The following is a 113,706-nucleotide window of genomic DNA, read 5'->3' as shown; positions in this document are numbered from 1 at the left end:
AGAAGATCATCGGCAACGCCCGGGACGCCAGCGAGCTGACCAAGAAAGTGACGCCTCACTGGTTAAGGCATACGAATGCGACGCTGGCACTATTGAGCGGGGCCAGCTTGCAGCAAGTACAGGAGATGCTGGGGCATTCCCATATGAATACGACGCAAAGATACCTGCACACGGTGAATCAGCTCAAAAAGACCGCATCGGATTACGTAGGCGAACATTTGAAGGACATCCTATAGGTATTTCTTCCTAATCGGCATGTTCACTCACACTAGAATATGTTAAAATGGCAATATCTTCTTATGTAAAATGATGTCATAAGTTGTCGAAAAGACGCACAACATGCATTGTACGAATAGTATACCCGAAATCATTTTTAATGGGACTGTAAGCGGATTCCAAGTGCCGATCATGGATCGGAATATGCTCTCGAAATGCCCTCAAATCAAGCATTGTACCCTCGACATACAAAACTTCCTCTATGGGTAGGCCAGTTCATCAACCAAGATTCAGCGGCTTTATCGTGAATTGCCGAAAGTGCTTTTGCCATCCCAAAACACAGGAATTTCAGAAACCAGCTGCCGATCGTGGCAGCAGCACGCATTCTATGCAGCAAGACGTTCGCTTAATGAGGATGCCCATCATGAATCGGCAATGCGCATCTACCGGTTCGGCACATGTAGACCAGCGGCAAGTGATGTTATCTTCTTGCAGTTGAATTTTCAAGTCCTATGAGAATCAAGAATCAGAGTACTCATGCTATGAGGCGGGGGCCCCCGGATTCGAAAAGAAAGGAGATGAGGGCTCAAGCACTTTAGGCTTCTAGCTTCATGAGCATGAATTGTCGCTAGGTACGTCCTTCTCCGAGTCGTTCAGTATAGCTATTGCCGCTTGCAGATCAGCTAACTCCTCTTGCAGTAAAACAAAGGAGCTCTACGGTTTTTTCCTAGAGCCATAGAATGGGAATTGGTTTATACTACCAAATAAGAGCGGATAAGGTACCGGTAAGCTTGTTTAAAATCAGAAGGGATAGATGAGCATACACCGCATATTTTTACTTACTGGCCGTCCTAGAACAGGCAAGACCACAGTGATAAAGAACCTTTTTGACGAACTGGGCTCAGAGCTTTGTGGCGGGTTCTATACAGAGGAAATAACGAGTTCAAATGACCGGATCGGTTTTAGATGCATGTCCATCGATGGAGAGAGTGTATAGATTGCGAATGTAGCAAGTCCCAGCCATGTTCGAGTCGGAAGGTACGGAATGGATGTGGATGGATTTGAGCATTTTGCCATGAAAATATTGCAGGATGTTGTGTGCTCCAAAAAAAAATTGTACTGGATGAAATTGGATTCATGCAAATGCTGTCCAGCAATTTCCAAAAAAAGTACGGGAAATTGTCTCCGGCAATAAGATCGTTCTTGGGACAATTCCCTTGGAAAGCCATATAAGGAGGCCTCTATCATTGAGCGCAACATTCTTTCTTGTCAGACATGCGATTAAGGAGAGAGCAATCGGAGATGTCTCCATCACCCCGAAAGGCAAGGAACAAGCTCAAATGACAGCCCATTATTTTCATAACGTTTCAATCGGCATGATCGTCACAAGCCCGCTGCGGAGAGCGAAAGAAACGGCTTCATTTATAGCCGCCTTGAAATCGGAGATCCCTTTAAAAGAAGATGGTCGCTTGCGGGAGCGTGCTAATTGGGGTGATTTGGCCGGACAGACGTTCGAGGAGTTTGTAGCGTTATGGGACCGTTGTACGCAGAATCCGGAGTATATCCCGCCAGTAGGTGATTCAGCCAAGCAGGCAGGAGCACGCCTGGCCTCATTATTGTCTGAATTAGGAGATCATCATTCTTCCGAGAGCAGCATAGTCGTTGTGACTCACGGAGGATTGATTACCGACTTCATGGTTCACACATTCCCGGAGAGTGAACTGAATAACTGGCATCCTGATTTTGTAGCGGCACAGAGTGAGCTCATCTCGGAGTGTTCCATTACAAAGCTCATCTATGATAGAGGGCAGTACAGAATAGAAGGCTTTGCTTCCACCGAACATTTAAATGCAAGATCCTAGAAGGAAGGGTTAACGTCGTGGACTCTTATCTAATTTCGGAAATGGAAGGCTATTCGCCTCAAATCGGCAGACTCATTTCCATGATGAACTACGCTCGATATACGACGTATGAAAGCGTCAAGGATTTATCGACCCTTCAACTAGATCATCTCGACGATGACGACAGCAATTCAATTGGGGCGTTATTGTTTCATATCGCCTCCATTGAATTTTTTTACCGAACATGGACCTTTGAAGATAGGGATCTCAATCTGGAAGAGAAGCAATTCTGGGATCCAGGTATAAAGCTCGGCGAGCTGGGCAGAGAGTATGTTAAAGGAAAGGACCTGGCCTATTATTTAGATCTGCTGACCGTAGAACGTTCCAAAACCTTGGAGTGTTTTCGAGGGCGGGAGGATAGCTGGCTGGATATAGAAAAGCCTTTAAATCATAAGCCGTCGAACCATTACTTTCACTGGTTTCATGTTTTTGAAGATGAGCTCAATCATAGAGGGCAAATCCGATTGTTGAGAAAGAAACGGAGACGGGCCGGAATACTTGAAGAGGGTAGTAGAGAAAGTTGATACCGAGGTGACTTATGTCTTTCAGTTTGCCATCCATAGAACAAATCAAGGACATTGAAAATGCCGAGATTGATTACATGACGGATCGGATGTCAGCCATTCAGGCTCGACCCGGAAATCCGGAAGGAATCGAGATTCAGCGATTCGGGAATGCAGTCTGTTATTACAGCAAGACCATGACTTGGGCGGCTTTTAATACGATTAAAGGATTGAGGTCGGAAGACATTGATGTTATTGAGCCCATAACCGAGTTCTATAGAGCAAGAGCTCGAACACCTCGTTTCGAAGTGATTCCTTCGTTGGTGGATCAGAGCTTCCTTCGACGATTATCTGATCGGGGCTTCTATCAATCCGGCTTTCACACTTCAATGGTTAGTGAACCCCAAACCTATGCGGATGTATATTCCAATGGCGTCACCTTGTTAGAATGCAGAGAAGATCAGTTGGAGCTGTATGCAGCGATTCATTGCCGAGGAACAGGATTATCCGATGAGGGCATCCCATATGTCTTGCAGAATAATAAGGTTTTGTATCATCGACCGGGATGGAAATTTTTTATCGCGTGCCTGGAAGAAGTTCCGGCAGCGGCCGGTGTGATGTACAGCAAGGATAAAAAGGCATCCTTGACCTTCGCAGCTACGTTGCCCCAGTACCGAAATCGGGGCTTGCATCAAAGCTTATTGAGGAGACGAATAGAAGAAGCCGTGAACAACGATTGCAAGCTAGTCATCAGCCAGTGCTCATTTCAATCCCATAGCCATAAAAATATGGAGCGCCTGGGAATGAAAATAGGTTATGTACGAGCATCTTGGACGGAGAGAGCAGCGGAGTAAGCATAAAGGATCCGGCTCACTCACATTCCGGTCTTAGGTTCGAATGAGGTTTGGCTTCATTCACTTGCCGTTGATTGTGCCTGCCGGTCTCGGGCGAGTCTATTTGGAAAGGTTGTGGAAGGAGTGAAAAGGATTCTTGCAGGCGGATTTATTCTGTTAAGCGGAGTTCTGCTTTATTTAGGGGTACATCTTGCGGCGGTAATGTATCTTCCCCACATTACGGGATGGTCGACACCTCCGGGGAAATATGGAACAGCGTTGAGAGAAACGGGAGGATACGCGGCAAACCTTATTTCCATCCTGTTGATGATTGGGGGCAGCCTTATTTTGTTGATTGAACTTTATTTCCCACATGCAGCGGCAACATATAAAAAAGCGCTCGCGGAGAGAAATAGGGAATATGAAAAGGAACACAATTTAAGGAACTAAACCGGCCTCAGAAATCACGTCGATAAAGACATGCCCATAGGATCAGGCAGAAGAGCGGATGCTTGGGGAAAAACGATTTTCGTGCTGCTGGCATTCGCCTTTGTCTTTCTGCTGCTTTTACATGATCAGGCCATCAGCAAGAAGTGGCTCTGGATGGCGATTCTTTTCTGCGGCCAGGGCTTTCAGACCTTTATCGATTGGAAGTATCGAAAGCCGTCCAAAGAATATTTGGTTTCCCTTTTCGTTCTGATGCTCGGAGAAGCTTTGATCTTCTTCATTCTTTAAAAAGAGGCTATGTTAGACTTCATTGTTGGTACGTTTCTTACCTAATGTTTCTTAAAGCACGAGCCTCGGCGCCCGTTGAAAAATACAAAAAATGTTAAGGGGGAAAGAAATGCATGATACTAAGAGAAATGCTGCTTTGCTAATTATCATTTGGCATCCATCTAGCTCAATCCATCATTTGGGATAACAGACAGGATATAATGTTTTGAAAATTGTCTCGTCTCTACCACTTTTGTCTGACCGTTTTTTTCAAAGATAAGACCAGATCCCAGCTGTTCTTTGAAGTCCCAATCATTTTTCCACATAATATCCTTGACTGCATCATATCTAGATTCGCCTGTGTTCTCCGATACGAATCTTGTACTTTTGTCTGTTTTGGAATACGGTTCATAACTACTCTTCGAAAATTCAAGTTTAGATATTGAATAAAGTATAGGTAGAGGATTTCCCTCTTGTGACAAGGCGCTTCCAAATCTTAAGGTAAGAAATCCAGCGAACAAGACAACCAGCATAGTTGCAGCCAATAAAATTCTTTTCATAATTCTCTCCCTCAAATTGTCCAAATTATCTTAACGCTTTCTTAAAAAGGCATTTTAGTCCCGTTCGAGCTTCAATCCGGCCAGCGACTGCCGGGAGCGATAGAGGTAGGGCGAGATGCCGAAGCGGGCGCGGAACACCCGGTGAAAATAAGAGTAGCTGGCGAAGCCGCAAGCCTCGGCGATCTGCTCCAGTTTAAGCTCGCCGTACTTGATCTGCTCCACTGCGGCATTGAGGCGGATTTCAATCGCGTATTGGATCATGGTCTTGCCGTAATGCTCTTTGAACAGCCGGACGGCCCGCGACAAGCTGAGGCCTCCGTAAGCGGCGGCTTCCTCAAGCTTGAAGGTGGCCATGGCATGCTCTTCGATGAATCTCTTGATTTTCAGTGTCGCCATGCCCTTGCGGTCCGTCTGGACATTCTCGGCGATGGCCCGATCGATAGACAGGCAGAGGCTGCGCAGAAGAACATCCTTCAGCTCGTCATTTCCTTCCATTGAGCCCCGGCGCTTCTCCAGCATAAGGCTGCGCCACAAGCCGATCAGATTGTCGTCGGATCCGACCCGGCTGACCGCCGGGCGGACCTTGCGATCCCACCAGAGATCAATCCAGGAGCCATGGCAAAACAGATAATAATCGGCGCTGGACAAGCGGCCCTTTCTTAATGGCTCCTCCACGACGAGATGGTAATCGTCGCCGGGCCGGAGCAGCAGCAGGTCGCCTCCGTTCAGGATATACTCTTGGCCGCCGGTGAACACCCGGCAGGAGCCTTCGGTCTGAAGGCGGAATAGGTAATGCTGCAGTCCGCTCTTCAAGTCCTGAGTAAAGGGTTTATAATGATTGGAATAGTCGCAGATAAGCAAAGATGTGTCCAAAAAGAAACCCTCCCCTTGGAATTCCGAGCAAATCGTTCATGTTCTAACGATATTGTATATGTTCATTTTAGGCTGTAATCCCCTAGAATGAAACCAGAGAATAAAACATGTCTGCAAAGGAGCTTGCCCATATGGAAAAACTTAACATCGGACTTCAATTGTTCACGCTGCGGGATGAAACCGCCAGAGATTTTGAGGGCACGCTTCGCAAAGTCGCGGAGCTTGGCTACAAAGGCGTCGAGTTCGCCGGTTACGGCGATTTGAGCGCCGATAAAATGAAAGCGCTGCTTGACGAGCTGGGCCTGCAGGGCTTCAGCAGCCACGTATCCCTGCAAGCTCTGCGCGAGGATCTGCAAAAAGAAATCGATTATTTGAAGGCGATCGGCGCCAAATACATGATCTGCCCTTATCTGATGCCGGAGGACCGTCCCCAAAGCGGCGAGGAATGGAGCCGGCTTTTCGCCGAGCTGCAGCAATTCGGCCTTGAAGCCGGCAAGCAGGGATTGATTTTCGGCTACCACAACCATGATTTCGAGTTCCATGGCCAAGTCGGCGGCGACAACGCTTTTGACGCCATGTTCAAGGAGACGACGCCGGAAGCGGTTCAGGTCGAGATGGACGTATGCTGGGTTCAATTCGCAGGCCGGAATCCCGTTGAGTACATCGGCAACTACGCCGGCCGCCTGCCGCTGCTGCATTTGAAGGATTTCAGCGCGGATGAGCAGGGTCAGATGAAAACGCTGGAGCTGGGACAAGGCACCGTCGATCTGCCTGCCGTCATCGAGGCTGCAGCGGAAGCGGGCGTGCAGTGGCTGATCGTGGAGCAGGACGTCTGCCAGAATCCCCCGCTGGAAAGCATCTCGAACAGCTACGAATGGCTTAAAAGCAACTATTTGAACGTCTAATTAAGGAGGAAGAGAAGCTATGAGCAAAATCAAAGTCGCTGTCATCGGTTGCGGCGCCATCGCCCAGCGCAGACATATTCCGGAGTACGCCGATAACGGGAACGTAGAGCTGGTCGCCTTTGCTGACCCTATTCTGGAGAGGGCCGAGAGCATGGCCGAGACTTATGGCGGCCAAGCCTTTGCTTCCTTTGAGGAGCTGCTCGCCCAAGCGGATGTTGACGCGGTGAGCATTTGCACGCCCAATCATCTCCATGCCTCCATGGCGATTGCAGCAGCCAACGCAGGCAAGCATGTTCTGGTCGAGAAGCCGATGGCTACGACGCTGGAAGAAGGGGAGCGGATGATCGAGGCCGCCCGGAATAACGGTGTTTTCCTGATGGTCGGACATAATCAGCGCCTCATGCCTCCGCATGTGAAAGCCAAGGAGATTCTGGATTCCGGAGAGCTCGGCAAGGTGCTCACCTTCCGTACCTCCTTCGGCCATCCCGGGCCGGAGGCTTGGAGCGTGGACGGCGCGGAGAGCTGGTTCTTCCGCAAGGACGAAGCCATCATGGGCGCCATGGGCGATCTCGGCGTGCATAAATCCGATTTCATCCGGTATTTGCTGAACGACGAGGTAGCGGAGGTCGCCGGCTTTATCGGTACCTTGGACAAGGAAGGCACGGATGTGGACGACAACGCCGCCTGCCTTCTGCGCATGAAGGGCGGAGCGATCGGAACGCTGGTCGCCAGCTGGACGCAGTACAAGGGCGGGGACAACAGCACGGTGCTGTGGTGCGAGCGAGGCGTCATGAAGATCGGCACGGTGGACGGCGACGAGGTCATCGTCGAGCCTGTCGACGGCTTGGTGGAAACGTACAAAGTCGGCGCCATGGCGACGAACGAGAAGCAAGTGCCGAGCGGAGTCATCGATGCCTTCGTGGACTCCATCGCGACGAATACGCCTCCGGCCATTTCGGGGGAAGAGGGCTTGAAGTCGCTGCAGGTCATTCTGGCAGCCTTTGAATCCCAGAGAACCGGACAGTTCGTCAAGCTCTAGAAAAAAAAGAAAGACCCGAAGCACGGACCCAGGGGGGCCGGCCTTCGGGTTTTTTCGTCTTCCGAAAAGTTACTGCCAGTTCACAACAACCGTCGCCGTCCCGGTAGCGGGAGTCGTGAAGGTATGATTGGAGCCGCCTTCCCAAGTGACCGCCGTTCCGTTCTTCTTGAAGAACTTGAACTGGAGAGCGGTGCCTGCCGGCACGCTGACATCGTAATACCAAGTCGGGTAAGCGTACAGGATCTTGTTGAAGATCGGTCCGATGGCGGCAGCTGGAGCCCAGTTGCCGAGCTCGGATACGCCGCCGGAGAGATAGACGTTCTCGCCCAGGGCCGTCGTTGCATTCTGAACCACGAAGCGCACCGAAACCTGGTTGCCGGTCAGAATGTTGAAGCCGTTGTACACATTGCTGTCGACCGCGCCGGAGGTGCGGATCTTGATGCCGTAGCTGCCGGCGGCGACGGAAGGAACCGTGACCTTGATCTGGGTATCTTCCCAGGAGACGATGCCCGTGCCTGTTACGGCTGTGCTGCCGAAGTATACGGTGCCCTTGGAGGAGCCGAAGCCGCGGCCGTCGATCGTGACCGTGTTGCCGGGCTTGCCCATGACCGGACCTGCATGGCCGACGACCGGAGCTGTCGCCGCAGCCGTGTATTGCCATACGGCCGTGCCGCCTGCAGCCAGGGTGAACGTGCCGACAGCTCCGCCGGATGCCGCCGTAATGCTGTTGCCTCCAAGCAGTCCGCCGAGAACGTCATTGTAGGTTCCCGCCGGGAGGGAGGTGACCAAGCCGCTGATGGATGCAGCCGTGGACAGGTTGCGGTTGACGGCTACGACCGCGACATTGTTGCCGAATTTGCGCTCATAGATATAGACGTCGTTGTTGATCCAGCGCTGCTGGGTCGTGCCGTAGGCGATGGCCGGATTGGATTTGCGCAGAGGTCCCAGCAGGCCGCTGACCTTGTAAGCGGTCGTCGTCGTGGAGAACGACGGCATCATCGCGCGGTTGTCGGGATCCGTGCCGCCAGTCATGTATTGCTCGGTGCCGTAGTAGATCGCCGGGACGCCGCGCGAGGTCAGCGTGAACGCAAGCGCCTGCTCGAGACGGCGGTTGCTCAAGGAACCGGTTTTGAAGCGTTCCATGTCATGGTTGTCGATGAACGTAACCTGATCGGATACTTGCGCATAGTCGGAGCCTGTCGCTGCGACCATGGCGTCCAGGCCGTACATCGTGTCCGTGCCGTCGCGGAAGACGCTGCGGACTTCTTGGTTGAAGCGGAAGTCGAGCAGGCTCATTCCGGATTCGTTGGCGAACTTGGTGTTGTCCGCCTCTGCGGCCGCAGATCCCATGAACCATTCTCCGAAGACGAAGACCGGCTTGTAGCCGTAGATGGAGGCGACCCAGTTCTTTTGCCAGCCCATGGACATATGCTTGGCCGCGTCGACGCGGATGCCGTCGATGCCGAGATCGAGCCAGACTTTGATCGCGTCTTTGAAATAGGTATCGATCGTGCTGTTGTTCTGCTCGAGATCCGCCAGGTCGTAGAGATTTTTGTAGATGCCGTTCTCGAGCGTGGAGAAGTCCGAGCCGCCGTTATGGTGGAAGAGGCCGTTCGTATCATTGGTATATCCGCCGAGCAGCGTGCCGTTGTTGTAGAGCTTGCCGTTCTCGGCAAAGGAAGTATCCGTCTCCATGGCTGGAGAGGTGTGGTTCGGCGCGAAGTCGATGATGACTTTGATGCCTTTCGCATGAGCCGCATTGATCAGGTTCTGGAAGTCCGTGAAGCTGCCGAAGGCAGGATTCGTTTTCTTGAAGTCGCGGGCCCAGTAGCCGTGATAGGCCGTATTGGTCACGCCGGAATAGTTGATGACGGAGTAGATGTTCTCTACAGGCTGGGAAATCCAGAGGGCCGTAACGCCCATGCCGGTAAAGTAGTTGTCGTTGATTTTGTTGACGATGCCTTGCCAGTCCCCTCCGCAATAAACGCGCTTGTTGGTGCAGCCGGAGCTGAAGGCCGCTCCCGTCGGATTGTTGGCGGCATTGCCGTCGGAGAATCGGTCGGTGAAGAGCTGGTAGATGACGTCCGTGCTGTAATTCTGCTTGTTGCCGACCGCGGTGTCCGGAGCGGCGGAAGCGAGGCCCATCGGCGCCGCAGGAGTGAGCTGGGCTCCGGCAAGCATCGTGGCAATGGCCGCTCCGGCAAGAATTCGTTTCAACGTCAGGTTCATCAAAATAACCGCCTTTCAAGCGAGTGATATGAAGCGCTTACACATACGGTTTTAAGTGCCTTTGCGATTTCGGAACGGAAGCCTCCTCTCGACAGAAATAAACCCCGGTTTTCTCCGCTGACGGAGTAACCGGGGTTGTCTTAAACCATCTGGTTTAAAAAGCATAGCCCTCAAATTAAGGTTGGCCCAGTCATCATAAGAAATGTTTGGCATCGCTGTCAATAGGAAAATCGGTCGTCTTGCGAACGTAAGGAAAGGGAATATGGACATGCATGCAAAGTCCCGGAATCCATGCAAAAGGGCAGAAAAATGGAGAGATGTGGAGAAGAAGCCTTATGAAGTCATTACCGTTATTTTACGGGAATGGTATAGTTGGGATGGAAACGAAGAGGAGGGATCGGTCCATCCGCTCGATAGGAGCGACAGCCGAAATGGATCTTCTCAGCCTGCCAGCCGGAGACGCGACTGCCTAGTCCGCGAGCCAGAGATGTGATCGGGAAGGAAAGTGAAAAGCTTGGATAGGAAATCACGGATGAACCTTTCCGATTGGCCTTCCGATCAGGAAGTCCGGCTTCAACGAAGACGAACCATCAAGCGAGCTGCAGGGATCGGTTTCTTTAGTTTCGCAGTCCTAGTTGGCATTGCCGTTTACTGGCTTTACTATCTAGGGGGAAGTCTGATGTCCGGTATGTGCTCGAATGAAATTGTCCATCGAGCTTTCCAGCCGAATGGCAGCTTGGAGCTGGTCGTATTCCAACGGGATTGCGGAGCGACAACGGGGTACAGCTATCAGCTGTCGATCCTTAAGCAAGGATTAGAATCAAATCGTTCGGGGAATGTGTTTATTTCAACGAAAGCGTTCCAAGCGGAATGGACAGGCCACAGTTCCGTTGCCGTAACCGGCGATGCGAGCGATGCTTTGAAAAGAAAAGATCGATATAGAGGAATCCGTATCCTGTACAACAAATCCTGAGAGGGAGGAAACATCATGAAGTTCATTCTCATATTCGGCCCGCAGGCCGTCGGGAAAATGACCATCGGGCATGAGCTGGCGAAGATAACCGAATTGAAGCTGTTTCACAATCATATGTCCATCGAGATTCTGCATCCTTTCTTCGGTTTCGGTTTCGAAACCTGGAGGATTTCAGATTTGCTGCGGCGCGAAATCTTTGAATCGTTCTCCGGCAGCGATCAGTATGGGCTCATTTTCACGTATGTGTGGGGGTTCGATCTGCAGGAGGATTGGAAGTTCGTGAACGAAATCTGCGGGATTTTCGAGTCGAAGGGTGCGGAGGTTTACTTTGTGGAGCTCGAAGCCGACCTGGAGGAGAGGCTGGCACGCAATTCGACCCCGTTTCGTCTTAAACAGAAGCCGACAAAACGGAATCTTGAGCAATCAAAACAAAATCTTCTCCGTTCGGCAGAAGAGCATCGATTCGATACAAGGACGATTAACAGCTGCTTATTGAAAGGAGGAATATAGAGATGAAAATCGGAGAGCTGCTTGGAAGAGGAAACACGGCCGATGTTTATCGCTGGGGGCGCACGGAAGTCGTCAAAATCCTTCATCAACGCGAGCATTCCGAGCATGAGGCTAAAAAAGAAGCGCGGAATGCGGAAGCCGTTCAATCCCTAGGTCTGAAAACGCCGGCTTTCGGTGGATTAGTCGAGATTGAAGGCAAGACCTGTTTGATTTATGAACGGATAGACGGTCCTACGATGCTGAGTCGGATTGAGAGGACGGAATCAAGCGTTGTCCACTATGCCAGAATGATGGCGCAGCTTCAGTTCGACATTCACCAAGCCGAGGTTCCATTTGACCCCAGCCTTAAAAGGGAGCTGTCTCATCAAATTCAATCGGCAGCGGTTCTGAATGAAGCGGAAAAACAAGCCGTGCTCTCAAAGGTGAAAAGCCTGCCCGAGGGCAAGAAATTATGCCATTACGATTTTCATCCTGGCAACATTATTCTTTCTCCGAATGGGCCGGTTGTTATTGATTGGATAAATGCAATGGTGGGGAATGAAGCGGCGGATGTCGCCAGAACCTCCATGATGCTGCGTTCGCATGCCGTCCCGCGAGATACTCCGGACTGGCTGCTGGAAAGAGTGCTGCGGAAGCTGTTTCATGATGAGTATAGGAAAGAATACATGCTGTTGTCCGGCATGGGATGGAAGGCTGTCGATGAGTGGATGGCTCCCGCGCTGGCGGCTCGAATCGGCGAAGTCCAGAACCTAGAGCGGAACGAGATTGTTCATTGTTTAAGAGAGATTTTAAAAAATGAGTGAGCGGCCTGGAGAGCAATCATCCTCGCAGCTGCTTCTCTCAAATCCATCTTCTTCTGAATTCATGGCTGAACGAGGATTCTGCCGGCGGGCAAGGAATGAGGGTCATCCTTCATGCGCCAATTCCGACAAGCGGCCAATCCGCTTGCAGACGCAAGGCTTTGTACGTTCGATTTTGTTATTCGACAGCTTTTTCTTGCCATCGGCTGGAGAGAAACACGGGTTTGCAAAGTTGGAATAAAGTCCAAACCTTACTCGTATCTTGGGATGTGCAGCTGATAGGAGGTGTAAGCGGGGTTGTTGCAAGCTCTTGTTTGTCCCTTTATGTCGATAAAAAAGAGTTGTATGTAATGGCATAGCTTGGCATATCTTCTATAGAGATCAATTCAGGAAGAAGTGATGGCGTTGTCGATGGATCAAAAACAGGTTCTTGCCAACGCGAAGCGCTTAAGGGCAAAATTCCACGGTTCTTTAATGCCGAATTTGCTCAAAGCGGTTGAAGCGGAGAGTCGGGAGATCCAGAGCCAAATAAGCACTTTCAAGCCTTCCTCCTCTTTGAAGATGTCTAAACGAAATCCACTCCAGGAACCGGCTGTTTCCCCGCCTGAAAACGTTGAACAGCATTCTGCTCAGCTGACGCTTCTTGTTCAGCCGGAAATAGGAAGGCTGCTGGATGAGCTTGTTTACATGAATGCAGCTGCAGATCGGCAATCAGCGGCGGAAGTCATCTTTCAAATGGGAATCAAGATGAGCAGAGAAACCATCCGCGCTCATTTCGATTTAAGGACGCAGCTGCAAGAGATAAGCGATCGATTTAAAGTCTCGTTGTGCGATGACAAGCGGATGGATACTAGCCCAAATAGGAGTGATCCTCATGAGCATGCCCAATGTCCCGAATATCAGGCCTGATATTCAGCTCAAGCGACATGATGTACTGAATCTTCTTTTGTCTTCGATCGCATTGGAAGAGATGGGCTTGTCCAACATCATCAACGCCGAAGGTGAAAAACTGCAAAAGGTCATTCATGCGGAAGAGAGCAGCTCGAAGGATTTGATGGAAGTCAATGAAAGCGTGGAGCGCATGATGCGCATCATTATCAAAAACCAGATGCTCCTGCAGTTCAAGCTGGAGGATGTGATCAAGCTCGAGAAATCCTCGTTCCAAGACGAATATCAGGACGAGTATCACGACGAGATTCACGAAGAGTAAGGTGAGGTAGGTGTATGACTCTTCATTCATCCACAAGTTCGGAATGGTCTGCCATAGTCACCTGGATAGCCAGGGAAGAACTGTCGTTGTCCAAGCTGGTGTTGTTTCGAATTCGAGCATCCAGCAAAACGATGGATCAGGATGATTTAATGACGCTGAAATCGATGGCGAAGACGCTGACATACGGAAAAATGTCGCAAAGGCTCGTATGGGATCGTCTAACCATGATTTCGGATACCTTCTCCTTCAAGAGCGGCGAAATTGACGCCATTCTTTTGGAGTCCATGGATATCTTTCACCAAGCCATCACGGAATTCCTGAACCTGTTGAATAAGCACTTAAAATCAAATAAAATCTATACGGTCGAAAATAATCATAAAGAACTGTGCCCGAACGTCTTGTTGACGCAGCTTTTAAGCACAGCATGGGATCTGCTGGAAAGCTATGACAGCATTCGATTCCGCTATGCTTCCTTGTGCGCGGGTCCAGAGACATCCAAGCGGATAAGCAGCGTTCAACCGGGATGGCTTGTGCCGCTATCCTCGGTTATTACTCTCTGCCATCAAATACTGCTCAGACATTCAGCTTCCTCATCGGAAGCTTTTTCCTACATTCATAAGATGAGAAGCTTTGTTCTGAGCACGACGCTTCTGTTCCGCCAGCATTCATCCCTGTCTGACCGGGAAGACAGGACGGGCAGCGGGAACAAGGAAATGAACAACTCGCGCACCAAGCCGTCCATTTTTTATAAATGACGGACGCTTTTCATGCATGAACCCATTTACATGTCCATTATGGCCGTTAAATTCAATGATACAGGCAAGGAGACAATCTCGCATGGACAGGAAAGACCAAGCAAGCGGAGCAGGGCATTCCCTCTCCTGTTGGCTCGATAGTCGAGCTTTGGCCAACAGGATTGAACAAACGTAAAGCCCCTTCCCGGCTATCCGGAAAGGGGCTTTTGTCATGAAGAGCTCTTAGAAAGCAGCGGCTTCGGCTTTGACTTTATCCAGACCTTCGCTGACGATGTCGGCAGCGCGGTCACGGAATTGGTTGTGGCCTTCGATGACGATTTCCTGGGCTTGTACGCCGAACAGGCCGAATGCGCCTTTGAGAGGACGGAGAGCCGATTCGAAGTCTGCCATAGGGGCCGTGGAGTATACGCCGCCGCGAGCGCTCAGCAGAGCGACTTTTTTGCCGGTTGCGAGGCCTACAGGACCTTCAGCCGTGTAGCGGAACGTCTTGCCTGCTTGCGCCAGGTAAGCGACATAGTTGATCAGCGGAGCCGGAGCGGTGAAGTTCCAGAGCGGAACGGTGATCACGACTTTGTCGGCTTCGAGGAATTGGTTGACGTATTTCGTGACGAGCTCGACAGCTGCCTGCTCCTCAGGAGTCGTGTCGATGCCTTGTCCAGCCTTGAACATGCCGGTCATGGCCGTGTTGCCGTAGAAAGGAAGCACTTCCTCGTACAGGTCCAGCTCGGTTACCGTGTCGTTCGGGTGAGCGGCTTTATAGGATTCGAGGAACGTATTGTACATTTGGACGCTGATCGCTTGATCAGCCGGACGGTCGTTCGCTTTAACAAAAAGAATGGATGCCATGATGGAAAGGTCTCTCCTTGTGTCTTTAAAATGTATTTGCAATAGTGACAGTATACATCGATAACGAAAATAATGCAACTAAACAAACGGAAGTGAAATCCTGCCTTTTTAGGTTTCCTCATCCGCTCTAGATACATGCCAGGACTTTGTTGGAAACCTTACTCTATGGGTAAATAAAGGAAACAGATACTACCTTCGCATCCACATTTCATTAAAAAGGTGGTTCTATATGGCGTCTAAAGGGCTTGAAATTCTCATTGCCATGATGTTGGGCTTCTTCACCGGCATCCTGCTCAGCGGAAATGGCATGCATGTTCAGGAGAGCGGAATCCAGATCCTGCTCGGATGCATCTTTTGGCTGCTTGCATTCTCCTACTTGAAGCGCCGCCCGTGACGTACAATTCCATCAGAGACGGCATCCTTGCGATGCCGCAGCAACAGCCGGCCCCAATAGGAGCCGGCTGTTTCCATGGTTTCTATACCGTTTCATCAAAACAAATTAACGTTCAAATAAACTTCCGGCTCGTCTTCTTCCCGTCGCAGCTGAAGACGATTTTCTTGTCCTCGACGACTGTCTCCAGATGCACGGATTTGCCCCAGAGGGCGACGACATGGGGGAGCGTGCGTTCCACATACTTCAGGTCCAGCTCCACGCCTTCATAATGGTGGACCAGGTACAGCTCGCCTGCCCGGTTGAAATCGCCGTTATGCACCTCGATGACGGGAAATCCGCCGTTGACGCGGGAGTAGACGAGCTGCTCGCGGATGTTTTTCCACGCCTTGTCGGTGATTTTCCATTCGGGGCCCTTCTTCTCGAAAATGTACAGGTCGAGATCGTCGACCAGTTTTTTGGTCAAGTAATTGCGGAGGAAGGAGGTGTCGGAGTCCAGCTCCCGGACCTCGAATATTTTTTCCCTGCCCCTTCCGGGCTTGTAGCCGAAGCGGCGCTGGTCTTCCTCCGTCGGGTCCTCCCAGCGCTTCTCGATATCCTCGAATATTTTCAGCCCCAGGTAATATGGGTTCAGGCTGCCGCGGCCCGGCACGACGACGGAGGCGTTCAGCTTGGCGAACTCGATCGTCTCCTCGCTGTCGAGGTCCATCTCGCGGATAATCCGCTGATGCCAGTAGGAAGCCCAGCCCTCGTTCATGATCTTGGTTTCCATCTGCGGCCAGAAATAGAGCATTTCCTCGCGCAGCATGCTCATGATGTCCCGCTGCCAGTCGGCGAGATGGGCCGAATGCTCCTCAATGAACCAGACGAGGTCCTTCTCGGGACGAAGGGGGAACTTCGGCGGCTCCGGCGGTCCCGCCTCTTCTTCCAACGAGACCTCCTCCAGCCGCCACAGGTCGTCGTACTCTCCAGGCGGCCGCTCCTCCGCGTTCTCGGCTTCCCTGCGCAGGTATTCGTCTCGCTTCGACTTGTCGAGCTGGCGGGGCTTCACAAGAGTCGGATCGATATGCTCTTGAATCGCGAGCACGGAGTCGATAAAACGCTCGACGGTCTCCGTTCCGTAGAGCATCTCGTACTGGCCGACCCGCTCGGCCGTCGCGGACATGCTCTCGACCATGTCCCGGTTGGTGCCGGAGAAGCGGGCGTTGTTCTTGAAAAAGTCGCAGTGGGCGAGCACATGGGCGACGATGAGCTTGTTCTGGATGAGCGAGTTGCCATCGAGCAGGAAGGCGTAGCAGGGGTTCGAATTGATGACGAGCTCGTAGATTTTGCTGAGGCCGAGATCGTACTGCAGCTTCATTTTGTTGAACGTCTTGCCGAAGCTCCAATGGCTGAAGCGCGTCGGCATGCCGTAAGCGCCGAACGTATAGATGATGTCTGCCGGGCAGATTTCATACCGCATCGGATAGAAGTCCAGGCCGAAGCCTGCGGCGATTTCCGTAATCTCGTCGATCGCCCGCTCCAGCTGGCGGATGTCGTCCTGAGTCATAAGCTCAATCCCTCCGTGCCGAGATAAGTAAGGTTCATACCCACTGTATGCTCCGGTGGACGGGACTATGAGCGGCGATATGGAGAGCATGGACGGCTCTCCGGATTTCTTCCATGAAGCCATGCAGGAAATAGGAGCCGGAGAGGCCGGCGTAGGTAACTTCCTTTATCCCGAGAGGGAGCGGGCCATGCCCAAAAAAAATGACCCTCCGGCATAAAGCCAGGGGTCCAAGGTGCTGCTATATTCAAAGGGGGGTCATGTCCTTATTATAAAACCGCTTTCTTAAAAAAAGCTGAAGAGGACATTTCAGTTGCATGACAATTCATTGCAGCACGGTTTAGGCTCGAACAACTTATCTGGTCCTTGCGATGTGCCGGGAAATCGAAGACGTTTATCGGAACGGCCCGGCGGTCCGAGTCCGCGTCCACCTTTGCTAGAAACACAAGCAAAAAAACATATTGAACGCAAAAAAGCGCTATGATAAAATCTATAGCGGAATTAAATTTAATGAAATTGTGGGTGCAAATATTCTTTTCCTAATCTAATTCTACATCTGGAACTCTGATTTTGTCAAGGCTCTTTTTTTGCCCCAGAAAAAGGAAGACGAGGAGTGTGTTGAGGGAGAGATGGAAGCGGAGGATTGGAAGCAGGAACAGGAGCGGTTGGAGCAGGTCCGGAACAAGCTGCAGGCGAGAATAAACGAACTGGAGCCGGAGGTTGCCGGATTGCACGGCCAAGCTGCGGACATCCGCAAGCGGTTTTGGGAAGATGTGACGATCAACACGAGCACGGACGAAGATTTTGAAGAGACGTTCCATACGATCAACCAGCAGTCCGCGGTATTGGCCGAACGGGAGCGCGGCCACAAGCTGCTGGCGCAGCAGTGGAAAAGCATGAAACGTCTGCTTCCTTCGCCCTATTTCGGACGCATCGATTTCAAGGAGGAAGGGCTGGGACTCTCCGAGCAGATCTATATCGGCGTTTCTTCCTTTGTCGACGAGGACGGCTTGAGCTTTCTGATCTATGACTGGCGGACGCCGATCGCGAGCCTATATTACGACCATTCCCCCGGCCCGGCTTCTTATGTTACGCCCGCTGGACCCATCGAAGGGATGATGGAGCTCAAAAGGCAGTTTCAAATTCATGACGGGCACATCCGCAACATGTTCGACGCGAGTGAAACGATTGGAGACGAGCTGCTCCAGCGGGTGCTGGGCAAAGGCGCGGACTCGCAAATGAAGAGCATCGTAGCCACGATCCAGAAGGAGCAAAATGCGATTATCCGCAATGACAAAAGCCGGATGCTGATCGTCCAGGGGGCGGCTGGAAGCGGCAAAACTTCCGCGGCCCTGCAGCGGGTGGCGTACTTGCTCTACAAGCACCGCCAGACGATCAAGGCCGACCAGATCGTTCTCTTCTCCCCCAATCCGATGTTTGCCAGCTATATCTCCACGGTTCTTCCGGAGCTCGGTGAAGAGAACATGCAGCAGACGACTTTTCAGGAGTATCTCGACTATTGGCTAGGTCCATCGCTCCGTCCGGAGGATCCCTTTGACCAAATCGAATATGTGCTGACCGCTCATGGAGCGCCGGGGCATGAGGCTCGTCTTCAGGGGATCGAATACAAAGCTTCCGAGCCTTTCCTGCAGGCGCTGCGGAGCTATGGAGCCTGGTTGGGACAGGAAGGCATGCGATTCAACGGAATTCGGCTTCGGGACCGCGATCTGATTGCCGCGGAGCGGATGGAAGCGGAATTTTACGGCTATGACCGTTCCCTGCCTTTGTTCAATCGGGTCGTATTGCTGCAGGAATGGCTTCTGCACGAGCTGGCTTTGCTGGAACGCAAGGAACGGAAAGCGGCTTGGGTTCAGGAGGAGCTGGATTATCTCGATACCGATCAGTACGCGGAAGTTTTCGGGATGCTTCATAAAGAAAGGGAGCTGTTCGACCTTGCGGAGCATTACGCCGCAGTCCGCGAGAAAATCATCCAGAAGCGCAGGGAAGATGAAAGCGACTTTGACTTCGCCCAGAGGGAGGAGGAGCTGCTCCGCCGCAGCATCGTAAAGGAACTCTTCAAGCCGCTGAGGAAAAGCGTGAGAAGATTCATGTTTATTGATGCCGAAGGCATTTACGGTCAATTGTTTGCCGACGAAGCCGCTTATCGGGAGCGGACAAACGGGGCGGCAGTCCCCCCGCTGTGGCCCGAGATATGCAGGCAAACGAAGGAAGCGCTGCTCCGGAACGAGCTGCTCCACGAGGATGCGACGCCGTACTTGTATCTGAGAGAACTGATCGAAGGGGTGCGGACGAATACGGAGATCCGGCATGTCTTCGTTGATGAGGGCCAGGACTATTCGATGTTTCAATACGAGTATCTGAAAAAGCTGTTTCCGCGCGCCAGAATGACCGTGCTCGGCGACTTCGGGCAAGCGATCTTCGTTCAGGCGACAAGCTTGGACGCATCCGATTCGCCTCTGCTCCGTCTTTTTGGAGAAGCCGACACGAGCCTTGTCCGTCTTGTGCGCAGCTATCGTTCAACGAGGCAGATTGTGGAATGGACAAAATCGATGCTTCCCGGCGGGGAAGAAATCGAATCGTTTGAAAGGGGAGGCCGCAAGCCCCTTCTGACGAGGCTGGACAGCGTCGAGATGCGTGACGCCCGGCTGCTGGCAGACATCGCGGAGCTCAAGGGCGAGGGCTTCGAATCCATCGCTGTCATAGCGAAGACGGCAGCCGAAAGCCGGGAGGCTATTGCCTCGCTGCGGGCTCATGGCGGCGAAGCTCTCCGGCTCATTACGAAGGAGACGCCGGACTTCGAAAAAGGCGTAATGGTCCTTCCCGTGTATCTCGCCAAGGGTGTCGAATTCGATGCCGTGCTGGTCTATGAGGCCTCGTCCGAGGCTTACGGCCGGGACAGCGAACGCAAGCTTCTGTATACGGCATGCACGCGGGCCATGCACCGGCTTCATCTTTACTCGACGGGCGATTGGTCGCCGTTCGTGCAGGGAATGCCGGCGGATTTGTACGAGACAGCGCCCTATTGACGGATCGGAACCAAAAGAGGCCGGAAGAAGTCGGAAATTTTGAAGCCGATCATACGGACCCGAAGCTGATGAAGCATGGACCGCGCGGATCGGCACCGATTCGCTCGCAGCAGATAGCCTTGGCCTTTAGCGGCCAAGGCTTTTTTGTGCTGTTTTTTTGCCCGTTTGCACAGAAGCCAGTCAGAGCCTTCCGATCTTGCTTCACCATTGAACAACTTGCTCGACAGAAGCGCAAGGGACTATTGTCCAGCCTGGAAGGATATAATTTCATCATCATCTCCATCCGTTTCTTTGCGCTCCTCCATTAAATGAGCATGCGTCTTTGTCTGCGTTTGCAGCTCCTGGAAAGCGCCGGCCAGAAATACATCAGAGCTTTTTGGAGAAGTTCAATTTCCATGAGTATTTTATTTCGCGATGTTTTTGGTCTAAATGGTTCGGCATTAAAGCAGCCAGGGTAAATTTGCTTTGGAAGCCGAGGGCGGAGGCAAGATTTTTCGTCCTTCAAGCAGCATACGCTCCGGGAAGAATCCCGTTTACAGAAGTTGGCTTCGGGTGTACGATACATCATGTTTCTCCAGCTGGGGCAAAGTAATTATTCACGCTGCGCACGATGCGCAAAGGAGCAAAAAGAATCATGGTCAACCGCATGAAACGCCTTCTGATCGGGCGCCCTATGAAGAGCAGAGAGCTTGAGGGCGAGAAGCTAACCAAATTGAAGGCGCTGGCCGTCCTTTCCTCGGACGCCTTGTCTTCTGTCGCCTACGGGACGGAACAGATTCTCATCGCCCTTATGGCGGCCGGCTTCGCCGCCGTATGGTACTCCATTCCCATTTCCCTTGCTGTGCTCGGACTTCTTCTCATCCTCATCCTGTCTTACCGCCAAACGATCTATTCCTACCCTATGGGGGGCGGGGCTTATGTCGTCGCCAAGGACAATATCGGCACGACGACCGGCCTGCTGGCCGGCGGCTCGCTTCTCATCGACTATATCCTGACAGTAGCGGTCAGCGCTTCCGCGGGAACCGACGCCATCACGTCGGCCTTTCCTTCCCTGCATGACAGCCGGATCCTAATCTCCATCATCGTCATCGTCCTGCTGACGATCATGAACCTGAGGGGCGTGACGGAATCCGCTTCGGTGCTTGCCGTGCCGATCTACCTGTTCGTCGTCTCCATCTTCGTGCTCATCCTTTCAGGCGTTGTCAAATACGCTTTCGGCGGCGCCCACCCGGATATTCCGGAAATCGGCGCGACGGTCAGCAACATCAGCCTGTTCCTGCTGCTGAAGGCGTTCAGCTCGGGCTGCTCCGCGCTGACGGGCGTGGAAGCCGTATCCAACGCGATTCCGAATTTCAAGCAGCCGGCCGAAAAAAATGCCGCGTCCACCCTGGTCATGATGGGCGTCATTCTCGGCTCGATGTTTCTCGGCATCAGCCTGCTGGCCTATTGGTACGGAATCACGCCGAAAGCGAGCGAGACGGTCGTATCGCAGATTGCCGCCGGCACGTTCGGGCGGGGCATCCTGTATTACTTCATCCAGGGCGTTACGGCGCTGATCCTGTTCCTGGCCGCCAACACAGCCTACTCGGCCTTCCCGCTGCTCGCGTTCATGCTGGCCAAGGACAAATACATGCCGCATGCCTTCATGGTGCGCGGCGACCGGCTCGGCTTCTCCAACGGCATCATCTTCCTGGCCGTATTCTCCATCATCCTCGTCGTGGTGTTCGGGGGCGACACCGAGAATCTGATTCCGCTCTATGCGGTCGGCGTGTTCATCCCGTTCACGCTGTCGCAGCTCGGGATGATGATCCGCTGGATCAAGCTGAAGCCGAAAGGCTGGATCGGCAAATTGACCATCAATACGATCGGCATGCTGACGACGCTCGGCATTACGCTGATCTTCATCTTCACGAAGTTCGCGCATGTCTGGATGGTATTCGTGTTCCTCCCGATCGTCATGTTCCTCTTCCATCGCATCCATAGGCACTACACCAAGGTGGCCGCCGAGCTGCGGATCAACCCGGAAGTCGACAAGCCGGTCATCAAGGGCAGCACGGTCGTCGTGCCGGTGGCGGGCATTACGCGAGTCGTCGCCAACTCGCTCGGTTACGCCAAGTCGCTCACCGACAACGTCGTCGCCGTTTATGTCGGCTTCAACGAAGAAGACATCGCGCGCATGGAGAAGAAATGGGAGGACTGGAACCCCGGCGTCCGTCTCATCACGCTGCGCTCGAGCTACCGGAGCATCACGAGGCCGATCCTGAAGTTCATCGACACGGTGGAATGGAAAACGGGCGAGCAGGATCATATTACGATTCTCATTCCGCAGTTCATCACGAAGCACTGGTGGCAGCATATCCTGCACAACCAGACGGGGCTTCTGCTGCGGGCCTACCTGTTCAGCAACAAGGATATCGTCATCGCCACGGTGCCATACCATCTGCGGCATTAGGATGGATGAACAGGCTGCATGAATAGCAAGACGAAAGCGGGCGGATCCTACATGGACCGCCCGCTTGAATTTTTTTGTTCCCGGCATTATACTTACTTTTAATAAGTTACTTATTCAAGGGGGAATAGAGGATGACTCAACCGCATCTGTCCATCCATCCCGGCGTGTCGATCGGTCTTGTGAAGCTGAAAGTCAAAGAAATCGATCGTTCCGTCCGGTTTTATACCGATATCATCGGCTTTCAAGTTTTGCGCAGGGACGAGGAGGGCGTCTGGCTGACAGCCGGCGGCCCGGAGCCTTTGCTGCTGCTCGAGGAACGCCCGGATGCCGTCCCGGCGGCGGGACGCACCGCCGGCCTGTACCATTTCGCTATTCTCGTTCCGGACCGCTTGTCGCTCGGCCTTGTCCTGCGCCGTTTGGCGGAAGCCAGGCTGCCTGTCGGACAAGGCGACCACTGGGTGAGCGAAGCGTTGTACCTTGACGATCCCGACGGCAACGGCATCGAGATCTACCGCGACCGGCCGCGCAGCGAGTGGAAGCATGACGCCGAAGGCCATGTCCTTATGGGCACCGATCCTGTCGACGTCGAGGGCCTGCTGCAGCTGGCGGAAGGACAGGAGTGGCAAGGACTGCCGGCCGGCACGGTCATCGGCCACGTCCACTTCCATGTATCCGACCTGCAAGCAGCCTACGACTTCTATTGCGGCCTGCTCGGCTTCGACCTGATCGCGGACGGCTGGCAGTCGATGGGGGCGCTTTTCGTCTCGGCGGGCGGTTATCATCATCATATCGGGCTGAACATCTGGGCGGGCAAAGGAGCGCCGCCTGCGCCCGAGCGGGGAGTCGGGCTTGCCTACGCCACGATTCTCTATCCGGATGCCGAATCGCTTGCGGCCGCCATGGACAGGCTCCGCGACGGCGGAGCCGAGGTCAGGGACGTGCCGGAAGGCGGCGAAGTGACCGATCCTTCGGGAATCCGGCTGCGCCTGGCGAGCGCCGCGAAGCAGGCATGAGGCCAGGCTGCACGGCAAGCAAGGCGTGCTTGTCTAGGGGAGGCGCGCGCTTCCAGTTCCCATCCTTCCTCTATGAGACTTCCAGGCGGAGCCGTCGCCGGCTTTGTGCTATAATTCAGCCATGACGCAAGTGAAAGGGGAGCATCCGGAAATGGCGAAGAAGAAGCATGCGCCTGCCCGCCGTCCAGAGCCGGGAGCGGAAGCGGCCAAGCCGGCGACGCTCAAGGATCTGCTGCCGGCGGATATGGTCCAGCGGCTGAAGTCCCAGGCCGACGGCATGAAGGCCGAGCAGGAGCGCGCCCGCGAGGAGGAGCGCCGCCGGGCGGAGGAAGCCCGCAAGGCCGAGCAGAAGCGCAACGAGAGCAGCATGGAGTATCTGCTCGACAACAGCAGCATGGATTGGAAGAAATTCAAGTAAGAAGGTCTCGTCCGGTTTGAGGATGCGCTTGGGTGGTAATAAAGGAAGCGGACGGCGGTTCTGCAAGGCAGAGCCCGCCGCAGCCCGCGAATACCGCAACCCCAAGCAGGAGGATTTGACCGACATGATGACCGAACCAAGCCTATGCCATGAACGCGAAGCCTTCCAGCCCGCCCTCGCCGATCCTGCGGTTCTTCAGGAGGAGCTGATGGAGCTTGACCATACATTATATGAAATGCGATTCTATCTGAAGCGCAACCCCGAGGACGAGATGGCCGTCCTGCATCTGAAGCAGTTCGAGCGCAAGCGCCGCCGTCTGGCTGCGGAGCTTGCCGAGGCTGTCGCAGCCTCCGCGTTCTCCCTCAAGGGAGAAGAGAATCTCCAGCCGGCTTGACACCGGCCTTGAAATGGAGCGGCAATCGGCGGCAAGCGGATTGTTTGGAGCAAGAAAGCATCGGTACCCATAATCGCCAAGCGGCAGTCAGGATTTCCTGGCTGCCGCTTTTTTGCATTCCTCGGGTTTCGTTCGAGAACGATGCCGCCCCTCCTAGCCAAAGGACCACAACTCCAAAAGAAATGTCATGGGAGCGCACCCGCAATCCCCATAAAATGGAGGCGCTGCGGCAGAAGCCGCAGACAGACAAAGGAGGAATACATCATGTTCAAAAGATGGTCCCTGCTTCTGCTCGCCTTCAGCTTGACCCTGGCTTTGGCGCTCCCTATGGGCAGCGGCAAGGCGGAGGCCGCTCCGGTCTCGAACTTCTTCAACGTCATCAAGCAGGACGGAGCCGATCCGTGGATGTACAAGCATACGGACGGCTATTACTACTACACCCAGACGACCGGCAACAACATCACGCTGTGGCGCTCCAAGACGATCACCGGCATCGACGCCGGCGACAGCGCGGTCGTCTGGACGCCGCCGGCGGGCACGATGTACAGCTCCAACATCTGGGCGCCGGAGCTGCACTACCTCGACGGCAAATGGTACGTCTATTTCGCCGCCGACAACGGCAGCAACGAGAACCATCGCATGTACGTGCTGGAGAACGCGAACGCAAATCCGCTTGCGGGGGGCTGGACGTTCAAGGGCAAGATCGCCGATGCGTCCGACCGCTGGGCGATCGACGGAACGGTGCTGACGGTCGGGGCGAGCCGCTATTTCATCTGGTCGGGCTGGGAAGGCACGGTCAACGACAAGCAGCATCTGTACATCGCCCAGATGAGCAATCCGTGGACGATCTCTTCCGCACGGACGCGAATCGCGACTCCAACCTACAGCTGGGAAACGAATACGACGCCGCAGGTCAATGAAGGTCCGCAGGTCATCGTCAGGGGAAGCACGATCAGCCTCGTCTACTCGGCCAGCGGCAGCTGGACGGACGGCTACTGCCTCGGCCTGGTGACGGCGGGCACATCCGCGAACCTGCTCAACGCCGCTTCCTGGACGAAAAAGAGCGCGCCTCTGTTCGCCAGCGCGAACGGCGTCTACGGCCCCGGCCATCACAGCTTCACCAAGTCGCCTGACGGCACGCAGGACTGGCTCGTCTACCATGCCGCCAGATGGCAGGGCTCCGGCTGGACCCGCAATGTCCGCACCCAGCCGTTCGGCTGGAACGCCGACAATACGCCGAATCTCGGCGCGCCGGTCAATCCGAACGCTCCGATCGCCAAGCCTGCCGGCGAACCGGGCCGGGACCGCTACGAAGCCGAGAGCGCTCTGCTGGCAGGCGGAGCGGCCGTGGCGAACGAAGCCAGCGCTTCGGGCGGCAAGAAGGTCGGCTATCTCGATACGACGAGCAGCTACGCCCAGTTCACCGTCTCCGCCCCTTCGGCGGGCTGGTACGTGCTTGCCGTCCGCAACGGCAACGGCACGAGCGGACAGCCTTGGGCGATCCACTCGCTGTCCGTCAACGGCGGCGCGGCGTCCAGCTTCTACGTGGCCTACTCCGGCTGGAACAACTGGGGAGCATCGACGGCCAAGGTGTACCTGAACGCCGGCACGAACACAATCCGCTTCACCGGCTCCAGCAATTACGCCGAGATCGACTGCATGGACATCTTTCCCGCCGGGTGACCTGTAAATATGTCCATTGTTCCTGTAGAAGCGGCATTTTTTCGCCGATCCCCTTCCCTTACGATAGAGCTATCAAAGCGCTCGCGCCTTGAACTACCAGGCAAAAGGGGATTAGAAACAGATGAAGACTCCGAAGTTCAAGAAAGCTTCGATCCTTGCCATGACGATGATGGTTCCGCTTCTTGCAACCGCTTGCTCCAGCAATGGCGGCGGCAACGCGCCGGCCGGCGAAGGCCAGAAGAGCGGCAGCGGCAAAAAGACGGAAATTTTGTTCTGGTCGCCGTTCTCCGGCTCCGACGGCCCGTTCATGAAAAAGATCGTGGACAAATACAACAGCTCCCAGGACAGCTACAAGGTCAACTTCGTCATCCAGCCGAACGGCGAGTACTACAAGCAGCTGGATGTGGCGCTCAGCACCGGCAAGGAGCGTCCGGACTTGATGATCATGCACGTGGACAGCGTGCCGACCTACCAGAGCAAGGACCAGCTGCAGCCGGTCGATGAGCTCGCCGCTTCCGCCGGCATCAATCCGGCGGACTTCGCGGAAGCCCCGGTCAAGTACGCCACGATCGACAGCAAGCTGTACACGATTCCGCTGGACATCCACCCGCTCGTCATGTACTACAACAAGGATCTGTTCGAGAAGGCCGGCATTACTGCGCCTCCGACGAACCGCGCGGAATTCGACTCGGCGGTGGAGAAGCTGACCGACAAGTCCAAGGGCGTCTACGGCTACGTGGTGCCGAGCCTGTGGCCGCAGCAGTTCATCTTCCCGTCGCTCGTCTGGCAGAACGGCGGCGAGCTGTGGAACGGCAGCGACGTCGCCTACAACTCTCCGGAAGCGGTCGAGATGGTGCAGTGGCTGCGCGGCATGGTCGAGAAGGGCATTTCCCCTGGCAACGTGCAGCAGGACGGCGAGAACACGCTGTTCCTCCAGGGCAAAAACGCCATCCAGTTCAACGGTCCGTGGATGAAGTCCCAATTCGACGAGGCCGGCCTGAACTACGGCGTCGCCGTCATTCCGCAGATCGGCAAAGCGAAGCAGGCGATCTATGCCGGCTCCCACGGCTTCGTCGTGCCGAAGGCCGTAACCGACGCGGACAAAATCGCGGGCATCGGCGATTTCCTGAAGTACGTCGCCGGCAACTCGCTCGACTGGGCCGAATCCGGCCAGGCGGTCGCCTCGCACAAGGTGCTCGAGAGCGCCGAGTTCAAGGCGATGGCGTTCCAGAGCACGGTCGCCGAAAGCTTCCCTTCCGTTCAATTCGCGCCGAACGTGCTGAACTGGGGCACGATCGTCGAGCCGATGTGGGGCGAGCTTAGCAACGCGATTCTGGGCAAGAAATCTCCGCAGCAAGCGATGGACGACGCCGTCGCGAAGTCCCGCCAGGCGATCAAAAAATAACGGCTTTCCAAACGTAATGAGGCGGAAGGGACGGGGAGCGCGGGCAGCCGCCTTCCCGTCCCTCCTTCCGTCCACGACTATCGGAAAGATGAAATGGAGGCATCGTCTATGAAAAGCGCCTGGACTTCCCGGCTGACCTCGTTCCTGTTCATTCTCCCCTATCTGGCCGCCTTCGGGCTGTTCCTGCTCTTCCCGATCCTGTACGGCGTCGTCATCAGCCTCCAGGATTTCGAGCTGCTGTCGGCGGAGCATGCCTTCGTCGGCTTAAGCAACTACATCACCATCTTCACTCCCGGCACCTACGAGAACAGCCTGTTCTTCAAAGGCTTGTGGACGACGGCTCAGTTCGTCCTGTACTCGGTGCCGCTGCTCATCGTCATCGGCCTCGGCCTCGCGATGCTGCTGAACGCGCTTCCCGCCCGGGTGCGCGGCTTGTTCCGCACGTTCTATTTCCTGCCGTACGCGCTGTCCGCTTCCGTCATGGCGGTCATCTGGCTCATGATGTTCGACACCAACGCCGGGTTCCTCAACAGCCTGCTCGCCAAGCTGGGCATGGCCGGAATCCCGTGGCTCACCGATACTCCCTGGGCCTGGATATCGCTGGTCTCCACGACGATCTGGTGGACGATCGGATTCAATATGATCATATTCATCAACGCGCTCAACGAGGTTCCGGAGGAGTATTACGAGGCGGCCTCGATCGACGGCGCCGGGCCCTGGTCCCGCTTCGTCTCCATCACGCTGCCGACGATCCGGCCCGTCCTGCTGTTCGTCATGATCACCTCGACGATCGCCTCCTTCAACATTTACGCGCAGCCGTTCCTGCTCACGCGCGGCGGTCCCGGCGATACGACCCGGGTGCTGCTCATCAATGTGCTCGACCAGGCGTTCGCGCGCAAGGATGTCGGCTCCGCCTCGGCGATGGCGATCCTCATGGCCGTGCTGATCATGGCCGTATCCGTCGTCCAGTTCAAGCTCACCAACCGGAAGGAGAAGGCATAGATGGCGAACCCGAAAACCAAACAAGCGATTCTTCTCCTGCTCGCTGCCGTCATCGCGCTGGTCATGGTCCTGCCGCTCGTATGGATGCTGTCGACCGCGTTCAAGAACGACTTCGAAGCGCTCTCGGGAAGAATGGATTTCCTCCCGCGCAAGCCGACCCTCGACAACTTCAAGCAGGGGCTGGGCGGCGAGCTGATGAATACGCCCGTGCTGCGCTGGATCGCGAACTCGCTGTCCGTCGGCGTCATCGGCACCGGACTCGTGCTGCTGATCGATTCCATGGCGGCCTTCGCGCTGGCCAGGCTGAACGATCTGCCGCTGCGCCGGGTGCTGCTGCCGATGTTCATCGCCTCGCTGATGATCCCGGGCGTGCTGACGTTCCTGCCGATGTATATGGAATTCAACTCCCTCGGCCTGATCAACACGTATCCGGCGCTCATCCTGCCTGCGACGGCCGGAGCCTTCGGCGTGTTCCTGCTGTACCAGTTCTTCGTGTCCTTCCCGAAGGAAATCGAGGAGGCGGGACGAATCGATGGAGTGAACAAATGGCAGCTGTACGCCCGCATTCTGCTGCCGTCGGCCGTGCCGATCATGGTGACGCTCGGCATCTTCACGTTCATGGGCATCTACAACGACTTCGTCTGGCCGCTGTACGCCACGACCTCGCCGGAGATGCGGACGATTACGGCCGGCATCGCAATGATGGCGACCGGCAGCTACACGCAGAGCTACGGCAAGCTGATGGCGATGACGACGATCGCGGCGCTTCCGGTCGTGCTGATTTTCATCCTGGGCCAGAAATCCTTCCTGCGGGCGATTACGAGCGCCGGCGTGAAGTAGCGCGGGGCAGCCGGCTCCGGGCCGGACAACATGAGAGCAAGGAGACGACCGATGTCAATACGAGGCAAAAGAGCTTTCCTGCTCGCGGCGGGAGCGCTTTTAGTCCTGATCGCAGGAGGAATCTATTGGATGCAGCAGCAGGGAGACGAAGAGAAAACGCTTTCGTATAATGGACATGGAGGCATGTTCAAGAACACGCTGGCCGAGATCGACACGCCGGATCCGAGCGTCGTCTACCGGGACGGGTTCTATTACATGACATTCACGCACAATGGAGCCGACATCATGGTCATGAAATCCAGAACGCTGGATTTCCGCGCCGCAGAGCGCAAGGTCGTCTGGTATCCGCCGGCGGAAACGGCTTATTCGGCCAATCTATGGGCGCCTGAGATCCAGTATCTCCAAGGGAAATGGTACATCTATTTCGCCGCCGACGACGGGGACAACGCCAATCACCGGATGTATGTGCTGGAAGGCGAAAGCGGCGATCCCATGGGCAGCTATGCCTTCAAGGGACAGATCAAGGACGACAGCGATAAATGGGCGATCGACGGGCTCGCGATGGAGCATGAAGGCAAGCTGTACTTCGTCTGGTCGGGCTGGGAAGGCGACGTGAACGAAGCCCAGAACACGTATATCGCGCCGATGAGCGATCCTTGGACGATCAGCGGGCCGCGGGTGCTGCTGAGCCGCCCGGAGCTGGACTGGGAAAAGGCCGGAGGCCCGCCTTACATCAACGAAGGCCAGTCGCTGCTGTACAAGGACGGCCGCGCCTTCATCGTGTATTCGGGAGCGGGAAGCTGGACTCCGCTCTACAGTCTCGGGCTGCTGGCGCTGAAGCCGGGCGGCAATCCGCTGGAGCCTTCCGACTGGACCAAGGCGCAGGAGCCGCTGCTCGCCATGGACGAGGAGGCCGGCGTCTACGGACCGGGGCATAATTCCTTTGTCCCTTCGCCGGACGGCAGCGAGGCATGGCTCGTCTATCATGCGACCTCCGGCGCGGCCGACGGCTGGAACAACCGCAAGGCGCGGGCTGCGCGGGTGGAATGGGACGAGAACGGGCTGCCGGTCTTCGGCAAGCCGCAATCGCTGGCGACGCCGCTCCGGATGCCGTCCGGAACGGGCGTCTTCCAGGCGAAGGACGCCGTCCGGGACGGAGATCGGCTCCTCTTCGGCGCGATCCCGTCGACGGTGGAGGCCGGCGCTCCGGTGCGGGTTCATTATCGGAACGCCGGGGGAAGCGAGGCCGCTGCGAGCATCGGCAGCGAAGCGGGAGGAGCGGCGGAGCTGAAGCTGGCCCCGACGGATGCGGACAGCATCGGCTACGCCTATGCGCAGGTTGGGTTGCGCGAAGGGATGAACGAGCTGGCGGTGGAGGCGGCAGGCAGCGGCGTGGAGGTGCTTGCCGTGGAAATTCCGCGTTATGAAGCCGAATGGGCGGCGTTCGGTGGCGATGCGGCGGAGGAGGAGAATCCGTATGCCTCCAGGGGCGCGGCTGCCGGATTGTACGGCGAGGGAGATACGCTGCGGTTCGCGAATGTGAGCGTGCCTCGCGGCGGCAAGTATACCGTATCCGTGGCCGTCCTGAACCCTTCCGAAGGAGCGGAGCTGTCGCTCGCCGCGAACGGCGGGCGCAAGAAGGCCGTGAAGCTGAAGGCGCAGGAGCGCAATGCGCGAGGCGTGTACGAGGCGGAGCTGGAGCTGGCGGCCGGGGAGAACGAGCTTGTTCTCTTTGACAGCCGAGGAAGCTTCATTATAGATTATGTGGATATATGGAGAAGGCCCGGCTGACGGGTCTTCCCGGGACAGCGGACCGAATAGGACCGGAAGAGCGGGCCGTACCCGGAATGCGGGGAAGGATGCCGTCAATCTCAATCATTCCGCTTGAAGACAGCGCGAGACGGGGGAGCATGCAGCATGACAGGCAGCCGAGGCAGCAGGAACAGGAACAGTCGGATCGGATATGGGAATCGAACGATAAGGCGGATCGCGCTGCTGATGGGCGCTTCGATCGCCGTCGCGGCCGCAGCGGGCTGCTCCGGAGAGAAGCCGGCCGAGAAGCTGCCGGATCCCGTCCAGCCGGTCGTGCTGGAGTATTGGACCCCCTTCAGCGGCGGGGACAATATTTTCATGACGGAGCTCGTCGAGAAGTTCAACGCAGAGCATGAGGACATCCGGGTCGAGCAGATCAATTCCCGGCTGGACGACTATTACTCGCGCCTTCGGACCGCCATCCTGGCCGGCAACGCGCCGGACCTGGCTATCGTCCATGCGACGAACCTGCCGCAATTTGTCCAGAACGGCTACATCGAGAAGCTGGACGGGCCGGCTGCGGAGACGGGGCTCGACTGGAGCATGTTCAATGCAAATATCGCGGAATCGACTCTGTACGGCGGCGGCCATTACGCGGTTCCGCTCGACACGCATGCGCTGGTGCTCTATTACAACAAGAAATTTCTGCGGCAGGCCGGGCTTCTCGATGCGGAGGGCAGGCCGATTCTGGAGCCTGGAGAGCAGGGCTTTGCGGGCTTCCTGGAGCGGATCAAGGAGCGCGTTCCGTCCGGCATCGCTCCGCTTGCCCTGCCGAGCACGAGAATCGATTCCGTCTGGCTGTGGTGGAGCCTGTACAACCAGATCGACGGCGGCGGCCGGTTTTTCAGTCCGGACGGGACGAAGGCTGTCTTCGACAATTCCGATTCGCTGCGGGCGCTGGAGTTCGTGGACGGACTCTACAAGCGGGAGCTTATTCCTCCCGGCATCAACGATGCGTTCAAGATGTTCCATGACGGAGAAGCGGCGGCGCTCATTACCGGCATGTGGGGAACAGGAGCATTCGAGAAGGCCGAAGGCCTGGAGCTCGGCGTCATTCCTTTTCCCGTTATTTACGATCATCCTGCGGTATGGGGAGACACGCACACGCTGGCTCTGCCTGCCAAGGCGGGCCTGACGCCGGAGAAGCGGAAAGCCGCGCTGACGTTCGCCAAGTGGGCGGTCGACAACGGCGTCATGTGGGCGGAGGCCGGGCATGTCCCGAGCTCCAAGAAGGTCGTGGCGAGCGAAGCGTTCTCGGCGCTCAAGTTCCGCAGCGACTATGCGGCTACAGCCAACTACGTCGTTTATTGGCCTCGCCATGTCAAGCAGTGGACGATGATCGAGAAGCTGATCTCCGAGTGGGAGAAGATGATCTACCGTCAGCAGACTCCGGCGCAGGCGCTGGAGCGGGCGGCGGCGAGCGTGGATAATCAGCTGGGCAAGTAGGCATCGCGGCGGAAGGGGAGAAAGGAATTTGAAGGCATTCGGCAACTGGTTCCGCAATCTGGAGCTGGCGCGCAAGCTGATTCTCATCAATGTCGTTTTCATCGTGCTGCCGCTTGGCCTGATGGGGTATCTCGCCTTCTCCCGCTTCTCCGCAACGACGGAAGCCAAGGTGGGCGATTACCAGCTCCAGACGCTGAAGCAGATGACGCTGAATATCGACACCTATATGAACGAGCTCAACCGCCTGACGGTGATGCCTTATCAGTATCCCAAGGTGACCGCTTATCTGGAGTCGAAGCGGGCGCCGGGCCAGGCGCTGTCGCTGGAGGAGATCAACGAGCTGAACAGCTTCGTCACCCAGGTGTTCCTGAACGGGCGCGTCGACATTCTCGGCGTCTCTCTCTACGGCCAGGGCGGAGCGTCTTACGTCGTCCTTCCGGAGAGCCAGTACGTGACGACCTACAAGCTGGACGAAAGCGCCGAGTGGCTGGACCGGTTCAAGGGCCAATACGGCGAGCCGGTCTTCATCGCGACCCATGACGTCCGGTCGACCGGTGGCAACGTGTACCAGGCGTTCTCGATCGCCCGCGAGCTGCGCAGCTTCGACAGCGGCCAGTCGCTCGGCTATATCGTGATCGACGTGGATCCGAAGTTCATCCGCGAGATTCTGTCCAAGGTGAAGCTGGACCCGGAGGAGTCGCTCTACATCGCCGACCGGTCCGGCAACCTCGTCATCCGCAAGGATGACGGGGGAAGAGAGATGGCTCCCGGGCTGTACCTCGGGCGCACCGGGGAAGGCGTCAGCCATGTCCGCAATGACGGGCGCGGGCTGCTGGTCTCCCATTTCACCTCGGAGGTGACCGGCTGGACGACGGTCGGCATCGTGCCGGTGGCGAGCCTGATGAAGGATACGGATACGCTGCGGACGTTCATCATCGGCATCGGCGCGACGAGCGTCGGGCTTGCGCTGCTGCTGTACGTGTTCATCGCCTACCGGATTACCCGGCCGCTGCGCAAGCTGAGCCGCCTCATGCGGAACGTCGAGCGGGGAGAGCTCGGCCAGAGCTTCCCTGCAGAGGGACGGGACGAGATCGGAGCGCTCGGCCGCTCCTTCAACGAGATGGTCGCCAAGCTGAGCGAGCTCGGCTACCTGCTCTACGAGACCGAGATCCGCGAGAAGGATGCCCAGATCGCGGCTTTGCAGAGCAAGATCAACCCGCATTTTCTCTACAATACGCTCGGGTCGATCAGCATGTACGCGGAGATGGAGGGCAGCCGCGAAATCATCACGATGTCGAACAATTTGAGCCGGCTTCTGCGCTACAGCCTGAGCGGACGCAAGGAGCGGGTGACGCTGAAGGACGAGCTCGACCATGTCTCCGGGTACATGAAGATTCAGCAGATGCGCTACGAGGAGCGGATCAAGTTCACGATGGATGCCGATCCCTCGCTGCTGGATTGCGAGGTCATCCCGCTCATCATTCAGCCGCTCGTGGAGAACGCGATCAACCACGCTCTGGACAAGGGTGCGGGCCAGGGGCGGATCGCGCTGACGGCGGAGGCGGCGGGGCAGGTGCTGGAGATTGCGGTAGCCGATGACGGGATCGGAATGAACGCGGAGGCGCTGGAAGGGCTCCGCGCCCACCTGCAGAGCACCAAGGAGCTCGGCGGCCAGTCGGGCAACGGCCTGCTCAACGTCCACCGGCGGATCGTGCTTCACTATGGCGAGGAATACGGCCTGACCTTGGAGAGCATGCCCTATCAGGGCTTCCGGGTCGCGCTCCGGTTTCCGCTGCTTCATCATGCAGGCGCCAGATTGGAGGAGATCGGGTAAATGCCGAAAATATTGATTGTCGATGACGAGTCGATCTTCCGCAGGGGGCTCCGCAAGATGATCGCCGGCCTCGACGAGAGCTGGGAGATCGTCGGCGAAGCCTGCGACGGGTACGAAGCGCTGGATAAAATCGAGGAGCTCGCTCCCGACGTCCTGCTGACGGATATCCGCATGCCTCGCATGGACGGCATTCAGCTGCAGCAGATGGCGGGCAGCCGGCGCCAGGAGCTGCTGACCGTCGTTGTCAGCGGCTACGACGATTTTGCCTACGTCCAGCAGTCGATGCGCCAGGGGGCGATGGACTATCTGATGAAGCCGGTCGAGCGCGAGGAGCTGTCCCAGGTGCTGGAGAGGCTCAAGGCAGAGGTGGAGCGGCGCCGGAAGTCCGCCCGTTCGGAGACGGGCTGGGACGCGCAGCCGGCCGTGCGGCGCCATATGACGGAGCATCTGGCCGAATCCCTGCTGTCGGGCAGGGTGGATGAGAGCGAGCTGCGGCTGCTGGAGCAGATGGGCATAGCGCTCCCGCATCCGTACTTCGTCTGCATGGTCATCAAGCTCGACAAGCAGTCGGTCGGGGAGGAGCGCTACCGGAGCGGCGACGCTTCGCTGTTCCAGCTGTACATCCGGCAGTTCGTGCAGGAAATGCTGGACCGGCACGCCAAGGGGCTCAGCTTCGTGCTGTCGGATTCGAAGGTGGTCGCGCTCATCAATCTCGAGCGGCCGGAACCGCTGCCGAGCCGTTCGGATTCGCTGGCGGACATGATCCGCAGGCAGATCTCTTCCCTGTCGCGGCTTACGGTGACGATCGGAGTCGGCCGGCCGGCCGAGGGGCTGGCCGGCATTCCGAAGGCGTACGGCGAAGCCGAAATCGCGCTGCTGCACCGGCTCATCGTCGGCGGCGACAGCGTGCTGGACTATGCCGAGGTCGCCGGGAGCGGCCGTGCGGACGACGAGGCCGCGAAGCGTTCCGCCGACAGCCTGGAGAAGGCGGTCATGGAAGGCCGGAGCGAGATCATCGCGGCCATGGCGCGCCAGTGGATCGACGAGCTGTGCGGCACGGCCCGCACGCCGGAGAGCATCCACCAGCAGCTGTGCAAGCTGCTGATCCGCTACTACGAGCTGGCGGAGGAGCTCGGGGCGGCGGGCGCCTGGCTGGACCGTTCGGATATCGGCAGGATGCTCGTCGAGATTTGCGCCATCACCTCCCGGCAGGAGCTCGCGGAGCGGCTCGAGGAGCTGCTGTGCCGGCTTGCGGAGGCGATCCAGCAGTCGAGGGAGCAACAGGACCGGGACCCGATCGCGGCGGCGAGCCGCTACATCGAGGCGAACTTCCGGGAGGCGCTGACGCTGAAGGACGTCGCGGACGAAGTGTTTTTGAACCCGGCTTACTTCAGCAATCTGTTCAAGCAGCGGACGGGGGTCACCTTCATCGAGCAGCTGACCCGCGTCCGCACGAGAGAGGCCCAGCGCAAGCTCGCCTTCACCAACGAGAAGATCAATGCGATCGCAGAGGAAACCGGATTCGCCCATGTGCGGCATTTCAACCGGGTGTTCAAAAGCCGGCTCGGCGTCTCGCCCAAAGAATACAGGGACAGCATGCGCGCGGGCGGCGATCGTCCGCTGGCATGAGTTCAATGCTTACGCAAATGAGGCCAATTCGGCGTGCAAATGTGGACGATGCCGGCGCGCAAATGAGGCCAATGCCGACGTTTAATTGAGGCTATGTTGCGAACGGATGAGGCCTATGCCGAAGGGCATCAGTCCCGAATCGGCAAGTTGGATAAGATCCATGCTTAAAAGTGCTTGAGGACCACAACGGTGAGTGCATGAGGTCTATAACAATGAGTGGAGGAAATTTCGAATGGTAGATCAGCATCGCGCGGAGTATCCGAGGCCGCAATTCGCCAGGGAGAGCTGGATCAATCTGAACGGGGAATGGGAATTCGGCTTCGACGACGCCGGAGAAGGAGAGAGGAAAGGCTGGCATAAGGGTGAGACGCCTTTGGAGCGCGTCATCCAGGTGCCCTTCGCCTTCCAAAGCAAGCTCAGCGGCATCGGAGATCCGGAGTTCCACGACATCGTCTGGTACCGCCGGGAGCTGGAGCTTCCCGAGCCGTTTGCAGGCAAGCGGATTCGGCTTCATTTCGGAGCGGTCGACTACGACGCCTCGGTATGGGTGAACGGGATCCTCGTCGCCCGCCACGAGGGAGGGCATACGCCGTTCAGCGCGGATATCACCGCTGCCCTGCATGATGGCGGGGAGAAGAACCAGCTCGTCGTGAAGGCGGCCGATTACAGCAAGGACGTCACGCTTCCGCGGGGCAAGCAGTACTGGAAAAGCGACTCGGCAAGCATCTTTTACACCCGCACGACCGGCATCTGGCAGACGGTATGGATGGAGGCGGTCTCCGAGACCTCGCTGGGCAAAGTGAGATTCACGCCGGATATCGACCGCCAAACGGTGGAAATCCGTTCCTGGGTGCAGGGGCCGCTGAGAGACGGATTGACGCTGCAGGTGGACATTTCGTTCCAGGGCGAGCCGGTTGCCAGCGATACGTTCTCGGTTCGCGGCGCGCATGAAGCCCGCAGCATCCGGCTGGCGGACTTCAACGACCACGGTCTCGGCCGGTGGTGGTCGCCGGAGCGGCCGAACCTGTACGACGTCCGGTTCAGCCTGCTGGACGGGGAAGAGGTTCTCGACGAGGTGGCGAGCTACTTCGGGATGCGCAAAATCTCGATCGAGAGCGGCAGGCTGTGCCTGAACAACCGGCCTTATTTCATGAAGCTGGTTCTGGACCAGGGGTATTTCCCGGACGGCAACCTTACGCCGCCGAGCGACGAGGCGATCCGGCGCGATGTCGAGCTGACCAAGGAAATGGGCTTCAACGGAGCCCGCAAGCACCAGAAGCTGGAGGATCCGCGCTATCTGTACTGGTGCGACAAGCCGGGCCTGCTTGTATGGGGCGAGGCGGCGAATGCGTACGAATATTCGGAGGAATACGTGCGGCGCTTCACCCAGGAATGGCAGGAGAGCATCGAGCGGGATTACAATCATCCGTCCGTCGTCGTCTGGGTGCCGCTCAACGAGAGCTGGGGCGTGCCGAACATCGCCGTCGACAAGCGGCAGCAGGAGCATGCCCAGGCGATGTACCATCTGACAAGGTCGCTTGACGCGACGCGTCCGGTCATCTCCAACGACGGCTGGGAGATGGTGAGCACCGACCTGTTCAACATCCACGACTACGAATGGCGCCGCGAGGTGCTGGAGAAGCGCTATTCCACGGCGGAAAACGCCGTCTCGGCATCGCCGGCCGGACGCGTGCTGGCGGTGGACGGCTTCCCTTACCGCGGACAGCCGATCCTCGTGACGGAGTTCGGCGGCATCGCTTACAAGAAAAGCGACTGGGAAGGCTGGGGCTATTCCGGAGCGGAGAACGACGAGGACTTTGCGGCCCGGCTGAACGCGGTCATATCGCCGCTGCTTCTGTCCGGATGCGTGCAGGGATATTGCTATACGCAGCTGACGGACGTGGAGCAGGAGATCAACGGCCTGCTGACGTACGACCGTCAGCCCAAGCTGCCGCTGGAGACGATCCGGACGATCAATGAGGGACGCTGGCAGGAATAGAATCAGGCGGAGGACTGTTCCGCTAGCCGCTTTCTTGACCTTTCAACCGAATGTAAAACCGGAATAAGGCGAGAAAACCGTCTTATTCGCTTATCCGGCCTCAGCCCTCGGTGCAGGGCTTTCCACTTGCACTGGAGATGAAGGCGAGGTCGGATTTTCTGCGGCAGAAGGAGCCGGAACTGCGGCTTGAATAAACAGCAAAACCCGGCTCCGAGAGAGCCGGGTTTTGCTGTTTAAAGGATTCGCTGAGATGAGATGGCCGCCGCATGTGTTTCATATTCCCCAACCCAGGCTCGGGGAGAACGCGACGACTGAAAATCACCCAGCTAAAGCGGTCCCCTGGGGATCAGCTCTTTGGCTCGGCGCCGTTCAGCTTCGAGGCTGCGCTTGCCGCATAAGCGGACAACACCCGCAGCGGCCATATGTACCGGCTGCTGTGATAGTTCAGGTACACATGGCCGGGCAAGCCGCCGCCGGTCGGATAGCGGCTGCGCCAGTCGTCCGCCTCCAACAGCTCGATCAGGCATTCGATGCCCCGATCGATGGCGACGGGGGGCGAGGAGGGATGAGCCATCAATCCTTCGAGCGCCCAGGCGGTTTGCGATGGCGTGCTTGCTCCGAGCGCACGGTATTCTGAAGCGACGTCGCTGAAGCAGGATTCGCCCCAGCCGCCGTCCGCATTCTGCACGGAGAGGAGCCAGTTCATGCCGCGGTAGAGGGCGGAGGCGCTGCGCTTGGCGCGCATGGCCATTAGACCGGTGATCGCTGCGCCGGTGCCGTGCACATAGGCGATTCCCCAGCGTCCCGGCCAGCAGCCGGAGCGCTGCTGCTGCTTCAGGATCCAGGCGGCTGCACGGACAGCGGCATCGCCATGCGGATCCTGTCCGCCTTCTCCGGGGTCCACCGCCGCGCTTACCCAAGAAGGAGCCGGGTCATTCCGGCGGCTTGACCACGCAAGCGTGCGGGCGGTCAGGTCGACCGTAGAAGGATCGGTGACGATCTGCGAGGCCTGCTCGAACTGGATAAGCCCGATCAGCGGGCTTCCGGATTCACGCTCAAAGGCCGGCCAGCCGCCGTCTTTGTTCTGCATCGACCACACCCAGCGGTCCCCTCGTTCGCGGGCTTCATCCGGGAAAGCATCCGCTGCGGGAATCCTTTGGAGCATCGAGAGAGAGGCTGTCGTATCGTCGATATCCGGATAGCGGGTGTTCACATCCGAGAATCCCCAGCCTCCGGGCGGCGTGCGAGGATTGCGGCGAGCCCAGTCGCCCTTGGCCGTCTGCTGGCGGGAGGCTATATATCCTGCCGCCCGCTGCAGCGCGTCATGATCTGCGGAAAGTCCACTTTCATGCAGCACGCAGCCCAGCATCGCCGTATCCCATACGGTCGAGGAGGCGATCTGCAAATGGGAGATCTCGTGACGCGGATCATCCCATACGAGCGACCGGATTCCGTCGAGGCCGCGCCTTATGACCTCGTGGCTTGGCGGGTAGCCGATGGAGACGAGAGCTGCGATCATGAGGATGGTGGCGGTGGAATAGGTGAGCAGAGTGCCGTTCGGCTCTATCCGGTCGAGCATGAATTTCTCGCCCTTGTCCAGCGATGCCGGGTAGAGAGGGGAATGGCCGGCAGCGAGCGCCTCGGCCATGCCGGCAAGCGGCCCCGGAAGCGAAGGAGGCTTCAGAAAGCTCCTGCTCTCTCCGGCCGCGAGCTCCGAGAGATTGGGCAGGCGCCCATCGCCGAGCTTGAAGCTGCCGGAGGCCAGCATGAGCACCGGCACGAGATGAACGCGGGCATGGCCGGACAGATCGAACAGGCTGAGCGGCAGCCAGGACGGGGCGAGCAGCGTCTCGACCGGAATGCGCAGAACCCGCGGCCAATCCAGCTGGCCGGTCATGCAGAGCAGCACCTGGGTCATCATCGTCCGTACTTCTCCAAGCCCGCCTCGTGCGAGAATGAAGCGGCGGGCGTTGACCATCCGCGGATCGCCGTATTCGTAATAGCCGGTGGCGAGCAGCGCGTAATAGGCTTCCACGGTCGACTCCAGATGGCCTTCCTTCTGATCCTCATGCAGCTTCCAGCCTCCGCCGTCTTCCTGAAGCACGGCAATGCGCTGCGCGATCCGCCGAGCCAGCTCGCGATGATCCTCCATCCAATCCATCGCCTTCAGCAGGATCAGCAAAAAAGCATCGCTCATGACGCCGCTCTCGCAGCACAGCCGCCATGCGCCGTCGGGACTTTGCCGCTCCAGAAGCTCTTCCCGGAGCCGTTCTGCCGTTTCCTTCGCCTGTACGCTCCATTTCATTTCGACTCACCTCGGTTTCAGCAAGGATAATCATCGCGTTCAACAAGGATATTCATCGCGTCGGAGGCACTTGTCCAATCATGAGCGCCATGTTCCGCACGGGTTGAACCATACGTTCGTGTGAGGAGATGAAAGACGTGCCGGTTGCCGGAGGAGGCGGATGGACCCGCACAAGCCTCATTCTTGTCCTGTTCATTGGGCTTGTCATCGTCGACCGGGTCGGGTTCGTACACGCGAGCAGCGATAAGAAGGGCGGGCTGCCGGGAGGCGTCCTGACGCAGGCAAAGGCTGTGCCGGCCGCTGGACCGCACGAGGTCCGGCGGGGCGCAGCCCTTTTGGCGCGTCGTGAGGCGGCGTCATGCCAACCGCCAAGAAACGGCCAATGGCATAACGCCGCGAGTTGGCCAATGGCATGACGCCGCGAAGCAGCCAATGGCATGACGCCGCGAGGCAGCCAATGGCATGAATGCCTCGAGCCGGCGCTCGCCTCGTCAGGACGAGCCAGGAGGCTGCCTGCCGGGCCTCAGCCTGCCGGCTTCGCGAAGAACCGCTTGAGGGCATCATAGACCTCGCTTTTGTCGCGGATGACGGAGAACAGGAATTTCTTGTCCTGGATATGCTTGTAGGCGGACATCAGGGTGCTGCTCCGGTTGTACTGGTTGACCTCGCCATAGCCGAACAGGTTGGAACGCTTCATCAGCTCGTCGATCAGCTTGATGCATTTCTCGTTGTCCGAGGTCAGGTTGTCGCCGTCGGAAAAATGGAAGGGGTAAATATTCCAATTGGCTGAAGGGTAGCGGCTGTCGATGATGTCGAGAGCCTTCTGATAGGCGGACGAGCAGATCGTGCCGCCGCTCTCGCCGCGGGTGAAGAACTCCTCCTCGGTCACTTCCTTCGCTTCCGTATGGTGGGCGACGAATACGATCTCGACATGCTCGTATTTGCGGCGCAGGAACTTGGTCATCCAGAAGAAGAAGCTGCGGGCGCAGTATTTCTCGAACGAGCCCATGCTGCCGGATGTATCCATGAGGGCGAGCACGACGGCGTTGGAGTGGGGCTTCATGACCTCCTGCCACGTTTTGTAGCGCAGATCCTCCGGAGTGATCCCCCCGATGCCTTGACGTCCCGCGTTGGCGTTGCGCCGAAGGTTTTCAAGCAGCGTGCGCTTTTTGTCGATGTTGCTCATGATGCCTTTTTTGCGGATATCCTGAAACACGATGTCGGCGGCTTGAACGTTCTCCTTCTGCTTCTGCTCCAGCCTTGGCAGCTCCAGCTCCTCGAACAGCAGATCCTCCAGCTCATCCATGGTGACCTCGGTCTCGAAATAATCCTCGCCGGCCTGATCCCCCGCCCCTTGCCCTTTGCCTTTGCCCTTGGCTGCGGAAGGGTCCACGCCAAGAACGTCGCCTACCTGGGAGTCCCCGTCTCCTTGTCCGACATGCTGCTGCTTGTTGTGATTGTAGACGAAGCGGTACTCGTCGATGCTTTTTACCGGCACCTTGACGGTTTCGCGCCCATTCGAGAGGATGATGCTTTCGTCGGTGACGATATCTTTCAGATTTTGCTTGATGGCCTCGCGCACCTTCTGCTGATGGCGGGTCTGGTCCTGATAGCCTTTGCGATGCAGGGACCAATCCTCGCGGGAGACGATGGACAGCGGTTCCGTCATAGCCGCTCACCCCACTATGTGTATTTCAGAGCCTGTAGGACCTGTTCTCCAAGTATATTCATGGGGAGGGGATTCATTACCGAATGCAGGCGCAGGGCGAGGCGTCTGCTTGGCGCTGGACGAGCCTTCAAGGGGATATGGTATAATGGGAACATTCGCGAGCCGGATTACGTGCTTGCAAGAAGAGGTGAAGCCGCATCATGTTTCCCCGTTATATCGCCTACGGCTCGGTCCATGCCCTGATCTCCGTCGCGCTCGGAGCGTTCGGAGCCCATGGGCTCAAGGACCGCCTTACGAGCGACATGCTGGACGTATTCGAGACCGGCGTCCGTTATCAGATGTATCATGCCATCGCCCTTATCCTCATCGCCTTCGCCGCCAGCCGTCTGGGAGAGATCCGGGCCTTGCGCAACGGCGGCCGGCTCATCAATGCGGGCATCTTCCTCTTCTCGGGAAGCCTGTACGTGCTGAGCATGAGCGGAGACACTTGGCTCGGAGCCATCACGCCGCTCGGAGGACTCTGCTTCATCGCCGGCTGGGCGCTGACCGCCTGGGCCGCCTGGAGCGCCCGGGGCCGTTCCTGAAGAGCGGGCAGCCGCCCGCGGATGAGGCCTTGAAAGCAAAAAAAATGCGGCGGCACCTTTGCGGTGCCGCCGCATTTGCAACAACAGGGAATGGAAGAGGACCGCAGCCGCCAACGGGCGCGCTGCATGCTTGCTAGCTGAAGTCGTCGATTTCCTGGAGCAGGAACGTGTAGACCTGCTTCTCGTCGACATGATAGACGGTGATGAGCTCGTTCTCGATGTTGAGGATTCTTCCCGGAATGCTCATGCGGACGCCCTTGCCCTTGTTGATGCTGAGCCGGACGAGAGTTTTTTGTTCCATATGATGCAGCAGGGTGGACGTGACGCCGGAGGATCCGGAGCCGCTGGAAGGCTGTGCGGCCTCGGTCGATCCGGAGCCTGCCTTTCTCATCCCGGACGGAATGTCTTCCTCGGGGAACGAAGCGCCGACGAGGGAGCTCCTGCCGATCTTGTAGGTGCTTATGCCTGCCGATTGCAGCAGCTGCTTGAGCCTGGCCTCGGCAAGGTCCCGGGTAACCGCGTCAATGATGAGATCCGCCTGGAAGGAATAGGTATTTGGTCCTTTATCGTTCATGATGTATGTAGTTCCTCCGAACTTGATAGAGATATTGGTATAACTATATCATCAGATTACCTAATGACATAGACCTATTTTTGGAGGCGGGATTTGCAGTGAAATTGGTTTTGGAATTTGGGCAATAAGGTAGATGACCATGACGATCGAACCGTGGCGCGGAATGGAAATCAGGGATATTCTGGAAGATAAAAGGAAGTCGATTAATAGAGGAGGTTTTCCGAATGTCCGCAGGCATATTGGAAAGATTGCGCGAGGAAACGGCGCCCAGCCATGAGCAGCTGGAAAGCAATGCATATGCCAGAGCCATCATGGATCAGACGATGACTCTCCAGCAATACAAGCAGTATTTGGAGCTGTTCTACGGCTTCATCAAGCCGATGGAGGCGATCGTGCTGGCAGCCCCGGCAGCGGAAGCATGGGGCATCGATTTCTCCAGGCTCGCCAAGCTGCCTTTGCTGGAGCGGGATTTCACGGAGCTCGGCTATTCGAGGACGGACATCGAATCCATTCCCGTCTGCGGTTCCCTTCCGGATGTCTCCGTCCCGGCGCGCATGCTCGGTTACCTGTATGTCATGGAAGGCTCCACGCTCGGCGGACAGGTCATCAGCAGGAAGCTGGCTTCCGGCTTGCAGCTCGCCCCCGAATCGGGATTGTCGTATTTCTACGCCTACGGTCCCGACACGAGGGCGAGATGGGGCGAGATGAGGGAGCTGCTCGTTCGGGAAGGCTCCGAGCCGCGGCAGGGCGGCGAAATGGTCGAGGCGGCAAAAGAAACGTTCGCTCTTCTGGATGCCTGGATTCATGCACGCCTTCAAGAGCAGGCCGTATAGCAAAGAGTGCGGGAGGCCTGAGCGGCTATGAAAGAGGACGGAAACGCGAATGAGCATGAGCTGCTGGACAGAACCCTTCTGACGGAAGGCGATTTCGTCCCGCAGGACGACAACATCGATTTGACGAACTGCGACAAGGAGCCGATCCATATTCCCGGACGCATCCAGCCGCATGGCGTATTGGTGGCCGTGACGAGGGAGGACGGCTGCCGGATCGGCACGTGCAGCGCCAACACCGAAGAGATGCTCGGCATCGCTGCCGGCAAGCTGCTCGGAACGCCTTTGGCCGATCTGATCGGGGAGGAGCGGGTCAGGGAGCTGCTTTCTCTGGACTTGCGGGCATCCTCGACCTCGGAGCTGCAGCATGTAAAAATTGAAATCGAAGTAAGAGGCGTTCTGACGCCATTTTACGGCATCGCCCATGAAAGCGAAGGGCTGCTCATCCTGGAGATGGAGCCCTCCGGGGAGGACAGCGGTCCGGCTGCTCGGGATTACCGCTGGATCAGCCTGTTTTTCGGGCGCATCAAGCAGACGCAGAGCCGGGTGGAGGCGAGCCATGCGGCGGCCGAGCTCGTGCGCGAGATGCTGGGCTACGACAGGGTCATGATCTATGAGTTCGATAAGGAGTGGAACGGCAAGGTCATCGCCGAATCCAGGGAGCCGGACATGGAGCCTTTTCTCGGCCATCATTATCCCGCCTCCGATATTCCCAGGCAGGCAAGAGAGCTGTACCTGCGCAATTGGCTCCGCACCATCGTGGACGCAGGGTACAAGCCGGTCGATATCATCCCGGCGGGGCATCCGCTTACGGGCAAGCCGCTGAATCTCAGCCTCTCCGTGCTCAGAAGCGTTTCGCCTCTGCATATCGAATATTTGCAGAATATGGGCGTAGGGGCTACGACCACGATATCGCTGATTCACGGCAGCGAGCTGTGGGGGCTGATCACCTGCCATCATCGTTCTCCCAAGTACGTCCCGCACCGGATCCGCAGCCTGTGCAACTTTCTCGGGGCTTTCTTCTCCAATGAGCTGTATCAGCGCCAGCAGCTGGACGACTACTCGGAGGCGCTCCGGCTGAAGACCTCCGCGTCGCTGCTGTCCTCGATCCTGATCGGCGTCCAGGATCCGCTGAGGCTTCATCAGCGGCTGGAAAAGGAAAAGGACAGCCTGCTCGGACTGATGTCCGCGACAGGCGCGGCCGTCAGCTTCCGCGGGCAGCTGATGCTGTTCGGCGATGCGCCGCTGCCGTCCCATGTGCGGGAGCTGGCGGAATGGCTGGAGAAGCAGAGCGTGGACTATACCTACCATACCTCTCGGCTGAGCAAGGAATTCGGTCCGGCTGCCGCATACAGGGAGAAGGCTTCCGGAGCGCTGTTCCTATCCCTCTCGCCGGACATGCGGGAGTATATCATCTGGTTCCGGCCGGAGCTCATCCAGGTGGTCGATTGGGCGGGGGATCCCGCCAAGTCGGTCATCCGGACCGATGACGGCATCCGTCTGTCGCCCCGCAAATCCTTCGAGAAGTGGCGGCAGGTCGTTCAAGGAACTTCCGCGCCCTGGAAGCTGTCCCAGCTGAGCGCCCTGCCCGAGCTCAAGGCCGTCGCCCTTCGGCATGCCGAGGAGCAGCTGGCGCGCGCGGAGGAGCAGGCCGAGCAGAACGCCCGGGTCATGCGGGAAAATGAAGAGCGCTATCTTCAGCTGATGGAATATTCCCCGGTTCCCTTCCTCACCGTGACCGGAGGCAGGATCGTGTACGGCAACCATCAGGCGATGCGGCTGCTCGGCTTCGACAGCGCCTCGGAAATCAGAGGCGGATCGTTGATTGAGGCGCTGGGTCCGGAGAACCCGGCCGAGCTGCTGGCGGCACTGGAGAGGCTGGAGCAAAATCCGCTGCAGCTGGAAACCTGCCGGGGACGATTCCGGGCGGGCGGCGGAGCCTTGCGCCTTCTGGATCTGACCTTTGCGACGGTCGTCCATTCCAGGCAGCCGTCCATGATGGTCATTGCCCGCGAAAGCTCCTCCCTTCCCGAGACGGATCTGTTCACGGACGCGCAGGACCAGCTGCAGATGTACATGACGACCGATCCGCTCACGGATATGCAGAACCTCCCTTCCTTCGAGCAGTCTCTCAAGCTGGATTGGGAGCAATCGTTGCTGTCGGGCAGGCCCGTCGCGCTGCTTCTGATCGACATCGACGATTTCCGCACGTACAACAAGCTGCAGGGTCTGCGAAGCGGAGATGTATGCCTGCAGTGGGTCGGGGATGCCCTTAGCGTGCTGGCGGACCGCAGCGAAGCGAATATCGCCAGGTTGACCGGCGGGACGTTCGTCATGAAGCTGGAGGCGGAAGAAGCCGAGGCTCTGCTTCTCGCCGAGCAAATCCGGACCAATGTCATCTCGCTGCAAATTCCTCGGGATCCATCGCAAGCCGGAGGCTTCATTACGGTCAGCATCGGCATATCGGTGAAATTAGCGGATTCCTCCCTGGAGGGCGGGGTGCTCATGAAAGAGGCCAGAGAGGCTTTGGTCCAGGCCAAAAACGAAGGCAAAAACCGTATCCGGGTGGCGGGACGCTAAGTCTGGACCGACGCCCCATCCGAGATCGCCACTAAACCATAGATTCCCTGCTTTCCCTATGATCGAGGCCGCTGCCGCTCTGTTGACGGCGGCCTCGGCTGTCGACGCCGCCATAGTCGAAGATCCGGCATTCACCTTCTCCGACACGCCGCGCATACAATACGGAAGTGCTGAGAAGGGAGGTGGCCCATTGTCATGATGCAGATGGTACCGGTTGCTCTCGGAGACGGAAAAACCGCGATCGGCATCGAGGTGAAGCTGCCTAAGACGACGCTGCTCGCTGTAACGACGGATAAAGGATACATCATGTGCGGAGCGCTCGACGTCGCTTTGTTCGACAGCAACCCCAAGCTGAAGGAACGGGGAGTCGTCGCTGCGCGCGCCGTCGGCGTCCGGACGCTGGAAGAGCTGCTGGACGCTCCGCTGGAATCGGTGACGGAGGCGGCTCGGGAAGCCGGCCTCTATGTAGGCATGAAGGGAATCGAAGCCGTCCGGCAGCTGGCTTGACGGAAAGGCGGGCGCATTCCCAAAACAGGGGATGAAGCAGGATGGCAAGGAAGGGCGGAGGGGATGCCGCCCTTTTTTGTTGTTTTTTTGGAAAATCGGCCGTCCCGCTAGAGGGATTGATCCGTTCGTTGATGAAATAGACACAATCAATTTCCTGGAGGGAGAATGAATGCGTCCATTTGCCAATGAAGAGTGGTTTTCTGCAATCCTTCCGAATTCCAACGTGCCGTTGAGCGGGATGATGAGCATTTCGGGACACGGCCATATCTTATACATTTATGAAAATTTGGACCGATACATCCAAAACGCCGTTGCGTTTGTCCGCATGGGAATCCAGCAGGGGCATCAGACCTTAATCATCGAATCCGTGACGCGATATCAAACCATCCGCAAGCTGCTCTCCCGCCAGATGGATGAGAGCCAGCTTGCCCTTGTCCATCATATCGATCGGGAAGAGCTGTACCGGATGGACGGAGGGTTTCGGAGCGGCATCTTCATGGAGAGATTTTCCCGCGCCGTGGAAGCCTATCAGAAACACGGCCTGTTGCTGCGTACATGGGGCAATATTCCGCTCAAGGATGTGCAGGAGATCAGCTGCGAGCTCGACGCCATGGAACATTTGGCGGATGAATGCGTAGACGGAAACGGGCTGATCTCCGTATGCGCCTATGACGGCAGGCAAATATCGGCCGCCTTCCAGCTTGCGCTGCTGCGGAGCCATGAATATCATATGACCGACGAGGAATTCGTCGCGTCCAGCCTGTACTTGCGGCGCTCCGACATATACCCGTCCCTGGCCGTGCAGAACGAGCATCAGCTCGACATGGACCGCAGCAAGCAGGAAGCGAGCCTGATGCGGAGCCAGCTGCTGGCGACGAAGCATCAGCTGGAGTCCTTCATTACCCGGAACCTGGACCCGGTGCTTATTCTGGACGACCATGATCTGGCCGTCAGCGTCAACCAGGCTTTCGAGACGACATTCGGCTGGACCAAGGATGAGCTGGTCGGGATTCCCAGCCATGCGATGCCTCTGCTCCCGGACGAGAGAACCTTCGAGGTGCGGCGCAATAAATCGATCATTGCCGCCGGGGGAAGCATCGAGGGATACGAATCGGAGCGTGTCACCAAAGCCGGCGTCCGCCTCCATGTCATGGTGTCCAGCTTTCCGCTGCACGACTCCGAGGACAGGATCAGGGGCCGGGCTGTCATCATCCGCGACATTACCGAGAGAATGCAAGCCCAGGAGCTGCTGATCCGCTCGGAGAAGCTGTCGATCGCAGGGGAGCTGGCGGCCGGCATCGCCCATGAGATCCGCAATCCGGTCACGGCGCTCAAGGGCTTCCTTCAGCTCCTTCAGTCCGGAAGCACGGAGAAACGGGATTATTTCTATGAAATCATGGCTTCGGAAATCCGCCGAATCGAGCAGATTCTCAGCGAGCTGCTCATGCTGGCCAAGCCTCAGGCGGTCCACTTTGAAGCGAAGGATATAAGGCTTCTGCTGGAGGATGTCGTCACGCTGCTGAACGGGCAGGCGATCCTGAACGACGTGCAGATCGTCACTTCCTTCAGCGACGAGGAAATGATGATCATGTGCGAGGAAAACCAGCTGAAGCAGGTGTGCATCAACATGATCAAAAATGCGATCGAGGCGATGCCGAGAGGCGGCAGCCTGATAATCGACGCCCGGATGAATCCATCCGGACGAGGCGTGATGGTCAGTTTCATCGATGAGGGCTGCGGCATTCCGGCCCATTTGCTGGAGAGGCTCGGCCAGCCGTTCTATACGACCAAGGAAAAAGGGACCGGCCTCGGGTTCATGGTCAGCAAAAAGATTGTCGAAAACCATGGCGGCACGGTCGCCGTGCACAGCGAGGAGAACAAAGGAACGACGATCGTCGTCAGGCTGCCGCTGGACGGGGAGCGGACGGGCAATGACGAGTGAGGGAGTCCGCCGACCGGAAGCGGAGCCTGAGGCTGGGGAAGCGATGCATGGGATTTGAGCGGCTTTCATCCCGCAGCCGTTCCATGCCGCTCAGGGCCGGGCACAAAAAGCCGCCATGGAAATCTCCATGGCGGCTTGCTGCTGGATGGGGCCTTATCCCTGGCGGAGCTCCTCGAACAGCTTTTTGAGGTTTTCGCCGTAGGGCGGCCGGATGACGCCTTTTTCGGTAATGATGGCGGTGACGTATTCGGCAGGCGTCACATCGAAGGCCGGGTTGTACACCTTGACGCCATGAGGGGCGGTGCGCTTGCCGAAGCCCTCGGTCACTTCCTCCGCGTGGCGCTCTTCGATCGGAATCTCCGCTCCGGTAGGCGTGCCGAGATCGATGGTGGAGAGAGGGCAGGCGACATAGAAAGGAATTCCATGCGCCTTGGCGAGCACAGCGACGCTGTACGTGCCGATCTTGTTGGCGACATCGCCGTTGGCGGCGACGCGGTCGGTGCCGACGATGACGGCGTCGATCCAGCCCTTGCTCATGACCATGCCGGCCATGTTGTCGCAGATCAGCGTCACGTCGACGCCCGCCTGCTGCAGCTCGAACGCGGTCAGCCGCGCTCCCTGGAGGACGGGACGAGTCTCGTCCGCAAATACTTTGAGCGAGATTCCGCGCTCCTGAGCGAGGTAGAACGGAGCCAGCGCCGTGCCGTACTTCGCGGTGGCGAGCCCGCCCGCGTTGCAGTGGGTCAGGACGCCCATGCCGTCGCGCATGAGCTCCAGCGCATGCTCGCCGATCATCCGGTTCGTCGCCTCGTCCTCGCTTTGGATGGCGATCGCCTCATCGAGCAGGCTTTGCTTGGCCTCATCGAGGGTGACGGCGCTTTGGGCCAGCTCCGCCGCGCGTGCTTTCATGCGGTCCAGCGCCCAGAACAGGTTGACGGCCGTGGGGCGGCTCGTCGCTAGATAACCGGCTTTCTCGTTTACGCGGCCAAGCCAGGCGGCGAGGCTGTCCTCCGCCTGGAAGGGCTGGCCGGGCAGTCCGCTGCCGAGCACAAGCCCGTAGGCGGCGGCGATGCCGATGGCGGGGGCTCCCCTTACTTTCATATGTCGGATCGCTTCCCAGACGCCTTCGGCATCCGTCAAGGGAAGATAGACGGTCTCCTCCGGAAGCAGGCGCTGGTCAAGCAGCTGAAGCTGGCTTCCCGCCCAAATGAGGGATTGCAGGCCGGGGTAGGCGGCTGCGCTGTCGGTCATGATGGTTCCTCCGTTCATTATGCCTGTCCGGCGATCGTGCCGGCGGAGCCGGCTTCCGGGCAAGGTGTCGATAGGCGGTCCGCGCCTAGCGCGCGGATGCCGTAAGTGCGATGTCGATGACTTCCTCGATCGAGGCGATGGTGCGGTGGCGCTTGATGAGCTCCTTGCCGATCGCCAGCGCCATCCGCTTCGCGCGCTCGCGGACGGCGTCGTCCGGAATCGCGTCGAGATCGGCGACATGGGCGAACCCGACGACGCGGCGGACCATCTTGGCGCCGGCGAATCCGGCCGTATCCTGCAGCAGGCGGTTCATATAGAGATCCTGGAAGCCCTCCGCTACGGAGAAGACGGGATCCTTGCCATGCTCGTCCCACAGCGTGCGGAACTTGGCGGCGAACTGAGTCCATACGCCGCGAACGGTCTCCGTCAGGAATTCCCGGTACTGCTTGCGGGAATCCGCCTCCGGGCTCCAGTGCTCCTGTCCGGCAAAGTTCAGCAGCAGGTTCGCGATGACTGCGCCGATATCGAAGCCCATCGGGCCGTAGAAGGCGAACTCGGGGTCGATGACCTTGGTGGAGTCGGGCAGGGCGAAGATGCTGCCGGTATGAAGATCTCCGTGAAGCAGCGCCTCTCCGCGCGTGAGGAACTTCTCCCTCAATACGGCGATTTCCAGATGGAGCGCGGCGTCCGTGCGGAGCGCCAGCGCCTCGTCGGCGATCGAATCCTCATAGTTGTTGCGCTCATGCTCGCGGTAAGGCTCGTCGAAGATGAGGTCTTCCGTGATCTGGCACAGCTCCACGTTGACGAACGACTGCTGGCGCAGCTTCTTCTCCTGCTGGCTCATGCCCAGATCCGAGGTGAAGAACAGCGTCTGGGCGAGGAAGGTGGAGATGTCGCTCGCGAATCGCGGATACAGCGTGCCTTCCATCAGCCCTTTGCGCATGATGACATGGCTGCTGAGGTCTTCCATGACGGTGATGGCCTGCTCCTGGTCGGTGAAGTAGACTTGCGGCACCAGCTCAGGCGCCAGGCTGTGCTGGATCTTGAGGGCTTCGCCTTCGATCCGCGCGCGGTCGACCGACAGCGGCCAGGACTCGCCGAACACTTTGACATAAGGCAGCGCCTGCTTCACGATAAGCCCCTTGCCGGTCGCAGGCTCGGTAATATGGAAGACGAGGTTCAGGTTGCCGTCGCCGATCTCGGTGCATTCCAGCTCCGCTCCGGGAGCGAAGACTCCTTCCACCGTGCGGGCGAGCTCGACCGCTTCCGCCTCGCTGTAGGGATGATATGCTGGCATTAGTGATTTCCACCTTTCATGGGTAGCATAATAAAAGAAGGAACAATTCATGAGAATCGCTTGCGGCCGCGTGCGTACGCCAGGCTCTTGTTCTACATAAGCTCTAATTATAGCCCATCTTTTTTAGACTTGAAATAGGCTCGTTTGATATAATGGGGCGAATATGCTTGACGGGTGAAAGGATGTGTGGCCGAAGTGAACGTACCTGACGGAGCCGGCGCAGGAGCCGCCGCGCTGAAGGAATGGGCCGTCGCGGTCCGGGCGCTCGAGGAAGGGCGCCAGATCGTCGTCCTGCGCAAGGGCGGCATCGCCGAGGAGACCCGCCATTTCCGGCTGGAGCGGCCGGATTTTTATCTGCTCCCGGCTTATGAGCATCAGCGGCCGGAGCTTCTCAAGGAGGAAGCCCGCCCGATTCTGGACGAAGTGCTCGGAGAATGGGACGGTCCGGATGCGGGCGCGGTGTCGATATCGAGCTGGGCTCATGCGGTCGAGGATATTCCGGTTACGGACCCGGGCGTTCTGGAGCGGATCAGGGAGAGGCATATCTGGACGGATTCCTTTGCCGAGGAACGCTTGAAATGGAAGAAGCGGGATCCGCTGCATGTGCTGCTGCTTCGGGTGTACAAGCTGAGGCAGCCGCTGCGGCTGCCGATGGAGCCGGCTTTCACCGGCTGCAAGTCGTGGATTTCCTTGCCTGGGGGGCTTGGAGCCGATCATTCGGAGCCTGTGCTTGGAGACGAGGAGTTCAACCGAATGAGAATGGAAATCCGCAGCTTGCTCGGAGCGGCCGAGATTAATTGATTTATAACGAGTTTTATACTAAAATTATTATTGAGAACGACTGAGAATGACCTTCGGGCGCAATTGCTCCCGGAGACTCGCAAAGCAGACAGCTTCCACGGCGGAATCCGCCAGGCGGTACACCGTCGCCGGAAGTACTCATATTTGAAGGGAGCATTTCAAAGATGGCAACGCAATTCGTCATTGACGGACTCAAGGCAACGATCGAAGGCAAGGAAATTCTCAAAGGCATCAACCTCAGCATGAAGGGTGGAGAAATCCACGCGATCATGGGACCGAACGGAACGGGCAAAAGTACGCTGGCTTCCGCTCTCATGGGGCATCCGAAGTATGAAGTGACCGAAGGCACCGCGACGCTGAACGACGAGGATCTCATGGAAATGGCCGTGGACGAGCGCGCCCGCGCAGGCCTGTTCCTGGCGATGCAGTACCCGAGCGAGATTTCCGGCGTGACGAACTCCGACTTCCTGCGCAGCGCGATCAACGCCCGCCGCGAGGAAGGCAGCGAGATTTCCCTCATCAAGTTCATCCGCCAGATGGAAGGCAAGATGAAAGAGCTGGACATGAACCCCGAGTTCGCCCACCGCTACCTCAACGAAGGCTTCTCCGGCGGCGAGAAGAAGCGCAACGAGATTCTGCAGATGATGCTGTTGGATCCGAAGGTCGTCATCCTGGACGAAATCGACTCCGGCCTCGACATCGATGCCCTGAAGATCGTCGCGCAAGGCGTCAACGCGATGCGTTCCGAGGACCGCGCTTTCCTGGTCATCACTCACTACCAGCGCCTGCTGAACTATGTCAAGCCTGACTTCGTGCATGTCATGATGCAAGGCCGCATCGTCAAATCCGGCGGTCCTGAGCTGGCTGAGCGTCTCGAGGCGGAAGGTTATGACTGGGTTAAGGCTGAGCTTGGCATCGAAGACGAAACAGTCGGCCAAGCCTAAGACGGGAGGGAACCAGATGAGCACAGAAGTATCGAACCCCGTTGAACGGGCATATGCGGAAGAAGTATCCCGCGGCAAGGGCGAGCCGGCATGGCTGACCGCCCTGCGCGGCGAAGCGGCCGAGCTGTCGGCAAGCCTGGAATGGCCGAAGCCGGAGAAGACACGCATCGACCGCTGGAATCTCGGCGCGCTTGGCCAGCATGGCCAAACCACGCCGCTTGCTTCCGAGAACGAGCTGCCTGAGCAAGCGGCATCGCTCGTAGCCGGCGCGCAGGCGCTGCTGGTGCAGCGCGGATCGGGCAATGTCCTGCGCCGCCTGCCGGAGGAGCTGGCTGCCAAAGGCGTCATCTTCACGGATCTCGAGACGGCTGCTTCCGAGCATTCCGAGCTGCTGCAAAAATACCTGTTCAAGGCGATCGCCAAGGACGAGAACAAGCTGACGGCGCTGCACGCGGCGCTGTGGAACGGCGGCGTATTCCTGTACGTGCCGAAAAATGTCGAGGTCGAGGTTCCGCTGCAGGCCCTCTTCTACAACGAGGATGCATCGGTATCGTTCGCTCCGCATATCGTCATCGTGGCCGAGCGCCACAGCCGCGTGACTTATGTCGACAACGCTCTTACCGTAGGCGGAGGAGCCGACGCGGTCCACCATTCCATGGTGGAGATCTTCGTTGAAGCCGGCGCCCACGTCGACTTCGCTTCGATCCACCAGCTGGGCTCCAACGTAATCGACATGTCCGTACGCCGTGCGGTGCTTGAGAACGACGCGCGCATCCAATGGGTGATCGGCGATCTCAACGACGGCAATGTCATGTCCGACACGCTGTCCGTCCTCAAGGGCAACGGCTCCTCCTCGGATGCGGCCGTCGTCAGCATCGGCGCGGGCAAGCAGCGCATGAGCCTGACGACTCAGGCGAAGCATTTCGGCCTGAACTCCGACAGCAACATGGTCACCCGCGCCGTCATGAGAGACGAAGCGACGGCGATCATCAACGGCATCACCAAGATCGAGAAGGGCGCGACCAAAGCCAACGGCGTTCAGACGGAGAAAGTTCTCATGCTGAATCCGAAAGCACGCGGAGACGCGAACCCGATCCTTCTCATTGACGAGGATGACGTAACGGCAGGCCACGCGGCCAGCGTAGGGCAAGTCAACCCCGAGCAGGTCTACTACTTGATGAGCCGGGGCATTTCCAAGCAGGATGCAGAACGGCTCATCATCTACGGATTCCTGGCGCCGGTTGTAACTGAAATTCCGATCGACGCGGTCCGCGAGCAGCTGCAGCAACTGCTCGAAAGGAAGCTGAACGCCTAATGAATATCGAGGAGATCAGGAAGCAGTTCCCGATTCTTCATCAAGAGGTGAACGGGCATCCGCTCGTTTACCTCGACAGCGCGGCGACTTCCCAGAAGCCGCGTTCCGTCATTGAGGCCGTCAAGCGGTATTACGAGTATGACAACTCCAACGTACATCGCGGCGTCCATACGCTGGGCTCCCGTGCTACGGACGCCTACGAAGGCGCCCGGGCGCGCGTCGCGGAGTTCATCGGCTCTCCTTCGCCGGAGCAGATCATCTTCACACGCGGCACGACTTCCGCGCTGAATCTGGTCGCGTCGGGATATGCCCCGTCCGTATTGGAGGAAGGCGACGAGATCGTCATTACGCCGATGGAGCATCACAGCAATCTGATTCCATGGCAGCAGGCGGCCAAGCGCTCCGGCGCGGTGCTGAAGTATATTCCGCTGCAGCCGGACGGCTCGATCTCGCTCGAGGACGTGGAGAAGACGATTACGGACCGTACCAAGATCGTATCCGTCATGTACGTCTCCAACGTGCTCGGCGTCATCAATCCGATCAAGGAAATCACCGAGATCGCGCATCGCAGCGGCGCCGTGATGGTCGTCGACGGCGCGCAGAGCACGCCGCACATGAAGATCGACGTGCAGGCGCTCGATTGTGACTTCTATGCCCTTTCCGGGCACAAAATGTGCGGGCCTACCGGCATCGGAGCGCTCTACGGGCGCAAGTCGCTGCTGGAGAACATGGAGCCGATTGAATTCGGCGGCGAAATGATCGACTTCGTCGACCTGCAGGATTCCACCTGGAAAGACATTCCTTGGCGCTTCGAGGCCGGCACTCCGATCATCGCAGGCGCGATCGGCCTTGCGGCAGCGATCGACTTCCTGGAGGAGATCGGCCTCGACAACATCGACCGTCACGAGAAGGAGCTTGCGGCCTATGCCTACGGCAAGCTGTCGGAGATCGACGGCATTACGATCTACGGTCCGCGCGAGGGCCGCGTCGGCCTGATTACGTTCAATCTCGACGACGTGCATCCGCATGACGTGGCGACGGCGCTCGACTCCGAAGGCATCGCCGTGCGGGCCGGCCACCATTGCTGCCAGCCGCTGATGCGCTGGCTGGATGTATCGGCCACTGCGAGGGCAAGCTTCTATCTGTACAATACCGAGCAGGATGTCGACGCTCTGGCGGCTTCCCTGCTGCGGACAAAGGAGTTCTTCGGACATGCAATTGGATGATTTGTACCGCAGGGTCATCATGGATCACTATAAAAACCCGCGCAACCGTGGTACGATGGACGAAGACGCCGTTACGATCAACCTCAACAATCCGACCTGCGGCGACCGCATTTCTCTCCAGCTCCAGCTGGAAGGAGACGTGGTCAAGCAGGCGAAGTTCACCGGAGAAGGCTGTTCCATCAGCATGAGCTCGGCTTCCATGATGACGGAGGCGGTCAAGGGCCGCACGCTTGAAGAGGCTTACGCCATGGCCGACAGGTTCTCCTCTCTCATGAAGGGCGAGCCGGTGGAATTCGAGGAGCTTGAAGATATAGAGTCCCTGTCGGGCGTGAACAAATTCCCGGCGCGCATCAAGTGCGCCACCCTGGCCTGGAACGCCCTGCGCAAGGGCGTCGAGGCTCAGGGCAAGTAGGCTTGATTGCAGTCCGTCGCTTCTGCGACGGTTTTGGTTGGTGACTTTCCGTTAAGCAGGATAACGCAGAAAGCGATGAATTCTGGAGAAGCGCAGGTCCGACAACTCCATTGATTCTTTGCAGCAATAGCGCAAAGGGAGTGTCGGCAAGCGGTCGCCTTTGTTCCCGGATTCCAACTGTCAGTTGATGTTGAAAGGAATCTGGGAGCAACAGCGATTGGAAGAATCATTGGTTTCGGAGTGAATACTGTGCAATGGGGAGTTCCAATCCCATAACAAGGAGCGTGAAAACCATGGCAAAATCGATGCCGGAAATGGAAGAATATAAATACGGATTCCGCGACGAGCACAAATCCATTTTCCAGTCGGGCAAAGGCCTGACCCCGGAAATCGTCCGTACGATCTCCGAAATGAAAGGCGAGCCGGAATGGATGCTTAAATTCCGCCTCAAGTCCCTGGAGCAGTTCAACAAAATGCCGATGCCGACATGGGGCGGCAACATGGACGATCTTGATTTCAACGACATCCAGTACTATGTCAAGCCTTCCGAGAAGCAGGGCAAGACATGGGAAGAAGTGCCGCAGGAAATCAAGGAGACGTTCGACAAGCTGGGCATTCCGGAAGCCGAGCAGAAGTTCCTCGCCGGCGTATCCGCCCAGTACGAATCCGAGGTCGTCTACCACAGCATGCAGGAAGACCTCGAGAAGCAGGGCGTCATCTTCATGGATACGGACTCCGCTATCCGCGAGCATCCCGAGATTTTCCGCGAGCACTTCGGCACGGTCATTCCTCCGGCGGACAACAAGTTCGCTGCGCTGAACAGCGCGGTATGGTCCGGCGGCAGCTTCATCTATGTTCCTAAAGGCGTCAAATGCGAGGTGCCTCTGCAGGCTTACTTCCGCATCAACTCCGAGAACATGGGCCAATTCGAGCGCACGCTGATCATCGCCGACGAAGACAGCTTCGTGCACTACGTCGAGGGCTGCACGGCTCCGGTCTACAGCACGAACTCGCTGCACAGCGCGGTCGTCGAGATCATCGTGAAGAAGAACGCCCGCGTCCGCTACACGACGATCCAGAACTGGGCTCCGAACATCTACAACCTCGTCACCAAGCGCGCCGTTGCTGAAGAGAACGCCACGATGGAGTGGGTCGACGGCAACATCGGCTCCAAGCTGACGATGAAATACCCGGCTGTCGTCCTGAAGGGACGCGGAGCGAAAGGCATGGTTCTGTCCATCGCCGTCGCAGGCAAAGGCCAGCATCAGGATGCCGGCGCGAAGATGATCCACCTTGCTCCGGACACGACGTCGACGATCGTCTCCAAGTCGATCTCCAAGCACGGCGGCAAAGTATCCTACCGCGGCCTGACCTCCTTCGGACGCAATGCCGAAGGCGCCAAAGCCAACATCAAATGCGATACGCTCATTCTCGACAATCAGTCCACGTCCGACACGATCCCGTACAACGAGATCATGAACGACAACGTGACGCTCGAGCATGAAGCGACCGTCTCCAAAGTATCCGAGGACCAGCTCTTCTACCTGATGAGCCGCGGTCTGACGGAAGCCGAGGCGACGCAGATGATCGTCATGGGCTTCATCGAGCCGTTCACGAAGGAGCTGCCGATGGAGTATGCGGTCGAGATGAACCGTCTCATCAAGTTCGAGATGGAAGGCTCGATCGGTTAATCCGCTCAAGCCATTCTCCCCGTGCTTAGCACAAATAGAGCAGGCGCCCCATTTGAGGCGCCTGCTCTATTTGCGCATTCAGTTGCTCATATCCGTAAATCCCGGAGCATGCTCGTTCGGCATGTCCGGGTTGAACGGAACCGGATAACCTAGCGGTGGAGGCGTGACCTGCAGCTCGCCGCCGCTGCGGCTCGGGGTCTGGCCGCTGAAGATTCCCCGATGCGGGTATCGTCTAGGCGTACTTGTCGAGATCGTAATTCGGCACCGGGAACAGCTTGCCCCAGCTGACGCCGAGCGTCTCGAGCGCCTTGGCGAATGCGTTCTGATGCGCGTTGTCGCGCACGATCAGGAAGCCGAGCGTCTCCCGGAACGTTTTGTTGGAGCTCATCTCATAAATGCGGGACTTCTGAAGGACGCCGGTCGATTCCAGGACGACGTTGTCTGCTTGCTTCTCGGAAGAGAGTTCATTTCCCGAACATTTCCGCTATGCCCAGCGGGTCGAAATAGAGGCAGCAGCTGCCCAGCATGACCATCTGTCCGTATTTTTCCTGGTAATGGATGATCGATCTCCCGAGGAACTCCTCCGTTACCTCCAAATAATCCGCAATCTCGAATGCATTGCGGCAGCCCGCCCGGTAGGCGTCGACGAAGTCGGGTAAAGGAATCAGCTTCTCGTAAGCCCAGTTGCGGGCTCTCTTTTCCTGCTTGCGGTTGACCAGCTTGGACTGATCGGTGATGTCGCCTGCCGTGGTATGATAATGCCCCAGCTCCTCGGCGAGAATGCAGCCCTTCTCGGCTGCGGTGGGGATGTTCCGGTTCAGCAGGATGGCCTGGCTGGATCTGCTCTCGATATAGAGTCCCTTGATTTCTTCCGGCAAATCGGCCTTTTCACTCAGAAAGACGGGCGTTTCCCGCAGCAGGCTTTCATATTTCGTCATGAACCCTCTCTCCTAAACCGAATGCTATTTTTTGGACAAGGCGATGCGCACCGCCAGCTTGATCTGCTCCAGCTCCTGGCTGGACAGCGGACCTTCATGGCCGACCCGGTGGGCGGCAAGCGTCAGAATCTCTTCATCGCTAAATTCGCTGGTCCGCAGACTGCCATCCGAAGCTGCCCTGTCTCCGGAATCTCCTGCAGGACCGGCGTCGAAGCGGCCCATTGACCGTCCGAGCAAATAATCGGAAGAAACGCCGAGAATATCGGAGAGCTGGTTAAGCTTGTCGCTCGGCGGAGCGCTCTTGTCCCGTTCATAACTGGAAATATTGGCTTCCGTCATTTGAAGCCTGACGGCAAGCTGCATTTGCGTCAATCCTCGTTTGATCCGGTATTCCCGGATTCGTTTGCCTAATGACATGTCTGCGACCTCCGTTCGATCCTTTTTCAGCTATTGCCCAAATATAATTTGAGTGCTATAGTAGGGATACATTTCGTGGATAACCAGCATTTGGACGGTCTGGATGTATGCAGGGGCATATGGTTTATAATGACGATGAAAACGGGAAAACAAGGAAAGCTCATCGATTTCGCTCAAATTATATTTTACTTCTAGGCTCGATTATATAAGCAAAACGTCCAAAGCACAAGCCGGATGTGAGGAGAGAGGCTTCACCCGAAAATAACTCAAATATAATTTTAGCTATATCCAAGGAGGATGACAGATGGAGATTGGAAGACAGCGTGAAATGATGCCGGCATCCGCGGCCCCCCGCAAAACGATCGAGGAGCTGGTCGAGGAGCTGGACAACAAGCAGGTCGAAAGCCTCGTCCGCGATGCGGCCAAGCGATACCGCGCGATCGGCGTTCAAGCGAAGGCTCTCGGCAATTACTCGATTGGAGGCGGCATGACGGTCAGCCGGCTCAATCAGGAGGATCAGCTTCAAGATTTGCACAAGCGTCTCCGTCCTATGCCTTCCTATATGTATTTGAACGCACATGAGCAGAAGCTGGAGACCGTTGCCCACGCTTACCTGGACAAGTACCCGGCGGGTACGAAAGCTCAGCTGGCCGCCATTCCGAAAAAGGGCGCCGATCTGGAGGACGACAGGCTGCTGCGTGAGCTGAGAGGCAAGGTCGAGAAGGTGGTCGAAGCGAGAGCCGGGAGGCAAGGGGATTACGATGCCGTGATCGAAAGAATGACGAAGCTGCAGGCGCTGCTGGAGGAAAAGGAGCAGACGGATGAAGCGGTCCGTCTTGTGGAGGAGGAGCGGGACGGCTTCGGCCAGCTCATCCGGCTGTATTACCTGGAGCAAAGAACGGCGGATTCCGCGGCCATCGCTTTATGTGTATCGAGGCCGACCTTCTTTCGCTGGAAGCCGCAGGCGGCAAGGATGTTCCTTCGGGTGCTGGAGTGGCAGCGGGGGTGAGGGGAATCTGGAGGAGAGGAAAAGGAACAACCAAGGCAAGCTTCCGAATCGCGGAGCTTGCCTTTTTCATTGCACTCGACAGGCGGAACTTGCGGACTTGAATCGGGATGAGACGGTGTTGAGACGGGAATGAGACGGATATGAGCCTTTGAGGCGGGTTTGTCCGTGCTAATATGCTAGTATCAGGAACGATGAAAGAGAGAAGCCGTCCGGCATACAGGACGGCTTCCTTTCGTTTTCATGCAAGCCTGATGATGCGAGAGCTGGACGAAAGGAGGAATGGCCGTGTCCGTAATGGGCGCGATAACCGTAGACGATCCGGAGAATCTCCGGAAGCGGTTGAAGGATTTGGAGAAGGAGTGGCCCGCGCTGATGGGACGAGTGCTGGCCGAGGAGGCCGGCAAGCTGGCCGCCATGGCTGCGGAGCATACTCCTCCCTTATGGGCGGGCAGCCGCCGCGGCTGGAAAACCGGCCCCGTCAAGACGGGCGGAGCGCTGATGAGCGTGGATGTCTACCACCCCGATCCTGCGGCGGCGAAGCTCGAATACGGGAGTCGCGACGGAGGAGGCCGGCAGCAAGGGCGGTTCATGCTGGCGCTGGCGATGTCCCGGCTGGAAAGGGAATGGCCGGCAACGCTTGGACAAGCGCTGGATGCCATGCTCAGCGGCAAGGGGGGAGCGGGACGATGACAGCGATGAAACAAGTGGCGATGGCCGTCTCCCGCTCGCTGCAAGCCGAGTTTCCCGGCGTTCCCGTCATCAACGGGGAGGAGCCGGGCGGCGGGCCTCCAGCCGCGGGGGCGTATTTCGAGGTGAGGCTCCTGGCAGGAAGCCGTCAGCATCAGCTCGGAGGCCGGTACCGGCAATCGGACACTCTTCTCGTCGCCCACCGGCCGGCCGAAGGCGCGTTGGCGGCGACGCCGGCGGATTCGCTTTACCGGCTGCTGGACCTGGTGACGCTGCCGGATGGGACGGCTGCCAGAGGGAGCGGCATCAGCCACGAGCTGGTCGACGGGATGCTTTATGCAAAGGCGGCCTACGTTTCCTACGGCGGGGTGCAGCAAGAGCCGGGCATCATGATGCACAAATTAATGGAGGAGGTTGAGCCGATTGGCCCGACAAACGAAGGAAGAAAGCGGCATGCCTGAGGAACAGGCTGTCTATGGCAAGGAACAGCTTTTGGCCAGCGAGCTCTACTTCCCGCTGCGCGATCTGCTGACCGTGCTGCTGGAGGACGGAGCGTCTTATACAAAAGAGCAGGTAGCGGAGAAAGTGGACGAATTCATGAAAAGGGAGGCCGTATAACATGGCAGGAGGCACATTTACAGCAATGAACAAGGTAAGGCCGGGCGTCTATATCAACTTCGCAACGAGCGGGGCTCCGGTTGTTCTCGGAGAACGGGGAACGGTGGCGCTGGCGCTGCCGCTGTCTTGGGGAGCTCCGAGCGCGCTGACGGTTCTCGGTGCGGGAGAGGATACGACGGCGAAGCTCGGCTACAGCTTGGCGGCTCCGGAAATGCTGCTGGTCCGCGAGGCGTTCAAGCGCGCCAGCCGGCTGCTGCTGTACCGACTGAATGGAGGAACAGCTGCCAAGGCGACGAGCGGCACGCTGACCGCTACAGCCAAATATGCCGGCGTCCGAGGCAACGCTCTGTCGATTGTCATTGCGGCGAGCGTGGACAAGGCCGGCCAATTCGATGTGACGACGATGCTCGAAGGAGTCGCGGTGAACAAGCAGACGGTGGCGAACATCGCCGGTCTGGCGGCGACCGACTGGATCGTCTGGAGCGGAACGGGCGAGCTGGCGGCGACAGCGGGAGCGCCTCTGACCGGCGGCGCCGATGGAACGGTGACGAACCAGAATTATACGGATTTCCTTGCCGCTATCGAGCTGCAGGATTTCAATACGGTCGTTTACACGGGTACCGATGCCGTCATTAAAGGGCTCTTTGCCGCCTTCGTCAGCCGTATGCGCGAGGATGAGGGACGCAAGATCCAGACCGTGCTGGAAAATTACACGACGGCCAATGACGAAGGCGTCATCAGCGTCAAGAACGGCGTCAAGCTGGACAACGGCACCGTGCTCACCGCCGGCCAGACCGCGGTATGGGTAGCAGCCGCTACGGCTGCCGCAGCGGCGAATGAATCGCTGACTTATTCCCGTTATGAGGGTGCGGTCGATGCGGCTCCTCGCATTACGAACTCGGCGACGATCGCCGCCCTGCAGGGAGGCGAGTTCCTGTTCACGGCACGGGGAGGCGGCGTCGTGGTGGAGCAGGATATCAACTCCTACCGCTCGCCGACGGCCCTGAAGGGCAAGGTGTTCGGCAAAAATGCGGCGCTGCGCGTGCTGGATGGCTTGGCCAACGATTTCAAGAACGCGTTCGAGAATTTCTATATCGGGAAAATGGCCAACAACGACAACGGCCGCTCCCTATTCCGCAAGGACTGCGTGAAGCTGATGGATCAATATCAGGCTATCGGCGCCATCCAGAATTTCGATCCCGGCCAGGACATCAGCGTGTCGCAGGGAGCGGAGCCGGATACGGTCGTTGTGAATGCCGCGATTCAGCCGGTCGACTCGATTGAAAAAATCTATATGAAAGTTCAGGTGAAGTAAAATGACGACTCCTTTTCTGAGGGCCGGGGACACTCTTTCCGGATATTCGGGCACGGCATTTGCCACGATCGACGGGCAGAATGTCGAAATGTTCTTTGTCAAAAACCTGCGTGCCACGGCGAAGAAAAACAAGGCCGACATCAAGACGCTCGGCAACCGCAACACGCAGAAAAAAGCGACCGGCTGGGAAGGCACCGGCACGATGACGATCTATTATGTCACTTCCCGTTTCCGCGAGATGATGCAGAAATATATTCAAACGGGCGTCGATACCTACTTCGACATCACCGTCGCCAATGAGGATCCGGCTTCTGCCATCGGCAAGCAGGTTGTCTCTCTGATCGGCGTCAATCTCGACGAAATCGTCATGGCCGCTCTCGACGTGGAGTCCGACGCGCTGGATGAGGAAGTGCCGTTCACGTTCCACAACGTTCTCATCACCGACAAATTCACCGACCCGATTCCGGGCTAACCCAAGGAGGAATGAACCATGAGCATGAAAATGTTTTTCGCGGACAACGCCGTACAGGCGGAGCCGCAGGATGTTGTCGTCTCGGACCGTTTTCTGGACGCCTCCGGGCGTCCGGCCGCCTGGAAGCTGCGCGCGATCTCCGAAGAGCTCAATGAAGAGATTCGCGGCGCCTCGACCAAGCGGACTAAAGGAAAGGGGAGCTCGGGCGTGCCCGAGCTCGACTACAACGCCTACCTGGGCCGAATGGTCGCCGCATGCGTCGTCTATCCCGACCTGAACGACGCCGAGCTGCAGCAATCCTACGGCGTACGCGGCGCATCCGCCGTCGTGCGTAAAATGCTGCTCGCGGGAGAGTTCGCCAATCTGGCGGCCAAGGTGCAGGAAATCAACGGCTTCGACCGCGATGTCAGCGAGATTTCCGATGAAGTAAAAAACTGATCGACGAGGGCGATGCGGAATGGAACTACGCCTACTTCGCCCTCAATGAATACAATCTGATGCCCTGGGAATTCGCCGCGCTGTCCGCGCGGCAAAAAGGGGCTCTGATCGGGATGGTGCGGGTACGTCTGGAAGCCGAGAAGAGATCGCGGCTCCAGTCGTCCGCCGGTTCCCGCAGGCGTTAGAGGCAAGGAAAGGAGGAATGAAATGGCGACTTTGCAGGCGACATTGGTGCTTTACGACCGGTTCTCCGCCGGCCTAAGGCAGGTGAACAAAGCGCTGGAGCAGACGATCAAGCTGACGGACAAGCTTCAGGCCAAGCTGGGAAAACCGCTGGATGTTCGGATTCGGACCGATTCGGCCTCGCGGCAGCTCAATTCGGTGCAGAAGCGGATCATCGCGATGAATAAAAGCAACCTCGTTCTGAACGGGGTCCGGATCCGTATCGACGGGGCTGCGCTGCGTTCGCAAATTCAAGCTGCGCTGGATTCCGGGCCGTTCAAGATCAAGCTGGCGACTGATGTCTCGAGCTCGGGCAGCGGGGCATCATCTCCGGGGAAAGGTTTGGGCTCTGCGCTTAAGGGAGCGTATGACGCAATCGCTCCGATCTTCAAGGAATCGGTCGGCGGGGCTATGGAACGCAAACGGCAAATCGATGCTTATTCGGCTCGTGCCGGAAGCGATACCGGCGGTCAGTTCATTTTCGATGCCGTCAACAAGCAGGCCTTGAAGGCCAATTACGATCCGGCCGAGGCCCATAAGTCCGCGATGTCCATGATCGGAACGACAACGGACCCGGCGATGCTGACGGCACTGAATGGCATCGCCATGAGAATGCAGAAGCTGAGCCCGTCCAAAAATCTGGAGTCGGCAACGGGCTCGCTCAAAGGCTTGATGACGGGCGATCCCAAGGCTTTTCTGGAAAGCTCCGGCATCAGCCAGAAAAATCTGGACGACAGCGGCGCCATGAAAAAGGCGGCGGAAGGGGACCTGACCGGCTTTCTCGCTTCAATGGACAGCTTGCTGAGCAAGCAAGGGATGAGCCAGGAAAGCTTCGAGAAGGCGACGAACAGTCCCGCAGCCCAGGTGGAGGGCTTCAAGCAGCACATTAATGACGGCAAAGCCCAAGCCGGCATGCCGGCTCTCGAAGCTCTCATGCCGACGCTCGACAAGCTGAGCGAGGCTTTCAATGCCGGCAGGTTCGATCCGTTCTTCGAGGCGCTTTCCGCCGGTCTGTGGGTGGTGGCGGAGCTGCTCAGCCTTGCGGCGGATGCGGCGTTTTTCCTGTTGGACGTGTTCACGAACAACGGCGATGCCGTCATTGCCATTATCGCCGGTCTCGGGGCTGTCGCAATTCCGATGATGATCGGCCAATTATGGGCGATGCTGCCGGCGTTGTGGGCAATGGTCGCTCCGGTGCTGTCGACGGCGGCAGCCTGGCTGGCGATGAACTGGCCGATTCTGCTGATTATCGCCGTGATAGGCGGGCTGGTGTACATCATGCTGAGCATGGGGGCGACGGTGGGAGAAATCATCGGAGGCGTCATTGGGGCTTTCTATATGCTTGGAGGAGCGATTTACAACATCATTGCGGCTTGTTGGAATCTATTTGCCAGCTTCGCCGATTTCATCATCAATCTGTTCGTGGACCCGGTATTTACGGTCCAAAAGCTGTTCTATGATTTGGCTACCTTCTTCGGCAATGCCATGTACCAGATGCTTTACGGCGCAGAAACGTTCGCCGGAGGCTTCATGAAGGTGATCTTGGAAGGAATCAACGTTGTACTAGACGGATTCAATGGGCTTCTCGGCCTGTACAACAAGCTTACCGGCTCCGACATCAAGCCGGTCGATCCGTTTAAAACGGATAATATCCATGCCATCAGCGACAAATACAAGGATTTGATGGGCAAGTACCTGAAGGAGCCGGAAGGGAAAAGCAAAAAATACCTCCCGAGAATGGATATGGCGAATCTGCAGGACCTCAACAAAAAAGGAATGGATACGGGGATAAACCTGACGGGCAAAGTCGCTAAATTTGCCGGCAGCTTCGACTTCTCGGCCGGTCCCAAGGATGCGGACAAATACAAAGGCGTTACCAACTTCCCTCCGCAGGACAAAAACGGCGCCCAAGCCAAAACGGAAGCGCTGACTGGCTTCGGGGCTGCCGGCAAGGGCGGCATCGGCACCATCGACAAGGTCGGCGAAGTCGGCAGCATCAAGGATGAGGTGAACATCGGCAGCGAGGATCTCAAGGTCATGCGCGATATGGCCGAGATCAAGGCGCTGCAGAACTTCGTCACCTTGACGCCGACCGTTCAGGTCACGACAGGCCCTGTCATGAAAGAGATGGATGTCGATCAGATCATCGGCAAAATCGACGCTTATATGGTTCAGGAGCTGAGCGCCTCGGCTCAGGGAAGCTTTGGGGTTTAAGCCGCTTGGTCTTGAAAAATAAACGGCAGGGTGCACGAAGGGCGTAAAGGAGGTTCGAAAGCGTGAGCAGTACAACGGCAAAACAAGGGGACGATTCCGGAACAAGCGAAAAAATCATACCGGTTCTGCTTCCGTTCACGATCTGGCTCAGCTGGGACAACAGCACGGAAGGATTCCCGCTTCCGGTCATGCCGGAAAAGATCAGCATCAGCCGAGGCGGCAGATCGAGCGACTATCAAGTGCTCGGGACGGGAAGCGTATCGGTGCCCGAGAGTCCCGAGCTGGCCGAAATCAGCTTCGAGAGCTTTTTTCCGCAGCAGAAAACTTATCCGTTCATTCATCCTTACTATTCAATCAAGGAAAAGGAAGTGGTGAAGGAAGGGGTCGTCATCAAGCAATTCTTCAAGCTTAAGCCGCCAAGCTTCTACGTCCAATCCATAAATAAATGGATGGCCAGCGGGTATCCGATCCGGGTCATCTACATCGGCGCCGATGCGGCCAAAGGCAATATCATCAATTTGCCGATGACGATCGAATCGTTCGAGCGTTACGAGGAGGCGGGCTCGGCGGGAGATGTGTTCTACTCTCTGAAGCTCAAGGAATACGCCTTCTTCTCTCCGCGCAAAGTCAAGGCCGTGCAGAAAAACGGGCAGACCGCGCTTCGCAAGGAGGCTTCCACACGCCCGGATGAAAGAATCCCGCCGCAGAAGTACGTTCTGCGTTCCGGCGATACGCTGATCGGAGTGTCGAAGTCGCAGCTGGGCGATTCCGGCCGCTGGCGTGAAATCCAAAAGCTGAACGGCATCAAGGATTCCGAGCTGAATCGGCTGCAGGCCGGACGCACTCTGCAGCTGCCGCCGAAAAAGAGGTGAGCGCGCTGTACGAAGTGTTGATCGACAATCTGGACGGCACGTTATGGAACGTGACGGAGTCCATCTCCCAAATGACCTGGAAGACGAGCCGAATCGGCAAGCCTTCCTCTCTTGAAGCGACTCTCGTGTATGCCAAAGGAATGGATAGAGGCGGCTTCAAGGCCGAAAACGGAAATCCTATTCAAGTCAAGCTGGACGGGAAAGGCTTTTTTCTGGGGCGGATCTTTTCGGTGGATGACAGCGAGGAAGCCTCGATCCAACTGCTCGCCTATGACCAGCTGCGCTATCTGAGCGAGAGCGATACGTATATCCGCAAAAACATTCGGGCGGACGAGGTCATCCTCGACCAATGCAAGGCGATCGGACTGACGGTCGGCAAGCTGGCGAACACGGTCCATCGAATTCCCAAGGTTTCCGAGGACGGGCAGAAGCGCATCGACATCGTCAGCCGGGCTCTGGATTCGACGCTGATGGCCAATGGAGACCTGTATGTGCTCTACGATGATTTCGGCAAGGTGACGCTGACTCATGTGCGCGATATGGCGGCGGATATCGTGCTTGGAGATGAAAGCCTCGTATACGGCTACAAGCGCAAAAAAAGCATCGAAGACGACACGTACAACTTCATCAAGCTGGCCCGTGACAATAAAGACGGCGTCCGGCAGGAGTTCGTGGAGCCGGATAAAGGCTCCATGAACCGATGGGGCAAGCTGCAATATTATCAGAAGGTCGACGAGAAATTGAACGAGCAGCAGATCAGGGAGATGGCGAAGCGGTTCCTGGCCGTGAAAAACCGGGAGCAGCAGAAATTCTCGCTCGAGGCGCTCGGCTATCCGGGGCTTCGGGCAGGCATGAAGGTCCAGGTTACGGTGGACAAGCTGGGGCTGAACCGGTTTTTCCTGATCGAGGAATGCACCCATAAGCTCGATGGGAACAAGCATACGATGTCATTGGAAATGAAGGTGGTTGCCGATGGGCCTGAATGATTCCGTCAAAGCGATTGCCGAAGGCTGCGTCAACGCCATGAAGCTGGCCGACGTCATGCCCGGCGTCGTCGTGTCGGCTGGGCCGCTGGTCGTTCGCGCCGATCAGCGGCTGAATCTGGATGACGATTTCTTGATCGTGCCGGAGCATCTGACCGAGCAGAAGCTCGAGATCGGGGGCTCGGAGATTCTGCTTCGCAAAGGTCTGGAAGCCGGGGATCGGGTCGTGCTGATCCGGCAGCAGGGAGCCTTGAACTTCTATGTGGCGGGGAGGCTGGCGCCATGATGAAGGTGGAAGGCGCTTCTCTGGGAGCCGCCGTCGAAGAAGAGCTTCAGACCAGCCGCACTTATCGGCTGGACCTGGACAACGGACGCATCGCCGGGATGATCGATTCCCTGGATGCGGTGGAGCAAGCCGTGTATAAGATTCTCGACACGGACCGGTTTGCTCATTTCATTTATTCGGATAATTACGGGATGGAGAAACAGCTGGGACAAAGGATCGTGCATGATCTGGAACGGCTCGTGACCGAAGCGCTGCTGGCGGACGACCGCATAACGGGCGTCGAGCAATTCCGCATGGAAGCGTCCGGGGACGAGGCGCGTGTTTCATTTCGGGTACGGTCCGTGTTCGGGAGCCTATCCGTCTCCTATGGGAGGAAGCCGGAATGAAGCTGTACGAAGACCGCACGTTTGAGACGATTCTGGAGGAAATGCTGGATTCCGCAAGCGATGCGGTGGATAAGCGGGAAGGCAGCATCCTCTACGATGCGCTGGCGCCCGCCGCCCGCAAGCTGGCGGAGGCTTATGCCGAGCTGGGCAGGCAGAATCTGCTCGGCTATGCGCATACATCCAGCGGGGGTGAGCTGAGGGCGAGGGGCGCGGATTTCGGAGTCGATCCGCTGCCTGCGGAGTCCGCCGTACGGGAAGGGTTGTTCGCGGATGCGGCCGGAGCTCCTCTGGATGTGGCGGCAGGGAGCTTGTTCGGAGCCGGAGGCTTGCTGTTCCGAGTGCGGGCGCGGCTAGCGCCCGGCCGGTGGGAGCTTGTGTGCGAGAGCGCTGGAGAGCAGGGCAATCTTCCGACCGGTCCGCTGCTGCCGCTTGAATATGTAGATGGACTTGCTACGGCTGTTCTTGGCGGAGTGCTGAAGCCGGGCAAGGACGAGGAAGACGACGAAGCGTTCCGTGAACGCTTCTTTGCGCATGTCCGCACGCCGCCGACGAGCGGCAACCGCGCAGCCTTCCGCAGCTGGGCGCTTGAGATCGGCGGTGTCGGGGACGCCTACGTGCTGCCGGCGTGGAAGGGGCCGAATACGGTCAAGATTTTGCTGCTGGACAAGAAAAAGGTTCCCGCTTCGGCCGACATCGTGAAGGCGGTAAAAGCCTATATCGATCCTGCGGCGGGCCTCGGAGAGGGGATGGGCGAAGGCGCGGCTCCGGCCGGCGCGGTCGTGACGGTGGAGGCGGCTCCCCTCGTAAATGTGGAAATCACGGCTACGATTTCCCGTACAGGCACCCGGTCCTTGGCCCAGATCCAGGCTGATTTCGCGGAGGCCGTCCGCTCTCATCTGGCGGACATCGCCTATGGCGATGATCGCAGCGTCAAGTATGCGCGGATTGGAACGCTGCTGCTGGATACTCCGGGCGTTCAGGATTATTCCTCCTCCTCGTTGATGCTGAATTCGGGCAGCGCCAATGTTGCGGTCCCGGCCGGATCCGTGGCAGCGCTGAAGGCGGTGACTCTGCGTGAATGACGGCTTCGCATCATTAAGGGGGATAGCTGATTTTCCGGCCGCCGCCTCCGCGCTGATGGCGGAATGGCCGGAGTTCTATCAGGATGTGCGGGAGATGCAGGCGATCGCGGCTGCCGAAGGAAGCCAGCTGGACCGGCTGCGCGCCGAGCTGGCGGAGCAGCTGCAGCAGCGCTTCGCCTCGACCGCAACCTGGGGCCTGGAGGATTGGGAGCGGGAGCTGGGCATAACCCCGAAATCGGTCATGCCGCTGGAGCAGCGGAGGGCGGTCGTGCTGTCCAAGATCCGCGGCTTCGGCAAGTTCAGCGGGCAGCTGCTCAAGTCGGTCGCCCAAGCGTACGAGAACGGACAGATCGAGGTCGGCTACGATCCGGCGATCGGCACCTTCACGATCCGCTTCGTCAGCACGTTGGGGCTGCCGCCTAACCTGGCCGATCTCAAGGCGGCGGTCGGCGAGGTCCTGCCGGCCCATTTGCTGGTGAAGTATGTTTTTCGGTATTTGGCATTGGAAGAAATCGAAAGGCTCGAGCTTCAAGCGGTGCAACTGCGGCTGCTTGGCGATTTCGCACCTTTTCTTGATGAAGGAGGAGAATGAATGCCGGTATTTACCCCTATTCTCAATTTGCTGAAAAAAGTGGCAGGTGTCGATCCGCCAACGGATACTTTCAATATCCAGACGATGATGAATGACAATTGGGATAAGGTCGATCAGGCGATCGGACTTAAAAACGGCAATGCCGACGTTCGGGTTGCCACAACCGGCGATTTGGCGTTATCCGGTGAAATCACCGTCGACGGCGTTGTGCTCAAAGCGGGCGACCGAGTGCTGGTAAAAGCTCAGACGGATAAAAAACTCAACGGCATCTACATCGTATCTGCTGCTGCATGGAAACGCTCTCCGGACGCGGATGCTTCGGAGAAGCTGGCGGCAGGGTTGTCCGTGTTCGTGCGGGAAGGTTCGGCCGGAGCGGGAACAGCTTGGCGGTTGACCGGAGCAGGCAAGCCGGTGCTTGGCACGAGCGATCTTTCTTTCACGCAGCTTGGCTCGCCGCTGGCGGCTACAGCTACACCGGGAACGGTTGCCCTCCGGGACGGAGCGGGACGCCTCAAGGCGGCGGCACCGTCCGCAAGCGACGACGTTGCGCGGAAGGATACGGTGGACAGCGCGGTGAGCAGTTTACAGGCTTCTCTTAATGCGGCTGTTACTCCACTGCAAGCTGATTTAGCAAATGCCGCTCCAGTTAACTTGTCTCTTGTCCCCGGAACACAAACAATTACTGTCCCTCGGGATAATCTGTTAAACGTAACGAGCATTAGAGGGAGAACTCTAGTGAATCTCATTGGACGAGTAGGGAATATGGACTTTATAAGTAATTGGCCAGGAAGCAATGTCACCGTAACGTCAGACACGACCAATTTTACAACCGGAACGTCAGGGGCAAAACTTACGATTGGTTCTGGAACTACGAAAACCTTTTACCTTCGTGGAGATACGGGTCTTCTAGCAAAGGCTAAAGCAGGAAGATATTACATTGGTATTATGGATATAAAGAGTGGTACCTCTGCTCTCACCTCCATAAAAATAAATGTTGGATCTGGAGCAGCATCTAACAACACGATAACAACATCAAAGTTTACTGCGGTGTGGGGGAAGTACACTCCAGCAACAGACGAAAACTGTGGCATACAGATCGATGCAAGCAGTGCATCCAGCGGGCAAATTTTATATGCCGATAGTGCCCGAATTTATGAAGTTACTTTGACAGAGTATACAGCTCTTAATAGCATGACTGCCGATCAGATTGCTGCCAAATATCCCTATGTAGATGATGTAAAGAATGTTAATGGAATCTATATCCGTAGAGCAGCCGCTCAAGCTGCAGATGACCAATATCAATTTTTTCCGGACGCCAATTTAGCATCAAATTTGGATGGAAGCATTTTTGATGAGCTATATACTGATAGTCTCGGACAGGCAAGAGTTAAGCGATGGTTTAAAACAATCGATCTTACTGGAGATCTTGCTTGGCAATTCAGTGGTAATTATACAGGTTTCAAAGAGGTTAGGTTGGATGGATTGATTCAAGCCATTCCAAACACTTTTGTTGCCTCAGCAATAAAAAATAATGGGAAAATATTGGATAGAATTGAGAGTACCAAAACAGCAATGGATCAATTCGGAATTCATAGTACGGCAGGAACATTATTTCTGACGATTGCTTCAAGTGATTCTGGTTGGGGGGATAATTATACTCCTACAGCTGAAGAAATAAACGCGTATTTTAACGGCTGGGTAATGTTCAATGGCGGCGCTACGACGAATTCTACTCCTGATAATCCAGCAAACAATTTATATAATGGGTCAGGGCAGAAAGCGTGGGTGCGTAGATTTGATGGGGTGAGTAGAGGATGGCTTGATGGCACGACAAGTTTACCGGTTCTGCAAGCAACGAGCTTTTCTCCATATCGTCTTCTATATCAGCTTACCAATTCAATAGATGAACCTGCTCGTTCCGAAGGAGCTGTCAATCTATATGAGGGAATAAATACAATAGAAGTTGGTACGGGGGTTGTGGTAAAGGAAAAAGCCAATTTTGAGTTAATAGGAGGTTACTGGCAAGCAAATGAAGGAGCATATCCATCTACTTACTTTAAGTATAGATCATATGTTATTTTAGATGTGTTCAAAAGCAGAAAGCGTGAACGAAACTATATACTTTGGAGCAACGGTAGTTATGGGAATGTGCGTCCGCAATATGCCCAATCTCATTACGATAATTCTGCAGTCTATGAAGTCACTTATCTTACACTTGATACTTGCCAAATTGGAATCATTCCAGCGTTAATCTCAGCGCAGTATGTACCTAATTCTCGTGAGATAATTGACAGTCTCGTCAAAATTACTGGTCAATTAACCAATCGCTTAGCCGTACTAGAGAACAACTCGGCTACTGATAAAGCCCCACAATGGATTTATCCAACCTTATTGAATAGCTGGCGACCCTATGAAAATAAAGATAGGTACAAGCCTTCCTATAAAAAGGTTGGAAATACACTTGAAATAAAAGGGGTTATTTGTGGAGGAATTAATTTTGCTCCGATATTTATACTTCCACGAGAATATAGGCCGGCATCGACTTATCATGGACCAATTGTCAGTGTAATCAATGCAACTTACGGTCTTAGCAATCTCTGTGTTGATGTTGATGGTCGAGTCTTTGTCTCAATAAGCGCTGCCAGCAATGTAACTGGAGAAAATTATAATTATATTAATGCTATTCTTCCTTTGGATTAGGGAGGTTGTGATTTATCAAAGTACTTATTCGCCTGAATAGGGCATGTTTTCGTTTAACCCGGCAAGGTCACACAGGAACAGGCAGTTGAAATCACAGGAGCAGAGAGCGCCGCTTAGGCGCTCTTTTTGCTGAAAGGAGAATTCACATAGACATTCCAGCCGCGCAGCTGCAGTCGATCTCCTCTCAGGTCATAAAACTGGAGACTCTCCAGGAAGTAAATACGAAAGCGCTCACGGATATGGCTGGCAGCGTAAGCCGTCTCGTGGAGAGATTGGAAAAGTCGGATGATATGGCCCGAGAGGCTGGCCAGCGAGCCAGAGCCGCGCATCACCGGATCGACGAGCTGCGCGGGCAGCTCGAGGCGATGAAGCAGGGGCAGCGCTGGATCATCACGACCTCGTTTGGACTGATCGGACTGGCCGCGACGCTGCTTGGGCTGGTCCTTAAATTTATTGAAGGGAGCTGAGAGCAATGGACTGGACGATCGCAAGTCAATGGATCTCGCCGAAGCTTGGAGGGGTGCTGCTTCTCTGCTGGATATCCGGCTACATCCTCAAGCGCACCCCTATAATTCCGGGCTGGAGCATTATCTACGCCGTTACAGCCGTCGGAATCGCTATGGCAGGCGCGTCGCTGGGCTGGAGCCCGAATACGGCCGTGCAAGGCGTATTGTGCGCCGCGGTTGCCGTGTACGGCAACCAGATGTACCGGCAGACGGCGGAGGCCGTTGCCGGCGGAGAGGATTCCCATGGACGAAACTAACTATCCGATCGAACGCCGCTACGTTGCGGTACGCTCGAACACAAGGCCAGGCACCCGGCTCATCACCGGCTGCCCGGCTTTTTTAGTTGCGCATGATACCGGCAATCCGGGCGCAGGCGCCGATGCGCATTTTCGTTACTTCGACACTCTGAGGGATCGAACGGCATCCGCGCATGTCTTCATCGACGACAAACGGATTCTGGAGATCATCCCGGCAGGGACGGGCGACCAGGCGGCCGAAAAAGCATGGCATGTCATACGGAATGTGACAACGGACAATGAGAGATTCGGCTACGACGCCAACGACGCCGCGCTCGGAGTCGAGCTCTGCTACGGAGGAGGAATCGACTTTAAAGCCGCGTACGGCCGCTATGTCTGGTATCTGTCCTTCTGCTGCCGCAAGTGGGAACTGGATCCATCCGCTCACATCGTGACCCACCGGCAGCTGGATCCGATGCGGAAGCAGGATTGCGAGCAATCGCTGGCCTGGGGCGGGAAATCGTTCGCCGAGCTCATAGCCGATGTGCGGAAAGCCATGGCGGCGTCCAGCTTCTCCCTCCCGGGGCCGCCGACATCCGCGCCGGCACTCCCGCTGCCATCCAAGCCGCAGCCGCAGCAACCGAAGCTGCGGCAAGAAATAGGCGACTTCCTCATCGTCTCCTATATCCAGCCCGCCCGCCGCTTCATGCTGCTCGCAGGGGACAAGGCCGCGGCCGCCCATTACGAGCGGCTGGCCGCCAATGTTCGCGGGGCTGCAGCCGGGCTGTCTCTCCCGAAAAGCAACTGCCAGGAGATCATCTACAACTGGCTGTCGCCGGCCTGGTACAAGGCCAAGGCGGAAGGGCGCGATCCAGCCAAATACCATGTCATGGCGGAGGCACTCCGCGCTTGCGCCGGAATCCCCGCTTCCTGATCCGGCACCGTGGCCGGAACACTCTTCATGCGGGCATTCGTTTCCTCCTCCGGCGGAGCGGCCCCTCGCGCTCTTCTATGACCTCTAAAGTTTTCATAGAAGAATGCTCTTTTCATTTACAACTCCGCTCCAACTCTCCCATAATGGAAGCTGCAGCAAATTCCAGGGAGGCGTTCCGTTGAAGTATATTGAATTCGGGTACGGCAACCGATGGCTTCTCCGCACGGAAACCGAATTCCCTGACGGTACGGAACAGGAGCAGCGGGGAATCGCGAGACCGATCAAGCCTCAGTCCATCTACGTCAGGCTGTGGCTGGGAAGAACGGTGCTCATTATGGATTCGAGGCAAGGCTTCAAGCGCTCGCGCAAAAACAGGAGGGCCTTCAAAATCATTCTCGGCATATGCAGCCATTAAATGCAGGGACCCGGATACGCCAACGCAGCGCTGGAGCTGCTGGCGGAGATTGTCCATCGGGAGCTACCCGGCCGCAGCGAGGCCGTGCTGGCCGTGAACGGCAAGAACATGGCGGCCCAGCGGCTGTACATCTCAAAACCGGCTTCAAGGATACCGGCCGCTGACGGACGGGCAGTCTGGGACAGCAATTCTTCATGAGCCTGGAAATCTGACCTAACGATCCAAGGAATCCGTTGGACGATGACTCCTCTGGATCCCCTTTTCAATAGAAGACCGCCGCCGGAACATCCGGAGGCGGTCTTTTTTTTTACATATAAACCTGGGTGATTTCATACTCGCGTTCAAGCGTCAGGTCGACGAACTCTTCCTCCATCTGAACGAGCGGGCGGAAGAACTCCGTAGGATGGGTCATGACGATGATGCCGGATTGCCCGGAGTCGAGGTCGACCCGCTTGCCGATGAAGTTGGGGATCATATGCCGGATGAAGGTATGGGTCGTCATCGGATCGAGCTCATGGAAGCTCATCCGGTACAGCTCCCTCAGCACATAGAGCAGGTCGCGCTTTTCCTGGTAGACGCGGGATGAGATCATGGCGCTGTACACATCTGCGACGGCTACGATCTTGGCGATCGGAGAGATGTCCTCGCTGCTGATTCCATGAGGATATCCGCTTCCGTTCATGCGTTCGTGATGCTGCAGGGCAGCCGTGGAGAGGTAGGGGTCTTCGTAGGAATTAAGGATGATTTCTTCTCCATACAGGGTATGGCGCTTGATTTCCTTGTATTCTTCCGGAGTGAGCTTGCCCGGCTTGTTCAGGATGCTCTTCGGAATCCTGCATTTGCCGATGTCATGGAGAAATCCGGCTTTGCCGATGCGAAGCGATTCCTGCTCCTCATACCCCATCCAGGAGGAAAGGTAATAGGACAGCATTCCGACCTGAACCGAATGCTGATACGTGTAGTCGTCCGACGTATTCAGAAGGAGCAGCATGGAGACGACGTCGCGCTCCATCTGGAATCCGGACAAGAGCGGATGGAAGCTGCTTTCGACATCCTCCTCCGTTACTTTTCCTTCCTCTGCCGCCTGGCGGAACAAATTCTCGCAGCCGGTGATGGCGCTCTCATAAAGCGGCTTCATGGCAGGCAGCCATTTGGGCGACAACCCCGATTCGATCGTCCTGTGCGCGAATTCGGCGATCTCTGCCTCCGGAGGCTCCGCCAAATCCACGTAATCGATTCCGTGCTGCAACAGCTTGCTGATTTCGTATGACCGCAGCATCGTGCCGCTGGACATGACGTTCAGTCCGAACTGGTTGAAGGCGTCGCTGCTGAGCCGATCGCCTTCCTTGATTTCCGATACATGCACCCTCATGCTGCACCTCGACAGTGTTTATATTCTGCTGCCCACCCTTATCTAAATAATCCTAAATACAGGAAGCATAGGGCGAAAGTTGATTCTAATCACCTAATATATCGGTATAAAGGCCCTTTGCTTTAATAGGGTCCTGAGTACCTTGGACTAATGCCCTTCCATCCGGGAAAATAATGACCGACAATCCGCTCTCGGATCGGTAGCGGAGACTATAGGGGCCGAGCTCCGCGCGCCCGCTGGACTCCAGTCTCGAAGCGAGCCGGGAGAGGTCCAGGCCGAGCGGCCGGGAAGGCGTGACCTGCACGGTAGAGCTGCCGCACATGACGGCGGACGACTCTTGCTGCGGCTCCTCGAGAAAAGCGAACCTCCTCTGCCCGCAGCAGGGGCAGTCTTCCCTTCGAGCGTTCCCCGCGGATACCTGCATCCAGGAGTTGCGCCACACATCCAGCTGCAGCAACGATCCGCTCATAGCCTGCCTGTTCCCCGTCAGCCATTTGATGGCTTCCATCGCCTGCAGGGAACCGACGATGTCGACGAGCGGGGAGAGCACTCCGGCCGTCTCGCATGTGTCGGCAATGCCGCCCGCGGGCGGAGCGGGATACAGGCAGCGGTAGCAAGGAGTCTCTCCGGGGATGACGGTCATCGTCATGCCGCCCGAAGCGACGGCTCCTCCGTATACCCAGGGAATGCCGTGCTTGACGGCATAGTCGTTGATCAGGTAGCGGGCGGAGAAATTATCCGTGCCGTCCACGATGATGTCCGCACCGGCAAGGAGGCTCTCTGCGCTGCCGGGGGTCAGGTCGGCGATTGCGGGGATGACGCGGACGGAGCTGTTGGCTTCCCGCAGCCGCGCGGCCGCCGCCGCCGCCTTGGGCGTGTCGAGCGCCGCGTCCCGCTCGGAGTAGAGCATCTGCCGCTGCAGGTTGCTCCATTCCACGATATCCCGGTCGATCAGCACGACTTCCCCGACTCCGCTGCGGACGAGATGGGAGGCGATGACGCAGCCGAGAGCGCCCATTCCCGCAACGGCTGCCCGCGAGGAGGCCAGGGAAGTCTGGCCCTCCTCCCCGACGGGAGCGAAGCGGATTTGGCGTGCGTACCGGATGGAGGAAGAGGGAGACTCGTCCCTGGAAAGACTGCGGTCAGCCGCAGCTTCGTCCATGTTCATCCCTCCGCAGGCGGAGACGGAATGTCAGCGAGCGGATTCCAGGGACCTTGCTGATGGCCCTTCCATTCCGACCCGTCCTCCCAGATTTCTTTCTTCCAGATCGGCACGATCTGCTTGAGCCTCTCGATCGCAAAGCGGCTCGCTTCATACCCTCCGTCCCGATGCGGCGAGGAGACGGCGATGACGACGCTGGCCTCGCCGACAGCGACGGGGCCGATGCGATGCGAGATGGCGCTGATGGTGCCTGGCCAGCGTTCGGCAAGCTCCGCCCCGATCTGCCGCAGCGTCCGCAGCGCCATCGGCTCGTAGGCTTCGTATTCCAGCAGGACGGTCCGCTTGCCCTGCGTCCACTCCCGCGTCGTGCCGATAAATACGAGCGCAGCTCCGTGATCGGGGTGGAGGACGAGAGAGGAGACTCGGCCCGCGTCGAGAGGGGCGGACGTAATGACGTACCTCATGTCGCTGCTGCTGTCGTCCCGTCCGGCAGCACTGTCCTCCCCTCCGGAAACGGGAGGCAGAAGAGCCAGCCTGTCCCCGCAGTCCAGCATCTGCCCGTCTGGGGCGTAAGCCTCGTTGCAGGCGACAAAGCTGACTCCGATAAGGCTGGCATGAGCCGGATAAGCGGCGGCGACGGCAGCTTTGAGGCTGCCTGCGGACATGCTGCCCTCGGGCAGCTCAAGCGTGATTTCCGGCATGCCGATCCGCTCCGGCAGACCGGCGAATAAGGCGATTTTCCAAGCATATTTCATGGGAGTTAGTCTCACCTGTCTTTAGAGCTAGTTTGCTTCCAGCATATCATATGTCCTGCAAAAATGTTAAACTGATAGAACAATCAGGAGGGGGAGAGCGAGATGCTGAGCGATGTATTCGGCCGGATCCACGACTATTTGCGCATATCGGTCACAGACCGCTGCAACCTGCGCTGCCTCTACTGCATGCCTGAAGAAGGCATGCCGTTCGCAGACTCCGACACGCTGCTGAGCTACGACAATATCGTCGAGGTCGTCCAGTCGGCGGCGGCCCTCGGCTTCCGCAAGCTGCGCATCACCGGGGGAGAGCCGCTCGTCCGTCCGGGGCTGGACGGCCTCATCCGCAGTCTCAAGGCGATCGAGGGCATCGAGGAGATTTCCATGACGACCAACGGAATGCTGCTCTCCAGACATGCGGAGGCGCTCCGCGATGCGGGGCTGGACCGCGTCAACATCAGCCTGGACACGCTGGATCCGGCGCGCTTCCGGTTCATCGCCAGGCGCGGCGGGCTGGAACAGGTCATGGCGGGCATCGAGGCGGCCGCGCGGGCAGGACTGGGCCCGATCAAGCTCAACTGCGTCCTGCTCAAAGGAATCAACGAGGATGAAATCGGATCGTTCCTGCGGATGTCGATCGAGCATCCCCTGCATGTCCGCTTCATCGAATACATGCCGATCGGCCATGACGACGAGCAGTGGAGAAACGCTTATCTTCCTCTCAGCCGGGTCATGGAGGAAGCGGGCGGGCTCGGCATTCCCTATGCGCCGGTGTCGCGGCTTGCCGGCAACGGCCCTTCGGACAACTGGGCGTTCTCGGGAGCTTCCGGCTCGTTCGGGCTGATTCACCCCGTCAGCGACCGCTTCTGCGCCGCCTGCAACCGGCTCCGCCTGACTGCCGACGGAAGTCTGCAGCCATGCCTGTACTGGATGGATGAGCTGAACGTCAAGCAGGCGCTGGGGAATCCGGCTGCCATGCGCGAGCTGTTCTTCCGCGCGGCCAGGCTCAAGCCCGAGAACCACGAGATGGCGGCCAGGCTGCATGGGGAAATGCAGACTCATACCCCTACTTCCCGGCGGATGTCCCAGATCGGCGGCTGAAGGGCTCTCGGGAGCAGCATCATATCGGCGGCGGTAGAAGACGCCATTCATAGATCATAACCTGGAGCCCAGCGGGAGGATGTCCATGGATGAGAGAAGCATAGATCGGGAGCCGCTCGTCGTGCTGCTCCACAGCAACGATATCCACAGCCGTCTGGAAGAGGCGGCTCGAATATCGGATTATATCGCGGATACCCGGCGGATGTTCGGAGCGGATCGGGTGCTCGCCGTCGATATCGGCGACCATCTCGACCGGATGAGGCCGGAGACGGAAGGCAGCGGCGGGAGCGTCAACATCGAGCTGCTCAACGCCGCCGGATACGAAGCCGGCGTTCCGGGCAACAACGAAGGACTGACCTATACGAAGGAAGAGCTGGAGCGGCTGTACGGCAGCGAGGCGAAGTTCCCGGTCCTCTGCTGCAATCTGGAGGACGCCGATGCCGGCGAGCTTCCGGAATGGCTGCTGCCCTCCCTGGTCGTCCCTAAAAACGGTCTGGCCATCGGCTTGATCGGAGCTACCGCGCCGTATCCGAACTTCTACGGCCTGCTCGGATGGACGGTCAAGGAGCCGGTCGAAGCGATCCGGAAGCAGGCCGAGCAGCTGCGTCCAACGGTCGATGTCCTGGTCGTCCTGTCCCATCTTGGCCTTCCGGTAGACCGCAGGCTGGCGGAAGAAATACCCGGCATCGACCTCATTCTCGGCGGCCACACGCATCATCAGCTGGACGAGCCGATCGCAGTCGGGACGACCTTGCTCTGCGGCACCGGAAAGTTCGGCGAGCATGTGGGCAGGATCGAGATCGGAAGGGATGCCGCGAGCGGCCGGCTGACCTATGGGGCTCGGCTTCTCGCGACGGCATCCATGAGGGAGGAGCCGCGGGCGGCCATGCTTCTGGAGCGCTTCAAGGAGTCCGCACGGGTCAGCATGTCGCGAACCTGCGCGGTGCTGGACCGGGCGCTCCCTCTCGATACGGACCGCGAATCCCCGCTCGCCAACCTGCTGGCGGCCGGAGTGCGCCGCTGGACGGGAGCCGATATCGGCCTCGTCAATTCCGGGCAGCTGCTCGGCGGCCTGGCGGCGGGCGAGATCAGCGACGGACTGCTGCACTCGCTGTGCCCCTCTCCGGTCAACCCTTGCCGCATTCTGCTCAAGGGAGGCCGGATTCGCCTGGCGCTGGAGCAGTCCTTGCTGGAGGAGTACACCCGCATGGAGATTCGCGGCTTCGGCTTCCGCGGCAGGGTGCTCGGTTGCCTGGCCATGGATGGAATCGAGCTGGAATGGGACGAGCGCCGCCCTGCCGGCAGCCGCATCACCAGCCTGAGGGCGGGCGGGAGCGACCTGGACGACGACACGGAATATTCGGTCGGCACGCTGGACATGTTCACGTTCGGCGTCGGTTATCTGTCCCTGAAAGAAGGCCGGGACATCCGGTATTTCCTGCCGGAATTCCTTCGCCACGTGCTGGCCGAAGAGCTGCGGAGCCCTGACGGCCTGGACGGCTGCTTTCTCCGGCGCACCCGGCCGCGTTCTTGACGCGAGCGGCCGGAGCGGCATAACAATCCGGTTCGGACTTGCCGATAAAACGATTACGTATGCTCAGCATCATCGACTCGTGAAATTTATGGACGGCAGGAGCGACCTGGCAATGATTCTGATGCCTCTCAGCATGTGCAGGCCGGGGATGATCCTGGCCAAGAAGATTCTTTCCGAAGAAGGCATCGTACTCCTCGGAGAACAAATGGAGCTGACCGCCCGGATCATCGAGCGGCTCAAGGAATGCCATATCAATTTCCTTTACATACAGGATGAATTCACCGATGACATCGTCATGCCGGAATTGATCAGCGAAGACACGATGAGGGTAGCGATGACCGAGATCCGGAGCAGCTTCCGGCAGATGATGGACGCGCCTCCGCGCAAGCGGGGCGTGGCCTACCCCTTTGTCGGCAAGCAGCTTGCCGATGTGATGAACCGGGTCATCGACGATCTGACCTCCCATAAGGAATCCGTCGTCATGCTGATGAATATGGCCTCGATCGACCATTATCTCTATCAGCACTCGCTCAATGTATGCGTATATACGACGATGCTGGGAATATCCCACGGCTACTCCAGGGATGAGCTCATGATGCTCGGCATGGGAGCGCTGCTACATGACGTGGGCAAGACTCGGATATCCTCGGGAGTGCTGAAGAAGCCGGGCACGCTTACTCGAGAAGAGTACGAGGAAATGAAGCGCCATACGCTGTATGGGCATGAAATGCTGAAGAACGAGCCGAATATCCCTCCTCTCGCCGCTTTATGCGCTCTCCAGCACCACGAACGGCTCGATGGAAGCGGCTATCCTCACGGGCTGGCGGGCAAGGAGATTCACGATTTCTCCAAATGGATCGGAGTGGTGGATTCGTACGACGCCATGACGACCAACAGGATCTACCGGAATCCGATGCTGCCCCATCAGGCGGTAGAGGCGTTGTATGCGGGCACCGGAACCCAGTACGAGCAGTCGATGGTGCAGCTGTTCCGCGACAAGGTCGCGATCTATCCGATCGGCATGACCGTGCGCCTGCAGACCGGAGAGGTCGGAGTCGTCGTCGATGTCCGGGCTTCCTGTCCGCACCGCCCGATCGTCAGGGTGCTGCAGGATGACGTCGGGATGCGGCTGAACGCTCCTTATGAGATCGACATGAGCCTGCAGCTCACCCGCATGATCGCAGGCGTCAATGACGAGCAGCCGGAGGAGCCCGCCGCCGTTGGCGTATAGCTTGGGAATTGGACGTTCCGGCCGCAGGGACGGCCGACACCTTTCACGCCGCATGAAGCGCATCCTGACAAGGCCTCGCCCGAGAGGCCTTTTTTTGCGTCTCAACGGCCGGGAGCCGTTTGATATGTCCAAGCCGTAGAAGTACAATAGACCCAGATGTCTACTACGAAGAAGTAAGGTGCTGTTAGAAATGAATTCCAACCTGCAACAAGCGTTAGCTCCCCTCTCTCCCGCCAACGATCCTTGGGATCCGCTGGAGAGCCTCGTCCGGCATGGCGGCCATGCGCTGACAAGCGTGGAGTTCACGGTGACCAATCTATGCAATATGCGCTGCGAGCATTGCGCGGTCGGCGACACGCTGACGATGCGCGAGCCGGACAAGCTGCCTCTGCAGCTTCTGCTCCGCCGCCTCGACGAAGTCGAGCATCTGCGGACGATCAGCATTACCGGGGGCGAGCCGTCCTACTCGGAGCGCACGGTCAAGGACTATATCGTGCCTATTCTGCAGTATGCGCGCAGCCGGGGCATCCGTTCGCAGCTCAATTCCAACGTGACGCTCGATTACGGCCGCTACGCCCTCATCGCTCCATATCTGGACGTGATGCACATCTCCTTCAATTATACTTCTGCGGAAGATTTCCATGAGGTCGGCTTCGCCCGTTCGGGGCATTCCGTACCCAAGACAGCGGCGGTCCGCATGTACGAGAGGATGATGGACAATGCGCGCAGGCTCAGCGAAGACGGCGTGCTGGTATCCGCCGAATCCATGATCAATTACCGCACCCACCGCAAAATGCCCGAAATCCACCAGCTCATCCGGGAGATGGGATGCGCCCGCCACGAGGTGCACCCGATGTACCCGAGCGCATGGGCGAGCGATCTGCCTGCGCTGTCCAAGGAAGAGATGAGGGCGGCCGTGTCGGAGCTGCTGGATTGCCGCGACGAATCGATGTGGATGCTGTTCGGCACGCTCCCGTTCTACTCCTGCAGCGAGGATGAAGAGGACCGCAGGCTGCTTGCCAGGCTGCGCGGCGAATCCCGCGTCACCGTGCGCAACGATCCGGACGGCCGCAACCGGCTCAACGTCAACCTGTTCACAGGCGATGTGTTCGTCACGGACTTCAGCGATATTCCGGCCTTCGGCAATATCGGCCGCGACCGGCTGGACGACGTGTTCGGACGCTGGCTGGAGCATCCGCTGAGCCGCAGCGTGAATTGCCACTGTCCGGCCGCGGCCTGCTGCGGTCCGAATCTGCTCGTGAAGGATATGTATTACCGGGATACCGACTTCTTGTCGAAAAAAGCGATTTTGTAACCCTTCCGCGGCCGCGCCGACTGCTTCGGTCCGGCTGATTTCGGGGAATAGGGGTGAAAAAGGCTCCGCGCCTGCTTACCATTGATGGAGGGGTATCCGAAATGACCAAAGAATTTGTACCTGGCGAAATTATTCTCAACCTTGCCCTTGTCGCCGTTCTCGTGCTGCTCAACGGCTTTTTCGTTGCGGCCGAGTTCGCGCTCGTCAAGGTACGCTCGACGCGGCTGACACAGCTGCGCTCCGAAGGCAACAAAAAAGCCGATTACGCGCTGCGGGTCACGCACCGCCTCGACGCTTACCTCTCGGCGACCCAGCTCGGCATTACGCTGGCTTCGCTTGGACTGGGCTGGGTCGGCGAGCCGGCCGTATCGCATATGATCGTGGAGCCTCTGCTGTTCAAGTTCGGAGTCACGAGCGAAACGGTCATTTCGACGGTGTCCCTGATCATCGGGTTCCTGGTCATCACCTTCCTGCATATCGTGCTCGGCGAGCTCGCTCCCAAGTCGCTGGCCATCCAGAAGGCGGAGGGCGTATCCCTCTGGCTGTCCGGACCGCTCATGTTCTTCTACAAGGTGTTCAAGCCGGCGATCGTCGTGCTGAACGGAGCGGCCAACGGCCTGCTGAAGCTGTTCGGCATCGCTCCGGCCAGCGAGCATGAGACGGCCCATACCGAGGAGGAGATCCGCCTGCTCGTCAACCAGAGCGCCAAGAGCGGAGTCATCGATTCCAACGAAATGAAGCTCGTCGACAACATTTTCGATTTCTCCGACATGGTGGCCCGCGAGGTCATGCTGCCCCGGACGGATATGGATTGCCTGTTCGCCAACCAGTCCTTCGGGGACAACCTGAACATCGTCTACCGCACCAAACATACGCGCTATCCCGTCGGTCTCGAGGACAAGGATCAGATCATCGGGTTCGTCCATATCACCGACCTGCTGACGGCGGATGCGGGACGCAACCATAATGTCCGCGAGCTGATCCGGCCGGTGCTGAACGTGCCGGAATCGATGGAGATCAGCCAGGTGCTGCAGCTCATGCAGCGCCGCCATTCGCAGCTGGCCATCGTCGTGGACGAATACGGCGGCACGGCCGGCATGCTGACGACGGAGATGATCCTTGAGGAGATCGTCGGCGAGATCCATGACGAATTCGACCTGGACCAGCCGAGCGTCGTCGTCAAGGATCAGGTGACGACCGTCGAGGGGCGCATGCTCATCGACGATATCAACGATATGTTCCGCCTGGACATCGAGGATGAGGATGTCGATTCCATCGGAGGATGGCTCTTCATCCGGCTGGAAGGAAATCCTGCAAGAGGCAAGAAAGTCGTTTATGGCGAATATGTATTTGAGATAGCAGATTGCCAGCGACTTCGCGTGCTGCGCGTACATATCTACCGCGATCCCGCAGCCGAAGCCCTGTCCGAAAATGCGGAGCAGGCCGACAGCTGAACCCTGACAGGCTGGATACAGCTCTTGCCGGGGATGCGGCCGGGATCAGCCAGGGGCGCCGCACCCCTTGGGGAGAGAAGCCGATGTCTGTCAAAACCCTTGTTTTCATCGCTGTAGGCCTGCTGCTTCTGTACTTGAGCTTCACCGTCGGGGCTCCGTTCCTGCTTGCTCTCGTCGTCGCGATCTTCCTGGAGCCGCTGAACGGCCTGCTGATGCGCCGGGCGAGGATGAACCGGCTGTCGGCGGCGATCGTCTCCTGCACGCTCTTCACGCTTGCGCTGCTTGCACTGGCGGGAGGCATCGGCTTCAAGCTGATCGCCGAGCTCATCGCCTTCTGGGATCGCGTGCCGGGCATGGTGGCGGATGCCAACCAATACTTCCTGCATACGATCGACAACGCCAAGGATCTGTACACGAACATGCCTCCCGATGCGGCGGCGCAGCTGGAGAAGGTGCTGGACGGCCTGACCGGAACGCTGATGTCCGTCGTGACGGGCTTCTCCAAGTCCGTCGTCCAGTTCGCCTCGGGGCTGCCGGGAATGTTCATCTTCTTCATCGTGTTCATCGTAGCCGTATACATGTTCAGCTTCAGCCTGAATACGATGCGAAAGTCATTCCTGTCGCAGTTCCACGAGGATTCCCAGGTGCAGGTCGGATCGGTGCTGGACAATCTCAAGTCTTCCATCTTCGGATTTCTGCGTTCCCAGCTGCTGCTCAGCCTCGTCACGTACATCATCACGCTGCTCGGCCTCGTCATTCTCGGGATCAACTATTCCCTCGCCATCGCGCTGCTGATCGTCGTCGTGGATATCCTGCCGATTCTCGGCACCGGGTCCGTGCTCGTCCCTTGGGCGGCCTACCTCATGATGACGGGCCAGGTCGGGACGGGCATCGGCCTTCTGGTGCTGTTCCTCGTCATTACGGTCGTCAGGCGGATCATCGAGCCGAAGATTCTCGGAGATTCCGTCGGCATCGGCTCGATCTCCGCACTGGTCAGCCTGTATGTAGGCTTCAAGCTGGTCGGCGTCATCGGCGTCTTCATCGGACCGCTGGTCGTCATCATCTACATGGCTGCCCGCAAGGCCGGACTGTTCAAGCTCCGGATTCGGCTGTAAAAAAACCAACACGGAACAAAAACAAGCTGCGCCGGCATTGAACCGGAGGCAGCTTGTTTGATTTTATTCCGCAATCATGAAAATAGCAGAAATGGCTGCAAGCCTCCATTCAGGATCAGGAGGCGGCCGGCTGCTTGTTGTCCTCCGTGCGGTTGAAGCGGGCGAAGGGGAGATACAGCAGGAAGAAGAGCAGCAGCGCGACCAGCTCGAGCGAAAGGATGTACCACGGATAAGGACCGAGGACATCGAGCAGCGAGGAGGACGAGGGCTTGCGCGCCAGGAACATGTAGTTGGCTCCCGTCAGCCTGTCGACGGCATACACGAAGACAGCGATGACATTGACGGCTGCCCAGGCGGTGAAGACGGAGCGCAGCGTCGGCCGGAATCCTTCCACCCAGACCATGTAGAGGGCGGAGATAATCAGCAGCCCGTGCGCGATGAAAAACTCCAGGAAACGGAAATGCGGGTAAGCGTAAGCGAGCACAGGCGTGGCCAGCGCCTGGAGAGCTCCGCCGAGCGCCGTGAAGTAGACGATGCCGAACAGAAAACGGCTGCGCAGCAGCAGCATGGGGACGGACAGGTACAGGGAGATGCTGCAGAGCTCGAGCGGCAGCGTGGAGGAAGGGCTGTACACCTCTCCCCGCACATACCAGACATTGAGCAGAATCTCGCATGCCGCCAGCAGCGCCGCCAGGAGGAAGCGTCCGGGAGCCGGCTTCAGGGCGAGCTTGCGGCGAAGCAGGTAGACGGCCAGCACGACTGCGGCAATGAGCAGCAGGCTGGCCAGATGGGCCGCCCCGAAAGGCGTGAATCTCGCTTCCGCATCCGTTCCGAACATGAGGAACCCCCTGGTAGTATTTTTTTGCACCTATTGTAGCACAGCCCCTCGCGCTGCGGGACTTCGGCTCCCTTCTTCTGGAAGGGGATGGAATTTCGAAGTCCTCCACCTGGCAGGGAAGGAATTTCGGATTCTTCTCCTCGGAACGATGCGGTGAAGATCTTATCTCTCGCGTAAGTAACGATCTCCGGCCGGAAAGTTAAGAATTTCCTAAGCAGCCTCTCCCGCTGTTATTAAGATCTTCTTGATAAGGTCATTCGCATAGGGAGGGATTGCGGCATGTCATTTGAAGCTATCCGAAGAAAATTCTATCTCGTCTGCGTTTCATCGGCCGTTCTCAGCGGAGCGTGCGGATACTTGCTGCTGCGGCTGCTGAGATTCATGACCCGGCCAAGCGGGATCGGAGGAGAGAGCCTGCCGGCACGGTCGGCAGCCTGGATCGTCAATCATGTCGGCGCCAAGCCGGCGCTTCTATCGGCATGCGCAGCCCTGTTTCTGGTTTTCTTCCACTGGCGCTCCGGCAAGCTGCGGGAAGAGTATGAAGTCTCCCGGCCGGATGCGGAAGGGCTGCCGGAAGAGGCGCTGATGAGGAGCTGCCTGCGTGAAGCGGAGAAGCAGCTGGCCGACATTCGGGGGCGTCTGCAGCGCTGGGAGCAGCGGAATGGAGAAAGGGCGGATGCGTCCGATGCGCCGGATGAAAAGAAAGTCTAAGAAGCCGCGGCGCCGCCTTCCCTTGGGACAAAGCCGCTTCTGGTTCGATGCGGCGGCGCTTGCGGCAGCCTTATGCATGCTCGGAATCGCCGCGCTGCATTGGGCGGGAGACGTCGTCACGGACGGCGCGAGCGCCCTTGGCGAGCCGGTGTCGCCCTCGCTTCTGATCGACCGCCAGGGCAAGCAGCTGGGCGTGCTGACGAGCCCGCGGCATGGATATCGTGGAGGAGAGCTGGAGCGGCGGCTCCCTCCTTTGTTGAAGGAAGCCTTCGTGGCGACGGAGGACAAAAGGTTCTATTCGCATGGCGGCATCGACTTCCGCGCCTTGCTTAGAGCCGCGGCAGCCAATGTCTCCAGCGGCCGGATCGTCGAGGGAGGCAGCAGCATCACGCAGCAGCTCGCCAGGACGGCCTACCTGTCCAATGAGAAGAGCTTGCTGCGCAAAGCTCTGGAAATGGCCGCCGCGCTGTCCTTGGAACGGCGTTATTCCAAAGAAGATCTTCTGCGCCAGTATTTGAGCCGGGTCTACATGGGCAAGCAGCTGTATGGCGTGAAAGCGGCGGCCGAGCGGTATTTCGGCGTGTCCAGGCTGGACAGTCTGGAGCTGTGGCAGATCGCGACGCTTGCCGCGATTCCGAAGGGACCGGCGCTGTTCAATCCGATCGACCACCCGGAGCGCAGCAAGGAGCGGCGCCAAGTCGTCCTGCGGCTCATGCTCGAGCAAGGATATATTACGCAGCGGCAATTGGAGGCGGCCGGCGCTGTCGATTACAAGGCGCCTGCGGCGCCGCAAAAGACGGCGAGCGCTTCTCTCGCGGAAGCCGTCTTCCGGGAGGCGGAGGAGAGAGCTTCGCTGACCGAAGAAGAGCTGCTCGGAGGGGGATATACGATCGCCATCGGACTGGATGCCGGCTTGCAAGGCGGCCTTGAGAACCTGTCCTCGCTGGATGCCGGCCTTCCCAAAAGCTCTTCCGGCCGGCCGGTTCAAGCCGCGGCCGTTGTACTGGACAACGGCACCGCGGAAATCATAGCCTTCGCAGGGGGGAGCGGCGGGGCTTCAGGCGGGTTCAACCGGGCTTTCGCCCGCCGGCAGCCCGGCTCGGCATTCAAGCCGATCTCCGTATACGGGCCGGCGCTGGAGACGGGCTTGTACTCGCCGGAGTCCATGCTGGAGGACCGCCAAGCCAGCTACGGCAGCTACGCTCCGAGAAATCCGGGAGGGGTGTACAGGGGAAGCGTCCCGATGCGGCAGGCGGTCCAGAATTCAATCAATGCCCCCGCCGTATGGCTCCTTCAGCAGATCGGCTTGAAAGCCTCAATGAAATTCGCTTCGGGACTCGGAATCCGGCTTGGGAAGGAAGACCGGAATCTCGCGATTGCGCTCGGAGGGCTGTCCACGGGAGTCACGCCGGTCGAGATGGCCCAGGCTTACCGGGCGTTCGCGGCCGGAGGAAGCTTTGAGGAAGCGCATCTCATCCGCAGCATCACGGATCGGCACGGCAAAATCGTCTACGCCTTCCAGCCGGCGGGCAAGAGGGCGATGTCGGCTGCAACGGCGGCCGCCATGACCTCCATGCTGCAAGAAGCCGCCCGGGACGGAACCGGCAGGAAGGCCGGCCTGGGTCCGGGAGTGGCTGGCAAGACCGGTACGACGCAGCTGGAGGGCGGTCCTCCGGGAGCGAGCCGGGATGCCTGGTTCGTCGGGTATACGGCACGTTATACCGCATCCGTATGGATGGGCCTGGACAAAGCCGGAGAGGAGCATATGGCGGCATCCGGAGTCGATGCGGCTCGTTTGTTCGCGGCTATAGCCCGCGTTGCCGATGGCCGTCCTGCTGCGGGAAGATGACGATCGGCGCCCCGTATCGGACATGCTTGCCCGGTTCAAGCATCGGATCTGGACGCCGGGCGCGTGTGCGGGCAACGAGCGGGTCCGAAGGACGGGAAGCTCATGCGAGGCGGCCCGTATGAGCCGCCCTGCCCTTCAAGCCGGACGGCGAGGCTTTTAAAAAGATGGCAAGTTGGAAAAGCCATCCTACATACCTTTTAAACGAGCATAACAGCAGGGCGCCGAATGTCCCGGCTTGACGAGCCGACGCGCCCAGGTCAGTCAGAAGGGATGATGGCATGAACATGCAGGCAGGCAGGCAAGGAGCGGGAGCTCCGGCTTCGTACGGCGCTGCACCGGGTCCATACGGCGGCGTCATCGGGAATCAAGGCTATTCTCCCGGAACTTATCGCAATGAGCCCGAGTTCCAGGCTCCTGTCCAGGGAGGTTATGGAGCTCAAGGAGGATACGGCGGCAACGGAGCCCAAGGAGGGTACGGAGCCGTTCAGCCGGCAGGCTATCAAGGCGGAAATCAAGCCCAAGGAGGGTATGGCGCCGTCCAGCCCGCCGGTTATCAGGGCGGAAATCAAGCCCAAGGAGGGTATGGAGCCGTTCAGCCGGCAGGCTATCAAGGCGGAGAAATTCCTCCTCCGGGAGTGCCCGGGGCCGGCTACCGGGAGTGGTACCCGTTCCATGGCCCGTTCGACCCTTGTCCGCCCATTCAGGTGAAGACGTACGTCATTCCTCCGAACCAGTATATTCCCTATCAGCCGATGGGGCTGCCCCAGTATCCGCTCGAGGAAGCTCTTAGGCTGGGCACGCTGTGGCCGGCGCTCTACAGTCCTTACGAATCCAGATGCGGAAGGAGCTGACCGCGACCTATGAGCGAGGAGAAGCAGGCGTTTGACACGGAAGCTTACTATGCCCAGTTGAAGGAGCTCCAGACGCTGGATTTCGCGCTTGTGGAGCTGAATCTGTATCTCAACACCCATCCGGGAGACATGCAGGCGATCCAGCAGTTCAACCAGCTGGCCCAGAAGCGGCAGGCTTGCGCCCAGCAGTTCGAAATGCAGTTCGGCCCGCTCGTGAACTTCGGCAACAGCTACTCCCGATATCCATGGCAGTGGAGCGAGACTCCATGGCCGTGGCAGGTATGACCGCATGTGTTCGGCGGGGTCGGAAATGCGGCAGGCAGACAAGAGAGCCGGTGCGGGCTGTCAGCGCAGGTGCAGCGGATGCGCATCGGCGGTGAAGGAAGAGCCGCCAAGGCTCTCCCTGTCGCCGCCGGCTGAAGGTACAGCAAAGCATGAAGCGGAGCGGGAGAAGGCAGTGGCGTCTGCCCATTTGAGGGAAAGCGGGGTGGTAGAATGTGGCTCTATGAAAAGAAGCTTCAGTACCCGGTTCGAGTGAGCAAATGCGATCCCATGATGGCGAAATTCCTGACGGAGCAGTACGGGGGAGCGGACGGAGAGCTGGCGGCGGCGCTGCGCTACCTGAACCAGCGCTACACGATTCCCGATAAGGTTATTGGAGTTCTGAACGATATCGGCACGGAGGAGTTCGCCCATCTGGAAATGATCGCGACGATGATTTACAAGCTGACCAAGGACGCTACACCCGACCAGCTGAGAGCGGCGGGGCTGGGGGCCGATTTTGTCAACCATGGCGGGGACTTGTTCTACGAGAACGCAGCCGGGGTTCCTTGGACGGCTACTTACATCGCGGCCAAGGGCGATCCGCTTACGAATCTGTACGAGGATATCGCGGCAGAGGAAAAAGCCCGCGCCACCTATCAATGGCTCATCGATTATACGGACGACGTCGATTTGCAGGACAGCTTGAAGTTCCTTCGCGAACGGGAAATCGTCCATGCGATGAGGTTCAAGGAATCCGTGGAAATCATCAAAGCGGACATGGGCCAGAAGAAGGTGTACTGAACGAAGCCGACATATCGGAAACCGAGAATGTACAGGAACATAGGAAAAAACGCCGGGGAAGCCCCCGGCGTTTTTTGTTGGGACGGCAAGAGAAATCAGCGGTCGAAAATGGAAGGGGGACGGTGTCCGCCCCCATGGAAGCCGCCGCCATGGAAACCGCCGCCGTGGAAGCCGGGGCCATGGAATCCGGGACCGAAGCCGGGGCCGTGGAAGCCCGGTCCGAATCCAGGGCCGAACCCAGGCCCGAAGCCGGGACCGAACCCGCCGATCGGGAACGGAATAGGGAGAGGAACAACGTCCGGATAGAGCGGATAAGGGTACGGATAAGGGTAGGGGTACGGATACGGGTAGTCGGGACCTGCAGGTACAAATGACATGAGGCATGCCTCCGATGGATTAAGGATGTTACAGCCTATGCCGGAACGGGCGAAACGGGCACTGGCCTACTCGGCCCAAAAGCGGTTTAATAGCAGTAAGGCATTGAGCTCTGCAGAAAGGGAGGAGGGCCTTCATGCGTCCTATCGCGCTCGGCGCCGCATCGGCATTATTGTTCGCGGTCACGTTCGTGCTCAACCGCGGGATGGAGCTTGCGGGGGGCAGCTGGCTCTGGAGCGCATCGCTCCGATATTTCTTCATGGTTCCGCTGCTTCTGCTTCTCGTTGGCGCGAGAGGCAGGCTGCGTCCCCTGTTCCGGGAGATGAGGCTCAGGCCAGGCAGCTGGCTGCTGTGGAGCTTTGTCGGCTTCGGGCTGTTCTACGCCCCGATCTGCTTTGCGGCCGCCTACAGTCCCGGCTGGCTGACGGCCGGGGTGTGGCAGATCACGATCGTATCGGGATCGCTGCTGGTTCCTTTCTTCTATGAGACGGTCATGACTGCGGAAGGAGCCCGCAGAAGGCGCCAGAAGCTTCCGCTGAGAGGATTGGCATTGTCGCTGATCATCCTTGCGGGCGTAGCGCTGATGCAGATCGGATATGCGAGCCCGCTGCACGGCGGAGAAGCATGTCTGGGGGTCTTGGCCGTCGCCGCGGCCTCCTTTGCCTATCCGCTCGGCAACCGCAAGATGATGGAGCTGTGCGGAGGCCGGCTGGACGCCTACCAGCGCGTGCTGGGAATGACGATTGCCAGCCTGCCTTTTTGGCTGCTGCTGGCCGTTCTCGGCTGGACGATGGAAGGACCGCCGTCCGGCGGCCAGCTGCTGCAGACGCTGCTCATCGCCGTGTTTGCCGGAGTGGCGGCTACGGTGCTCTTTTTCCACGCCACCGATCTGGCCCGAGGCAGCACGGAGAAGATGGCTTCCGTCGAGGCCACCCAATCCCTGGAGGTGCTGTTCGCGGCGGGCGGGGAGACGCTGCTGCTCGGGAGCGCCTATCCTTCTCCGGTCTCCTGGATCGGAACAGGCGTCGTCATGGCCGGAATGGTTCTGCACAGCTACGCCTCCCGCCAGCGAAGCGGCTCCTTCCGCACGGATAGAGCCGAAGCCAAGGAGGGCTAGAGGGGAGCCTGCCCGGCTGCAGCGGCGCGGCTTCCATATATTCCTGAAACTTTCGCCCTGCTCCCTTCGTCTGAGTCGTTGACTATGATGGTGGAGAGAGGGATGACGTTGGCTCAATTAGCTCCCCGCACAAAGGCGCGCAAGAAGCGGAGCCGCAAGAAACGGGGATTTTTCGCAAGTCTGTTCCGCCTGTGCCTGATGTTGGGCGCGGCCGGAATCGTCGCAGCCGGTGGTTTGGCCGCATGGCTGTTCTATACTCCCAGCGGAAACGAATACCGTTATCTGGCGGCGGATACGCTGATTACGACGCAGCATCGCATCTGGGCCAAATATCTCATCGGCCAGGAGGAGCTGGACAAGCGCGTCGCCGCTTACCAGCAGTCCTTCGACAAGATGGGCCAGGAGGCCGATCATCATGAGATCGTGCGGCCGGCCGGTTCGTCGACGGCTTCCGACAAGCCGAAGGAGCTGGTCTCCGTCGAGCCGATATCCGGCAAATCCTACAAGGGCTTCGTAATGACGGTCAGCGATCCGACCAAGATCAGGCTCGGCATTTCTGCCGCCAAGGGCAAGGGGGAAAAGGTCACGAGCATGGTGAAGCGCTACGGTGCGATCGCGGGAGTCAACGCCGGCGGCTTTGCGGACCCGAACTGGAAGGGCAACGGCTTCCAGCCGATCGGCGTCGTCATTTCCCGCGGCAAGGTGCTCTACCAGGATCTCGACAAATCCAAGAGCACCCAGATCGTCGGCCTCGACAAGAGCGGCAAGATGATCGCCGGGCATTACACGCTGAAGCAGCTGGAGGACCTGGGCATTCAGGAAGGCGTCACGTTCCAGCCGCGCATCATCGTGAACGGCAAGGGGCTTGTCAAAAACCATGCCGACGGCTGGGGCATCGCTCCCCGCACCGCGATGGGCCAGAAGGCGGACGGATCGATCTTGTTCGTCGTCATCGACGGCCGCCAGCCGGGCTACAGCATCGGCGCTGATCTGTACGACGTGCAGAAGATTTTGCTGGATCGCGGCGCGGTCATTGCGGCCAATCTCGACGGCGGCTCGTCCACCGTGCTGGTGAACGGCGGAGAGATTGTCAACAATCCGTCTTCCCAGCACGGCGAACGGTATTTGCCGACCGCGTTCCTCGTGTTCGACGATCCCGATGCGGCCAGCATTCCCAACGTATGGCAAGGGCTGAAGCCGGGAGACATCGACGCCTCCAAATGGTAGGTTGCCTATTGCGGGTGCTTCCCGTATGATGATGGCAATCAATCAGGCAAAGGGTGGGAGCATGGCGAAGGATATCGGCATCAACAAGCTGTATAGGCCCGAGGCGGTCATTTTCGATATGGACGGCACGCTGTTCCAGACGGAGACGCTGCTGCGGCTCGTGCACGGAAGGCTGTTCGGCACCCTCCGCGACGAAGGCTTGTATACGCAGCCCGAACCGCCCGTCGAGGAGCTGCTCGGCTGTCTGGGCATGCTGCTGGAGGACATCTGGCGCAAGCTGATGCCGGATGCCTCCGAGGCGGCGAGGCGGCGCGCGGATGTGCTGATGCTTCAATACGAGCTGGAAGGCCTGTCGGCCGGAGACGGGCTGTTGTACGAAGGCGTGCCGGAGACGCTGGCGGAGCTGAAGCGGCAGGGCGTGCGGCTGTTCGTCGCCAGCAACGGCCTCCAGGATTATGTGGAGGGAATCGTGCTGCATAAGCGTCTCGGCGGGCTGTTCGACGGACTGTACAGCGCCGGCGGCCGGGGAACGGCTTCCAAGACGGATCTCGTGCGCCTGCTGCTGGAAGAGAACGGCATCGGTAGCGCCTGGATGGTCGGCGACCGCTCCTCCGACGTGCAGGCGGGAGCCGGCAACGGGCTCGCCGTCGTGGGCTGCGCCTACGCAGGCTTCGGCGACAGCGGCGAGCTGGACGGCAGCGACGTGCGCATCACCGGCTTCGCCGAGCTGCTGGAGCTGCTGCCGGAAGCTTGAGCAGCAGCCTGTCGGCGGCATCCCATCGGGATGCCGCTTTTTTGTCTATCGATTCAAGAACGTTCCGAATTGGGCTGCTGCTGTCGGAGCCCGCAATGTCCATCAAGCATGAAGACAAAACAACGCGGCAGGGACAATAAGCGGCACCAAAAAAAAGGAGTCGAGCACGGTTTATCCGTGTCCGATTCCTTTTTTGCACGAGAGGCCTACGACTCGGCCGGACCTTCGGAAGACATGGAGTCCGGATTTTCCGTCTCGGCCGGCGCTCCGGATAACGGTTCGATTTCCGGCGCTTCGCTTTCCAGCTTCCACCCCTCTTCAAGCTCCGGAATCCGTTGGACGGACCGGACCACCGGCCGGTCGGCGGCCAGAGGCTTGCCGGGCAGGATGGGTCTGCGCTTCAGGAACCCGCCCGGAACCCGGACGCGCGGCTGCATCGTTTTGCCGGGTCCTTCTTTTGCCGAAGGCTTCTTCCGGACAGAGAGGCTGCCGGCCTTGCCGCTTTCGACGGGTTCCGTACGGCCTTTCCGCTGTTCTGCCGGACGGCTTCCCTTCGTCCGGCCGCCGCCGTCGCGCTTGCCGGCCTTGCCGGAGCCGACGGGACGGCTGTCCTTGGTGCGGCTGCCGGTCGTGCGGCCGCCCGACTTGCGCTGCGCCCTGCGGTTGTAGAGGTACAGGGCATATTCAAGGGGCTTGACGATCGCCCGGTCGTAGGTATCGATATCTCCGCTCTGCTTGAACACTTCGCGTGCCGGCTTGGGATTGACCTCCAGCAGCCAGATGCCGCCCTGACGGTCGATCGCCAGGTCGAGGGCGAGCTCGCACAGCCTGCCGTACTGCCGTTCCAGGTATTCGGCCACCTCGATCGAGAACTGCTCGGCCTCCAGCCTGACCTCGGATGCCTGGAGCCCTTCGTCGATCCAGGAATCGAGCAGCTCTTCCATTTTAGCCGCCTTGCCGCCGCCGTGAAGGTTGGAGGTGATGCTGCCGGCCGCTCCGATCCGTCCCGCGCAGCCGGTCGGCTCCCATTCGCCGCGTCCGTTCTTCTGCACGAGCATCCGGTAGTCATGGACGCGCCCGCTCGGAAGCTTCAGCTGGATGCCCTGCTGGACGATATAGCGTCCTCCGCCGAGGCTCCAGGAGCTTAGACGGCTCTGAAGCCCGCCTGCGCCGACTTTCTGGGGCCGGATGATTTTCCGCGACTGGTCGCGTCCCTGGATGGAATACATGCCGCCGGCAAGCCTTTCGATCCGCAGAATGCCGCGTCCGCCTGTGCCGTTGATCGGCTTGAGGAAGACGAGCGGATGCTTCTTCAGCATGTCGGCCAGATCCCGGTGGGAGGCGTACAGCACCGTTTGGGGCTGCTTGTTCTGGAAGCGGGGCTGGGACTGAAGCGTTTTGTAGATCGTCCATTTGTTTCTCAGCGGCCGGTTGAGGAAGCCGAGGTGCCCGTAGCGGGAGCGGAATTTCTTCAGCTGCTCGAACCGGGGCGAATTCTGGATGCGGCAGCGGTCGAAGATGAGATGCGGAAAGGAGGACCAGCGCCGCGACCATGCCTTCGACGAAGGATCGTAGTACATGGCGTTGATCCGGTTCCCTTCGTAATCGACATCCGCCGGGGTGAACACCATCACATCCATGCCGAGGCGCTTGCCTGCGACGATCATCCGCTGGTAGATGGGCCTCTCCTCGAGCAGCTTCTGGTCATTGAGGTATAACGTTAAAATGCCGAGTACGGGTCGGGCCACTGTCATCTCTCCTTGGTGCGTCCGGCGGTCGGCTTGTTCCCCCCGGATGTTGGATAAGCGGCGATGCCGGCCGGGAGCCGGCCGTTCCGCTTCGAAGCCGCGGGGAGGCTGAGCTTCCGCGCCGTGCCGCAGACGGAGGATCGGCTGCAAGAGCGGCGGCGGCTTCCGCTGCGGCAGCCGGCGAAGCGCCGCTTTGGAAGATGAGCGTCGCTTTGCCGGTGGGGCCGTCCTGCAGGGAAGTCGCCGCAAAGCCGGCGCGGAAGCACATTTTCATGCTCGCGGTATTGTCCGCGGCAACTCTGCAGGAGAGATGTCCCCATCGCTCCTGCAGCCTCTTCAGGAGTAGGCTGCCGGCTCCGCGCCCGCGCAGGGGAGGAGCAACGGCGACAAGGCAGGCCTCCAGGCCCGCCTCGCGGGCGAAAGCCGCCCCCGCCGTTTTGCCGTCCTCCGTCGTGACCACAGCGATTGCGGCCGCCGGGCTGCTCCCAGGCTGCCTCGGCTCGAGATCGGCCGGCTGCAACGCTTCCAGCGCGGCGAGTCCCGCTCCGGTCAGCCTTCCGCTGCCCCAGGACTTGATGAGCCGAATCAACCGATCCCGGTGACGGCTCCATTGAGCCGGTGTAAGCAGCTGTACATTCATTTGTTTATGCGCCTCCAGCCTTCCCCTGTTTCGGCGAGCGCATCAGGTACGATCCGTATTGGAAAATGCGCTCGAGCGATTTTTTGCGGATGTGGGGCTCGTCGAACTTCATCGGCTTGGCGTTGGCTTCGAAAAACCAGAGGCCGCCTTCCACGTCGACGCCGAGATCCATCGACATTTCGCCATGGCTTTGTCCGCTGGCCGTCTCGATTTGGCGGGCCAGCTGCACACAGGCGCTCCGGGCCTTGCTCATGAGCTCGCGGGCTTCCTGAGGGCCGAAGGCATGCTGAAGCAGCTTCTCCGGATCCTCGATGCTGCCTCCCCGGGGGACATGGGTCGTGATGCTGCGGGAGCCCGCGAGACGGGCGCCGATGCCGGAAACGGCCCATTGGCCGCTTCCGTTTTTCTGCACGAGCGCGCGGAGGTCGAACCTGCGCTCCTGGTACAGCGCGAGGTCGATGCCCTGCTGGGCGATATACGACACGCCGCCGCTCTCTCTTAGAATACGCGACCACAGCTTGCTTATCGTCGCGCAATTATACGTGCTGCTTTTTTTCTTTTGCTGGATGCGCAGACGGTAAGGCAGCGTCTTGCCCTCCATCACCCGGATGGTCATGATTCCCTTGCCTGCCTTGCCGCTGACCGGCTTCAGGTAGAGATAGGGATGCTTGCTGATCATCCGGCCGAGGCCGGTGACCGAAACCATTTTGCGGGTGGACGGAATATACCGATTCGTCGCCTGGGATTTCTTCAGCCACTCGAACAGCTCCCATTTGTTGAAGAAGGAAGGATTGAAGACGCCTTTGATCCGGGGATGCTGCTGGCACAGCCGGAGCTTTTGCTGCACCTTCGGCCGCATTTCGTCCTCGCGCTGGGGAATCCGGTTGTAGACGAGGTCGGGGAAGGGGAAGCGTCCCTTGAACCATTCCCCCGTCTTGTCGTTCAAGCCGTAGCCGCTCAGCATCGGTTCGGTGAAATTCAGGCTTTTGCAGGGCAGGACATAGACGGTGAAGCCCATGTCGCGTCCGGTTTTGGCTACGTCGGCGAAGTTTTCGCGATTGCCTCTGAATCCGAGCAGCCGATCCGACATCGTCAGGATAGCCAGAACCGGCCGCTTGGAAGCCGGGTCGGCCGGAGGATAGCCGGGAATTTGCTCAAGCTCCATCAGCTGTCCCTCCCCCGGAAGCGGCTCAGGTACAGGCAATGCTCCAGAATATATTCCAGGGAGGCGCGGCCTTCCGTCTTCAAGGAGGGATGCTTGAATATGGACCGTCCGGGCTTGGCGTTGGCCTCGAACATCCAGACGTCGCCGTCCTTGTCGATGCCGATATCCAGGCCGAGCTCGCCCAGACGGTGAGGATAGTTGCGCTCGATCGCCTCCGACATCTTCACGGCTACTTTTTTCGCCTTTTCGAGCACTTCGCTCGTCTCGCCGCCGAATGCGCGCGAGAGGGCGCTTGCGGGCGTCATGAGGGAGCCGCCATTCTTGATATGCGTCGTGACGCTGCCGCGTCCCGCTTTTTTGGCGCCGATGCCGGCGGTCACCCATTCATTGCGCCCGTTCTTGTGCATGTGGAAGCGGAAGTCGATCGGGCAGGCGTCGATTTCCACAAGCCGGATGCCCTGCTGCACGACATAACCGCCGAAGGAGCTTCCGATGCGGGCATGCAGCGTCTTCATGAGTCCCTGAAAGGTGCTGAAGCGCAGCAGCACGTTTTTGCCCCCGCTGCGGTAGCGGGCGAAATAGCCTTTTTTCGGCTGGTAGGTGAGGCGGTAGATGCCGGCTCCGAGGCTGCCGCCGGATGGCTTGAAGTAGACGAAGTTGTGCTTGCTCAGCAGCTCCTTGATCTTCTCCTCCGTCGGCGCGGATACCGACTCCGGCAGATGGCGGAGCGCCTCGACATCCTTGTCGAGCAGCTTGTAGACATCGGATTTATTGAAGAAGCTCCAGTTGAAGAAGGGGATTCCCTTGCGCACGAAGCGTTCGCGGAGCGTGGAAATATAGGTGCCGGTCTCGGCCTTGCGGCTCGGCAGGCGGTTGTAGACGACATCCGGAAGAGGCACGGTCTTGCGGTACCAGCTGCCGTCGGAATTCAGGAAGTAGCCGTTCACCGTCTCCTGCTGCCAGTTGATGTCGCGCGGGGCGAACCCGAAGAAGTAGGCTTTCTTGTCTCCGATGCGGATCAGTTCCTTGATGAAGCCGGTGCGGGAGCCGAAAGGCAAGGCGGAGGACACATAGCCGTCGCTCAGGATGCCGACGAGCGGCCCGAATTGCACCTCATCCTCGTTCGCATGCAGCATGAATACGTTGCCGGACTTCGGAACGCGGATATGCTGACGGATGGCGGAGCCGAGGTACACATGGTTGCCCTCCCCCTTGACGGATTTCACCGAGGCCGTTACCGTTTCCCTTCCCAGCTTGATCGACAGCTTCTTTTTCCCGGACAGCTTCAGCGACCGGTACAACGGTCCCGACACATAGACGACCCGGTCGTTTTTGTCGGAGAAATGCACATTGCATAAAGTAAGACTCATGAGGAACCTCCTGGGCGTTCTGTCGCTAGGGTAGCGGATCTATGTCAATGGTTGATGGTTTAATTGCGTATGAGGCTGCGTCCGGCAGGCGTAGGACTCGGTCCCTCGCACAGGAGCCGGGCATAGAGCAGCGGCCGTTCCACCGCCGTGCGGGCGGTTCCGCCGGCGAAGCCGGCAAAGGCTTCGCGCCCCGGCCTGGAGTTCATCTCCAGCAGCCACAGCCTTCCATCCGGCTCGACGCCGAAGTCGAGGCCAAGCTCGGCGAAGCGGCCGAAAGAGCTTTCCGCCGCTTCGGCCGCAGCCAGCGCCAGCCTGTCGATGCGGGCAGACACCCTATCTGCGGCAGCCGGCCCGAGCTGCATGGACAGACCGTCCCGGGCCGGAATCGCTTCGCCGCCACCATGGAGATTGGAGGCGACGCCTCCCGGCAATCCCCGGCGCATCGCTGTTCCCGTCAGCCGCCATTCGCCGCGGCCGTCCTTCTGGACGAGAGCGCGGATGTCGAAGGGCCGGCCTTGGCGGTCGCAGAGCGGCAGGCAGGGCTGGACGACGTAGCGGGTGCGGCCGGCCAGCCGGCAGATCAGCGCTGCGGCCGCGTCCAGATCCGGCTGGAGGCTGCGGAAGGGCCGGCTGCCGCCGTCCCGGCCTCGAACGAGCCAGCCGCCTTCGGCTGCGGGGGCCGCACTGATGACGCCGCGGCCTTGCATGCCTCCATCCGGCTTGAGGAAGAGGGAGCCGTAGCTCTCGGCTGTCTCGCATAACGCCTGCCTGCCGGCCAGCGGACGGCTTGGAGGCACGAGCTCGGCGAGCTCGGCGCCGCTGCGGCGAAGAGCGTCGTACTGGGCGGATTTGCCGGGCAGCCAGCCGTTCAGGACGACATGGGGCTGCAGGGCGGCCAGCCGGCTCAAAGTATCCCTGTAAGGGCGGATGCGGCCGGAGACGAGAGGGCCGCAGCGATCGTAAATGACAGCAGGCCAGGGGACTTCCTTTTCGGACCAGCCGCTGCTCTCCCTTACATAGCCCGTAAGAATGCCGCTGTCCGGATCCAGGCTTCCCGGAGTGAACACGTACAGATCCACTCCGAGCTCTTCGGCCCGGCTGCTGAGGGCGGCGAGAAAGCTGTCTTCCGGAAACGTCCTGCGCTGCTCCCGGCCGTCCTCTCCTTCATGGATATCCGATACCAGGACGCCGACGCTGCTTCGGTTGCCTCTCATATGGACCGCCCCCTTTATCCCGTCAGAATCCCGCCAGATAGCGGGAATACTGGATCATGTTGCGTACCGAAGGACGAATCTTGCCTTCGTTCAGCGGCGTGTTGTCGTTCTTGGAAGGCTTGGAGTTGACCTCCAGCAGCCATACCCTGCCCCCTGTATCGAGGGCCAGATCGATGCCCAGCTCGCCGAAGTGCGCCGGTATCCGGGCGTCGATGCCTTGCGCGATATCGAGCGCGGCTCTTTGCAGCTTGGCGCCGGCGCCGGCCTTGTAGCCGGGAGCCAGATTGCTGCGCGCCACCGCTTCCTTGACCCGGCTGAGCGTTCCGCCGCGGGCGAGGTTCGAGACGAAGTGATTGCTGCCCGCCGTACGGGCAACGATGGAAGTCAGCGCCCAGCTGCCGCTATGGTTTTTCTGCACGAGCGCCCGGAAGTCGACGGGCCGCTTGCCTATATCGATCAGGGTGAGCCCCTGCTGCAGCTGGTAGCGCACGGTTTTCAGCTTGCCGCCCAGCGAGGAATACAGCTTAGCCAGGCTGGGATACGATTGGCGGCGGATGCCGGCCGGCGCCGTATAGGTGGCCAGCACGCTTTCGCCCTCGAGCTTGCTTACCCGGATGATCCCTTTGCCGAGGCTTCCGCGCTCGGGCTTGAGGAACAGGACGGGATGCCGCGCCGCCATCGACTTGAGATCGGCGTAGCTGCGCAGCAGCCTGGAATCCGGGAGGTACTTGGCAAGGCTGCTTTCGTGGCCGAGAGCGCCGAACACCTCGTTTTTATCCAGAAATTTCTCGTTGAATACTTGAGTTCCATATCGTGATTTCGCTTCTTTGAAAAACTGCTGAACCGAAGGGCGGTTCTCCAGCTTGCGCGCGGTAAGCCGGTTGTTGACCACATCCGGTACGGGCATGCTCGTTTTCCGCCAGCCGCCGTTGTAGATCCACCCCTCGATGCGCGAGCCCGATACCGCCGCATCGGGAGTCAGGAAGTAGACGGAGGCGCCTTGAGCGGCGCAGGCATCCACCAGCTCCCGGCAGAACATCGTGATCGCCCCGAACGGCCGGTCCGTCTGCTGCGGATAATCCCGGCTGATGAGGACGCCGATCAGAGGCCCGAGCGACAAAGTGCTTGAGCTCTGCTTGTAGCTCGATCGCAGGACGGCTCCTCCCGGTATGCCCATTTGGCGTGCCAGCGAGGCGCCGATTTTCATGACGTCGCCTTTGCCTCCGGATGAGATGCGCACCGTAGTCCGGAACGACCCGAACTTCAAGGTGACGGAGTGGCCGAGCGACAGTTTGTATTGCTTGACATAAGCATCGCCCAGCAGGATGGTATCCTCGGCCAAGGTGCCTGCCTGCGGCACCTGGACGGTGATTTTGGATTTAAGCATCGACGAATCTCCTTCCAGAGCGAAGGGTAGTGCGGGTTGGCGGTCGGATGGGTATAGGTGAATGAAACGGATTAATTCATCATATGAGGACATCTATACCTTGGTGATAGGCGCCGCCAATAAGGACGGGGCGTTTTGGCCGGATTGGGCGGATGCCCGGAGCGCGGAGGCGATCATTCCCGCCCGCATGGGACATGCTGTGAGGGATGCGGGGCAGGGGCCGGTGAAAAAGAAGCGAAGGGCGCGGAATCGTTCCGGAGAAACGAACGAGCTCGTGGCGACTCCGGCCGCCGGCACGTATCGATGTGCCATGCACCTGCCTCTGTCCCCCAATTTCATCCGCGTGCGCAGCAGGCGCCATGCTTTTTTGCCAGCGGCTCTTCCATGATGGTATGATGGGCGCAGGAAACACGAGGGAGATGAAGCCATGAACGTATATGATCGTGCTTACGAGCTGGCCCAGGCTCTGCAGGGCAGTCTGGAGGCCAAGCAGGTCATGGAGGCCCGCGCGGCGGCGGACCGGGATCCGGATGCCCGGCGGATGCTGGCCGACTTCCAGCGGCGCCAGCTCGAGCTGCAGCAGCGCATGATGGGCGGCGAGGAGCCGTCCGCCGAAGAGCTGGACGGCCTCGGCAAGCTGTACGAGCTGCTGAACCTCAATCCGCTCGTTCAGGACTACTTCGAGGCCGAGAAGCGCCTTGGCGTCGTGTATGAGGACGTGAACCGGATCATCGGCAGCTCCATGCAATCCGTGCTGCTTCCTTAACGGATCCCATTCTTTCCCTGGAGGGCATGTTCGCCCGCTCGTCCGCATAGGCTAAGACAGACAAGCAGCCTACTAGGAGAGTTGGGGGGAAGGATTGCGGATGAATTCCGGCAAATGGAAGCATGGAATCTACCTGCTCGCGGCGCTCGGCATGCTCCTCTATGCGCTGCCGCGCCTGGAGCTCGGCAGCCCGTGGAGCTTCGCCACGGTGTTCGGGGTGTTGTGGTCGGCGCTGGCTCTGCTCGTCATCGCGGCCAACCTGCGCGTCCTGCTCAGCGACCGCGAGCGGGAACGCAGGCGCGTAGCCGCCATACGGCGGCAGCGGGCGATGCACAACCGCAAGCTGCCGGAGAAGAAGCCGGAACGCCGCTACCGCGGCTGAGAGGCGGCAATCTTCGGAGGACGGGAAAAAGACCGGATGCAGGAGCTGGAGCCAGCTCTTTCTGCATCCGGTCTTTTTTTGGCGTCTGAGCCGGGAGGAACTTCCTTCCGTTTCATCGGGTCCCTCGGACCGTTTCGGTCCCTGCTCCTGTTCGGTCCATCTCTGCCCGGCCCGTTCCTGCCGGGGCCTCTCCGCCGCCGGACAGCACGGGAGCGCAGGGCAGAACGACGCTGACGCAGAGGATCGAGCCGTCAAGCCGGGCGGAAGCGGATCCCTTGTAGTGCCTGGCGCGCTCCGCCACGATGGAAAGCCCGAGTCCGGAATGGCCCGAGCCGGACGGCTTGGTGCTGTATCCCGCCCGGAACATTTTTTGAAGGATCGCCAGATCCGTTCCGGCCCGGCAGCGGTTGGAGACGGCGATGGTCATGCTGCGCCCGTCCAGGAAGGCTTCGAGCCGGACTTCGCGCTGTCCCGCCGGCAGCTCCGCGGCCTCGTCGAAGGCGTTGTCGAGCAGGTTCGCCGCAATGCGGACGAGATCGATGCTTTTGAGCGGAGGCAGCGCGGCTGCCTCAAGCAGATCTGCGATCTCGTAGTCCAGCGAGATGCCGAGGCTCTTGGCCGCCTCTTCCTTGACGCTGAGAAGGGCAGCGACGGCTGGAAACGGCAAGGCGGCGAGATCGGCGGCGACCCGGTTGACGGCCTCGATCTCCTCCAGCACCTCTCCCATATAAGCCCTCAGCTCTTCCTGCTTGCCCAGCTTCAGCATGAGATGCATGGTCTGGACATGATTGATGAAATCATGACGCTGCCCCCGAATCGTAGCCAGCATCCGGACGAGATCGCCTTCGATTGCCTGTCCGCCCTTGTCTTCCCCTTCGCGGCGTGCTTGGGCGATCAGCCGCAGCGCCATGAAGATGACCGGGGCGATCGTCGAGACGCTCAGAACGAGAAGGAGCGAAGAGCTCTGCCGGACGCCGCTGACGACATAATGCTCGAGAAACAGCAGCGCCAGCAGCATGAACTGCAGGGAGACGAGCAGGATGAAATAGAACATCGACGACCCTGCCGCTTTTGAAAGGCCCTTCTTCAGCATGGTTCCGGGATGGATATTCCGGCGCTCCATCAGCAGCGCCGCCAGCGCGAACAAGGCGAAGGAAGGCCAGCAGACGGCGATCTTCAGCCAGACGGGTCCGCTCAGGACGCTCTCGTAGGCGGTGAATTGAACCGCGGCGCCCATTGTGACCATATCCGACAGGATAATGAAGATGAGCAGCAGCGCTTGCACCACCAGGCGCTGCCGCAGACTCATTTCCCGGAAAAACAGCCAGAGAAAAAATGCGATGGAAACGATCGTATTGCCGAAATGCGCCCAGGCGGGAAGCTCGAAGAAGAAAAGATCCGTATATAGGGAGGACGCCGCGACGAATCCAAGAGTCCGCTTCCAGAAGCCTTCGGTCCGGATGCCGAGAAACTGGAAGGTGAAGCAGGTGAAGATGAGGCTCTGAGGAAAGGATACGAACACATAGAGAGTAGCTGAGCGCATGAGCAGGCTGGAATCGATATTCACACTTGGCTCTCCTTGTCGGACCGTTTCGGTATCGGTTCAGGCGTTCATTTCTACTTTAGCGGCTTTTTGCTAAAATGAACATATCGATTTTCATCGGCGAAAGGCGGCGAAGCAGGTGGCCTCAGACAACGGCGGCAAACCATCCATGGAAGCACTGACGAAGCACGAACAGCTGATCCGCCATATCGAGGAGCTGGAGCCGGGAGTCCGGATATCGGTCCGGGGCATCGCCAAGGAGCATGGAGTCAGCGAAGGGACGGCCTACAAGGCGATCAAGGAAGCCGAGCAGACGGGCCTTGTCGCGACCAAAAAAAGAATCGGAACCGTGCGTGTGCACCGCTCCCGCAGAGGATCGCTTGAAGGGCTCACCTTCGGCGACGTGGCCGAAATCGTGGAGGGACAGCTGCTCGGAGGCGCCGAAGGCCTGCAGCGGACGCTGCATAAGTTCGTCATCGGCGCGATGGAGCTGGAGGCGATGAGCCGTTATATCAACGAAGACAGCCTGCTCATCGTCGGCAACAGGCAGGAAGCCCACAGGACCGCGCTGCAGCAGGGCGCGGGCGTGCTCATTACGGGCGGCTTCGGCACGGGCGAGGAGGTCATCGCCCTGGCCGACGAGCGGGGGCTTCCGATTATCGTCTCCCGCCACGACACCTTCACCGTGGCCTCGATGATCAATCGGGCCATGTACGACCGGCTGATCAAGCAGAAGATCGTGCTGATCGAGGATATCATGAGCTTCGGCCGGCCGGCAGACGTGCTTGGCGCGAAGGATACGGCGGCGGATTTCCACCGGCTTGCAGGCATTACGGGCAGCTTCCGCTTTCCGGTGCTGGACGAGCGGGGCCGTGTCACGGGGATGATGACGGCCAAGGATGCGGCCGGATCGGATCCGCAGACGCCGCTGGAGCGGCTGATGACCCGTCATCCCATCACGGCTGCCCCCAATATCACCGTCACCTCGGCCGCTCATACGATGGCGGCCGAAGGCATCGACCTGCTGCCCGTCGTCGACCGCCACCGCAAGCTGCTCGGCGTCATCACCCGCCAGGAAGTGCTTGAAGCGATGCGGATCACCGGCCGCCAGGGCGAGTCCGGAGAGACGTTCGACGAGCTCATCGGCGCGGGCTTCGAGCGTCGGGAGGACGAGGGCTCGTTCCGGTATTCCGGCGTAGCCGCGGCGCAGATGTCCGGCACGCCGGGAACCGTATCCGAGGGCGTCCTGGCGACGCTCATGATCCAGGCTTCCCGGCGCATGGTCCGGGAGAGCGGGCGGAGCGACCATATGATCGAGAGCGTGACATCGTACTTCATGCGTCCGGTCGCCATCGATTCGCAGCTGCATCTGGAGCCTGCGGTGCTGGAGATGAGCCGCAAGTCGGCCAAGCTGGAAATTCAGCTCAGCGATTCCTCCGGCGTGGCGGCCAAGGCGATTCTGTCCATGCAGCTGATGGACGGTTATTGACAGGCTTCCGAGCCTTCTGCTTCCGCATGGCATGGATCTGCCGTCAGGCATCATGGATTCCGCTCCGGGCCCGTCAGCAGGACGATTGGGCTCGTCTTGATGCCGTCCCATTTTCACGACAGGCCGTTTTTTTCATGAGCTGCCGCCTTCCCGGCCCTCTTGGAGAAAGCGGCTTTTTTTGCATCCCCGAGACAGCAGAGCTTTGCTGCCGCACAGCCCAGGAGGATTTTTAGATCGGGTTGGAATCGCCCCTGTCCGTTTTTCCATTCATTTACAACTATAAGCACGCATGGTACAATGAATAGAGTCATATTGATAATGGTAACTTTATTCAAAAAGGAGGGCCATGCCATGGATCGTAAATTCACGAAAATAGCTCCACGGGAGCCGGACGGCCAGCTGTCCATGATGTTTGCGCGCGGAGGCCATCGTTCCGGCGCAGGCAGGAAAGCGATCGGAATTACGCGCAAGGTATCGCTCACGCTCAGCGAGCCGTTGTGGGCCGAGATCGACAGGCGATGTCGCCGGACGGGCCGGTCCAGATCGGAGGTTCTGCGGGTTCTCCTGGAAGCGGCTGTCGCTGCAGGGGGCGATGAGGCTGAAGAAGCTGAAGAAGCTGAAGAAGCTGAAGCTGAAGAAGAAAATGGAGAACCAAGAAGCTGAAAAAACAAGAAGTTAAAAAACAAGAAGCTGAAAAAACAAGAAGCTGAGGATACAAGAAGTTTAATAACCTGGAAGCGGAAGATAAGGAAGAGAACGGAAAATAATGGGATGAAGGCGCAGGTGGCGGGAAGATGCGGCTGATGATCAAGAGGGATCTATTGATGGAAGCATGTGACCAGGTTGTTCCGGCGGGAGGCGGGTTCCGGACCGGGGAGCTGCATTTGACCGCGGGCGGAGGTGAACTCGCCGTGAGCGCGGCTGCCGGAAGGATCGTGCATCAAGCCGTAGTGCCGGTTGATGCCGGCTCGCTGAAAATCGAGCATATCGGATGTCTGGCTCTGCCAGCCCGCTATTTCCTTGGCGTCATTCGCCAGGCGGACGGCGAATGGCTTGAGCTTGAAGGACCTTCGGGCGGCATGGCTCGCATCAAGTCCGGGCAGTCGGAGCATCGGCTGGCCGTTGCCGAATTCGGGGAACCGCCGGTTCTGGCCGATGCCGCCGGCCATCCTGCTTTCGTTTTGGATGCCGGCAGCTTCCATTCCAGGCTGAAGCAGGTTCTTTTCGCCGCCGCGGCTTCGGGCTCAAGGCTGCCGTTGACCGGCATTCTAATTGAAGCGGGTGGATCGTCCTGGAAGCTGTCGGCGACGGACGGTGTCCGTTATGCCAGCTGCCGCATGGGCGCTTGGGGCGGCGGCGGAGCCGGATGGAGCTGTCTGCTCCCGGCCAAGCCGCTTCACGACTCGCTCAAGGCGCTCGGAATGGAAAAGGGAGCCTCCCTTTCCCTCGCGATCTTTCCTTTCCAGGTCCAGCTGTCGGCAGGAAGGGCCAAGGTTCAGCTCCCGAGGCTGGAAGGCCGCCTGCCGTTCATCAAGGAGGACATATCCGGAGAGGGAGTCCAAGGCATTTCCCTGGACTCGGCTGCTTTTCGCCAAGCGCTCGATCGGGCCTGCCTGGTCGCCGGCCCTTCTGGCGCGGTGAGACTGAGCGTGGATGCGGAAGCAGCTTTTTCTGTCCGCGAGGACGGCAGGAGTAGGGGAGACCCGGCAAAGGCTGCTCGGGGTTGAACGGATTGCCGCCGCCGAATCATCCTGGCAGGTGCTGTTTCATGGAGGGGGCATGAGGGAAATCGCGCATGCCATCGACTATCCCCGGCTGTCGCTGGCAATCGGGGGCCGGCAGAAGCCGATCCGGATCACCGTTCCCGAGGACGAAGGGCGGCTGTACATGATAGCCCCCATCTTGGAGGCCGTCTGTCTTCAAGAGGAGGCTGAGCTTCATTCCAAATGGGGAGGAGCCCGCTGATGCCCCGATGTCCGGGATGCCAGGTTTCCCGGCCCGGCGGCGCAACTTCAAGCATCGTGAGCGGGTTCGATCCTCATCGCCGTGTTTGGGGAATGACAAAAGCCGGCCTGCAATGCCGTATACACGGCATTGCAGGCCGGCTTTGCTGTTCCGGAAGCGGCAAGCTTCAGCTGCCGCTGCGTTCCATGGAGGCGCGGATCATGCTGCGGTTGCGCAGGCCGGCAAAGATGTTGAACAGCCCGAGCACCATGAAGAGGGAGCCGATGATGACACGCAGCGTGGAGCCGCTGTACATGAACATCTGGATCAGCGAGATGAACAGGAGCATGCTGCCCATGCTGATATTCATGCGGGCGGCGTGCAGGGCGCGCTGGCGCGGGTCGGAGGAACGGCGGGACTTGAAGCTGTAGACGACGGACATCGCAGAAGTCAGGACGATGCCTGCGATGAGAATCCACTGAAGCCATACGACGGGATCGTTCATGGTCGAGTGCTGCTCCTTTTTTCAACTTGCGGACGCGAAGTCCGGTTTTTGGCCATTGTACCATGAATGCGGATGCAATCGCGAACAGGCTGCGGCGGGGGCCAGGCGAAGCTGCGGGCTTGGACGGACAATGGAGACGTGAATGATTTCATAGCGGCCCCGATGCTCGAAGCTTCCGGTCCGCTTCCGGAATCATGCTCCGCAACGAGCGTTGCCCCGCCTGCCGCTCCGACCACGGAGAGGAGTCCGTCGACGGACTCCTTTATCTCCTGGTGGAGTTTTTCGAAATGGGAGCTTTCAGCGGGATCCTTTCCTGAAGGCCTTTATCGAAGCGGCTTTCAGCGGGATCCGTCCTGCTTGGCGCTGCTGTTCATTTCCGGTCCCTTCTGGCTCACGCTGACCCATACCTGCAGCCTGTTTTCAACGACGAGCACCGTTTTGATTTCGAGCAGCAGGTTCTTGTCCTTGTCTTTATAAATTTTGCCGGCAAGCAGCTCGCGAGCGAGCCTCGACTCGCGGTCGATGTCGAAGACGCTATGGCCCTCCAGCACCTTCAGATCGTCGTGCAGCATTTTCCGCAGCCGCGTTTTGGCGGGCTCGTCGAGCGATGCCGTCACGGGACCGTCCTCGAAGCGGATCTGAAGCGATTTGATGATGGAACTCTGTTGGTTGAACTTGGTCAGCTTCTCGATTTCATTATCCCGTTCATTGAGCTGGCCTTCCAGCTCGCTCTTGAGGTTGGCGATCCGGTCGAACTGGGCCTGGAAGAGAGCCTGATAGAGGGCGGCGCCGATGACGATGCCGCAGATGACGAGGCCGAGCGCTTGGGTCAGCCTGGCGAAGCGGTCGAAAGGAGGCATGCGCATGGAGTCTCCTCACACCCCGTCCCGGCAGATCATGCGGATCAGCTCCGTGCCGGCATGCGCCCCGATGAAAGCGCAGAAGATGAACAGCAGCTGCTGGGCCACCGGGGACAGATGGCCTTGGGATATGTTGCTCTCGATGACCCGCATGGGATCAATCGTGCCGCCGACCGCGGCGACCAGCGCCCATATTTTCAGGCGCGATGCCGTATCGACCATCATAAGGGACGGCGGCGAGGAAGCCAGCACGGAGGCGATGCCCGCGAGCAGCGTGCCTCCGACGACGACTCCGAAGGCAATGAAGCAATCGATCAGGGCTTTGGTCAAGATCATGTTCATTCGGCTCATCCGCCTCACCTGTTTCGTCTAATAGTAGGGAGCGCTTGTCTCCCTTCCTCCATTCTATGGGCTTGGCCGGGTTGTTTATGATAAGATAGACGGAAAGAGCGAACAAGTGTGCCCCGCATGGGGAGAGGGAGAGAGCCGATGAGCGGAAGCGAGAGTTTCGTGCACCTGCATGTGCACAGCGAATACAGCCTGCTGGACGGAGCGGCGCGGATCCGCGACCTGACGGCGCGCGCGGCGGAGCTCGGCATGACCTCGCTGGCTCTGACCGATCACGGCGTCATGTACGGGGCGGTTCCCTTCTACAAGTCCTGCCTAAAGCACGGCATCAAGCCGATCATCGGCTGCGAGATGTACATGACGGCTGGCTCCAGGGCGGACAAGGGAACGCGCAAGGACAATCCGATCTACCATCTGATCCTGCTCGCCAAAAACGAAGCCGGCTACCGGAACCTCATGAAGCTGTGCTCGATCGGCCATCTGGAAGGGTTCCACTACAAGCCGCGGATCGACCACGAGGCGCTCGCCCGGCATGCGGAAGGGCTGATCTGCCTCAGCTCCTGCCTGCAGGGCGAGGTGGCGCAGCATCTGCTCTACGACCGTCCGGAGGAAGCGAGGAGGGCGGCGCTCCGTTACCGCAGCACGTTCGGCGAGGATTTTTTCCTGGAAATCCAGGACCACGGCATGGCGGAGCAAAAAAAAGTAATGGCCGGCATGATGGCGCTGGCGGAAGAGACCGGCATCCCGCTCGTCGCGACCAATGACGCCCACTACCTGCGGCAGGAGGATGCCGCCGTGCAGGATGTGCTCATCTGCATCGGCACCGGCAAAAGCGTCAGCGATCCGGACCGCATGCATATGCATGGCGATCAGAACTACCTCAAGAGCCCGGAGGAGATGGGGCGGCTGTTCCGCCACGTGCCGCAGGCGCTGGAGAACACGGTCCGCATCGCCGAGCGCTGCAATCTGGTACTGAGGCTCGGCGAGCACGCGCTGCCGGAATACAGCCCGCTGCCGGATGGCATGACAGCCGCGTCTTATCTGGAGGAGCTCTGCCGGCGGGGATTGGCGGAACGTTACGCCGCAGAAGCTTGGGGAGCGGCAGGCTCGGCAAGCGCGGTTGGCGTAGCGCCTGGAGACCGGGGAGCGGGATCCGGACCTTCCATGGCGGAGAGCGGCGGAGAGGGCGGGACGGCTTCTCCGGCAGATGGCGGCAGCTTCCTGAGGAAGGCGGGGGAGAGGCTGTCCTACGAGCTGTCCGTCATTGAGCGGATGGGCTTCAGCGACTATTTCCTCATCGTCTGGGATTTCATCCGCTACGCCCATGAGCAGGGCATCCGCACCGGTCCGGGCCGCGGCTCTTCGGCGGGCAGCCTCGTCGCCTACTGCCTGCGGATTACCGATGTGGATCCGCTGAAGCACAGGCTGCTGTTCGAGCGGTTCCTCAATCCCGAGCGGATCAGCATGCCGGATATCGACATCGACTTCAACGACGAGCGGCGCGACGAGGTCATCGCCTACGTAAGCCGCAAGTACGGGGCCGGGCATGTCGCGCAGATCATTACTTTCGGCACGCTGGCCGCCAAGGCGGCCGTCCGCGACGTCGGCAGGGCGCTGGACGTGCCGCTCGGCGACGTCGACCGCGTCGCCAAGCTCATTCCGGGCCAGCCGGGCACGACGCTGGAATCGGCGATGGCTTCCGTGCCGCAGCTGCGCGAAAGCGCGGATCATCCGGCTACCCGCGATCTCATCGCGATGGCGCTGAAGGTGGAAGGCATGCCCCGGCATGCCTCCACGCACGCCGCCGGCGTCGTCATCGCCGGACGTCCGCTGACGGACTACGTGCCGCTGCAGGCCGGCTCCGAAGCGGCTCCGCTCACGCAGTATTCCATGGAGAACGTCGAGGCGGTCGGCCTGCTCAAGATGGACTTCCTCGGCCTGCGCACGCTGTCCATCCTGGAGCGCACGCTGAACTGGATCCGCGAGAGCGAAGGCACGGAGATCGACTTCCGCGCCGTCGCCGACGACGACCCGGCGACGTACGAGATGCTCGGCAGGGGGGATACGACGGGCATCTTCCAGCTGGAGTCCAGCGGCATGCGCCGCGTGCTGAGGGAGCTGAAGCCTTCCTCGTTCGAGGACATCGTCTCGGTGCTGGCTCTGTACAGGCCGGGTCCGATGGAGTTCATTCCGCAGTTCATCCGGGGCAAGCACGGGCTTGCGGAGGTCCAGTATCCTCATCCCTCGCTGGAGCCGATTCTGAAGGACACGCACGGCATCATCGTCTACCAGGAGCAGATCATGCAGATCGCCTCTTCGATGGCCGGCTTCTCGCTCGGAGAGGCCGACCTGCTGCGGCGGGCCGTCTCCAAGAAGAAGCGCGAGATTCTCGACGAGCAGAGAGCGGCCTTCGTCAGAGGCAGCCTCGGCCAAGGCTATCTCGAAGAGGAGGCGGACCGGGTCTACGACATGATCCTGCGCTTCGCCGACTACGGCTTCCCGCGGGCGCATGCGGCGGCTTACGGCGTGCTGGCGTTCCAGACGGCCTGGCTCAAGCGCCATTATCCGGTCGCCTTCATGGCCTCGATGCTGGCTTCCGTGACGGGCAACCAGCGCAAGACCGGAGAGTACATCGACGAATGCCGGCGGATGGGCATCGCCGTGCTGCCGCCGGACGTCAACCATAGCGGAGTCACCTTCGCGCCGGACGGCGGAGCGGTCCGCTTCGGCCTTGCGTCGATCAAGAACGTCGGCACCCAGGCGATCGAGTCCATTCTTCGGGAAAGGAAGGAGCGCCCCTTCGCGAGCCTGATCGATCTGTGCCGGCGCGTCGACCTGCGCGTCGTGAACAAGCGCGTCCTGGAAGGCCTGATCGGCTCCGGCGCTCTGGAATCGATGCCCGGCCACCGGGCGCAGCAGCTCGCGGCGCTCGACGAGTCGGTGGAAACGGCGCAGAAGTGGCGCAAGGAGCGCGAGGAGCTGCAGATCGAGCTGTTCGGCTTCGAGGAAGTGCAGAACTGGGACGTGGAGCTGCCGGCCGTGCAGCCCTATTCCGCCGCGCAGCAGCTGGAGCTGGAGCGGGAGCTGCTCGGCCTGTACTTGACGGGCCATCCGCTCGACGCTGTCGAGCATGTTCTCGACGGGCTGGAGCTCGACCGACTGGTCGACCTGGCCGAGGCGCCGGACGGATTGTCCTGCGTCGCCGCCGTTCGCGTCGTGTCGCTGAAGCAGCTGCGCACCCGCAAGGGCCAGCAGATGGCCTTCGCGGAGGCGGAGGACCGCATCGTGCGCGCCGAGGCGGTGCTGTTCCCTACGGCTTGGTCCCGCTTCGGGGACAAGCTCGAAGCCGGCAGCCTGGTCGTCATCCAGGCCGCCGTGCAGCAGGGAGACGAGGACTTCAAGCTCATCGTCGATGACCTCGTCCCCCTTGACGCCGGCGATCCCGGCTTCGCCGCCGGGGTCGCCCGGCTTCGCCGCCAGGCGCGCGCCCGCAG

The 113,706-nt window shown here is 58.8% G+C and carries 111 protein-coding genes and 1 pseudogene (1 of these 112 only partly in view); 84 read left to right on the top strand and 28 right to left on the bottom strand.

The genetic code is table 11. The annotated features are described in order from the left end of the window. From PHU01S_RS08140 to PHU01S_RS08110, 7 genes are all read left to right on the top strand, one after another. Positions 1–236, top strand: the 3' portion of a protein-coding gene (locus PHU01S_RS08140) for a tyrosine-type recombinase/integrase (RefSeq protein ID WP_049869902.1). Its footprint begins 727 nt before the window's first position; the window shows 236 of its 963 coding nt (coding positions 728–963); its start codon lies beyond the left edge, outside the window; the stop codon is at positions 234–236. A 794-nt stretch (positions 237–1,030) separates the two neighbouring features. After that, positions 1,031–1,213 (top strand): nucleoside-triphosphatase, encoded by a 183-nt coding sequence (locus PHU01S_RS26590; RefSeq protein WP_246029173.1) that lies wholly within the window; start codon positions 1,031–1,033, stop codon positions 1,211–1,213. 250 nt (positions 1,214–1,463) lie between these two features. Then, a complete protein-coding gene (locus PHU01S_RS08130) occupies positions 1,464–2,078 on the top strand; it encodes a histidine phosphatase family protein (RefSeq protein WP_127507083.1) in 615 nt (204 codons plus the stop codon). Between the two features lie 17 nt (positions 2,079–2,095). Then, entirely contained in the window at positions 2,096–2,641 is a 546-nt protein-coding gene (locus tag PHU01S_RS08125) for a mycothiol transferase (protein WP_246029172.1), read from the top strand. Positions 2,642–2,667: 26 nt separating this feature from the next. Continuing rightward, positions 2,668–3,474 (top strand): GNAT family N-acetyltransferase, encoded by an 807-nt coding sequence (locus PHU01S_RS08120; RefSeq protein WP_307721788.1) that lies wholly within the window; start codon positions 2,668–2,670, stop codon positions 3,472–3,474. 123 nt (positions 3,475–3,597) lie between these two features. Continuing rightward, positions 3,598–3,903 carry a hypothetical protein gene (locus PHU01S_RS08115; RefSeq protein ID WP_127507045.1) on the top strand — a complete coding sequence of 102 codons (306 nt, stop codon included), beginning with the start codon at positions 3,598–3,600 and terminating at the stop codon, positions 3,901–3,903. A gap of 81 nt (positions 3,904–3,984) precedes the next feature. After that, positions 3,985–4,188: a DUF4181 domain-containing protein gene (locus PHU01S_RS08110; protein WP_164763021.1), complete on the top strand. Its 204-nt coding sequence runs from the start codon at positions 3,985–3,987 to the stop codon at positions 4,186–4,188. 161 nt (positions 4,189–4,349) lie between these two features. On the opposite strand, the gene PHU01S_RS08105 is transcribed toward PHU01S_RS08110, so the two are convergent. Both PHU01S_RS08105 and PHU01S_RS08100 read right to left on the bottom strand, forming a co-directional pair. Continuing rightward, the gene (locus PHU01S_RS08105; protein ID WP_127507041.1) at positions 4,350–4,727 is read right to left on the bottom strand and encodes a hypothetical protein; all 378 of its coding nucleotides are present in this window, start codon (positions 4,725–4,727) and stop codon (positions 4,350–4,352) included. A 54-nt stretch (positions 4,728–4,781) separates the two neighbouring features. Then, positions 4,782–5,600, bottom strand: coding sequence for a helix-turn-helix domain-containing protein (locus PHU01S_RS08100; RefSeq protein WP_127507039.1), 819 nt, complete (start codon positions 5,598–5,600; stop codon positions 4,782–4,784). 131 nt (positions 5,601–5,731) lie between these two features. On the opposite strand from PHU01S_RS08100, the gene PHU01S_RS08095 reads away from it, so the two are divergent. Both PHU01S_RS08095 and PHU01S_RS08090 read left to right on the top strand, forming a co-directional pair. Further along, on the top strand, positions 5,732–6,505 hold the full coding sequence (locus PHU01S_RS08095) for a sugar phosphate isomerase/epimerase family protein (protein WP_127507037.1): 774 nt from the start codon (positions 5,732–5,734) through the stop codon (positions 6,503–6,505). 19 nt (positions 6,506–6,524) lie between these two features. Further along, the gene (locus tag PHU01S_RS08090) at positions 6,525–7,544 is read left to right on the top strand and encodes a Gfo/Idh/MocA family protein (protein WP_049867911.1); all 1,020 of its coding nucleotides are present in this window, start codon (positions 6,525–6,527) and stop codon (positions 7,542–7,544) included. 69 nt (positions 7,545–7,613) lie between these two features. Here the strand turns inward: PHU01S_RS08090 and PHU01S_RS08085 are convergent, their stop codons facing one another. Further along, the gene (locus PHU01S_RS08085) at positions 7,614–9,725 is read right to left on the bottom strand and encodes an alpha-amylase family glycosyl hydrolase (protein ID WP_048744848.1); all 2,112 of its coding nucleotides are present in this window, start codon (positions 9,723–9,725) and stop codon (positions 7,614–7,616) included. Between the two features lie 580 nt (positions 9,726–10,305). Between PHU01S_RS08085 and PHU01S_RS25690 the strand changes: the two genes are divergently transcribed. The 6 genes from PHU01S_RS25690 (at position 10,306) to PHU01S_RS08055 (ending at position 14,021) form a co-directional block, all read left to right on the top strand. Next, positions 10,306–10,746 (top strand): DUF5412 family protein, encoded by a 441-nt coding sequence (locus tag PHU01S_RS25690; protein ID WP_164763020.1) that lies wholly within the window; start codon positions 10,306–10,308, stop codon positions 10,744–10,746. A gap of 15 nt (positions 10,747–10,761) precedes the next feature. Continuing rightward, a complete protein-coding gene (locus PHU01S_RS08075) occupies positions 10,762–11,256 on the top strand; it encodes a DEAD/DEAH box helicase family protein (protein WP_049867907.1) in 495 nt (164 codons plus the stop codon). A gap of 2 nt (positions 11,257–11,258) precedes the next feature. Then, positions 11,259–12,059, top strand: coding sequence for a phosphotransferase family protein (locus PHU01S_RS08070; RefSeq protein ID WP_048744835.1), 801 nt, complete (start codon positions 11,259–11,261; stop codon positions 12,057–12,059). A gap of 396 nt (positions 12,060–12,455) precedes the next feature. After that, positions 12,456–12,965, top strand: coding sequence for a hypothetical protein (locus tag PHU01S_RS08065; protein WP_127507031.1), 510 nt, complete (start codon positions 12,456–12,458; stop codon positions 12,963–12,965). Continuing rightward, positions 12,931–13,266 carry an alpha-helical endospore appendage domain-containing protein gene (locus PHU01S_RS08060; RefSeq protein ID WP_048744837.1) on the top strand — a complete coding sequence of 112 codons (336 nt, stop codon included), beginning with the start codon at positions 12,931–12,933 and terminating at the stop codon, positions 13,264–13,266. The genes PHU01S_RS08065 and PHU01S_RS08060 overlap by 35 nt, the downstream gene beginning before the upstream one ends. 86 nt (positions 13,267–13,352) lie before the next feature. Next, a complete protein-coding gene (locus tag PHU01S_RS08055; protein ID WP_049867905.1) occupies positions 13,353–14,021 on the top strand; it encodes a hypothetical protein in 669 nt (222 codons plus the stop codon). 222 nt (positions 14,022–14,243) lie between these two features. Here the strand turns inward: PHU01S_RS08055 and PHU01S_RS08050 are convergent, their stop codons facing one another. After that, complete coding sequence (locus tag PHU01S_RS08050) at positions 14,244–14,867, bottom strand: FMN-dependent NADH-azoreductase (RefSeq protein ID WP_049867904.1); 624 nt, start codon at positions 14,865–14,867, stop codon at positions 14,244–14,246. 229 nt (positions 14,868–15,096) lie between these two features. On the opposite strand from PHU01S_RS08050, the gene PHU01S_RS25685 reads away from it, so the two are divergent. Beyond that, positions 15,097–15,261 carry a hypothetical protein gene (locus tag PHU01S_RS25685; RefSeq protein WP_164763018.1) on the top strand — a complete coding sequence of 55 codons (165 nt, stop codon included), beginning with the start codon at positions 15,097–15,099 and terminating at the stop codon, positions 15,259–15,261. Between the two features lie 112 nt (positions 15,262–15,373). Here PHU01S_RS25685 and PHU01S_RS08045 read toward each other — a convergent pair whose 3' ends face one another. Next, positions 15,374–16,807 (bottom strand): SpoVR family protein, encoded by a 1,434-nt coding sequence (locus tag PHU01S_RS08045; protein ID WP_049867903.1) that lies wholly within the window; start codon positions 16,805–16,807, stop codon positions 15,374–15,376. Between the two features lie 67 nt (positions 16,808–16,874). Between PHU01S_RS08045 and PHU01S_RS25680 the strand changes: the two genes are divergently transcribed. The 16 genes from PHU01S_RS25680 to PHU01S_RS07970 all read left to right on the top strand — a co-directional run bounded on the left by PHU01S_RS25680 (position 16,875) and on the right by PHU01S_RS07970 (position 37,778). Beyond that, entirely contained in the window at positions 16,875–17,024 is a 150-nt protein-coding gene (locus PHU01S_RS25680; RefSeq protein ID WP_164763017.1) for a hypothetical protein, read from the top strand. Between the two features lie 409 nt (positions 17,025–17,433). Then, positions 17,434–19,851: an RNA polymerase recycling motor HelD gene (gene helD / locus PHU01S_RS08040; RefSeq protein WP_127507029.1), complete on the top strand. Its 2,418-nt coding sequence runs from the start codon at positions 17,434–17,436 to the stop codon at positions 19,849–19,851. Then, entirely contained in the window at positions 19,848–20,159 is a 312-nt protein-coding gene (locus tag PHU01S_RS08035) for a hypothetical protein (RefSeq protein WP_127507027.1), read from the top strand. Before helD ends, PHU01S_RS08035 begins: the two co-directional genes overlap by 4 nt. Positions 20,160–20,485: 326 nt before the next feature. Continuing rightward, on the top strand, positions 20,486–22,303 hold the full coding sequence (gene kimA, locus PHU01S_RS08030) for a potassium transporter KimA (protein WP_048744283.1): 1,818 nt from the start codon (positions 20,486–20,488) through the stop codon (positions 22,301–22,303). Between the two features lie 131 nt (positions 22,304–22,434). Beyond that, positions 22,435–23,316, top strand: a complete 882-nt coding sequence (locus PHU01S_RS08025; RefSeq protein ID WP_049867901.1) for a VOC family protein — start codon at positions 22,435–22,437, stop codon at positions 23,314–23,316. 121 nt (positions 23,317–23,437) lie between these two features. Beyond that, the gene (locus PHU01S_RS08020; protein WP_373864529.1) at positions 23,438–23,734 is read left to right on the top strand and encodes a DUF3886 domain-containing protein; all 297 of its coding nucleotides are present in this window, start codon (positions 23,438–23,440) and stop codon (positions 23,732–23,734) included. Positions 23,735–23,858: 124 nt separating this feature from the next. Then, a complete protein-coding gene (locus PHU01S_RS08015) occupies positions 23,859–24,128 on the top strand; it encodes a hypothetical protein (protein WP_127507025.1) in 270 nt (89 codons plus the stop codon). A gap of 264 nt (positions 24,129–24,392) precedes the next feature. Beyond that, on the top strand, positions 24,393–25,811 hold the full coding sequence (locus tag PHU01S_RS08010) for a family 43 glycosylhydrolase (RefSeq protein WP_049867900.1): 1,419 nt from the start codon (positions 24,393–24,395) through the stop codon (positions 25,809–25,811). Positions 25,812–25,932: 121 nt separating this feature from the next. Continuing rightward, positions 25,933–27,216 carry an ABC transporter substrate-binding protein gene (locus PHU01S_RS08005; protein ID WP_048749367.1) on the top strand — a complete coding sequence of 428 codons (1,284 nt, stop codon included), beginning with the start codon at positions 25,933–25,935 and terminating at the stop codon, positions 27,214–27,216. Between the two features lie 108 nt (positions 27,217–27,324). After that, the gene (locus tag PHU01S_RS08000; protein ID WP_048749370.1) at positions 27,325–28,218 is read left to right on the top strand and encodes a carbohydrate ABC transporter permease; all 894 of its coding nucleotides are present in this window, start codon (positions 27,325–27,327) and stop codon (positions 28,216–28,218) included. Then, positions 28,219–29,058: a carbohydrate ABC transporter permease gene (locus PHU01S_RS07995; RefSeq protein ID WP_127507023.1), complete on the top strand. Its 840-nt coding sequence runs from the start codon at positions 28,219–28,221 to the stop codon at positions 29,056–29,058. A 51-nt stretch (positions 29,059–29,109) separates the two neighbouring features. Continuing rightward, on the top strand, positions 29,110–30,849 hold the full coding sequence (locus PHU01S_RS07990; protein ID WP_246029171.1) for a family 43 glycosylhydrolase: 1,740 nt from the start codon (positions 29,110–29,112) through the stop codon (positions 30,847–30,849). A gap of 126 nt (positions 30,850–30,975) precedes the next feature. Further along, positions 30,976–32,316 carry an ABC transporter substrate-binding protein gene (locus PHU01S_RS07985; RefSeq protein WP_246029170.1) on the top strand — a complete coding sequence of 447 codons (1,341 nt, stop codon included), beginning with the start codon at positions 30,976–30,978 and terminating at the stop codon, positions 32,314–32,316. A gap of 28 nt (positions 32,317–32,344) precedes the next feature. Beyond that, on the top strand, positions 32,345–34,150 hold the full coding sequence (locus PHU01S_RS07980) for a cache domain-containing sensor histidine kinase (RefSeq protein ID WP_246029169.1): 1,806 nt from the start codon (positions 32,345–32,347) through the stop codon (positions 34,148–34,150). Next, positions 34,151–35,779, top strand: coding sequence for a response regulator (locus tag PHU01S_RS07975; RefSeq protein ID WP_127507021.1), 1,629 nt, complete (start codon positions 34,151–34,153; stop codon positions 35,777–35,779). Between the two features lie 232 nt (positions 35,780–36,011). Next, on the top strand, positions 36,012–37,778 hold the full coding sequence (locus tag PHU01S_RS07970; RefSeq protein WP_127507019.1) for a glycoside hydrolase family 2 protein: 1,767 nt from the start codon (positions 36,012–36,014) through the stop codon (positions 37,776–37,778). A 346-nt stretch (positions 37,779–38,124) separates the two neighbouring features. On the opposite strand, the gene PHU01S_RS07965 is transcribed toward PHU01S_RS07970, so the two are convergent. Continuing rightward, complete coding sequence (locus tag PHU01S_RS07965) at positions 38,125–40,083, bottom strand: squalene/oxidosqualene cyclase (protein ID WP_127507017.1); 1,959 nt, start codon at positions 40,081–40,083, stop codon at positions 38,125–38,127. A gap of 523 nt (positions 40,084–40,606) precedes the next feature. Next, on the bottom strand, positions 40,607–41,752 hold the full coding sequence (gene yhbH, locus PHU01S_RS07955; RefSeq protein WP_021879980.1) for a sporulation protein YhbH: 1,146 nt from the start codon (positions 41,750–41,752) through the stop codon (positions 40,607–40,609). Between the two features lie 200 nt (positions 41,753–41,952). On the opposite strand from yhbH, the gene PHU01S_RS07950 reads away from it, so the two are divergent. Further along, the gene (locus PHU01S_RS07950) at positions 41,953–42,336 is read left to right on the top strand and encodes a DUF423 domain-containing protein (protein ID WP_048749378.1); all 384 of its coding nucleotides are present in this window, start codon (positions 41,953–41,955) and stop codon (positions 42,334–42,336) included. A 133-nt stretch (positions 42,337–42,469) separates the two neighbouring features. Here PHU01S_RS07950 and PHU01S_RS07945 read toward each other — a convergent pair whose 3' ends face one another. Next, positions 42,470–42,910, bottom strand: coding sequence for a hypothetical protein (locus PHU01S_RS07945; RefSeq protein ID WP_049867886.1), 441 nt, complete (start codon positions 42,908–42,910; stop codon positions 42,470–42,472). 224 nt (positions 42,911–43,134) lie between these two features. Here PHU01S_RS07945 and PHU01S_RS07940 point away from each other — a divergent pair, with 224 nt between their 5' ends. The 4 genes from PHU01S_RS07940 (at position 43,135) to PHU01S_RS07925 (ending at position 48,769) form a co-directional block, all read left to right on the top strand. Then, positions 43,135–43,743, top strand: coding sequence for a biliverdin-producing heme oxygenase (locus PHU01S_RS07940; RefSeq protein WP_048749380.1), 609 nt, complete (start codon positions 43,135–43,137; stop codon positions 43,741–43,743). 27 nt (positions 43,744–43,770) lie between these two features. Continuing rightward, on the top strand, positions 43,771–46,320 hold the full coding sequence (locus tag PHU01S_RS07935; protein ID WP_127507013.1) for a diguanylate cyclase domain-containing protein: 2,550 nt from the start codon (positions 43,771–43,773) through the stop codon (positions 46,318–46,320). Between the two features lie 195 nt (positions 46,321–46,515). Further along, positions 46,516–46,827: a YunC family protein gene (locus PHU01S_RS07930; protein WP_048749383.1), complete on the top strand. Its 312-nt coding sequence runs from the start codon at positions 46,516–46,518 to the stop codon at positions 46,825–46,827. 169 nt (positions 46,828–46,996) lie between these two features. Continuing rightward, on the top strand, positions 46,997–48,769 hold the full coding sequence (locus PHU01S_RS07925; protein ID WP_021879987.1) for an ATP-binding protein: 1,773 nt from the start codon (positions 46,997–46,999) through the stop codon (positions 48,767–48,769). Between the two features lie 153 nt (positions 48,770–48,922). On the opposite strand, the gene mtnA is transcribed toward PHU01S_RS07925, so the two are convergent. Next, positions 48,923–50,020, bottom strand: a complete 1,098-nt coding sequence (mtnA, locus tag PHU01S_RS07920) for an S-methyl-5-thioribose-1-phosphate isomerase (protein WP_048749386.1) — start codon at positions 50,018–50,020, stop codon at positions 48,923–48,925. An 85-nt stretch (positions 50,021–50,105) separates the two neighbouring features. After that, positions 50,106–51,317, bottom strand: coding sequence for an S-methyl-5-thioribose kinase (gene mtnK, locus PHU01S_RS07915; protein WP_048749388.1), 1,212 nt, complete (start codon positions 51,315–51,317; stop codon positions 50,106–50,108). Between the two features lie 195 nt (positions 51,318–51,512). Here mtnK and PHU01S_RS07910 point away from each other — a divergent pair, with 195 nt between their 5' ends. The 6 genes from PHU01S_RS07910 to sufB all read left to right on the top strand — a co-directional run bounded on the left by PHU01S_RS07910 (position 51,513) and on the right by sufB (position 57,706). Further along, a complete protein-coding gene (locus tag PHU01S_RS07910; protein WP_084781383.1) occupies positions 51,513–52,118 on the top strand; it encodes a DUF1802 family protein in 606 nt (201 codons plus the stop codon). A 164-nt stretch (positions 52,119–52,282) separates the two neighbouring features. Then, positions 52,283–53,062 (top strand): Fe-S cluster assembly ATPase SufC, encoded by a 780-nt coding sequence (sufC, locus tag PHU01S_RS07905; protein WP_048749392.1) that lies wholly within the window; start codon positions 52,283–52,285, stop codon positions 53,060–53,062. A gap of 16 nt (positions 53,063–53,078) precedes the next feature. Then, entirely contained in the window at positions 53,079–54,377 is a 1,299-nt protein-coding gene (sufD, locus tag PHU01S_RS07900) for a Fe-S cluster assembly protein SufD (protein WP_049867883.1), read from the top strand. Beyond that, positions 54,377–55,603 carry a cysteine desulfurase gene (locus tag PHU01S_RS07895; RefSeq protein ID WP_048748820.1) on the top strand — a complete coding sequence of 409 codons (1,227 nt, stop codon included), beginning with the start codon at positions 54,377–54,379 and terminating at the stop codon, positions 55,601–55,603. Before sufD ends, PHU01S_RS07895 begins: the two co-directional genes overlap by 1 nt. After that, positions 55,590–56,015 (top strand): Fe-S cluster assembly sulfur transfer protein SufU, encoded by a 426-nt coding sequence (gene sufU / locus PHU01S_RS07890; protein WP_021882199.1) that lies wholly within the window; start codon positions 55,590–55,592, stop codon positions 56,013–56,015. Before PHU01S_RS07895 ends, sufU begins: the two co-directional genes overlap by 14 nt. Positions 56,016–56,308: 293 nt before the next feature. Then, a complete protein-coding gene (sufB, locus tag PHU01S_RS07885; RefSeq protein WP_048748824.1) occupies positions 56,309–57,706 on the top strand; it encodes a Fe-S cluster assembly protein SufB in 1,398 nt (465 codons plus the stop codon). Positions 57,707–57,784: 78 nt separating this feature from the next. Here the strand turns inward: sufB and PHU01S_RS07880 are convergent. The 3 genes and pseudogenes from PHU01S_RS07880 to PHU01S_RS07870 all read right to left on the bottom strand — a co-directional run. Further along, positions 57,785–58,148 (bottom strand): annotated as a pseudogene (locus tag PHU01S_RS07880) (manganese catalase family protein); the annotation flags it as partial. Between the two features lie 22 nt (positions 58,149–58,170). Continuing rightward, complete coding sequence (locus PHU01S_RS07875; protein ID WP_048748826.1) at positions 58,171–58,644, bottom strand: ImmA/IrrE family metallo-endopeptidase; 474 nt, start codon at positions 58,642–58,644, stop codon at positions 58,171–58,173. A 24-nt stretch (positions 58,645–58,668) separates the two neighbouring features. Beyond that, positions 58,669–59,061, bottom strand: a complete 393-nt coding sequence (locus PHU01S_RS07870; protein ID WP_021880849.1) for a helix-turn-helix domain-containing protein — start codon at positions 59,059–59,061, stop codon at positions 58,669–58,671. 304 nt (positions 59,062–59,365) lie between these two features. Between PHU01S_RS07870 and PHU01S_RS07865 the strand changes: the two genes are divergently transcribed. The 20 genes from PHU01S_RS07865 to PHU01S_RS07770 all read left to right on the top strand — a co-directional run bounded on the left by PHU01S_RS07865 (position 59,366) and on the right by PHU01S_RS07770 (position 75,226). Next, the gene (locus PHU01S_RS07865) at positions 59,366–60,070 is read left to right on the top strand and encodes a hypothetical protein (RefSeq protein WP_021880850.1); all 705 of its coding nucleotides are present in this window, start codon (positions 59,366–59,368) and stop codon (positions 60,068–60,070) included. A gap of 285 nt (positions 60,071–60,355) precedes the next feature. Further along, complete coding sequence (locus PHU01S_RS07860) at positions 60,356–60,760, top strand: HK97 gp10 family phage protein (protein WP_127507011.1); 405 nt, start codon at positions 60,356–60,358, stop codon at positions 60,758–60,760. Next, the gene (locus PHU01S_RS07855) at positions 60,757–61,218 is read left to right on the top strand and encodes a phage tail terminator family protein (RefSeq protein ID WP_127507009.1); all 462 of its coding nucleotides are present in this window, start codon (positions 60,757–60,759) and stop codon (positions 61,216–61,218) included. Before PHU01S_RS07860 ends, PHU01S_RS07855 begins: the two co-directional genes overlap by 4 nt. Next, entirely contained in the window at positions 61,211–61,375 is a 165-nt protein-coding gene (locus PHU01S_RS07850; protein WP_164763016.1) for a hypothetical protein, read from the top strand. Before PHU01S_RS07855 ends, PHU01S_RS07850 begins: the two co-directional genes overlap by 8 nt. A gap of 25 nt (positions 61,376–61,400) precedes the next feature. After that, positions 61,401–62,690: a phage tail sheath family protein gene (locus tag PHU01S_RS07845; RefSeq protein WP_307721787.1), complete on the top strand. Its 1,290-nt coding sequence runs from the start codon at positions 61,401–61,403 to the stop codon at positions 62,688–62,690. Position 62,691: 1 nt separating this feature from the next. Next, entirely contained in the window at positions 62,692–63,162 is a 471-nt protein-coding gene (locus PHU01S_RS07840) for a phage tail tube protein (RefSeq protein WP_048748829.1), read from the top strand. 18 nt (positions 63,163–63,180) lie between these two features. Next, positions 63,181–63,600, top strand: a complete 420-nt coding sequence (locus PHU01S_RS07835) for a phage tail assembly chaperone (RefSeq protein WP_021880856.1) — start codon at positions 63,181–63,183, stop codon at positions 63,598–63,600. A 207-nt stretch (positions 63,601–63,807) separates the two neighbouring features. Next, a complete protein-coding gene (locus PHU01S_RS07830) occupies positions 63,808–66,036 on the top strand; it encodes a phage tail family protein (protein ID WP_127507004.1) in 2,229 nt (742 codons plus the stop codon). Between the two features lie 62 nt (positions 66,037–66,098). Then, positions 66,099–66,908, top strand: coding sequence for a LysM peptidoglycan-binding domain-containing protein (locus PHU01S_RS07825; protein WP_246029168.1), 810 nt, complete (start codon positions 66,099–66,101; stop codon positions 66,906–66,908). Further along, entirely contained in the window at positions 66,905–67,894 is a 990-nt protein-coding gene (locus PHU01S_RS07820; protein ID WP_246029167.1) for an XkdQ/YqbQ family protein, read from the top strand. Before PHU01S_RS07825 ends, PHU01S_RS07820 begins: the two co-directional genes overlap by 4 nt. Continuing rightward, complete coding sequence (locus PHU01S_RS07815) at positions 67,881–68,177, top strand: DUF2577 domain-containing protein (RefSeq protein ID WP_083436587.1); 297 nt, start codon at positions 67,881–67,883, stop codon at positions 68,175–68,177. The genes PHU01S_RS07820 and PHU01S_RS07815 overlap by 14 nt, the downstream gene beginning before the upstream one ends. After that, positions 68,174–68,563: a DUF2634 domain-containing protein gene (locus PHU01S_RS07810; RefSeq protein WP_069202453.1), complete on the top strand. Its 390-nt coding sequence runs from the start codon at positions 68,174–68,176 to the stop codon at positions 68,561–68,563. The genes PHU01S_RS07815 and PHU01S_RS07810 overlap by 4 nt, the downstream gene beginning before the upstream one ends. After that, complete coding sequence (locus PHU01S_RS07805) at positions 68,560–69,645, top strand: baseplate J/gp47 family protein (RefSeq protein WP_127507002.1); 1,086 nt, start codon at positions 68,560–68,562, stop codon at positions 69,643–69,645. Before PHU01S_RS07810 ends, PHU01S_RS07805 begins: the two co-directional genes overlap by 4 nt. After that, a complete protein-coding gene (locus PHU01S_RS07800) occupies positions 69,638–70,237 on the top strand; it encodes a putative phage tail protein (RefSeq protein ID WP_246029166.1) in 600 nt (199 codons plus the stop codon). Before PHU01S_RS07805 ends, PHU01S_RS07800 begins: the two co-directional genes overlap by 8 nt. Continuing rightward, positions 70,238–72,937: a hypothetical protein gene (locus tag PHU01S_RS07795; protein WP_127507000.1), complete on the top strand. Its 2,700-nt coding sequence runs from the start codon at positions 70,238–70,240 to the stop codon at positions 72,935–72,937. A gap of 239 nt (positions 72,938–73,176) precedes the next feature. Then, positions 73,177–73,404 (top strand): hypothetical protein, encoded by a 228-nt coding sequence (locus PHU01S_RS07790; RefSeq protein ID WP_021881141.1) that lies wholly within the window; start codon positions 73,177–73,179, stop codon positions 73,402–73,404. A 5-nt stretch (positions 73,405–73,409) separates the two neighbouring features. Next, complete coding sequence (locus PHU01S_RS07785) at positions 73,410–73,700, top strand: phage holin family protein (protein ID WP_127506998.1); 291 nt, start codon at positions 73,410–73,412, stop codon at positions 73,698–73,700. Beyond that, positions 73,687–74,613: a peptidoglycan recognition protein family protein gene (locus PHU01S_RS07780; RefSeq protein WP_127506996.1), complete on the top strand. Its 927-nt coding sequence runs from the start codon at positions 73,687–73,689 to the stop codon at positions 74,611–74,613. The genes PHU01S_RS07785 and PHU01S_RS07780 overlap by 14 nt, the downstream gene beginning before the upstream one ends. Before the next feature lie 178 nt (positions 74,614–74,791). Then, complete coding sequence (locus tag PHU01S_RS07775; protein WP_048748548.1) at positions 74,792–75,028, top strand: DUF3977 family protein; 237 nt, start codon at positions 74,792–74,794, stop codon at positions 75,026–75,028. Then, complete coding sequence (locus PHU01S_RS07770; protein WP_127506994.1) at positions 75,029–75,226, top strand: hypothetical protein; 198 nt, start codon at positions 75,029–75,031, stop codon at positions 75,224–75,226. 109 nt (positions 75,227–75,335) lie between these two features. Here the strand turns inward: PHU01S_RS07770 and PHU01S_RS07765 are convergent, their stop codons facing one another. The 3 genes from PHU01S_RS07765 to PHU01S_RS07755 form a co-directional block, all read right to left on the bottom strand. Continuing rightward, the gene (locus PHU01S_RS07765; protein WP_048748549.1) at positions 75,336–76,400 is read right to left on the bottom strand and encodes an HD-GYP domain-containing protein; all 1,065 of its coding nucleotides are present in this window, start codon (positions 76,398–76,400) and stop codon (positions 75,336–75,338) included. A gap of 85 nt (positions 76,401–76,485) precedes the next feature. Beyond that, entirely contained in the window at positions 76,486–77,562 is a 1,077-nt protein-coding gene (locus PHU01S_RS07760) for a ThiF family adenylyltransferase (RefSeq protein ID WP_127506992.1), read from the bottom strand. A 2-nt stretch (positions 77,563–77,564) separates the two neighbouring features. Beyond that, positions 77,565–78,317 (bottom strand): molybdenum cofactor biosynthesis protein MoaE, encoded by a 753-nt coding sequence (locus PHU01S_RS07755; protein ID WP_127506990.1) that lies wholly within the window; start codon positions 78,315–78,317, stop codon positions 77,565–77,567. Between the two features lie 102 nt (positions 78,318–78,419). Between PHU01S_RS07755 and moaA the strand changes: the two genes are divergently transcribed. The 6 genes from moaA to ytvI all read left to right on the top strand — a co-directional run bounded on the left by moaA (position 78,420) and on the right by ytvI (position 86,064). After that, a complete protein-coding gene (moaA, locus tag PHU01S_RS07750; RefSeq protein WP_127506988.1) occupies positions 78,420–79,415 on the top strand; it encodes a GTP 3',8-cyclase MoaA in 996 nt (331 codons plus the stop codon). Positions 79,416–79,500: 85 nt separating this feature from the next. Continuing rightward, positions 79,501–80,949: a bifunctional metallophosphatase/5'-nucleotidase gene (locus PHU01S_RS07745; protein ID WP_127506986.1), complete on the top strand. Its 1,449-nt coding sequence runs from the start codon at positions 79,501–79,503 to the stop codon at positions 80,947–80,949. A gap of 112 nt (positions 80,950–81,061) precedes the next feature. Then, a complete protein-coding gene (locus PHU01S_RS07740; protein WP_127507066.1) occupies positions 81,062–82,180 on the top strand; it encodes an HD-GYP domain-containing protein in 1,119 nt (372 codons plus the stop codon). 190 nt (positions 82,181–82,370) lie between these two features. Continuing rightward, entirely contained in the window at positions 82,371–83,495 is a 1,125-nt protein-coding gene (gene yfkAB, locus PHU01S_RS07735) for a radical SAM/CxCxxxxC motif protein YfkAB (RefSeq protein ID WP_049867869.1), read from the top strand. Between the two features lie 101 nt (positions 83,496–83,596). Beyond that, complete coding sequence (locus tag PHU01S_RS07730) at positions 83,597–84,949, top strand: hemolysin family protein (RefSeq protein ID WP_049867868.1); 1,353 nt, start codon at positions 83,597–83,599, stop codon at positions 84,947–84,949. Positions 84,950–85,032: 83 nt separating this feature from the next. Then, on the top strand, positions 85,033–86,064 hold the full coding sequence (ytvI, locus tag PHU01S_RS07725) for a sporulation integral membrane protein YtvI (RefSeq protein WP_127506984.1): 1,032 nt from the start codon (positions 85,033–85,035) through the stop codon (positions 86,062–86,064). A gap of 115 nt (positions 86,065–86,179) precedes the next feature. Here ytvI and PHU01S_RS07720 read toward each other — a convergent pair whose 3' ends face one another. After that, the gene (locus tag PHU01S_RS07720; protein ID WP_049867867.1) at positions 86,180–86,902 is read right to left on the bottom strand and encodes a YwaF family protein; all 723 of its coding nucleotides are present in this window, start codon (positions 86,900–86,902) and stop codon (positions 86,180–86,182) included. 279 nt (positions 86,903–87,181) lie between these two features. On the opposite strand from PHU01S_RS07720, the gene PHU01S_RS07715 reads away from it, so the two are divergent. From PHU01S_RS07715 to PHU01S_RS07695, 5 genes are all read left to right on the top strand, one after another. Then, positions 87,182–87,613: a hypothetical protein gene (locus PHU01S_RS07715; RefSeq protein WP_127506982.1), complete on the top strand. Its 432-nt coding sequence runs from the start codon at positions 87,182–87,184 to the stop codon at positions 87,611–87,613. Continuing rightward, positions 87,597–89,462, top strand: coding sequence for a transglycosylase domain-containing protein (locus PHU01S_RS07710; RefSeq protein WP_218032428.1), 1,866 nt, complete (start codon positions 87,597–87,599; stop codon positions 89,460–89,462). Before PHU01S_RS07715 ends, PHU01S_RS07710 begins: the two co-directional genes overlap by 17 nt. 635 nt (positions 89,463–90,097) lie before the next feature. Next, positions 90,098–90,313 carry a spore coat associated protein CotJA gene (locus PHU01S_RS26585; RefSeq protein WP_048746933.1) on the top strand — a complete coding sequence of 72 codons (216 nt, stop codon included), beginning with the start codon at positions 90,098–90,100 and terminating at the stop codon, positions 90,311–90,313. 9 nt (positions 90,314–90,322) lie between these two features. After that, positions 90,323–90,598, top strand: a complete 276-nt coding sequence (locus PHU01S_RS07700; protein WP_021879557.1) for a spore coat protein CotJB — start codon at positions 90,323–90,325, stop codon at positions 90,596–90,598. Between the two features lie 210 nt (positions 90,599–90,808). Next, on the top strand, positions 90,809–91,378 hold the full coding sequence (locus tag PHU01S_RS07695) for a manganese catalase family protein (protein WP_021879558.1): 570 nt from the start codon (positions 90,809–90,811) through the stop codon (positions 91,376–91,378). Positions 91,379–91,473: 95 nt separating this feature from the next. Here PHU01S_RS07695 and PHU01S_RS07690 read toward each other — a convergent pair whose 3' ends face one another. After that, on the bottom strand, positions 91,474–91,755 hold the full coding sequence (locus PHU01S_RS07690; RefSeq protein ID WP_084781376.1) for a hypothetical protein: 282 nt from the start codon (positions 91,753–91,755) through the stop codon (positions 91,474–91,476). Between the two features lie 134 nt (positions 91,756–91,889). Between PHU01S_RS07690 and PHU01S_RS07685 the strand changes: the two genes are divergently transcribed. From PHU01S_RS07685 to PHU01S_RS07675, 3 genes are all read left to right on the top strand, one after another. Then, positions 91,890–92,870, top strand: coding sequence for a DMT family transporter (locus PHU01S_RS07685; protein ID WP_127506978.1), 981 nt, complete (start codon positions 91,890–91,892; stop codon positions 92,868–92,870). A 102-nt stretch (positions 92,871–92,972) separates the two neighbouring features. Continuing rightward, complete coding sequence (locus PHU01S_RS07680) at positions 92,973–94,097, top strand: phosphodiester glycosidase family protein (protein WP_127506976.1); 1,125 nt, start codon at positions 92,973–92,975, stop codon at positions 94,095–94,097. Positions 94,098–94,158: 61 nt separating this feature from the next. Continuing rightward, positions 94,159–94,851, top strand: coding sequence for an HAD family hydrolase (locus PHU01S_RS07675; protein WP_127506974.1), 693 nt, complete (start codon positions 94,159–94,161; stop codon positions 94,849–94,851). Positions 94,852–95,057: 206 nt separating this feature from the next. Here PHU01S_RS07675 and PHU01S_RS07670 read toward each other — a convergent pair whose 3' ends face one another. From PHU01S_RS07670 to PHU01S_RS07645, 6 genes are read right to left on the bottom strand one after another with little or no spacing between them, the layout of a single operon-like run. Continuing rightward, on the bottom strand, positions 95,058–96,599 hold the full coding sequence (locus tag PHU01S_RS07670) for a YheC/YheD family endospore coat-associated protein (RefSeq protein WP_127506973.1): 1,542 nt from the start codon (positions 96,597–96,599) through the stop codon (positions 95,058–95,060). Next, complete coding sequence (locus tag PHU01S_RS07665; protein WP_049867861.1) at positions 96,556–97,239, bottom strand: GNAT family N-acetyltransferase; 684 nt, start codon at positions 97,237–97,239, stop codon at positions 96,556–96,558. The genes PHU01S_RS07670 and PHU01S_RS07665 overlap by 44 nt, the downstream gene beginning before the upstream one ends. 4 nt (positions 97,240–97,243) lie before the next feature. After that, a complete protein-coding gene (locus PHU01S_RS07660; RefSeq protein ID WP_127506971.1) occupies positions 97,244–98,404 on the bottom strand; it encodes a YheC/YheD family endospore coat-associated protein in 1,161 nt (386 codons plus the stop codon). Further along, positions 98,404–99,774 carry a YheC/YheD family endospore coat-associated protein gene (locus tag PHU01S_RS07655; RefSeq protein ID WP_049867860.1) on the bottom strand — a complete coding sequence of 457 codons (1,371 nt, stop codon included), beginning with the start codon at positions 99,772–99,774 and terminating at the stop codon, positions 98,404–98,406. Before PHU01S_RS07655 ends, PHU01S_RS07660 begins: the two co-directional genes overlap by 1 nt. Before the next feature lie 59 nt (positions 99,775–99,833). After that, the gene (locus PHU01S_RS07650) at positions 99,834–100,988 is read right to left on the bottom strand and encodes a YheC/YheD family endospore coat-associated protein (protein WP_127506969.1); all 1,155 of its coding nucleotides are present in this window, start codon (positions 100,986–100,988) and stop codon (positions 99,834–99,836) included. Between the two features lie 22 nt (positions 100,989–101,010). Further along, positions 101,011–102,375: a YheC/YheD family endospore coat-associated protein gene (locus tag PHU01S_RS07645; protein ID WP_127506967.1), complete on the bottom strand. Its 1,365-nt coding sequence runs from the start codon at positions 102,373–102,375 to the stop codon at positions 101,011–101,013. 427 nt (positions 102,376–102,802) lie between these two features. On the opposite strand from PHU01S_RS07645, the gene PHU01S_RS07635 reads away from it, so the two are divergent. Together PHU01S_RS07635 and PHU01S_RS07630 are read left to right on the top strand one after the other, a co-directional pair. Beyond that, positions 102,803–103,141, top strand: coding sequence for a YlbF/YmcA family competence regulator (locus PHU01S_RS07635; protein WP_127506963.1), 339 nt, complete (start codon positions 102,803–102,805; stop codon positions 103,139–103,141). 100 nt (positions 103,142–103,241) lie between these two features. Next, positions 103,242–103,523, top strand: a complete 282-nt coding sequence (locus tag PHU01S_RS07630; RefSeq protein WP_021882490.1) for a hypothetical protein — start codon at positions 103,242–103,244, stop codon at positions 103,521–103,523. Between the two features lie 112 nt (positions 103,524–103,635). Here the strand turns inward: PHU01S_RS07630 and PHU01S_RS07625 are convergent, their stop codons facing one another. After that, positions 103,636–105,090 carry a sensor histidine kinase gene (locus PHU01S_RS07625; RefSeq protein WP_049867857.1) on the bottom strand — a complete coding sequence of 485 codons (1,455 nt, stop codon included), beginning with the start codon at positions 105,088–105,090 and terminating at the stop codon, positions 103,636–103,638. A gap of 115 nt (positions 105,091–105,205) precedes the next feature. Here PHU01S_RS07625 and PHU01S_RS07620 point away from each other — a divergent pair, with 115 nt between their 5' ends. The 4 genes from PHU01S_RS07620 (at position 105,206) to PHU01S_RS07605 (ending at position 108,520) form a co-directional block, all read left to right on the top strand. Continuing rightward, a complete protein-coding gene (locus PHU01S_RS07620) occupies positions 105,206–106,555 on the top strand; it encodes a DRTGG domain-containing protein (RefSeq protein WP_232316861.1) in 1,350 nt (449 codons plus the stop codon). Between the two features lie 351 nt (positions 106,556–106,906). Beyond that, positions 106,907–107,218, top strand: coding sequence for a ribbon-helix-helix protein, CopG family (locus tag PHU01S_RS07615; protein WP_127506961.1), 312 nt, complete (start codon positions 106,907–106,909; stop codon positions 107,216–107,218). Positions 107,219–107,379: 161 nt separating this feature from the next. Then, positions 107,380–108,282, top strand: coding sequence for a DNA polymerase III subunit beta (locus PHU01S_RS07610; protein ID WP_164763014.1), 903 nt, complete (start codon positions 107,380–107,382; stop codon positions 108,280–108,282). A 52-nt stretch (positions 108,283–108,334) separates the two neighbouring features. Then, positions 108,335–108,520 (top strand): hypothetical protein, encoded by a 186-nt coding sequence (locus tag PHU01S_RS07605; protein WP_164763013.1) that lies wholly within the window; start codon positions 108,335–108,337, stop codon positions 108,518–108,520. Between the two features lie 166 nt (positions 108,521–108,686). On the opposite strand, the gene PHU01S_RS07600 is transcribed toward PHU01S_RS07605, so the two are convergent. The 3 genes from PHU01S_RS07600 to PHU01S_RS07590 all read right to left on the bottom strand — a co-directional run bounded on the left by PHU01S_RS07600 (position 108,687) and on the right by PHU01S_RS07590 (position 110,206). Beyond that, positions 108,687–109,004: a YtpI family protein gene (locus tag PHU01S_RS07600; RefSeq protein WP_048748492.1), complete on the bottom strand. Its 318-nt coding sequence runs from the start codon at positions 109,002–109,004 to the stop codon at positions 108,687–108,689. 338 nt (positions 109,005–109,342) lie between these two features. Next, positions 109,343–109,864: a sporulation membrane protein YtrI gene (locus PHU01S_RS07595; protein WP_048748491.1), complete on the bottom strand. Its 522-nt coding sequence runs from the start codon at positions 109,862–109,864 to the stop codon at positions 109,343–109,345. A gap of 15 nt (positions 109,865–109,879) precedes the next feature. Beyond that, complete coding sequence (locus PHU01S_RS07590) at positions 109,880–110,206, bottom strand: YtrH family sporulation protein (protein ID WP_048748490.1); 327 nt, start codon at positions 110,204–110,206, stop codon at positions 109,880–109,882. A 147-nt stretch (positions 110,207–110,353) separates the two neighbouring features. Here PHU01S_RS07590 and PHU01S_RS07585 point away from each other — a divergent pair. Further along, positions 110,354–113,706: DNA polymerase III subunit alpha (locus PHU01S_RS07585; RefSeq protein ID WP_127506955.1), on the top strand; the 3,353-nt coding region annotated here is incomplete at its 3' end.

It is taken from the genome of Paenibacillus humicus NBRC 102415 (assembly GCF_004000905.1).
In the GTDB taxonomy this organism is placed as follows: Bacteria; Bacillota; Bacilli; order Paenibacillales; family Paenibacillaceae; genus Paenibacillus_O; species Paenibacillus_O humicus.
The sequence above is the reverse complement of the archived record's forward strand: the minus strand, read 5'-3'. Positions and strand labels throughout refer to the sequence as shown.

Excerpts from the sequence above, each read along its gene's own strand:
- PHU01S_RS07925 (WP_021879987.1), top strand. The coding sequence starts at position 46,997 with ATGCGTCCATTTGCCAATGAAGAGTGGTTTTCTGCAATCCTTCCGAAT.
- mtnK (WP_048749388.1), bottom strand. The coding sequence starts at position 51,317 with ATGCCAGCATATCATCCCTACAGCGAGGCGGAAGCGGTCGAGCTCGCC.
- PHU01S_RS07680 (WP_127506976.1), top strand. The coding sequence starts at position 92,973 with ATGACGTTGGCTCAATTAGCTCCCCGCACAAAGGCGCGCAAGAAGCGG.
- PHU01S_RS07830 (WP_127507004.1), top strand. The coding sequence starts at position 63,808 with ATGGCGACTTTGCAGGCGACATTGGTGCTTTACGACCGGTTCTCCGCC.
- PHU01S_RS07615 (WP_127506961.1), top strand. The coding sequence starts at position 106,907 with ATGGATCGTAAATTCACGAAAATAGCTCCACGGGAGCCGGACGGCCAG.
- PHU01S_RS07850 (WP_164763016.1), top strand. The coding sequence starts at position 61,211 with ATGCCTGAGGAACAGGCTGTCTATGGCAAGGAACAGCTTTTGGCCAGC.
- PHU01S_RS08085 (WP_048744848.1), bottom strand. The coding sequence starts at position 9,725 with ATGCTTGCCGGAGCCCAGCTCACTCCTGCGGCGCCGATGGGCCTCGCT.
- PHU01S_RS07645 (WP_127506967.1), bottom strand. The coding sequence starts at position 102,375 with ATGCTTAAATCCAAAATCACCGTCCAGGTGCCGCAGGCAGGCACCTTG.
- PHU01S_RS25690 (WP_164763020.1), top strand. The coding sequence starts at position 10,306 with ATGAACCTTTCCGATTGGCCTTCCGATCAGGAAGTCCGGCTTCAACGA.
- PHU01S_RS07630 (WP_021882490.1), top strand. The coding sequence starts at position 103,242 with ATGAATTCCGGCAAATGGAAGCATGGAATCTACCTGCTCGCGGCGCTC.
- PHU01S_RS07930 (WP_048749383.1), top strand. The coding sequence starts at position 46,516 with ATGATGCAGATGGTACCGGTTGCTCTCGGAGACGGAAAAACCGCGATC.
- PHU01S_RS08010 (WP_049867900.1), top strand. The coding sequence starts at position 24,393 with ATGTTCAAAAGATGGTCCCTGCTTCTGCTCGCCTTCAGCTTGACCCTG.
- PHU01S_RS07610 (WP_164763014.1), top strand. The coding sequence starts at position 107,380 with ATGGAAGCATGTGACCAGGTTGTTCCGGCGGGAGGCGGGTTCCGGACC.
- PHU01S_RS07755 (WP_127506990.1), bottom strand. The coding sequence starts at position 78,317 with ATGAAATATGCTTGGAAAATCGCCTTATTCGCCGGTCTGCCGGAGCGG.
- PHU01S_RS07990 (WP_246029171.1), top strand. The coding sequence starts at position 29,110 with ATGTCAATACGAGGCAAAAGAGCTTTCCTGCTCGCGGCGGGAGCGCTT.
- PHU01S_RS08050 (WP_049867904.1), bottom strand. The coding sequence starts at position 14,867 with ATGGCATCCATTCTTTTTGTTAAAGCGAACGACCGTCCGGCTGATCAA.
- PHU01S_RS08045 (WP_049867903.1), bottom strand. The coding sequence starts at position 16,807 with ATGACTCAGGACGACATCCGCCAGCTGGAGCGGGCGATCGACGAGATT.
- PHU01S_RS07865 (WP_021880850.1), top strand. The coding sequence starts at position 59,366 with ATGGAGATTGGAAGACAGCGTGAAATGATGCCGGCATCCGCGGCCCCC.
- PHU01S_RS07780 (WP_127506996.1), top strand. The coding sequence starts at position 73,687 with ATGGACGAAACTAACTATCCGATCGAACGCCGCTACGTTGCGGTACGC.
- PHU01S_RS07935 (WP_127507013.1), top strand. The coding sequence starts at position 43,771 with ATGAAAGAGGACGGAAACGCGAATGAGCATGAGCTGCTGGACAGAACC.
- PHU01S_RS08000 (WP_048749370.1), top strand. The coding sequence starts at position 27,325 with ATGAAAAGCGCCTGGACTTCCCGGCTGACCTCGTTCCTGTTCATTCTC.
- PHU01S_RS07720 (WP_049867867.1), bottom strand. The coding sequence starts at position 86,902 with ATGTTCGGAACGGATGCGGAAGCGAGATTCACGCCTTTCGGGGCGGCC.
- PHU01S_RS07835 (WP_021880856.1), top strand. The coding sequence starts at position 63,181 with ATGAGCATGAAAATGTTTTTCGCGGACAACGCCGTACAGGCGGAGCCG.
- PHU01S_RS07950 (WP_048749378.1), top strand. The coding sequence starts at position 41,953 with ATGTTTCCCCGTTATATCGCCTACGGCTCGGTCCATGCCCTGATCTCC.
- PHU01S_RS08065 (WP_127507031.1), top strand. The coding sequence starts at position 12,456 with ATGGCGTTGTCGATGGATCAAAAACAGGTTCTTGCCAACGCGAAGCGC.
- PHU01S_RS07985 (WP_246029170.1), top strand. The coding sequence starts at position 30,976 with ATGACAGGCAGCCGAGGCAGCAGGAACAGGAACAGTCGGATCGGATAT.
- PHU01S_RS07815 (WP_083436587.1), top strand. The coding sequence starts at position 67,881 with ATGGGCCTGAATGATTCCGTCAAAGCGATTGCCGAAGGCTGCGTCAAC.
- ytvI (WP_127506984.1), top strand. The coding sequence starts at position 85,033 with ATGTCTGTCAAAACCCTTGTTTTCATCGCTGTAGGCCTGCTGCTTCTG.
- moaA (WP_127506988.1), top strand. The coding sequence starts at position 78,420 with ATGCTGAGCGATGTATTCGGCCGGATCCACGACTATTTGCGCATATCG.
- PHU01S_RS07875 (WP_048748826.1), bottom strand. The coding sequence starts at position 58,644 with ATGACGAAATATGAAAGCCTGCTGCGGGAAACGCCCGTCTTTCTGAGT.
- PHU01S_RS08090 (WP_049867911.1), top strand. The coding sequence starts at position 6,525 with ATGAGCAAAATCAAAGTCGCTGTCATCGGTTGCGGCGCCATCGCCCAG.
- PHU01S_RS07675 (WP_127506974.1), top strand. The coding sequence starts at position 94,159 with ATGGCGAAGGATATCGGCATCAACAAGCTGTATAGGCCCGAGGCGGTC.
- mtnA (WP_048749386.1), bottom strand. The coding sequence starts at position 50,020 with ATGACCGACAGCGCAGCCGCCTACCCCGGCCTGCAATCCCTCATTTGG.
- PHU01S_RS08105 (WP_127507041.1), bottom strand. The coding sequence starts at position 4,727 with ATGAAAAGAATTTTATTGGCTGCAACTATGCTGGTTGTCTTGTTCGCT.
- PHU01S_RS08095 (WP_127507037.1), top strand. The coding sequence starts at position 5,732 with ATGGAAAAACTTAACATCGGACTTCAATTGTTCACGCTGCGGGATGAA.
- sufC (WP_048749392.1), top strand. The coding sequence starts at position 52,283 with ATGGCAACGCAATTCGTCATTGACGGACTCAAGGCAACGATCGAAGGC.
- PHU01S_RS08075 (WP_049867907.1), top strand. The coding sequence starts at position 10,762 with ATGAAGTTCATTCTCATATTCGGCCCGCAGGCCGTCGGGAAAATGACC.
- PHU01S_RS07685 (WP_127506978.1), top strand. The coding sequence starts at position 91,890 with ATGCGTCCTATCGCGCTCGGCGCCGCATCGGCATTATTGTTCGCGGTC.
- PHU01S_RS07965 (WP_127507017.1), bottom strand. The coding sequence starts at position 40,083 with ATGAAATGGAGCGTACAGGCGAAGGAAACGGCAGAACGGCTCCGGGAA.
- PHU01S_RS07845 (WP_307721787.1), top strand. The coding sequence starts at position 61,401 with ATGAACAAGGTAAGGCCGGGCGTCTATATCAACTTCGCAACGAGCGGG.
- PHU01S_RS07665 (WP_049867861.1), bottom strand. The coding sequence starts at position 97,239 with ATGAATGTACAGCTGCTTACACCGGCTCAATGGAGCCGTCACCGGGAT.
- PHU01S_RS07690 (WP_084781376.1), bottom strand. The coding sequence starts at position 91,755 with ATGTCATTTGTACCTGCAGGTCCCGACTACCCGTATCCGTACCCCTAC.
- PHU01S_RS07870 (WP_021880849.1), bottom strand. The coding sequence starts at position 59,061 with ATGTCATTAGGCAAACGAATCCGGGAATACCGGATCAAACGAGGATTG.
- PHU01S_RS07650 (WP_127506969.1), bottom strand. The coding sequence starts at position 100,988 with ATGAGAGGCAACCGAAGCAGCGTCGGCGTCCTGGTATCGGATATCCAT.
- PHU01S_RS07590 (WP_048748490.1), bottom strand. The coding sequence starts at position 110,206 with ATGAACATGATCTTGACCAAAGCCCTGATCGATTGCTTCATTGCCTTC.
- PHU01S_RS07785 (WP_127506998.1), top strand. The coding sequence starts at position 73,410 with ATGGACTGGACGATCGCAAGTCAATGGATCTCGCCGAAGCTTGGAGGG.
- PHU01S_RS08015 (WP_127507025.1), top strand. The coding sequence starts at position 23,859 with ATGATGACCGAACCAAGCCTATGCCATGAACGCGAAGCCTTCCAGCCC.
- PHU01S_RS07635 (WP_127506963.1), top strand. The coding sequence starts at position 102,803 with ATGAACGTATATGATCGTGCTTACGAGCTGGCCCAGGCTCTGCAGGGC.
- PHU01S_RS07840 (WP_048748829.1), top strand. The coding sequence starts at position 62,692 with ATGACGACTCCTTTTCTGAGGGCCGGGGACACTCTTTCCGGATATTCG.
- PHU01S_RS07745 (WP_127506986.1), top strand. The coding sequence starts at position 79,501 with ATGGATGAGAGAAGCATAGATCGGGAGCCGCTCGTCGTGCTGCTCCAC.
- PHU01S_RS25685 (WP_164763018.1), top strand. The coding sequence starts at position 15,097 with ATGGCGTCTAAAGGGCTTGAAATTCTCATTGCCATGATGTTGGGCTTC.
- PHU01S_RS07770 (WP_127506994.1), top strand. The coding sequence starts at position 75,029 with ATGCAGGGACCCGGATACGCCAACGCAGCGCTGGAGCTGCTGGCGGAG.
- PHU01S_RS08060 (WP_048744837.1), top strand. The coding sequence starts at position 12,931 with ATGAGCATGCCCAATGTCCCGAATATCAGGCCTGATATTCAGCTCAAG.
- PHU01S_RS07895 (WP_048748820.1), top strand. The coding sequence starts at position 54,377 with ATGAATATCGAGGAGATCAGGAAGCAGTTCCCGATTCTTCATCAAGAG.
- PHU01S_RS07695 (WP_021879558.1), top strand. The coding sequence starts at position 90,809 with ATGTGGCTCTATGAAAAGAAGCTTCAGTACCCGGTTCGAGTGAGCAAA.
- PHU01S_RS07660 (WP_127506971.1), bottom strand. The coding sequence starts at position 98,404 with ATGGAGCTTGAGCAAATTCCCGGCTATCCTCCGGCCGACCCGGCTTCC.
- PHU01S_RS07730 (WP_049867868.1), top strand. The coding sequence starts at position 83,597 with ATGACCAAAGAATTTGTACCTGGCGAAATTATTCTCAACCTTGCCCTT.
- PHU01S_RS07975 (WP_127507021.1), top strand. The coding sequence starts at position 34,151 with ATGCCGAAAATATTGATTGTCGATGACGAGTCGATCTTCCGCAGGGGG.
- PHU01S_RS07765 (WP_048748549.1), bottom strand. The coding sequence starts at position 76,400 with ATGAGGGTGCATGTATCGGAAATCAAGGAAGGCGATCGGCTCAGCAGC.
- PHU01S_RS26590 (WP_246029173.1), top strand. The coding sequence starts at position 1,031 with ATGAGCATACACCGCATATTTTTACTTACTGGCCGTCCTAGAACAGGC.
- PHU01S_RS08025 (WP_049867901.1), top strand. The coding sequence starts at position 22,435 with ATGACTCAACCGCATCTGTCCATCCATCCCGGCGTGTCGATCGGTCTT.
- PHU01S_RS08005 (WP_048749367.1), top strand. The coding sequence starts at position 25,933 with ATGAAGACTCCGAAGTTCAAGAAAGCTTCGATCCTTGCCATGACGATG.
- PHU01S_RS07805 (WP_127507002.1), top strand. The coding sequence starts at position 68,560 with ATGAAGCTGTACGAAGACCGCACGTTTGAGACGATTCTGGAGGAAATG.
- PHU01S_RS07655 (WP_049867860.1), bottom strand. The coding sequence starts at position 99,774 with ATGAGTCTTACTTTATGCAATGTGCATTTCTCCGACAAAAACGACCGG.
- kimA (WP_048744283.1), top strand. The coding sequence starts at position 20,486 with ATGGTCAACCGCATGAAACGCCTTCTGATCGGGCGCCCTATGAAGAGC.
- sufD (WP_049867883.1), top strand. The coding sequence starts at position 53,079 with ATGAGCACAGAAGTATCGAACCCCGTTGAACGGGCATATGCGGAAGAA.
- PHU01S_RS08070 (WP_048744835.1), top strand. The coding sequence starts at position 11,259 with ATGAAAATCGGAGAGCTGCTTGGAAGAGGAAACACGGCCGATGTTTAT.
- PHU01S_RS07600 (WP_048748492.1), bottom strand. The coding sequence starts at position 109,004 with ATGAACGATCCCGTCGTATGGCTTCAGTGGATTCTCATCGCAGGCATC.
- PHU01S_RS07810 (WP_069202453.1), top strand. The coding sequence starts at position 68,174 with ATGATGAAGGTGGAAGGCGCTTCTCTGGGAGCCGCCGTCGAAGAAGAG.
- yhbH (WP_021879980.1), bottom strand. The coding sequence starts at position 41,752 with ATGACGGAACCGCTGTCCATCGTCTCCCGCGAGGATTGGTCCCTGCAT.
- PHU01S_RS07995 (WP_127507023.1), top strand. The coding sequence starts at position 28,219 with ATGGCGAACCCGAAAACCAAACAAGCGATTCTTCTCCTGCTCGCTGCC.
- PHU01S_RS07945 (WP_049867886.1), bottom strand. The coding sequence starts at position 42,910 with ATGAACGATAAAGGACCAAATACCTATTCCTTCCAGGCGGATCTCATC.
- yfkAB (WP_049867869.1), top strand. The coding sequence starts at position 82,371 with ATGAATTCCAACCTGCAACAAGCGTTAGCTCCCCTCTCTCCCGCCAAC.
- PHU01S_RS07760 (WP_127506992.1), bottom strand. The coding sequence starts at position 77,562 with ATGGACGAAGCTGCGGCTGACCGCAGTCTTTCCAGGGACGAGTCTCCC.
- PHU01S_RS07790 (WP_021881141.1), top strand. The coding sequence starts at position 73,177 with ATGGCTGGCAGCGTAAGCCGTCTCGTGGAGAGATTGGAAAAGTCGGAT.
- sufU (WP_021882199.1), top strand. The coding sequence starts at position 55,590 with ATGCAATTGGATGATTTGTACCGCAGGGTCATCATGGATCACTATAAA.
- PHU01S_RS08020 (WP_373864529.1), top strand. The coding sequence starts at position 23,438 with ATGACGCAAGTGAAAGGGGAGCATCCGGAAATGGCGAAGAAGAAGCAT.
- PHU01S_RS07855 (WP_127507009.1), top strand. The coding sequence starts at position 60,757 with ATGACAGCGATGAAACAAGTGGCGATGGCCGTCTCCCGCTCGCTGCAA.
- PHU01S_RS07605 (WP_164763013.1), top strand. The coding sequence starts at position 108,335 with ATGAGGGAAATCGCGCATGCCATCGACTATCCCCGGCTGTCGCTGGCA.
- PHU01S_RS07970 (WP_127507019.1), top strand. The coding sequence starts at position 36,012 with ATGGTAGATCAGCATCGCGCGGAGTATCCGAGGCCGCAATTCGCCAGG.
- PHU01S_RS07715 (WP_127506982.1), top strand. The coding sequence starts at position 87,182 with ATGTCATTTGAAGCTATCCGAAGAAAATTCTATCTCGTCTGCGTTTCA.
- helD (WP_127507029.1), top strand. The coding sequence starts at position 17,434 with ATGGAAGCGGAGGATTGGAAGCAGGAACAGGAGCGGTTGGAGCAGGTC.
- PHU01S_RS07595 (WP_048748491.1), bottom strand. The coding sequence starts at position 109,864 with ATGCCTCCTTTCGACCGCTTCGCCAGGCTGACCCAAGCGCTCGGCCTC.
- sufB (WP_048748824.1), top strand. The coding sequence starts at position 56,309 with ATGGCAAAATCGATGCCGGAAATGGAAGAATATAAATACGGATTCCGC.
- PHU01S_RS07740 (WP_127507066.1), top strand. The coding sequence starts at position 81,062 with ATGATTCTGATGCCTCTCAGCATGTGCAGGCCGGGGATGATCCTGGCC.
- PHU01S_RS07940 (WP_048749380.1), top strand. The coding sequence starts at position 43,135 with ATGTCCGCAGGCATATTGGAAAGATTGCGCGAGGAAACGGCGCCCAGC.
- PHU01S_RS07710 (WP_218032428.1), top strand. The coding sequence starts at position 87,597 with ATGAAAAGAAAGTCTAAGAAGCCGCGGCGCCGCCTTCCCTTGGGACAA.
- PHU01S_RS07795 (WP_127507000.1), top strand. The coding sequence starts at position 70,238 with ATGCCGGTATTTACCCCTATTCTCAATTTGCTGAAAAAAGTGGCAGGT.
- PHU01S_RS25680 (WP_164763017.1), top strand. The coding sequence starts at position 16,875 with ATGAGCGGCGATATGGAGAGCATGGACGGCTCTCCGGATTTCTTCCAT.
- PHU01S_RS07700 (WP_021879557.1), top strand. The coding sequence starts at position 90,323 with ATGAGCGAGGAGAAGCAGGCGTTTGACACGGAAGCTTACTATGCCCAG.